Source organism: Shewanella mangrovi (assembly GCF_000753795.1).
GTDB classification, from domain to species: domain Bacteria; phylum Pseudomonadota; class Gammaproteobacteria; order Enterobacterales; family Shewanellaceae; genus Shewanella; species Shewanella mangrovi.
On record NZ_JPEO01000002.1, the window covers coordinates 230,685 to 346,027 of the forward strand.

Annotated in this window: 100 protein-coding genes, 1 tRNA gene, 1 pseudogene and 1 other annotated feature (2 of these 103 cut by a window edge); of the genes and pseudogenes, 44 read left to right on the forward strand and 58 right to left on the reverse strand. The window is 48.2% G+C overall.

Annotation, left to right across the window (positions count from 1 at the left end; all coding sequences use genetic code 11):
* Nucleotides 1–1,813, reverse strand: the 5' portion of a protein-coding gene (speA, locus tag HR45_RS03535; protein WP_037439786.1) for a biosynthetic arginine decarboxylase. It extends 101 nt beyond the left edge of the window; 1,813 of the gene's 1,914 nt are visible here — the first part of the coding sequence; its start codon is at nt 1,811–1,813; the stop codon falls past the left edge of the window.
* A 22-nt stretch (nt 1,814–1,835) separates the two neighbouring features.
* Nucleotides 1,836–2,711: a polyamine aminopropyltransferase gene (gene speE / locus HR45_RS03540; RefSeq protein WP_037439788.1), complete on the reverse strand. Its 876-nt coding sequence runs from the start codon at nt 2,709–2,711 to the stop codon at nt 1,836–1,838.
* A gap of 649 nt (nt 2,712–3,360) precedes the next feature.
* Between speE and HR45_RS03545 the strand changes: the two genes are divergently transcribed.
* The 6 genes from HR45_RS03545 (at nt 3,361) to HR45_RS03570 (ending at nt 10,387) form a co-directional block, all read left to right on the forward strand.
* Nucleotides 3,361–4,194, forward strand: a complete 834-nt coding sequence (locus HR45_RS03545; RefSeq protein ID WP_037439790.1) for a CvfB family protein — start codon at nt 3,361–3,363, stop codon at nt 4,192–4,194.
* A 62-nt stretch (nt 4,195–4,256) separates the two neighbouring features.
* Nucleotides 4,257–4,889: a YceH family protein gene (locus HR45_RS03550; RefSeq protein WP_037439791.1), complete on the forward strand. Its 633-nt coding sequence runs from the start codon at nt 4,257–4,259 to the stop codon at nt 4,887–4,889.
* A gap of 18 nt (nt 4,890–4,907) precedes the next feature.
* Nucleotides 4,908–5,747, forward strand: coding sequence for an ABC transporter permease (locus HR45_RS03555; RefSeq protein WP_037439793.1), 840 nt, complete (start codon nt 4,908–4,910; stop codon nt 5,745–5,747).
* Entirely contained in the window at nt 5,744–6,649 is a 906-nt protein-coding gene (locus HR45_RS03560) for an ABC transporter ATP-binding protein (RefSeq protein ID WP_037439795.1), read from the forward strand. Before HR45_RS03555 ends, HR45_RS03560 begins: the two co-directional genes overlap by 4 nt.
* Nucleotides 6,650–6,799: 150 nt before the next feature.
* On the forward strand, nt 6,800–7,822 hold the full coding sequence (locus HR45_RS03565; protein ID WP_241461045.1) for a response regulator: 1,023 nt from the start codon (nt 6,800–6,802) through the stop codon (nt 7,820–7,822).
* 117 nt (nt 7,823–7,939) lie between these two features.
* Nucleotides 7,940–10,387, forward strand: coding sequence for a sensor histidine kinase (locus tag HR45_RS03570; RefSeq protein WP_052074462.1), 2,448 nt, complete (start codon nt 7,940–7,942; stop codon nt 10,385–10,387).
* Here HR45_RS03570 and HR45_RS03575 read toward each other — a convergent pair.
* A complete protein-coding gene (locus HR45_RS03575) occupies nt 10,384–11,403 on the reverse strand; it encodes a purine-nucleoside phosphorylase (RefSeq protein WP_037439796.1) in 1,020 nt (339 codons plus the stop codon). The genes HR45_RS03570 and HR45_RS03575 overlap by 4 nt on opposite strands.
* A 229-nt stretch (nt 11,404–11,632) precedes the next feature.
* Here HR45_RS03575 and HR45_RS03580 point away from each other — a divergent pair, with 229 nt between their 5' ends.
* Both HR45_RS03580 and HR45_RS03585 read left to right on the forward strand, forming a co-directional pair.
* Nucleotides 11,633–12,259 carry an ABC transporter ATP-binding protein gene (locus HR45_RS03580; RefSeq protein WP_063355087.1) on the forward strand — a complete coding sequence of 209 codons (627 nt, stop codon included), beginning with the start codon at nt 11,633–11,635 and terminating at the stop codon, nt 12,257–12,259.
* Nucleotides 12,259–13,410 (forward strand): DUF6136 family protein, encoded by a 1,152-nt coding sequence (locus HR45_RS03585; RefSeq protein ID WP_037439797.1) that lies wholly within the window; start codon nt 12,259–12,261, stop codon nt 13,408–13,410. The genes HR45_RS03580 and HR45_RS03585 overlap by 1 nt, the downstream gene beginning before the upstream one ends.
* 38 nt (nt 13,411–13,448) lie before the next feature.
* Here the strand turns inward: HR45_RS03585 and HR45_RS03590 are convergent.
* A pseudogene (locus HR45_RS03590) lies at nt 13,449–14,789 on the reverse strand (MATE family efflux transporter); the annotation flags it as partial.
* Nucleotides 14,786–15,646, reverse strand: a complete 861-nt coding sequence (locus tag HR45_RS03595) for an ion transporter (protein WP_037439799.1) — start codon at nt 15,644–15,646, stop codon at nt 14,786–14,788. The gene HR45_RS03595 and the pseudogene HR45_RS03590, both read right to left, overlap by 4 nt.
* A 170-nt stretch (nt 15,647–15,816) precedes the next feature.
* Here HR45_RS03595 and HR45_RS03600 point away from each other — a divergent pair, with 170 nt between their 5' ends.
* Together HR45_RS03600 and HR45_RS03605 are read left to right on the forward strand one after the other, a co-directional pair.
* A complete protein-coding gene (locus HR45_RS03600) occupies nt 15,817–16,311 on the forward strand; it encodes a L,D-transpeptidase family protein (protein ID WP_037439801.1) in 495 nt (164 codons plus the stop codon).
* Between the two features lie 9 nt (nt 16,312–16,320).
* Nucleotides 16,321–16,881 (forward strand): VOC family protein, encoded by a 561-nt coding sequence (locus HR45_RS03605; protein ID WP_037439802.1) that lies wholly within the window; start codon nt 16,321–16,323, stop codon nt 16,879–16,881.
* 75 nt (nt 16,882–16,956) lie between these two features.
* Here the strand turns inward: HR45_RS03605 and HR45_RS03610 are convergent, their stop codons facing one another.
* Both HR45_RS03610 and HR45_RS03615 read right to left on the reverse strand, forming a co-directional pair.
* Nucleotides 16,957–17,511 (reverse strand): BON domain-containing protein, encoded by a 555-nt coding sequence (locus HR45_RS03610; RefSeq protein WP_430742015.1) that lies wholly within the window; start codon nt 17,509–17,511, stop codon nt 16,957–16,959.
* 208 nt (nt 17,512–17,719) lie between these two features.
* Entirely contained in the window at nt 17,720–18,214 is a 495-nt protein-coding gene (locus tag HR45_RS03615; protein WP_037439805.1) for a hypothetical protein, read from the reverse strand.
* Between the two features lie 127 nt (nt 18,215–18,341).
* Here HR45_RS03615 and HR45_RS03620 point away from each other — a divergent pair, with 127 nt between their 5' ends.
* The gene (locus tag HR45_RS03620; RefSeq protein ID WP_037439807.1) at nt 18,342–19,706 is read left to right on the forward strand and encodes a sigma-54 interaction domain-containing protein; all 1,365 of its coding nucleotides are present in this window, start codon (nt 18,342–18,344) and stop codon (nt 19,704–19,706) included.
* A 17-nt stretch (nt 19,707–19,723) separates the two neighbouring features.
* Here the strand turns inward: HR45_RS03620 and HR45_RS03625 are convergent, their stop codons facing one another.
* From HR45_RS03625 to HR45_RS03640, 4 genes are all read right to left on the reverse strand, one after another.
* Complete coding sequence (locus HR45_RS03625; RefSeq protein ID WP_037439809.1) at nt 19,724–21,367, reverse strand: diacylglycerol kinase family protein; 1,644 nt, start codon at nt 21,365–21,367, stop codon at nt 19,724–19,726.
* Complete coding sequence (locus tag HR45_RS03630) at nt 21,358–21,543, reverse strand: hypothetical protein (RefSeq protein WP_037439811.1); 186 nt, start codon at nt 21,541–21,543, stop codon at nt 21,358–21,360. The genes HR45_RS03625 and HR45_RS03630 overlap by 10 nt, the downstream gene beginning before the upstream one ends.
* Nucleotides 21,544–21,738: 195 nt before the next feature.
* Entirely contained in the window at nt 21,739–22,587 is an 849-nt protein-coding gene (locus HR45_RS03635; RefSeq protein ID WP_037440340.1) for a M23 family metallopeptidase, read from the reverse strand.
* Between the two features lie 78 nt (nt 22,588–22,665).
* Nucleotides 22,666–23,550, reverse strand: coding sequence for a 6-pyruvoyl trahydropterin synthase family protein (locus HR45_RS03640; protein ID WP_037439813.1), 885 nt, complete (start codon nt 23,548–23,550; stop codon nt 22,666–22,668).
* A 193-nt stretch (nt 23,551–23,743) separates the two neighbouring features.
* Here HR45_RS03640 and HR45_RS03645 point away from each other — a divergent pair, with 193 nt between their 5' ends.
* Entirely contained in the window at nt 23,744–25,093 is a 1,350-nt protein-coding gene (locus HR45_RS03645; protein ID WP_037439816.1) for a dihydroorotase, read from the forward strand.
* A 61-nt stretch (nt 25,094–25,154) separates the two neighbouring features.
* Here the strand turns inward: HR45_RS03645 and yejK are convergent, their stop codons facing one another.
* On the reverse strand, nt 25,155–26,183 hold the full coding sequence (yejK, locus tag HR45_RS03650; RefSeq protein ID WP_037439818.1) for a nucleoid-associated protein YejK: 1,029 nt from the start codon (nt 26,181–26,183) through the stop codon (nt 25,155–25,157).
* A gap of 74 nt (nt 26,184–26,257) precedes the next feature.
* Here yejK and HR45_RS03655 point away from each other — a divergent pair, with 74 nt between their 5' ends.
* The 3 genes from HR45_RS03655 to HR45_RS03665 all read left to right on the forward strand — a co-directional run bounded on the left by HR45_RS03655 (nt 26,258) and on the right by HR45_RS03665 (nt 28,529).
* Nucleotides 26,258–26,470: a YejL family protein gene (locus HR45_RS03655; RefSeq protein WP_037439820.1), complete on the forward strand. Its 213-nt coding sequence runs from the start codon at nt 26,258–26,260 to the stop codon at nt 26,468–26,470.
* Nucleotides 26,471–26,536: 66 nt separating this feature from the next.
* Nucleotides 26,537–28,321, forward strand: a complete 1,785-nt coding sequence (locus HR45_RS03660) for a DUF3413 domain-containing protein (RefSeq protein WP_037439822.1) — start codon at nt 26,537–26,539, stop codon at nt 28,319–28,321.
* Nucleotides 28,322–28,452: 131 nt separating this feature from the next.
* Nucleotides 28,453–28,529 (forward strand) — tRNA-Pro (locus tag HR45_RS03665).
* Nucleotides 28,530–28,598: 69 nt separating this feature from the next.
* Here the strand turns inward: HR45_RS03665 and HR45_RS03670 are convergent.
* The 3 genes from HR45_RS03670 to HR45_RS03680 all read right to left on the reverse strand — a co-directional run bounded on the left by HR45_RS03670 (nt 28,599) and on the right by HR45_RS03680 (nt 31,160).
* Nucleotides 28,599–29,342: an SDR family NAD(P)-dependent oxidoreductase gene (locus HR45_RS03670; protein ID WP_037439824.1), complete on the reverse strand. Its 744-nt coding sequence runs from the start codon at nt 29,340–29,342 to the stop codon at nt 28,599–28,601.
* The gene (locus HR45_RS03675; RefSeq protein WP_052074469.1) at nt 29,339–29,836 is read right to left on the reverse strand and encodes a MarR family winged helix-turn-helix transcriptional regulator; all 498 of its coding nucleotides are present in this window, start codon (nt 29,834–29,836) and stop codon (nt 29,339–29,341) included. Before HR45_RS03675 ends, HR45_RS03670 begins: the two co-directional genes overlap by 4 nt.
* Nucleotides 29,837–30,002: 166 nt before the next feature.
* The gene (locus tag HR45_RS03680; RefSeq protein ID WP_037439826.1) at nt 30,003–31,160 is read right to left on the reverse strand and encodes an iron-containing alcohol dehydrogenase; all 1,158 of its coding nucleotides are present in this window, start codon (nt 31,158–31,160) and stop codon (nt 30,003–30,005) included.
* 620 nt (nt 31,161–31,780) lie between these two features.
* Between HR45_RS03680 and HR45_RS03685 the strand changes: the two genes are divergently transcribed.
* From HR45_RS03685 to HR45_RS03705, 5 genes are all read left to right on the forward strand, one after another.
* Nucleotides 31,781–32,983, forward strand: a complete 1,203-nt coding sequence (locus HR45_RS03685) for an MFS transporter (RefSeq protein WP_206537879.1) — start codon at nt 31,781–31,783, stop codon at nt 32,981–32,983.
* Nucleotides 32,965–33,426, forward strand: coding sequence for a cyclophilin-like fold protein (locus HR45_RS03690; protein WP_162180639.1), 462 nt, complete (start codon nt 32,965–32,967; stop codon nt 33,424–33,426). The genes HR45_RS03685 and HR45_RS03690 overlap by 19 nt, the downstream gene beginning before the upstream one ends.
* Nucleotides 33,427–33,453: 27 nt before the next feature.
* Complete coding sequence (gene pptA, locus HR45_RS03695; protein ID WP_037439832.1) at nt 33,454–33,684, forward strand: tautomerase PptA; 231 nt, start codon at nt 33,454–33,456, stop codon at nt 33,682–33,684.
* Nucleotides 33,685–33,787: 103 nt separating this feature from the next.
* Nucleotides 33,788–34,771, forward strand: coding sequence for an aldo/keto reductase (locus HR45_RS03700; RefSeq protein ID WP_037439834.1), 984 nt, complete (start codon nt 33,788–33,790; stop codon nt 34,769–34,771).
* A gap of 37 nt (nt 34,772–34,808) precedes the next feature.
* Nucleotides 34,809–35,912 carry an MBL fold metallo-hydrolase gene (locus tag HR45_RS03705; protein WP_037439835.1) on the forward strand — a complete coding sequence of 368 codons (1,104 nt, stop codon included), beginning with the start codon at nt 34,809–34,811 and terminating at the stop codon, nt 35,910–35,912.
* A gap of 112 nt (nt 35,913–36,024) precedes the next feature.
* On the opposite strand, the gene HR45_RS03710 is transcribed toward HR45_RS03705, so the two are convergent.
* The 3 genes from HR45_RS03710 to HR45_RS03720 all read right to left on the reverse strand — a co-directional run bounded on the left by HR45_RS03710 (nt 36,025) and on the right by HR45_RS03720 (nt 38,976).
* A complete protein-coding gene (locus tag HR45_RS03710; protein WP_037439837.1) occupies nt 36,025–37,188 on the reverse strand; it encodes a MalY/PatB family protein in 1,164 nt (387 codons plus the stop codon).
* A gap of 56 nt (nt 37,189–37,244) precedes the next feature.
* Nucleotides 37,245–38,084: a DUF3737 family protein gene (locus tag HR45_RS03715; protein ID WP_037439839.1), complete on the reverse strand. Its 840-nt coding sequence runs from the start codon at nt 38,082–38,084 to the stop codon at nt 37,245–37,247.
* A 118-nt stretch (nt 38,085–38,202) separates the two neighbouring features.
* A complete protein-coding gene (locus tag HR45_RS03720; RefSeq protein WP_037439841.1) occupies nt 38,203–38,976 on the reverse strand; it encodes an SDR family NAD(P)-dependent oxidoreductase in 774 nt (257 codons plus the stop codon).
* 478 nt (nt 38,977–39,454) lie between these two features.
* On the opposite strand from HR45_RS03720, the gene HR45_RS03725 reads away from it, so the two are divergent.
* The gene (locus HR45_RS03725) at nt 39,455–40,345 is read left to right on the forward strand and encodes a LysR family transcriptional regulator (protein ID WP_037439844.1); all 891 of its coding nucleotides are present in this window, start codon (nt 39,455–39,457) and stop codon (nt 40,343–40,345) included.
* Between the two features lie 70 nt (nt 40,346–40,415).
* Here the strand turns inward: HR45_RS03725 and HR45_RS03730 are convergent, their stop codons facing one another.
* Both HR45_RS03730 and HR45_RS03735 read right to left on the reverse strand, forming a co-directional pair.
* On the reverse strand, nt 40,416–41,447 hold the full coding sequence (locus HR45_RS03730; protein WP_037439846.1) for a LacI family DNA-binding transcriptional regulator: 1,032 nt from the start codon (nt 41,445–41,447) through the stop codon (nt 40,416–40,418).
* 133 nt (nt 41,448–41,580) lie between these two features.
* Entirely contained in the window at nt 41,581–42,831 is a 1,251-nt protein-coding gene (locus tag HR45_RS03735) for an MFS transporter (RefSeq protein ID WP_206537881.1), read from the reverse strand.
* A 563-nt stretch (nt 42,832–43,394) separates the two neighbouring features.
* Here HR45_RS03735 and HR45_RS03740 point away from each other — a divergent pair.
* The 8 genes from HR45_RS03740 to HR45_RS03775 all read left to right on the forward strand — a co-directional run bounded on the left by HR45_RS03740 (nt 43,395) and on the right by HR45_RS03775 (nt 53,914).
* The gene (locus HR45_RS03740; protein WP_037439848.1) at nt 43,395–44,849 is read left to right on the forward strand and encodes a tagaturonate reductase; all 1,455 of its coding nucleotides are present in this window, start codon (nt 43,395–43,397) and stop codon (nt 44,847–44,849) included.
* Between the two features lie 32 nt (nt 44,850–44,881).
* Nucleotides 44,882–46,372, forward strand: a complete 1,491-nt coding sequence (locus HR45_RS03745) for a UxaA family hydrolase (protein ID WP_037439850.1) — start codon at nt 44,882–44,884, stop codon at nt 46,370–46,372.
* Nucleotides 46,369–47,304 carry a sugar kinase gene (locus HR45_RS03750; RefSeq protein WP_241461046.1) on the forward strand — a complete coding sequence of 312 codons (936 nt, stop codon included), beginning with the start codon at nt 46,369–46,371 and terminating at the stop codon, nt 47,302–47,304. Before HR45_RS03745 ends, HR45_RS03750 begins: the two co-directional genes overlap by 4 nt.
* Before the next feature lie 103 nt (nt 47,305–47,407).
* The gene (gene eda / locus HR45_RS03755) at nt 47,408–48,037 is read left to right on the forward strand and encodes a bifunctional 4-hydroxy-2-oxoglutarate aldolase/2-dehydro-3-deoxy-phosphogluconate aldolase (protein WP_037439852.1); all 630 of its coding nucleotides are present in this window, start codon (nt 47,408–47,410) and stop codon (nt 48,035–48,037) included.
* Nucleotides 48,038–48,231: 194 nt separating this feature from the next.
* Complete coding sequence (uxaC, locus tag HR45_RS03760) at nt 48,232–49,677, forward strand: glucuronate isomerase (RefSeq protein WP_037439854.1); 1,446 nt, start codon at nt 48,232–48,234, stop codon at nt 49,675–49,677.
* Between the two features lie 67 nt (nt 49,678–49,744).
* Nucleotides 49,745–52,891, forward strand: coding sequence for a beta-galactosidase, LacZ type (gene lacZ / locus HR45_RS03765; RefSeq protein WP_052074472.1), 3,147 nt, complete (start codon nt 49,745–49,747; stop codon nt 52,889–52,891).
* A 253-nt stretch (nt 52,892–53,144) separates the two neighbouring features.
* A complete protein-coding gene (locus HR45_RS03770) occupies nt 53,145–53,429 on the forward strand; it encodes a hypothetical protein (protein ID WP_037439856.1) in 285 nt (94 codons plus the stop codon).
* Between the two features lie 38 nt (nt 53,430–53,467).
* Nucleotides 53,468–53,914, forward strand: coding sequence for a hypothetical protein (locus HR45_RS03775; RefSeq protein ID WP_156104001.1), 447 nt, complete (start codon nt 53,468–53,470; stop codon nt 53,912–53,914).
* Nucleotides 53,915–53,964: 50 nt separating this feature from the next.
* Here HR45_RS03775 and rnd read toward each other — a convergent pair whose 3' ends face one another.
* The 6 genes from rnd to tsaB form a co-directional block, all read right to left on the reverse strand.
* Nucleotides 53,965–55,080 (reverse strand): ribonuclease D, encoded by a 1,116-nt coding sequence (rnd, locus tag HR45_RS03780; protein ID WP_037439860.1) that lies wholly within the window; start codon nt 55,078–55,080, stop codon nt 53,965–53,967.
* A gap of 73 nt (nt 55,081–55,153) precedes the next feature.
* Nucleotides 55,154–56,827 (reverse strand): long-chain-fatty-acid--CoA ligase FadD, encoded by a 1,674-nt coding sequence (gene fadD / locus HR45_RS03785; RefSeq protein WP_037439862.1) that lies wholly within the window; start codon nt 56,825–56,827, stop codon nt 55,154–55,156.
* Between the two features lie 198 nt (nt 56,828–57,025).
* Entirely contained in the window at nt 57,026–57,931 is a 906-nt protein-coding gene (locus tag HR45_RS03790; protein ID WP_037439865.1) for an alpha/beta fold hydrolase, read from the reverse strand.
* Nucleotides 57,932–57,968: 37 nt separating this feature from the next.
* Nucleotides 57,969–58,670 carry a M50 family metallopeptidase gene (locus tag HR45_RS03795; protein ID WP_156104002.1) on the reverse strand — a complete coding sequence of 234 codons (702 nt, stop codon included), beginning with the start codon at nt 58,668–58,670 and terminating at the stop codon, nt 57,969–57,971.
* Entirely contained in the window at nt 58,657–58,950 is a 294-nt protein-coding gene (locus HR45_RS03800; RefSeq protein WP_037439869.1) for a hypothetical protein, read from the reverse strand. Before HR45_RS03800 ends, HR45_RS03795 begins: the two co-directional genes overlap by 14 nt.
* 37 nt (nt 58,951–58,987) lie before the next feature.
* Nucleotides 58,988–59,698, reverse strand: coding sequence for a tRNA (adenosine(37)-N6)-threonylcarbamoyltransferase complex dimerization subunit type 1 TsaB (gene tsaB / locus HR45_RS03805; RefSeq protein ID WP_037439871.1), 711 nt, complete (start codon nt 59,696–59,698; stop codon nt 58,988–58,990).
* A gap of 309 nt (nt 59,699–60,007) precedes the next feature.
* Here tsaB and hemB point away from each other — a divergent pair, with 309 nt between their 5' ends.
* Nucleotides 60,008–61,015, forward strand: coding sequence for a porphobilinogen synthase (gene hemB / locus HR45_RS03810; RefSeq protein WP_037439872.1), 1,008 nt, complete (start codon nt 60,008–60,010; stop codon nt 61,013–61,015).
* A gap of 70 nt (nt 61,016–61,085) precedes the next feature.
* Here the strand turns inward: hemB and HR45_RS03815 are convergent, their stop codons facing one another.
* The 5 genes from HR45_RS03815 to yoaA form a co-directional block, all read right to left on the reverse strand.
* Complete coding sequence (locus HR45_RS03815) at nt 61,086–61,430, reverse strand: hypothetical protein (RefSeq protein WP_037439874.1); 345 nt, start codon at nt 61,428–61,430, stop codon at nt 61,086–61,088.
* Between the two features lie 150 nt (nt 61,431–61,580).
* Entirely contained in the window at nt 61,581–62,051 is a 471-nt protein-coding gene (locus HR45_RS03820; RefSeq protein ID WP_241461061.1) for a DUF6702 family protein, read from the reverse strand.
* 40 nt (nt 62,052–62,091) lie between these two features.
* Nucleotides 62,092–64,551 carry a M1 family metallopeptidase gene (locus tag HR45_RS03825; RefSeq protein ID WP_037440350.1) on the reverse strand — a complete coding sequence of 820 codons (2,460 nt, stop codon included), beginning with the start codon at nt 64,549–64,551 and terminating at the stop codon, nt 62,092–62,094.
* A 704-nt stretch (nt 64,552–65,255) separates the two neighbouring features.
* Nucleotides 65,256–67,412, reverse strand: a complete 2,157-nt coding sequence (locus HR45_RS03830; RefSeq protein ID WP_037439876.1) for an AAA family ATPase — start codon at nt 67,410–67,412, stop codon at nt 65,256–65,258.
* A 431-nt stretch (nt 67,413–67,843) separates the two neighbouring features.
* Nucleotides 67,844–69,778 (reverse strand): DNA repair helicase YoaA, encoded by a 1,935-nt coding sequence (gene yoaA / locus HR45_RS03835; RefSeq protein WP_037440352.1) that lies wholly within the window; start codon nt 69,776–69,778, stop codon nt 67,844–67,846.
* A gap of 295 nt (nt 69,779–70,073) precedes the next feature.
* Nucleotides 70,074–70,190, forward strand: a sequence feature (His leader region).
* Between the two features lie 43 nt (nt 70,191–70,233).
* Between yoaA and hisG the strand changes: the two genes are divergently transcribed.
* From hisG to hisIE, 8 genes are all read left to right on the forward strand, one after another.
* Entirely contained in the window at nt 70,234–71,133 is a 900-nt protein-coding gene (gene hisG, locus HR45_RS03840; protein WP_037439878.1) for an ATP phosphoribosyltransferase, read from the forward strand.
* 5 nt (nt 71,134–71,138) lie between these two features.
* Complete coding sequence (gene hisD / locus HR45_RS03845) at nt 71,139–72,443, forward strand: histidinol dehydrogenase (protein ID WP_037439880.1); 1,305 nt, start codon at nt 71,139–71,141, stop codon at nt 72,441–72,443.
* A 14-nt stretch (nt 72,444–72,457) separates the two neighbouring features.
* Complete coding sequence (gene hisC, locus HR45_RS03850; RefSeq protein WP_037439882.1) at nt 72,458–73,516, forward strand: histidinol-phosphate transaminase; 1,059 nt, start codon at nt 72,458–72,460, stop codon at nt 73,514–73,516.
* 82 nt (nt 73,517–73,598) lie between these two features.
* Nucleotides 73,599–74,666 (forward strand): bifunctional histidinol-phosphatase/imidazoleglycerol-phosphate dehydratase HisB, encoded by a 1,068-nt coding sequence (gene hisB, locus HR45_RS03855; protein ID WP_037439884.1) that lies wholly within the window; start codon nt 73,599–73,601, stop codon nt 74,664–74,666.
* On the forward strand, nt 74,666–75,358 hold the full coding sequence (gene hisH, locus HR45_RS03860) for an imidazole glycerol phosphate synthase subunit HisH (protein ID WP_037439886.1): 693 nt from the start codon (nt 74,666–74,668) through the stop codon (nt 75,356–75,358). The genes hisB and hisH overlap by 1 nt, the downstream gene beginning before the upstream one ends.
* Nucleotides 75,355–76,092, forward strand: a complete 738-nt coding sequence (gene hisA, locus HR45_RS03865) for a 1-(5-phosphoribosyl)-5-[(5-phosphoribosylamino)methylideneamino]imidazole-4-carboxamide isomerase (RefSeq protein ID WP_037439888.1) — start codon at nt 75,355–75,357, stop codon at nt 76,090–76,092. The genes hisH and hisA overlap by 4 nt, the downstream gene beginning before the upstream one ends.
* Nucleotides 76,074–76,871 (forward strand): imidazole glycerol phosphate synthase subunit HisF, encoded by a 798-nt coding sequence (gene hisF, locus HR45_RS03870; protein WP_037439890.1) that lies wholly within the window; start codon nt 76,074–76,076, stop codon nt 76,869–76,871. The genes hisA and hisF overlap by 19 nt, the downstream gene beginning before the upstream one ends.
* A gap of 14 nt (nt 76,872–76,885) precedes the next feature.
* Nucleotides 76,886–77,536: a bifunctional phosphoribosyl-AMP cyclohydrolase/phosphoribosyl-ATP diphosphatase HisIE gene (gene hisIE, locus HR45_RS03875; RefSeq protein WP_241461047.1), complete on the forward strand. Its 651-nt coding sequence runs from the start codon at nt 76,886–76,888 to the stop codon at nt 77,534–77,536.
* A 78-nt stretch (nt 77,537–77,614) separates the two neighbouring features.
* Here the strand turns inward: hisIE and HR45_RS03880 are convergent, their stop codons facing one another.
* The 9 genes from HR45_RS03880 to HR45_RS03925 all read right to left on the reverse strand — a co-directional run bounded on the left by HR45_RS03880 (nt 77,615) and on the right by HR45_RS03925 (nt 91,343).
* Entirely contained in the window at nt 77,615–78,148 is a 534-nt protein-coding gene (locus tag HR45_RS03880) for a cell division protein ZapC (RefSeq protein WP_037439892.1), read from the reverse strand.
* Nucleotides 78,149–78,352: 204 nt separating this feature from the next.
* Nucleotides 78,353–79,372: a quinone-dependent dihydroorotate dehydrogenase gene (pyrD, locus tag HR45_RS03885; protein ID WP_037439894.1), complete on the reverse strand. Its 1,020-nt coding sequence runs from the start codon at nt 79,370–79,372 to the stop codon at nt 78,353–78,355.
* 62 nt (nt 79,373–79,434) lie between these two features.
* Nucleotides 79,435–84,282 (reverse strand): NAD-glutamate dehydrogenase, encoded by a 4,848-nt coding sequence (locus HR45_RS03890; protein WP_037439896.1) that lies wholly within the window; start codon nt 84,280–84,282, stop codon nt 79,435–79,437.
* Nucleotides 84,283–84,674: 392 nt separating this feature from the next.
* Complete coding sequence (locus HR45_RS03900) at nt 84,675–84,893, reverse strand: DUF2835 domain-containing protein (RefSeq protein ID WP_037439900.1); 219 nt, start codon at nt 84,891–84,893, stop codon at nt 84,675–84,677.
* The gene (gene pepN / locus HR45_RS03905) at nt 84,893–87,484 is read right to left on the reverse strand and encodes an aminopeptidase N (protein ID WP_052074476.1); all 2,592 of its coding nucleotides are present in this window, start codon (nt 87,482–87,484) and stop codon (nt 84,893–84,895) included. The genes HR45_RS03900 and pepN overlap by 1 nt, the downstream gene beginning before the upstream one ends.
* 99 nt (nt 87,485–87,583) lie before the next feature.
* On the reverse strand, nt 87,584–89,647 hold the full coding sequence (gene prc / locus HR45_RS03910) for a carboxy terminal-processing peptidase (RefSeq protein ID WP_037439902.1): 2,064 nt from the start codon (nt 89,645–89,647) through the stop codon (nt 87,584–87,586).
* Between the two features lie 30 nt (nt 89,648–89,677).
* Nucleotides 89,678–90,343, reverse strand: coding sequence for an RNA chaperone ProQ (gene proQ, locus HR45_RS03915; protein WP_037439904.1), 666 nt, complete (start codon nt 90,341–90,343; stop codon nt 89,678–89,680).
* Nucleotides 90,344–90,589: 246 nt separating this feature from the next.
* On the reverse strand, nt 90,590–91,048 hold the full coding sequence (locus HR45_RS03920; RefSeq protein WP_037439906.1) for a GAF domain-containing protein: 459 nt from the start codon (nt 91,046–91,048) through the stop codon (nt 90,590–90,592).
* Nucleotides 91,049–91,058: 10 nt separating this feature from the next.
* Complete coding sequence (locus HR45_RS03925; RefSeq protein ID WP_037439908.1) at nt 91,059–91,343, reverse strand: YebG family protein; 285 nt, start codon at nt 91,341–91,343, stop codon at nt 91,059–91,061.
* A gap of 167 nt (nt 91,344–91,510) precedes the next feature.
* Between HR45_RS03925 and HR45_RS03930 the strand changes: the two genes are divergently transcribed.
* From HR45_RS03930 to HR45_RS03940, 3 genes are read left to right on the forward strand one after another with little or no spacing between them, the layout of a single operon-like run.
* Nucleotides 91,511–92,161: a paraquat-inducible protein A gene (locus tag HR45_RS03930; protein WP_052074479.1), complete on the forward strand. Its 651-nt coding sequence runs from the start codon at nt 91,511–91,513 to the stop codon at nt 92,159–92,161.
* Nucleotides 92,139–92,774, forward strand: a complete 636-nt coding sequence (locus HR45_RS03935; RefSeq protein ID WP_037439910.1) for a paraquat-inducible protein A — start codon at nt 92,139–92,141, stop codon at nt 92,772–92,774. Before HR45_RS03930 ends, HR45_RS03935 begins: the two co-directional genes overlap by 23 nt.
* Nucleotides 92,758–95,358 carry a PqiB family protein gene (locus HR45_RS03940; RefSeq protein ID WP_241461048.1) on the forward strand — a complete coding sequence of 867 codons (2,601 nt, stop codon included), beginning with the start codon at nt 92,758–92,760 and terminating at the stop codon, nt 95,356–95,358. Before HR45_RS03935 ends, HR45_RS03940 begins: the two co-directional genes overlap by 17 nt.
* 215 nt (nt 95,359–95,573) lie before the next feature.
* Here the strand turns inward: HR45_RS03940 and HR45_RS03945 are convergent, their stop codons facing one another.
* Entirely contained in the window at nt 95,574–96,038 is a 465-nt protein-coding gene (locus HR45_RS03945; RefSeq protein WP_037439914.1) for a hypothetical protein, read from the reverse strand.
* Between the two features lie 114 nt (nt 96,039–96,152).
* Nucleotides 96,153–96,557, reverse strand: a complete 405-nt coding sequence (locus HR45_RS03950) for a hypothetical protein (protein ID WP_037439915.1) — start codon at nt 96,555–96,557, stop codon at nt 96,153–96,155.
* Between the two features lie 661 nt (nt 96,558–97,218).
* On the opposite strand from HR45_RS03950, the gene HR45_RS03960 reads away from it, so the two are divergent.
* Nucleotides 97,219–98,178, forward strand: coding sequence for an integron integrase (locus HR45_RS03960; RefSeq protein ID WP_037439919.1), 960 nt, complete (start codon nt 97,219–97,221; stop codon nt 98,176–98,178).
* A 266-nt stretch (nt 98,179–98,444) separates the two neighbouring features.
* On the opposite strand, the gene HR45_RS03965 is transcribed toward HR45_RS03960, so the two are convergent.
* Nucleotides 98,445–99,671, reverse strand: a complete 1,227-nt coding sequence (locus HR45_RS03965) for a nucleoside recognition domain-containing protein (protein WP_037439921.1) — start codon at nt 99,669–99,671, stop codon at nt 98,445–98,447.
* 68 nt (nt 99,672–99,739) lie between these two features.
* Here HR45_RS03965 and rsmF point away from each other — a divergent pair, with 68 nt between their 5' ends.
* Nucleotides 99,740–101,161, forward strand: coding sequence for a 16S rRNA (cytosine(1407)-C(5))-methyltransferase RsmF (gene rsmF, locus HR45_RS03970; protein ID WP_037439923.1), 1,422 nt, complete (start codon nt 99,740–99,742; stop codon nt 101,159–101,161).
* A gap of 222 nt (nt 101,162–101,383) precedes the next feature.
* Here the strand turns inward: rsmF and HR45_RS03975 are convergent, their stop codons facing one another.
* The 9 genes from HR45_RS03975 to apbC are packed head-to-tail and all read right to left on the reverse strand — an operon-like array spanning nt 101,384 to nt 108,290.
* Entirely contained in the window at nt 101,384–102,166 is a 783-nt protein-coding gene (locus HR45_RS03975) for a TatD family hydrolase (protein WP_037439925.1), read from the reverse strand.
* A 44-nt stretch (nt 102,167–102,210) separates the two neighbouring features.
* Nucleotides 102,211–102,537, reverse strand: a complete 327-nt coding sequence (locus tag HR45_RS03980) for a PilZ domain-containing protein (RefSeq protein ID WP_037439927.1) — start codon at nt 102,535–102,537, stop codon at nt 102,211–102,213.
* Nucleotides 102,538–102,546: 9 nt separating this feature from the next.
* On the reverse strand, nt 102,547–103,455 hold the full coding sequence (holB, locus tag HR45_RS03985; protein ID WP_037439928.1) for a DNA polymerase III subunit delta': 909 nt from the start codon (nt 103,453–103,455) through the stop codon (nt 102,547–102,549).
* Nucleotides 103,455–104,093 carry a dTMP kinase gene (tmk, locus tag HR45_RS03990; protein WP_037439930.1) on the reverse strand — a complete coding sequence of 213 codons (639 nt, stop codon included), beginning with the start codon at nt 104,091–104,093 and terminating at the stop codon, nt 103,455–103,457. Before tmk ends, holB begins: the two co-directional genes overlap by 1 nt.
* On the reverse strand, nt 104,093–105,100 hold the full coding sequence (mltG, locus tag HR45_RS03995; RefSeq protein WP_037439932.1) for an endolytic transglycosylase MltG: 1,008 nt from the start codon (nt 105,098–105,100) through the stop codon (nt 104,093–104,095). Before mltG ends, tmk begins: the two co-directional genes overlap by 1 nt.
* Nucleotides 105,100–105,927 (reverse strand): aminodeoxychorismate lyase, encoded by an 828-nt coding sequence (pabC, locus tag HR45_RS04000; protein WP_037439934.1) that lies wholly within the window; start codon nt 105,925–105,927, stop codon nt 105,100–105,102. The genes mltG and pabC overlap by 1 nt, the downstream gene beginning before the upstream one ends.
* A 3-nt stretch (nt 105,928–105,930) precedes the next feature.
* A complete protein-coding gene (gene dcd, locus HR45_RS04005) occupies nt 105,931–106,512 on the reverse strand; it encodes a dCTP deaminase (protein ID WP_037439936.1) in 582 nt (193 codons plus the stop codon).
* A gap of 14 nt (nt 106,513–106,526) precedes the next feature.
* Nucleotides 106,527–107,165 (reverse strand): uridine kinase, encoded by a 639-nt coding sequence (gene udk, locus HR45_RS04010; RefSeq protein ID WP_037439938.1) that lies wholly within the window; start codon nt 107,163–107,165, stop codon nt 106,527–106,529.
* Between the two features lie 6 nt (nt 107,166–107,171).
* Entirely contained in the window at nt 107,172–108,290 is a 1,119-nt protein-coding gene (gene apbC / locus HR45_RS04015) for an iron-sulfur cluster carrier protein ApbC (RefSeq protein WP_037439940.1), read from the reverse strand.
* A 161-nt stretch (nt 108,291–108,451) separates the two neighbouring features.
* Between apbC and metG the strand changes: the two genes are divergently transcribed.
* Nucleotides 108,452–110,482, forward strand: coding sequence for a methionine--tRNA ligase (metG, locus tag HR45_RS04020; protein ID WP_037439941.1), 2,031 nt, complete (start codon nt 108,452–108,454; stop codon nt 110,480–110,482).
* 42 nt (nt 110,483–110,524) lie between these two features.
* Here the strand turns inward: metG and HR45_RS04025 are convergent, their stop codons facing one another.
* The 6 genes from HR45_RS04025 to HR45_RS04050 all read right to left on the reverse strand — a co-directional run.
* Nucleotides 110,525–112,384: a hypothetical protein gene (locus tag HR45_RS04025; protein WP_156104003.1), complete on the reverse strand. Its 1,860-nt coding sequence runs from the start codon at nt 112,382–112,384 to the stop codon at nt 110,525–110,527.
* A gap of 20 nt (nt 112,385–112,404) precedes the next feature.
* Entirely contained in the window at nt 112,405–113,199 is a 795-nt protein-coding gene (locus HR45_RS04030) for a hypothetical protein (RefSeq protein ID WP_037439943.1), read from the reverse strand.
* Nucleotides 113,177–113,584, reverse strand: coding sequence for a PulJ/GspJ family protein (locus tag HR45_RS04035; RefSeq protein ID WP_162180640.1), 408 nt, complete (start codon nt 113,582–113,584; stop codon nt 113,177–113,179). Before HR45_RS04035 ends, HR45_RS04030 begins: the two co-directional genes overlap by 23 nt.
* On the reverse strand, nt 113,568–114,047 hold the full coding sequence (locus HR45_RS04040) for a pilus assembly FimT family protein (protein ID WP_081933373.1): 480 nt from the start codon (nt 114,045–114,047) through the stop codon (nt 113,568–113,570). Before HR45_RS04040 ends, HR45_RS04035 begins: the two co-directional genes overlap by 17 nt.
* Complete coding sequence (locus HR45_RS04045) at nt 114,026–114,436, reverse strand: type IV pilin protein (RefSeq protein ID WP_037439949.1); 411 nt, start codon at nt 114,434–114,436, stop codon at nt 114,026–114,028. Before HR45_RS04045 ends, HR45_RS04040 begins: the two co-directional genes overlap by 22 nt.
* 480 nt (nt 114,437–114,916) lie before the next feature.
* On the reverse strand, nt 114,917–115,343 hold the 3' portion of the coding sequence (locus HR45_RS04050; protein ID WP_037439951.1) for a Nif3-like dinuclear metal center hexameric protein. It continues 326 nt past the right edge of the window; only the last 427 of its 753 coding nucleotides appear in the window; its start codon lies off the right edge, out of view — the gene reads right to left on this strand; it ends in the stop codon at nt 114,917–114,919.

Sequence of the window (115,343 nt, forward strand, 5' to 3'; positions counted from 1 at the left end):
CTTCATAGGTACGCATAAATGACACTGCATCCAAGTTCACGTAACGCAATACGTCCGCCACTGTGTCACCGGCATATACCGTTTCAATATTTGGTAAACCGTGTTCATCAACGCGTACTACGGCTGAATTGGTATCGCCAAACAAGTTATGCAGGTCACCGAGGATCTCTTGATAAGCACCAACGAGGAAAAAGCCCAACAGATAAGGACTTTCCGCACTCCACGCTGGCACTGGCAGCGTGGTTTCGATGCCTTGACCGTCCACGTATTGGTCGATAGTACCATCAGAGTCACAGGTGATATCCAGCATCACTGCACGACGTTCAGGCGCTTTATCCAAACCACTGAGCGGTAGCACAGGGAATACCTGATCAATACCCCATGCATCCGGTAGCGACTGGAACAGCGAGAAGTTAACAAAGAACTTGTCTGCCAGTTTCTCATTCAGTTCATCAATGATTGGACGATGGTAGCGGTTTTTGGCACTCATCATCCCTTGCAACTCATAACAAACGCGCAGGTTAGTCTGCTCTGCCCAAGCGCGTTGCTCAAGCGTTAGTTGCCCCAAAGCAAACAGTGAGTGAGCTTCGGCCAAATCTGACTGAGAGTCGTGGAAGATTTCAATCAGTGCCCGGGTATCGCCCCGTTCGCTGATATCGGTCCACGATTGCCACATATTGTGCAGTAACTGCGGCGCTTCGTCTTCAGGCGCTTGAATAACTTCCGGCGCGTAGGCTTCGGTACCGATCACATCCGCAATCAATACCGCATGGTGCGCAGTCAGATAACGACCTGACTCGGAAATCAGGCGCGGAACGGGCTGCTCATATTCCGCACATACATCAGCAAGTGTGCTAACAATGTTGTTGGCGTATTCAGTCAGGCCATAGTTCATCGAGTTATTACTTTGGCTACGGGTACCATCGTAATCCACCGCTAAACCGCCACCGACGTCAAAACAGTTAATCTTGGCGCCAAGTTTACGCAGCTCGCAATAGAAACGTGCCGCTTCACCTACGCCATGGCGAATGTCGCGAATGTTGGCAATTTGCGAGCCCAGATGGAAATGCAGCAGTTGCAGCGATTCGAGCATGTCGTTTTCTTTTAGCTCGTCAATCACTTTCAGTACTTGTGCCGCTGACAGACCAAATTTGGACTTTTCACCACCACTCGCCTGCCATTTACCTTTACCTTGGAATGCTAAACGGGCACGTAAGCCAAGACGCGGTGTAACCCCAAGCTCTTTGGCTTCACGCAAAACGATTTTGAGCTCAGACATTTTCTCTAAAACGATATAGACCTTGTGTCCGAGTTTCTCACCGATCAACGCGAGGCGAATGTATTCTTTGTCTTTGTAACCATTACAGACAATCACTGAGCTGGCTTTTTGTGCCATCGCAAGCACCGCCATCAGCTCAGGCTTACTGCCGGCTTCAAGTCCGAGTTGCGATACCACTTTGCTTTTTTGGCTGGCGAGGATCTCCTCCACCACTGCTTGTTGTTGGTTGACTTTGATCGGGTAAACCAACAGATAATCTGAACCATAGTCATAACGTTCAATCGCTTGGTTAAACGCCTGACACAGGTTATCCACGCGCTGAAACAGGATCTGCGGGAAACGCACTAATACCGGCATACTTACGCCAGCTTTCACCATGTCTTTGGCCAGCTCGTTCAAACTGATCCGGCTGTTGGGGTTTGATGGATCTGGTGAAACGGTTACCTCACCTTCGTCGTTAACCCCATAATATCCCTGACTCCAGTACGCTACATTGTATCCGGTACGGGCATCATCAATTGACCAATCACTCATTATATTCAGCCTGTGATAGTGGTTATTCGGTAATCGTCAGCGCAGACGCTACCGCTCGTTGAACGTAAGCAGGCAGCGCAAAACTTGCCTGATGTAAAGCTGGCGTATAATAACGGGTCGCCAGCCCTGCCCGTGTGAATCTTGCTTCGAGTTCTGCGACTGACAGCTGCTTGGCCGCGATGTCGTCCGTGGCCCACACAAAGGTCATGATGCCACCGACGTAGGTCGGCACTGCTGCCTGGTAAAACGTACAATCTTTCACATAAGAATGCATACGGCGTACAGTATTACTGACTTCATCTTCTTGCAAAAACGGCACACCGTTTTGCGCCACAAAAATCCCGTTGTCGTTCAGCAGACGCTTACAATGTTGATAGAACTCTGAACTAAACAACACTTCGCCTGGCCCGACGGGATCGGTGCAGTCGGAAATAACCACATCAAACTTATCTGCCGCAGAGCGAACATAGTCCAAGCCATCCTGGATCACCAGTGCTAACCGAGGATCATCATAGGCACCGTCCGAATGCTTTGGAAAATAGCTTTTACACATATCGACCACAGCGGCGTCAATTTCCACCATGGTAATCGCTTCTACGTCGCGGTGTTTCACCACTTCACGCAAAATGCCACCGTCGCCACCGCCAATAATCAACACCCGTTTGGCGTGACCATGAGCCAGTAACGGCACGTGGGTCAACATTTCGTGATAGATAAACTCATCCCGTTCGGTAGTTTGAATAGCACCATTAAGCGCCATCACTCGCCCCAGCGCATTGGTTTCAAAAATACTCAAATGCCACTGTTCTGTGTGCTGTTCAAACAGCATCTTTTTAACTTCAAAATACTGGCCATAGCCTTGGTGCAGTGTTTCGTAATAAAGCTCTTTGTTCTGCATTAGCGGTTCCGACAACGGGACAAAAAAGAAAACGCTTAACACCCGGTGACTTTCATCGTGAAAGACCGGGAACGACTGTCGCAATGGCGACAACAATCAGTGGGTATTATTGGCCTCTTCGCGGCCAGAATTGATGCGGATAAGGGTAAGGTGCTTCAAGCTAATATCATCGTAATGACAGCCGACAGCTACCAGGTCTTCTGGCACTTTTCGGTAAAGTGCAACAAATAAATGGTTGTGCATTAGCTAAAAACCCTCTTAACCCCGCATTGATATGTCTGCTCAAATACGGTTAATGACTCATAAACCATAAAACCCAATAACTCGAAAGTGCTAATCAGGCGTCAGCACGTCCATAAAACGGCGCAATTAAACCCTGCTACCGTAAAGATTGCAAGCAAGAATCGCTACGATTCGATAGCTTTTACTGCACTGCGCCGAAAGCGCGAAAATCTCTGGCAACAATCCGCTAGGAATAGTACTTAAATTCATCGCGTTAATCAAAAAAAGCTGAACTAATGGGCGGCCCTTTTTGTTTTTCATTCTTGAGGCTTTTAAGCGCATAAAAACTGGCCAATTTCACTTCTGCCCTTGGCCAAGCATTACTGTATAATCATGGACATCTTTAGCGTCACTATTTGAGATCATCATGGTCGAGTTGGGAAAAACCTGCCGTTTAGCGGTGGTAAAACAAGTTGAATTCGGTGTGTACCTGAATGGCGGAGCCTTTGGACAAGTGCTGTTACCGCGTAAATATGTGCCGGAGCAATGCGCAATTGGCGACGAAATCGAAGTCTTTCTCTATCTCGATTCAGAAGACACGCCAATCGCCACGACACGGAAGCCGTTGGCGCAAGTCGGCGAATTTGCCTATCTCAAAACCGTCGCTACGGGGAGCTATGGCGCTTTCCTCGATTGGGGATTAGATAAAGATTTGCTGTTGCCGTTTGCTGAACAACGGCAACAGGCCGAAGAAGGCCGCAGCTATCTGGTCTATGTACACGTTAACCGCGCCGATGATCGTATTGTGGCATCCGCCAAAATAGACAAGTTCATCGATAAAACGCCAGCGAATTACCGTAATGGTGAACAAGTTAGCGTCATTGTTGCGGGTAAATCGGATTTAGGTCAGAAGGTTATCGTCAACCAGCGTCACTGGGGGGTGATTCACCAAAGCGATATCTTCCGTAACTTGCGCTATGGTCAGCAGCTAACCGCCTATATCAAGCAAGTGAGAAACGATGGCAAGCTCGACATAGTGCTACAGAAAAATGATCGACAAGCGTTAGACGTGCAATCGCAGCAGATCCTTAAACGCTTATCCCAAGCCAATGGCTTTTTGCCCTTTGGTGACAAAACCTCGCCCGAGGTCATTTACGCCGAGTTAGGCATGAGCAAAAAAGCCTTTAAAAAAGCCATCGGTGGCTTATATAAAGCGGGCAAGATTGAAATAGCGGAAGACGGCATTCACGCCGCCGATTGAGTGAATGTGGCACAGGTCCTCTCACTGCTAGACGCAACGCGAATAACGGAGAATTATAACGGATGAAATTAGATGCATTGGAAGCGCGAGTCATTGGCTGCTTGCTTGAAAAAGAAACCACCACACCGGATCAATACCCACTGTCGCTGAACGCGCTGACACTCGCCTGCAATCAGAAGACCAGTCGCGACCCAGTGCTGGAGTTAAGCGAATCAGAGGTGTTAGATACCCTCAGTCGCTTACAACAACAGCGACTAGTTACCGAGGCCAACGGTTTTGGCAGTCGCGTTAGTAAATATCAGCACCGTTTTTGCAACACTGAATTTTCTGATTTGCAGTTTTCCGACGCTGAACGCGCTGTCGTCTGCGTCATGCTACTACGCGGCCCGCAAACGGCCGGCGAACTGCGCACCCGCTGCCAACGTCTGTATGAATTTTCTGATCTGCAACAGGTAGAAAACACCATTGCCCAAATGCAGCAAAAATCTTGGCTCGTGCAATTAGCCAAGGAAGCGGGTAAACGTGAAGTCCGTTATGCGCAAACCTTTACTGATATCGAAGATTTCGCAATATCGACGACGGCCGAGCCCACGGTATCAAGTCACCAACGCAGCAGTTTAGAGCAGCGCGTCAACGAATTAGAACACCAAGTTGCGGCGTTACAACAGCAATTAGCCGAGCTACTCGAACGATAGCCCCAGCAAAGGATAAACATGAACCCTGCTACGGAATTACACAGTTCAACGCTCAGGCAAATAGGCCTCATCGCGTGGGTCGAAATACGCCGTTTACTTAGTCAAACCAAAGGGCTAATGACATTAGCCGCTTACGTTTTACTCTGGTTGTTGCTACTGCTCTTTGTCGTGCGCGATGCCGTCAATGTCATGCAACAACCACAGACGCGTGACATGGTGCTGGAATTATTCGGCGAAGGCACGGTCAGCAGCCTCTTCAACTGGCCGGTTGCTGAATATGCCCTTTATTGGGTGTTCGCCATTATGCTACAACCCTTGTTTGCCATCCTATTGGCCGCTGGCCAGTTCGCCGATGATATCCACCGTGGCACCTTTCGCTATTTGAGTTTGCACTGCAGCCGCACCGCGTTATTTTTCGGCCGGTTCTGTGGTGCCTTTGCGGTGATGGCATTACTGAGTGGCGCTACGGTGATTGTCACTATGCTGATGGCGATTGCGCGTGATGCGCACCTCGTTGGAAACGCCATTATCAGTGGTACAGCCATGTGGATTGTGTTGCTGGCGGTGTTATTACCATACATAGCCTTGATGTCTCTGTTGTCAGTGATCGCATCAAGCAGCAAACAAGCCATTGTCTACGCCACCTTGTATTTCACGTTGTTGTCTATTGTCGTTTGGTCGGCCGATTTTCTGTTCGCGCCGCTGCGCTATCTGGACTACATTCTGCCCGGCGCCTTCTCCAGCGTGCTCTACAGCAGTACACCGCTGCAAGCAATTGGCCACTTGGGCTTGCCACTGGCACAGTGCTTAGTGTTTCTGGCGCTGGGGTTTTATGCGTTTAAAAGGAGCGATGTATGAGCCTCATTAAATGCCAAAACCTCAGCCGTGCTTACGGCAGTAAGATGGCGCTCAACAATGTTGATCTCACCTTAGAAGCAGGTCACCCCATTGCGTTAGTCGGACCAAATGGCGCAGGTAAAACCACGCTGTTCAGCCTATTACTGGGCTATATCCGGCCAACATCTGGTAGCATTGAAGTGCTGGGATATGCCCCAGGCCACCCATCGCTGCGCAATAATATTGGTGCCCTGCCGCAAGACGCCAAGCTAGATCCTGATTTTACCCTTGAGCAGCAGCTCAGTTTATTTGCGCAACTGCGTGGTATGTCAGCCAAGACCGCGAAAAGAGAGGCCGCAAGAGTATTATCTTTGGTGCAACTGAGTGACGCGCTGAAACAAAAACCAACGGCACTAAGTCACGGTATGAGCAAACGTGTTGCGATCGCTCAGGCGTTGATTGGCAGTCCAAAGCTCATTTTATTGGATGAACCTACGGCGGGGATTGATCCGGCCAATGCGCGCATCATTCGAGAGTTGATTGCCCAGCTATCTGACAGCACCACTTTTATCGTCAGCTCACATAATCTTGATGAGCTAGAACGCTTATGCGATCAAGTGGTGTTCCTTGAGCAAGGAGCGTTAAAACAGCAGGTATCGATTGCTGCGGGGAATCATGCCAGCCACTATTACACCTTGCAGCTACAACAAGCTGATGACCAACAGGTACAACAAATGCTTGCTCAGCAACCCGGTGTTATTAAGGTCAATATCGCTGCCCACCACACCTTTGTGATTGAGTATCAAGAATCAGCCACCGAACTCGATCTGCAGTTGCTCACCCTGTGTAAGCAGCAAGCTTGGCCTTATCGTTTACTGCTCAATGGCCGTTCTTTGGAAGACACCCTCTTCGCCAGTCATTAGTATCGAGGCAAACACTGGCGATCATCGCCAGTGTTTGCCTTCATCGCCCAATTTCACTGCCCGCACCGCAGCTCTGCGACCAAGGTCGTGATTCACGTTATTTGAAAATTCACGCTAAGCTTTAATCAGTGTCTTTGATGGAGTTTGCGGATGGAACAACTGACGTCATCCCCCCCAACCTTGCTGGTGATAGACGATATTCCCGATAATCTGCACTTGATGTACCAACTGTTTAAGGATGACTACAAAGTAAAAGGCGCCAACTGTGGTGCACGCGGTATTGATGTTGCGGAAATCAGCCAGCCCGGTTTAATTCTGCTGGATGTGATGATGCCTGATATGGACGGCTTTGAAGTATGTCGTCATCTAAAATCCAGCCCGCTGACGCAGCATATTCCAGTGATCTTCGTTACCGCCAAAACCGAAAAACTGGATGAGACTCTCGGCTTACAACTTGGCGCCGTTGATTACATTACCAAGCCGCTCAATCCCGATATTATAAAATCGCGCGTTAACACCCATATTCAATTAAAAATTGCGCAAGACCTGCTCAAAGGCGAAAACCAAGCGCTCGGCAAAGAGGTGGAGCGCCGCACCCGTGAAGTATTGAAGCAGCAAGAGGACGTACAAGCGATCCAAGATATCGCCTTTTATGCCATGGTTTCACTGGCAGAAACCCGCGATAACGAAACCGGTAATCACATCTGCCGCACCCAAAATTACATCAAACGCCTTGCCGAACAGCTAAGTTTGCATCCGCAGTACGCTGCCCAGTTAGATCCGGTCACCATAGATCTGCTGTATAAATCCGCGCCACTGCATGATATAGGTAAGATTGGTATCTCAGACACTATCTTGTTGAAAAAAGGCAAACTTACCGAAGCGGAATTTGAGATTATGAAAACCCACACGACTATTGGTCACCAAGCTATACAAAAAGCGGAAGTGGTCACGGGTAGAAAGATGGAGTTTCTTAAATATGCTAAGGAAATAGCTTATTATCATCATGAGCATTGGGACGGTAATGGCTATCTCACAGGACTCGCGGGTACAGCAATTCCGCTCTCCGCTCGGTTAATGGCAGTCCGATGTGTACGACGCATTAATCAGTCGCCGCGTATACAAACCTGCATTTACCCATCAGGATGCAGTCGCGTTAATTTTAGCGGGTAGAGGTAGCCATTTTGACCCAGATATTGTCGACGCTTTTGCCACAATATCCAATGAGCTATACGAGATTGCATTGCGTTACCAAAACTAAGTGACTAAGCAGCCAACAGTGGAACAGGAATGACACAGAATATCAGTACCCAAGTATGGGTTTGGCGCTCGATGGTAAAGACCGGCATTATCCCGCTTATTGTCGTGGAGTCGGTGCTGATTGCTATCTATTTGCTTAGTAACCATTTTATTAGTAACGACAACATGCAGTACATCTATCAACAGGTGAATAACGAACTGCAAATATCTTCCACCCGTGAAGCAAAAATCATCGGCGAACAACTCGAGAACATCGGCAAGCTTACCAATCTTTATCGCCGCGAAGCAGAGCGTGTGCTGGCACATCGTCTCAGCGCTAATCCAAGTGAAGCTGCAAATCTGGCGCTGAGTGATGCGGGTGTGCTGTATTCAAGGCAGGACTTAGGTGGCGCCTCCTCCTATTACTCGGCACTCACACAACATAAAGAACTTGATAAAGTCTACACGCTGGCGCAGCTCGACCCGCTGATGCAGCAGCTTAAGTTAAGTAATTCGTTAGTCGCCGCCGTATATTTCAACAGTTGGGACTCCTATAACCGCATCTATCCTTGGGTAGATGCGGCGGAGCAATTCCCCCCCAATATGAACATTCCTGAATTCAACTTTTATTATTTGGCAGATGCCGAACATAATCCCGAGCGCGATGTGGTGTGGACCGACGTTTATATCGACCCTGCAGGCCAAGGTTGGATGGCATCGGCAGTAGCGCCTGTATATGAGGCTGATTTTCTCGAGGGTGTAGTCGGATTTGATTTAACTGTCAGCAGGATTATTCAAAACATTCAAAGCCTCAGCGTACCTTGGGATGGCTATGCGGTACTGACAAGTGAAAATGGCAGCATCATGGCGCTACCACCCAAAGGGGAAAAGGATTTTGGTCTAAAAGAATTGACCGATTACGACTATCAGCAAGCGATTACGAAAGAGGTGTTTAAGCCAGATGATTTTAATCTCAATAAACGCAGCGACACCGCGGAGCTGAGTCAACAGCTCAGACAACAACCACAGGGCATTATACAAACAATGCTGCACGGCGAACAAAAATTGGTTGCGTGGTCGAGCATTCCGCAAACCAAGTGGCAACTGCTGATTATTGTCGATGAAAACAAGATGTATGCCGAATCTCGTGCCTTAGAAAATAAGTATCGTCATATTGGCTATCTATTGATTGCCGGTTTGATCGGCTTTTACTCGTTGTTTTTGGCCTTTATTTGGGTGTCCTCAAAACGCATGAGCCGCGCCATTGCTGAGCCACTGTCACAAATGCGCGACATGGTCGATAAAGTCAGTGTCGGCGATTTCAACGTCTCGCACGATGGTTTTCAATTGAAAGAAATTGATGATACCGCCGATGCCATTCACCACATGGGCAACAAATTAGACAAACTCACCAGCGCGCTAAAAGAGGCCAAGCTGCAAGCAGAAAATGCTAATGTGGCGAAGAGCCAGTTTATCTCTAATATCAGCCACGAAATCCGAACACCAATGAATTCTATTCTGGGAATGGCACATCTGTTGATGAATTCCAATTTGGATTTCGAGCAGCGTAGTCACTTGTTGAAAATTGATAAATCAGGCCGCCACCTACTATCACTTATCAACGACATTCTCGACCTGTCAAAAATCGATGCGGGTAAGGTTGAGATTGAACAAGTCCCGTTTGATCTCAATGCCATCGTTCACGATGTGCGCGATCTGTTTGAATACAAAGCGAGTCACCACGGTGTGCGCTTACATCTGCGCCTCAAAGAATCGCTGCCACCGGTGATAGGCGATCCGCTGCGGCTAAAGCAGGTGTTGCTCAATTTTGTCAGCAATGCGATTAAATTCAGCGAAAATGGCGATGTCACCATTCGCGTTAACGTCATTGAAAACGACGGTCAGCAGTTGAAAATACACTTTAGTGTTGAAGATACCGGAATCGGTTTAACGGCTGAGCAGCAAACCCGTATTTTCGATTCATTTCAACAAGCAGACACATCGATAACACGTAAGTACGGTGGCACCGGACTTGGACTCACCATCTCTAAGCATATTGCGGATTTGATGGGCGGTGAAATTGGCGTCAACAGTGAAGCGGGCGAAGGGAGCACCTTTTGGTTAACCCTCTGTCTGCCTATTGATGCTAACGCCAATGCCGTACATCGCGTTAACGACCTAAACCGCAGAGCCACTGATACCATTATCCCTGCCGAACCAACACCATGCAGTGCCCACGATTTGCAGCAGATAGATGAAAAGCTGCAGCAGCTTGCAACGCTGCTACAGGATTATGATTTAGCAGCAGAGCACTATTTCTCACAGCATAAAGCGTGTTTTGAGATAGCAAACGCGCCGCTGAGTCGCTTGCTGGCAGGACGAGTCAGCAGCTATGAATTTGATAGTGCACTAACCTTAGTTAAACAAATCCGCATTGAGTTAGCGGCGCGCATTGCCACCCTAGACGACAGTTCATCGGCATCGTTAGATAATCCTTAGATCCCCGATTGCCATTGCGGCCAATGCTGAATGATGTGCTCACTGACCGCATGGGCAACACGATAGGCATTGATCACCGCTGGCTTGTAACCACTGCCATTCGCAGCCAGTGCGTCTGCGGCAGTTTGACCCGGCCCTTCCTGATCAAAATCAGAGCCAGTGCGCAGCACTAACAATCTGTTAAAGTCTAGTTTTCCGGCGTCTGCGCCCCGTTTTAGCGCTGTTAGGCTGGCGTTATCTTCCATCTGAGTGGTACAGATGTGCGCTTTGCCTTCAGTCAGCACCGCCGCATGCTGTTCCATAGCGCTGGCAATCTTACTGCCGACCCAAAAGGTGTCGGCTGAAACGGTATCGCATATCGACACAAAGGGCGCGCCTGCGGCTATCGAACCCGCCGGATAGATTTGCCGATCGGCTTGCGCCTCAGGTGTATCGAGTAATGACACATCTTTACTGAGTTGATAGGCCTTTTGCAGCAAGGTTTCATTCAACTGAAACACTTCAGTCCCTGCGCGCCATTTAGGTGCTTCACCCGGTTGACTGGCACCCAGTGCGAATAGTCCATGTTGCCAGCCTTTAGGCATCTGCCGCGCATCCATACGATGCACTAACCCACCATCAACGGCGTAACGCGCCCAATGCGCTGAACCTAAGGTGCCATACGCTGGGTTAACCCCACCAATGCCAGCAATAATGATATAGCTTTGCTGCAAGTCTAACTGCGGATTAAGCACCACCGCCATGAGTGTACTGGCGGCATTGGCATAGCCCATATCGGTGGTAAGCATGCACAAGCCGGCATCATTGCACTGCAACTCAGGATATTTATTGCTCAAGCCTGCCAACGTGTAATGCTGATTTAACTTCGCCTGTTGCTGCCACGGCGTAGCTTCACTGCCAAACATAGTGACCACCAGCACTTTAGGCTTAATGGTAGATGTAGGCGCTGCCGCAACACTATTAAATGCCAGCAAACTGGCACCCGCTAAGCTGAGCAACTTGATTGCATGTTTCATCTAACAAACCTCTGTAATTATCATTTTTATTTTTTGTCAGCGCTTTATTTGAGTTGAGTATGAGGGTACAGCGCCATTTGTTCACTGCAGCGTAACACGACTTTCAAACCGACAGATAAAATTTTATTGCGTAAATTCAGTAGAATACTGTCATATCAGCGTTGTATATGATGACCTAGCTATGGCAGCATGCCACTATGCAATCACTTAACATGGCCAAGGAACTGGCGTGCATCAACTTGCGTTTCACTCGGTGAGTCACCGTTTTTCAGCACTGGCGAAAGCGCCATTACTAAATAATGTCTCACAGATTTTTCAGCAGCCAATTACGCTTATCACTGGTCCCAACGGCAGTGGCAAAACCACCTTTTTGATGATTGCTGCCGGGCTACTCATTCCCACACAAGGCCATGTGAGCTTTAATCAGCAGCCGGTCACTGCGCTAGCGCAAAAAGCTAACATCGGCATCAGCGCTACCAAAGTTGCCTTACCCGCTTTTTACACAGCAAAGGAGCTACTGCAGTTTCACTGCGATATGTTCAACTGCACTTTGGATACCACTTGGGTGGATAATTTGGGTCTGACTCCCTTTCTTAATTCGCAAATTGGTGAGCTATCGCTGGGGAATGAGAAAAAACTGAGTTTACTGACCGCAATCTTGCACCAACCACAATTACTGCTGTTGGACGAGCCGTTCAATGGGCTTGATGATGCAAGTCGTGCCGCCCTGCTTCGATTTTTACAAGACTTTAGCGGACAGTTGATCATCGCCAGTCACGAACCACTACAGATCGCCGACCGCGCCATCTGCCATATTGCGATAAGTGAACTCAAGCACGGCGCAGATGTATCGTGATGAATTACTGGCAATTTCGCTACCGCATTTACCGCACGTTCCTGCACACGTGGCGGGAAAGCTTGCAGCAAATCAGCATTGCGCTGGTAGCGCTGTTTCCGCTGGCGATACAAGCATTGCCGTTTCTGGCGCTGGTTGCGCTTGGCATATTGGCGGATCCCTCCACTGAACCACGACAATATTTTATTACGCTGTGGGGCTACCAACTGCTGTTGCATAGCTGGGTGCTGTTGCAACGTGACGGCATTACCGCCGCGACCTACCAACCTTACCTTAACTCGCTCCCCATCAGCCGCCGCAAACATCGGCTTATCGAATTACGTCTCATGGTTTATGCGGCCAATTTGTTATTACTGGCACCTTTGGCTTTTTGGGGCTATCTCGCCGCAATACACGAAGATCAACTATTGCGCGTTAATGCGGATGTGTGGCTGAACTTTTTGCCGCTAACAGCTCTGGTGGTTTTGAGTGGATACTACAGTTGGATAGCAGTTTATCGGCGTTATCCTTGGCTGAGTCTGTTACTGATGCCGTTGCTGTTGCTGCCCGCCAGCTCAAACCTGTCGATTGCGACAATACTCGCCATTTGGCTGCTTGCTCTGGCGCTAGAGCAAACGATGGGTTCGCCCGTGCGGCGAGTAATGACCAGTCTAAAACAACGCGGTATTCGTCCTGCGGCGGGCCGTTTAAATCGCATTTTCTATTTCAAAGCGGATAAACAAGGCTGGTTTACCCAGTTACTGCGCTTAGTGGCTTTATTGCTGCTGCTCATCATTAGCGACAGCTTTATCTCACAGGTGAGTCGCGAAGTGCAGTCAGCGGTCGCCAATACCTTTTGCTTTTTTATCGCCATACTGCTCGCAAGTAAGTTGATTGAGCTACAAAAATTACATGAGACTTACCACTACTATTTAGCAGCCTTACCGCAGAGCAAGAAGCGACGCACCATGTCCGCCATCGTCTATTTATGGCTCTATAGCGGTATCGCCTTCGCCCTCATTGCGTGGTTTCAACTGTTCTCACTACACAACTGGGCATTGTTGCTGCTGTTTTTTAGTAGTGCACAAATTGGCATCTTGCTGAATCGGCGATATTTTTTAGCCGTCCCCGTCATCGTGGCACTACTGCTTTGGCTGACCAGCGCAAGCTAACGCGTGTTACTTTGTATGCTGCAGCGCCTAGCCAATCAACGACTCGACTTGGAAATACCATCTATCAGGCGATAAGCGGTCACCACACCGAGCGAGGCAAACATTACCGAGCCAATCGCCTGCCCCAGCAATACGCCGTAAACACCGCCGAGTTTGGCACCATAAACTACGAACGGAATAGTACCCAGAGTGGCTTTGCCGATATTGAAATACATCGAGAATCTTGGTTTACCTAGGTTGTTAAAACAGGCGTTGGCAACAAACAGCGCACCATTAAAGGCAAAAAATATCGCCAACGAACTGCAGAAGAAGTGAATTAATGCGGAGGCGTCACCTTGCATATCGAACATCCACACCAAATAGTCTTGCAATAGAAACAACAGCACCGCAACGGATAGCACGTAAACGGTGCAAAACTGTAAGGCGCGGGTAAGCGATTCTCGTAAGCGCTGCATCATGCCAGCCCCGAAATTCTGACCAATTATCGGACCAATGGCACCCGAGAGCGCGAAAATCATTCCAAAAGCAACCGGCGTAATCCGGCCGATGATGGCGAAACCAGCCACAAAGCTGTCACCAAAATCGGCAATAGATTTAGTGACAAACGCATTCCCAAATGGTGTGGCGAGATTGGTGAGCATGGCGGGCGCGGCAATCGCCAAAATCGGCCGCAAGTCCTGTTTGAATGCAGGCAGAGAAAATGGCGTCCACAATCGATGCTTGTAAAAAATGGCATAGCCAGACAAACCAATCGCGCTGACGCGGGCCATCACTGAGGCCAGCGCTGCACCATCGATGCCCAATCCCAGCCCAAAGATCAGCAAGGGATCGAGTACAAAGTTGACTAATGCCCCTAACAGGGTCGAATACATCGACATCTTGGCATCGCCTACCGCGCGCAATGCGCCACTGAACGACATATTGAGACAGATGATGGGCATAGATGGCACGAGAATATGCAGATAGCGCGCGGCGTATTCCGCAGTTTCACCACTAGCGCCAATCAGACTCAGCAAGGGCGAAATTAAGCTCAGCACCACAGTTGCCATCACCACTGCTACCAGCAAAGTTACAGCACTGCTATTGACCAAAGTGCGCTTTGCTTTATCCCAATCATGAGCGCCCACTGCGCGTGACATTAACGCCCCCAGCGCAATCGACAGTCCAATGCCAATAGAGATGGTAAAAAAGGAAATGGTCGTCGCAAATCCGACCGCAGACACCACCCGAATATCATCCAAAAAGCTCAAGAAAAACATGTCGATAAGATCGACAACAAACACCGCAGAGATGCCCATTGCGGCGGTGGAACTCATCACCAAAATGTGGCGCAGAATACTGCCTTCGACAAACTTGGCAGTGCGATTAGTTTGACTCATTTCGACGTAGACTCAGATAACGGGGCTTCCAGTTCACTGCCGCAGTTATCACAGTAGTTGGCATTCAGCTCATGGCCTTTTTTAAGACAGTTAGCACAGCGGCGCAGATCGCGATTGCGACCGATTTCTTGGCCGATTTCAGCCGTCAATATCCCGGTAGGAATGGCGATAATGGAATAACCCAGCAGCATGGTAAACGCAGCGATTGCCTGCCCTAAGCTGGTTTGTGGCGTAATATCGCCATAGCCGACCGTGGTAATGGTCACAATGGTCCAATAGACGGATTTCGGAATCGAGGTAAAGCCGTTCTCCGGCCCTTCAATCACGTACATCACCGCGCTTAGCACCATGATGATCAAACTGACCGAGAAAAAGAAAATGAACACTTTACGCGATGATTGCATCATTGCGCGCAATAGCATATTTCCTTCACTTAAATAGCGCAGCAGCTTCAATACTCTGAAAATACGGAACAAACGCAGTACGCGGATCACCAAGGTCATGTTGGCGCCCGGGAAGAACAAGGCCAGATAGCTAGGTAAAATACTGAGCAGATCAACAATGCCGTAAAAGCTAAAACAGTACCGCAATGGATTGGTTGAGCAATATAAGCGCAACCCATATTCAACGGTGAAGATGACCGTAAACAGCCACTCAAACAGGTAAATCAGCTCACCATATTGGTGATGAATACTGGCCACAGTATCGATATACACCAAGGCCACACTCAACACGATGCAAACAATCAAGGCGAGATCAAACCAGCGGCCAGCTGGTGTTTCTGTGCCAAATATCACCTCACGCAATTTTTTCTTCAGAGGCGAATCATGGTCATTGCCCGCTAACTCTTTTTTCATAACTCCATGTTCCTAACGAGCCGCAATCCAATAAAGCAAGGTATTTGCAGCGTAACAGGTCAAACTTTTTGAGGCACAATCATACAGCATCATCACAAGACTTCTATCCCCGCTGCGGATTGGGTATGATGCGGTCAGTTCTTGGCTTTAGTGAATAAAACTGCTCATCCATGTTGTCGATTAAGTCTATTCTTGCCAGCATTTTCTTGCTGAGTCTTTCTGGCCTTGCTTGTGCCAGCCAACACGCTGATTTAGTGGTGATCAAAAAATCTAAATCGCTGATGCAACTTATGTCTCAGGGAAAGGTGGTTAAACAGTATCGTATTGCCATGGGCGACAGACCTCAAGGCCATAAATTGCATGAAGGCGATCAACGTACGCCAGAAGGCCGCTACATTCTGGATTACAAAAAACCAGACAGCGCTTATTACCGTTCGATTCATATCTCCTACCCTAATGACGATGATAGATTTCGCGCCAAAGCACTCGGCATAGATCCGGGGGGCCAGATCATGATCCACGGTGAAAATCCACATTCTGAACTGCCGCCTGAAGAGGCACAGCAATATAACTGGACCAACGGCTGCATCGCGGTCACCAATAAGCAGATGGATGAAATCTGGCAAATGGTGGACCCCGGCACTCCGATTGAAATCTGGCCTTAAGGAACGGTTATGCTCAGTTATGCCAGCTTAGAAAACACATTAGATGAGTTTGCTGCCAAGATATCGCTGTTAATTGCAGAGCTCGGACTACAGTCATTGACCCAATGCGACCATGTTGCGCTGCGAGTCAACACGACTGCTGCAGCTGATGCGCTGCGCGATGCATTTAGCGCGCGGGGAAGCGTCATTTCCGACAACATCATTAATGGTCGGCCGATTTTGATCATTAAACTGCATACGCCTTTGCAGCTCGGCGAGTATTCTGTCGCTTGTGTCGAGCTGCCCTATCCTAAAACCGAATACCCGCAGCAAGGTTGGGAACACATAGAGCTAGTATTGGCATCAAACGCCACAGATTGTGAGCAGCTGCAGCAGCAATTAATCTCGCTGTCGCCTAAGCTCGCCGCAGTATTTGCCGGAGACAGCGAGATTAAGGTCAAGGCCAGCTCCCCTGCTGGCGAAGCAGAGCGTTTGCCGAACCCAACCATCGCGTTTACGAAAGCAGGTGTGTGCGTCAAAGTGCATCCGCATACGATTGAAGCGATTATCGCCAGCGAACAGGCAAGTTAACCTATTATCAATCCGACGCATAAATGACAAAAGCCTCCATATTGGAGGCTTTTTAATGGTCGCTGCAGTAAAAGGCTATGAGTCAGCAACCTCAAGATTATCGACTACTTTTTTCACATCGTCGGTATTACGTGCAATAGCCAATGCCAAGTCGCGTTCTGCAGATGTGTCCAGTGTCCCGTTAAGGGTAACAACCCCTTGTTTCGTGCTAACGTCGATACTTGTACCACTCACCTCTGGCTCAAATAACAGACGTGTTTTAACCACTGTGGTAATTTTGGTATCGGTCAGCAACTGACCATCTTGCGCCTTGTCGGCGTTACTATCTTTTGGCGTAACTACGGTCAGCTTATTTTTTACAGACTTAACGCCGTCAATACCCTCCACCAGTTCGCTCGCAAGCGCCTTGTCTACATCACTGTCGACTTGGCCAGTGAGGGTCACCTGCCCCTCTGTGACATCGGTGTTGATATCAAAATTATTCAAATTGGTATTAAGCAGCAACACAGTTTCGGCTTTGCCATCAATCCATGCGTCTTTGGCATCATCTTTCCAGTCCTGCGCAGACACAGTGAAGACAGGCACCATTAGCGCCAATGCAATCGCAGTTTTTGACATCTTGCTGTTCATAATAACCTCCTTGGTCTTAGCTCAGCTTGCGCTGAATTGCGGAAATCCCTATCGAACCGATTTCCGACGAATGTCGCTAAGACTAAAGCGAGTTTGGTGCCAGATTCATTAATATATTGTTTTTAAACAATTATGTGATTTTATTGCGCGGCTAATTCACACCCAGCTTATGCCAAGCCCGCAATAATTGCGTGTGCGGCGGTAATTTTTACCGAGTGCCAACACGTAAAATGTCAGCATTGATGCTTTCTAAACACACCTGCCAGGCCGCAATCATATCGGCGAGTAAACTTCTTAGTAGCGGCGCTTCAAAATAACCTGTCGACAAGCGTAGCCAATTGATCAGCGCCCGCTCTTGCTGGCCGATGACGGTTGGGTCTGTTGCCGCGTCATGCGTAAACTGCAACTGCAAACCATAAAAGTGTTGCCGTAATTGCGACGGCAATTGGCTAACGACTTGTTTTATCGAAGGCCATTGGCTGACCTGTGCCATATCTAGACGCAGTACGCCCACCAATTTAAACGACATACTGCGGTGCAAACGCAGCAACTTAGCCAACGAAGTGCGTTCGGTATAATTCTCTACCCGTTGCAATTGTTGCTGCCGCAGCAGTAAGCCATCTAACAACAAGCGCAGACTTAAATACAGCAGACGGCGATCAGGCGAATTGAGTACAAGGTTAAAACGAACAGGGGCATCCATTAAGGCGACTCCTTTGTCAGCGAGTTGTTAACATACTGATTCAAATGCCGTACCAATTTCGATTTGAATTGTCACATTCGGCAAACTCACTTAAAGTAGCTTTTACCTTTGCAAGGAAGCCGTAAGCATGCCGACGCCTAAAATTTTTGTTTATATCCAGCAAGATAGATTACAAAAACAACTGTCATCCGTATTGGCACGACGCGGCTGCCATTTTATTTATCCCGCCGCAGATGCACAGTGGCAGGACGAACTGCTTAATGCTGATGCCGACCTCGCACTCATTGAAGTTGCCGATGATATGCGCGCGGGCTTAATCCAACTTCATGACACACGACTGCCAAGCCAACTGGAATGGATATTGATAAGCGACGGTCAACCTAATCCAGATCTCGACCAACTTATTCGCCGCAGCGCAGGCTTTCATCTGCGTCCGCCACTCGATTTGAAGTTGCTGCAAGAACTGATGGATGACTTTATCGCCGACTATGCGGCGCAGCAGTCCAGCGACGACAGTGCGCAAGTCACCGTAAGTGAACTCGACCAATTTGGTTTGTTGGTCGGTTCGTCAAAATCGATGCATAAGCTGTATCGTACCCTGCGCAAAGTGGCCAATAGCGAAACCCAAGTGTTGATCATGGGTGAAAGCGGTGCGGGTAAAGAGTTAGTCGCCCATACGCTACACCTGTCAAGTCAGCGCAATACTGGGCCGTTTATCGCGGTTAACTGCGGTGCGCTGTCGCCTGAACTCGTCGATAGCGAGTTATTTGGTCATATCAAAGGCGCATTCACTGGGGCCGTGCGCGATCATCAGGGCTTTTTTGCGCAAGCTGAAGGCGGCACCCTGTTTTTGGATGAAGTCACGGAAATGCCGTTAGCCCATCAGGTGAAACTGCTGCGGGTATTGGAAAATCGTGAATATCGCCCGATTGGTAGCCAACAGCTGAAAAAAGCCAATGTGCGCGTGATTGCCGCCACTAACCGCGATCCCGCCGACGCTATTGCACAAGAGATATTTCGGGAAGATCTGTATTTCCGCTTAGCGCAATTTCCATTGAACATTCCGCCACTACGGGAACGCGATGACGATATCACCGGGCTTGCCAAGCACTTTCTGGCCTATCGCAACGCGCAGGAACAAACTGAAGTGGGCATAGCCAATGACGCGCTCGAAAAAATCGCAGATTACCATTGGCCCGGCAATGTGCGCGAACTGAAACACAGCATTGAGCGCGCTTATATTTTGGCTGACGAGGTGATTGAAGCGCAGCATCTGCAGTTGCAGCAAGATTTTCTCGGCGACGGCTACAAACAAAATGCCAGTCTGGAGAACATTCCTACCGGTATCCCGCTGGAAGAACTCACCCGCGCCGCCATCGAAGCCACGCTGGAAGAAAATCAAGGCAACCGTAAAACCACTGCCGAACAGTTAGGTATTAGCGTGAAGACTCTCTATAACAAGCTGGAAAAGTATCAGCAGGAAGAAGAGTAAACGTCACATCGTCCACTTCAGCCACGTTTCTGTTCAATGGCGGGGAGCAACACATTTAACGATGCTGGCCGTACTTTAATATCGAGCTTTCTGGCGCGGCCGGTTTCACCATCAATCACGTAATCGAGCGGTTTCGACGCTTCAATCCGCAACCGCTTTACTTTGAGATGATGCGCATGAATATCTAAACCTGAGCCAGTAAGGCCGTTAACCGCCAGCTCGGCAAGCGTAAACAATCTGTCGCCCCAATCATCATTTGGTGTCAACCAAGTCACGTCTAATAAACCATCACGCAGATCGGTATACCCCGCGCCCTGCGCCAAAATGGTGGTATTTGGCGCTCCATTAGCCACCGTAAGAGAGCCTGTATTCAATTGAATTGGCTTGTGATTATCCGCACGGACTTTTAATTTAAGCTGCCTGTTTTGGCTGATGGAATTCCAAAAGCCTTGCAGATAAGCAAGTTCACCATGCTGGTTTTTCTGCTCCCGATCAGCCTCTTTGATCATCTGCGCCTCAAAGCCGACGCCGACCAACAACAACGTAGTGCGACCGTTACATTTAGCGGTATCGATGCGCTGCTGCTCGCCACTGATAATATTATCCAGCGCTGAATTAATCGGATCCAATTTAGCACTGATACCCCACAATACATGGCTCAGCGCATTGGTAGTGCCCAGCGGTAAAATTCCCAGCGGTAATTGGGTGCCGATCAATACCGATGCAACTTCCGTGACGGTACCATCACCACCACCAGCGACCAGTACATCTGCCCCCTGCTGCAATGCTTGCTGCGCCAATTTACGCGCTGACTGCTGCTCCGAGGTTTCCAAAATGCGTACGTCGTAATATTCGTTTAAACGCTGCTCGATCAACTCACGATTTTTTGGCCACTTTCCGGCGCCGCTCACCGGATTGACAATAAGCCACAAGCGCAACTTGGCTTTAAACTCATCTGAGCGCCATAACGTTTTCAGCATCTTTAACTGCTGACGATTCAGGCGAATACTGCTGCGGTGCTTTTTAATCTCGGCCACCACCGTGCTGAGCGAGCGCGTTTGATCCTGACTCAATAACCAAGCGGCCACCATTAACACTGAGCGACCGCGCCCCAACGCACAATGCACTAAGGTTTTGTGCCCCAAGCGTTGCTGGCGCGATAACCATTGCATTGCTCGGCGCAGCGCAATACGGCTAGGTACGTCATGATCAAGCACCGGTACATTCAGATAGTTAATGCCGGCTTCCGCCAGCGATTCCGCCGCAATGGCATCAAACTCGGCAGTCACATCTAAGATGGCAGTGATACCCAACGATGTTAATTGTTCGAGATCGTTAAACAGCAAGCGACTGCCGAGATAAAGATGAGGCGTGATTTGGCTCACCACAGGAACCGCATCCCGTTTACGGGCAAAATTGTTGTAAACAGTGACTGACACTAAAAATGGCATTAACACCCAGCGCATCCATTTACTGAGGCGGCCGTTATTGCTCTTACGAAAAATGGCGGGTCGATGTAACACATAAGCGCCAGCGACAAGGGCGAAGGACAAACTCAGCCACAACAGCAGTGGCCATAACCAAATCAACGCCGTAGGGAGTAACGTCGCTAGCGCTAATGCCGCTGCCGCAATGACAAAGTACCAAACACTTAACGGCATACTGCAGCATCCTTCAGCTGAGAATTCAGTAGTAGATTTAGCGCATAAGCCGTGATTAACAGCCCCATTATAGTTTCCAGCGAGATGCTATTGAGTAGCGTAAAGCTTGATACGTCAAAAGCGACGGGAGTGATCAACAGCACAACAGTGCCAACAAACAGGGTCCATCCGAGCATAGTGCCTCCGTAAGCAATTTATTCAATAGTTGCAGACGAATATGCCAGTTGTATGCCACGCAAGGTCAAAAAAATGAAGAACTTATAAATCAATAAGTTAAAGAAAAACTCTTCAACTATGGGAAAAGCTTCGCCGTTGCTACCGCGTATTTTTTACCGACCGCAGGAAAGCTTTTCCTCATAAGCCAACAATGCTTAATTCGCCGCCTTGTTGCTGGCCTTGCCAACATCTTTGTTATTACTGAGTACTGACACCATGCTAGGTACTAGCGATTGCGGATCGAGTCGCATCTGATACCAATTAATACGCCAGTCTAAATGTGGCCCAGTCACTCGGCCAGTCGCACCGACTTCTGCAACCTTTTGACCTTGTTTCACCTGAGTGCCTGGTTTTACATAGAGTTTGCTCAAATGTAGAAACGACGAACTCACGCCAAAACCATGATCGATAATCATAGTGCCACCCGAATAAAACATGTCGGGTACCGCTAAGGTAATAATGCCATCAGCAGGTGCAACAACAACCGTGCCAGTGGGTCTGGCGATATCCACCCCAAAATGTGGTCTTCCCGGCACGCCGTTGTAAATGCGTTGGCTGCCATAAACACCAGAGATACGCCCAGTCACTGGCCAAATAAAATGACTGGTAAACGCGGTTAAATCACTGTTGGTATCGCGTGCTTCTCTGACCATCTGCGCATCTTTTTTAGCGCGCGCCACCGCCACCGGATCTGGCTTCATTATCTTCTTGCTGATCCCTTCGATACGCGAAATCCGATAGTCTTGCTTGGCAATCGTTAGCGGCATCTGCTCACTGGCACCATCAGCATATTCAATCTTCAGTTGATGCTCAGCGTCGGCATCACGATCAAAACCAAACACAAATCGGCCATCGCTTGTCACCCGCAACGCCTTGCCGTCGAGCGATACTTTACTGCCCCCTTGGGTTTGGCCGCGCACTAACGCGCCCTGCGCTAATTTACCGTCAAGCTGTGTGCGCTCGGCAGCAACCGCGATGTTGAATAGCGCGGATGACAACAGCAGCGCCCAAATTGCTCGTAAACCAGTGTGAGAAAGAAACCTCAAGCGAACTCCTTGTAGAAAACGAAATGTAACAATACCTTAGCTGCGCTCAACATAGGCATTCGCAATTGACCCTTTGCCAATTCCCTCAAACGCCACCACGCGAAAATGTTTACCTGGTACTTTATCAGCTAGCGTCTTAGCCATGAAGTCAGCCAGTAGCTCAATGGTGGTATCGTGCGGAATCAGGTCACAACACGCCTTAGGCATGGCCAACTGAAAATCGCCTTGCGGCGCTTGATAGTGAAAACCGTAATGAGACGCTTCTGATACTTTGGTTTGTGGCGATAACTGTAGACTCTCCAGCATGACTAAATCATCTTCGCTGCCAAGATAGATGTCGCGCCAACGCTCGGCCCAGTAGCGATCCCACTCAGGCGCCGCCACGCCATCTTCAAATACATTGATGGGACTACGGTGACCGTGAGCAATACGCTGACAGTTACCATCATGTTTTTTCAGACCATGACTGTAGTGATAAAACGGACCGTCCAGCATCTCATTGCGTAGCGTCAGACTGATGCCGTCAACATTGTCAGGCAGCGCATCGCGCAACGCCTTAAACAGAAAGTCGTTGACGGTTTCAAAGTCGATAATTTCGGCAGGCACCAAAGCGAACGCTTCGGTTGGGCATGCGAGGTGAATAGCGCCACGCTGACTATCAAAATCCATCCATACCCGTTCACCCTGCTGTTGCCAACGTACCTTGCTGCACGCGGTCGGCACCAACAAACGATGGTCGGCCACATCATCTATCACCTGTTTTATCAGGCGTTTAACCTTACCGAAATCCAACACCATGTTTTGCTGATCGAGCCCGCCTTCCAGCAGCACGTCGACAATCCAGCTTTCGCCCACCATGCCACGAATAGGGCAAAGATAGGAAAAGTCGATAACCGTAAGATCTTTAACGAAAAGTTGCATTCAAACTCCTGAGTAGAGAAACAGTCCACCCGTTTAACATTGGCCATTTGCAATACGTTAGCGTATTGAAAACTGGCCGCTTCTATTGACACTCGTCACAAAAACAAATTTTTTCTGTGACAGCAATTCCATTTATATTCCGTTATTATACCTGTGTCACTGCGAAACTTAACAACGCTAAACAGGTACCCTAATGAAAACCCTTATCACAAATGCCAAATTGGTGAATGAAGGCACCATCAGCAGCCAAGATTTGCTGATTGAAAATGGACGTATTGCCCAAATAGCAACCAGTATTACAGCACCAGCTGACGCGAAAGTTGTTGATGCTAATGGAAAATATCTGATCCCCGGCATGATTGATGATCAGGTGCATTTTCGTGAGCCTGGTTTTCCTAACAAAGGCACTATCGCCAGTGAATCTCGTGCGGCCGTTGCTGGCGGTATCACTAGCTTTATGGAAATGCCTAACGTTAACCCGCAAACCACTAACCTGCAGGCACTAGAAGATAAGTATGTGCGGGCGCAACAAAGTTCGCTGGCAAACTTTGCCTTCTATCTCGGTGCAACCAACGACAACTTGGAAGAAATTAAGCGCTTAGATCCAAATCAAGCTTGTGGCGTGAAAATCTTTATGGGGGCATCAACTGGCAACATGCTGGTCGATAATCCTGAAACGCTGAACGCCATCTTTGCTAACTCGCCAGTGGTGATTGCCACTCACTGTGAAGACACGCCGACTATCGCGATTAATGAAGCCAAAATGCGTGAACAATACGGCGAGCATGTGCCGATGTCACTGCACGGCGAAATTCGCTCACGCGAAGCCTGCCTCAAATCGTCCAAAATGGCGGCTGAGCTGGCGATTAAACACAAATCTCGCCTGCACATTCTGCATTTGACCACCGCCGATGAACTCTATCTGTTCCAAGCAGGTAAGAAATTGGCCGACTTAAAAGGCGCCAACATTACTGCTGAAGCGTGTGTGCACCATCTGTATTTTAACGACAGCGATTACGAAACTCTGGGCAGCCTTATTAAATGTAACCCAGCGGTCAAAACGCTACAGGATCAGTTAGCGCTGCAACAAGCCGTGAACAATGATGTTATCGATATCATCGCGACTGACCATGCACCGCATACCTGGGATGAAAAGCAAGCCGACAGCTACTTTAAAGCGCCATCCGGTTTACCACTGGTACAACACGCATTGCTGAGTTTGTTGGATCTGCACACCAAGGGCGTATTCTCGCTGGAGAAAATCGTGCAGAAAACCAGTCATGCTGTGGCCGAACGCTTTGAGTTGAAAGACCGTGGCTACCTGCGCGAGGGCTATATTGCTGACTTAACCTTGCTTGATCTCGACAATCCGTTCAAAGTGACCAAAGAGAATATCCGCTACCACTGTGGTTGGTCACCATTTAATGGCCACCAGTTCTCAGCATCAATTGCCGGCACCTTTGTCAACGGTAAGCACGTGTTTGATGGCAGTAAGTTTATCGATAACAGCTTAGGTGAACGTTTGCAGTTCGCTCGTAAATAAGCGATTCCCCAAACACAAAAAAGCGCCTTTCGAGGCGCTTTTTTATTCTCAACCGTTTTTATTAGTCACCTTTTAAACGGCGATCTAACTGATCTTTCAAATTGGCAGGCACGCCTTTAATTAAAATGGTGTCGGAGACAGGATCGTAAATCACCCGCTCGCCCAGATGGGTACCATCAAAGCTCAATGATACGCCGCCACCAGTACCAGAAAATTTCTTCAGTTGGCGCAAGGTTGATTTATCGGCGGGAAATTCCTCTTCCAACGCATATTCGCCGCCTGCGGCAAAATCATAGAAAGAATCCATACCAGACTCAGCCAGTTCATCGGCCAGATCTTTTAGCAATACGTCATTGCCGCTATCGACTTGCTCGGTGCAGTAATCAAACACACGTTCACGGCAGTTTTGGCGTTCTTCCTTGGTCATATCGCTTTCAGCAACAAAGTCTTCCACCGCCTGCATCAGTTGCTTGCTTTGCGCCTTAGGATTTACCCCCTCAACGCAGCCCATAAAGTCGAGGAAAAAGTCCGCGACTTTACGACCAGCACGACCACGCACAAAGGAGATATATTTGCGCGACTCTTCATCCGCTTGCCATTCGGTTAAATCAATTCGGGCAGCCAGTTGCAGATTGGTCAAATCAAGGTGAGTGTTTTGGCTAAGCTCCATATCGTCCAATACGGTCATTGATGGCTTAGCGTTCAGCAGCGCTACAAACAGATAGTCGCTGGCAAGATAGGTGTAACACGCCAGCAGCAAAAAACCGCCTTGGCTAAAGTCATATTTGGACAACTCTTGTTGCAGCAATTTACCGGCAATGGCCGAAAAATCGACGAAACCTTGCTTACCTAAGGTGTAGTTGCGCAGCGCCTGCATAAATTCAGGGTTGGCTTCGCCGTCATCGCCATGAACGCCAAAATAACCAAAACCCTTGCCCGCTTTGGCCGAGTATATCTGATGCAGATCAGCCACTATCGCTTCTACCGCTGAGCCGTTTAATAGCGGCTGCGGCCGCAAACGACACGATAGCTGGCCATCCTTGTCCTGAGTAATTGAGTGAATAATCGCTTGTTCGACGTGAATGCTCATGGGCGTTAGTGCTAGTCCGTTGTAAATCCGGTATTATATGCCGCTAAGTCGTTTATGAGTGAAAATTTTTCGATATGGCACTTCAATCTAAATACACCAACGCCCAAGTTGAAGCACTGATCACAGAGTTGTTAGCAGTGCTGGATAAACACCAAGCACCGACAGATCTGAGCCTGATGGTACTCGGCAACACGGTTTCACACCTGTTAAATACACGAGTAAATCCAGAAGTGAAAGAAAAGTTAGGTGAACAATTCTCTAAAGCACTAGCGCAATCTTTACGTTAATTGATAGCATTTTTTATCATAAAAACATTAAGATAATCGGGTTAAAGATCGACATGGGAATCCAAGGTGGAGCGTAAAAAGCAACTCGTCAGGGATCAGGTATCAAGACTGGTAAACTGGGGTCACTGGTTTGCCTTCTTTAACGGTTTACTCGCTATGGTGGCGGGTATGCGTTATTTATCTACCGTTGGCTTTCCCGATAGCCTGATAGGTTGGGGTTATTTAATCATCTCAACGCTGGGGCATTTCAGCTTTTTAGCGTTCATCGTCTATCTAGTGTTGATCTTCCCGGTCACCTTGCTGCTGCCTTATTCGCGCATATTACGCGGCTACGCGGCAATCGTCGCCACGCTAGGCATGTGCGCCCTGCTCTACGATGCCGTTATCTACCGCGAATATGGCATGCATTTAAGCCCGTTTGCGTTTGATCTGGCGTTTGCCGATCTCAATAGTTTGCTGCAAGGCGCCTCTGTCTTTATCACCCCATTAGTGGTGTTTGTGATAGAACTGGTGCTGGCCAATGCGTTATGGAAACGCATCGACCGTATTCAGCGCCGCAATGTTGGCAACAAATTGGTGGCTGTGATTGGTATCTGCTTCGTCAGTAGCCATCTGGTGCATATCTGGGCCGATGCTGCTGAAGTTACGGCCGTTACCCGCTTTGATGATGCTTACCCGATTTCCTACCCGGCCACCGCTAAGACCTTTATGGAAAACCATGGGATTGACGGTAGCAGTTTATCTTCGCAGCCATTTGAGAAGAGCCTTAACTATCCGCTTAATCCGCTGCAATGCCATATGCCGCAAAATCGCCATCCAAACGTGTTGATGATTGCAATCGACAGTTTCAGAGATGATTTGGATGACGCGCAGACCATGCCGTTTTTCCATCAGTTTGCACAGCAGAATATGAATTTCACCAACCACTTTAGTGGTGGCAATCAGTTCTCCAGCGGCATGTTCTCGTTGCTGTATGGCTTACAAGGCAGCTATATGGATTCGGTGGATCTCGACTTCACCGCACCATTGCTGACGCAAACGTTCAAGCGAGAACAATATGCGATGTCGATGTTTAGCGTGCAATCTAACGTGGCTAACGCTAAGCCGGATGCCATCTTCAACGATTTCGATATGCATCTAGCCGATGAATCGATGGGCAGTGCCATGGCTGATATCAGCAATATCGACAGTTTTAATCAGTGGCGCCGCCAACAGTCAGGCCATTGGTTTGCACTACTGAATTTGCGCGCACCAGAAGACTACGATACGCCAGTCGGTTTCCTTGGTGTAGAAACCGTTAAGTCGGATACGCAGTTAAAACCAGCGCAAAAGGTCTTATTCAACCAATATCGCCAGTCATTGAACTTTGTTGACCAACAGCTCAAACGTCTGATTGAGGCATTGCCACAAGACACTGTGATTGTTATCACTGGCGTCAATGGCAAAGTGTTTACCAGTAACCCTGATGAAGCGCGCCATAACCTGTCACCCAACAGCGTAAAAGTGCCGTTAGTCATTCACTGGCCGGACTCACCCAGCGCTGAAGTCAACTACCGCAGTAGTCATTACGGCATAGTGCCAACGCTGATGACTCAAGTATTAGGTTGTACCAACGCGCCGAGTGACTACAGCGCTGGCCGTCACCTGTTGCAACCAGACGACAGCACTTGGCTCTATGTGGGCGATAATCGTGTGTTTGCTATCTATCAGCAAAATGAAATCACGGTCATTGACCGTCATGGCAAATATCGCATCTACAACGCCGACTACAGCAAACGTCTGCGTAAGAAAATGAGTGCGCCAGAGCTGTTAGATGTCATGCGTGAAGGCCGTCGCCTGTATAACCATTAACGAATAAAAATCGTTAGCGCACATTATCTAAGCAGTTAACAAACAATGGGAAAATTGCCGCTTGCGCAGCTCATTGGCTCTTGCTAAAGTCAGCCACATCAACTGTGCTAACGATGATTTCATCAAATTTTCGGTGTGTAGCGCAGCCCGGTAGCGCACTGTCATGGGGTGTCAGGGGTCGGAGGTTCGAATCCTCTCACACCGACCAAATTAAAAGAAAAAGCCTCGCTAACTAGCGAGGCTTTTTTGTTTCTAAAACCGTCTACATCGATAACGGCTATGGCAAATAGGCACCACCGCATACTGGAGTATACGTGCCAGTAACATGGCCACTCTTTTCGCTCACCAGATAGCTGACCACATTAGCGACATCATCTGGCGTGGCAATTTTCTGGGTTGGCGTAAATTGACGGATCATCTCTTTAAATTCGGTTGGCGCATCTTTAGTGGCGTCGGTTTCGACTAATCCCGGTGCGATAACATTTGAGGTGATCCCCATTGGACCTAACTCTTGGGCTAAGTATTTGTTGAAACTGTCTAATGCGCCTTTGGCTGAGCCGTGAGCGATAAAACCAGGCGCAGGGCTTTCCGACAATGTGCTTGAGATAAACACTAAGCGGCCATAGTGCTTTTCCACCATGGTTTGCACCGCATGTTTAGCAGATTCATAGGCTGCGTGCATTTCATCATTTAGCTTTTGTGCAAACTCAGCCCAAGTTTGTTCAACAAACGGCTTCGCCACAAAGTTCATGTTGGCGTTAGACACCAGTACATCTACTCCACCGTGTTCCTCAGCAATTTTGCTAAACATGGCTGCGAGTTGTGCATCATCACGCACATCGGCCTGAATTGCATAGGCTTCACCACCGTTCTGCTCAATTTCTTCTACCAACTGCTGGGCGATTGCCGTGCTGTTGACATAGTTAATAAATACGCGGAAGCCATCTGCGGCTAACACTCTGGCTGTCGCAGCACCGATGCCACGAGCACCACCAGTAATAAGAGCATTACGTTTGGTCATGATTTCTCCTCGGTTGATATCGCTATGATTGATTCGTTGGCAAAAGGCGGAATGAGTTGGCGCAGGTTGTCGATAACGGTACCAAGTTGCGTGCAGCTATCACTTAAGGCAACATCCGACAGCTGTTGTTGTGCATCATCGAGAACACTTTGGGCAATCGCGCTGCATTGTGAGACAACACCATCGGCAAGCGGCGTCAACTGCACTAGCTTTTTGCGGCTGTCCTGTTCACATGGCTGGCATACCAACCAGCCGCGGTTTACCAACACGTTGATAGAACGGCTGACACTCGACTTTTCTAGATACAAGATATCGCTGATGAGCTTTTGCGTCAGAGGTTCAGCGCGTGTGTGGATGGTGAGAATAATGCCCCACTGCTCCGCCGTCATATCAACGCCCGCTTGTTTAAAACGGGTTGTCAGCAGCCGATTAAACAAACGACTGGCGAGCCCGGTTAAATGCCCTAACGATTGAGATTGACTGACGTTGCTCATTCCATCTTTGATAAATTAGCCTTTTCGTCAATATAGTTGCATACACAACCATTCTCAATCTCTTTTTGAAACGCTGACTTGATTGCTGCACAATTGACAGATAGTAGACATAAAAAAACCACGTTTAAAACAACGTGGTTTTTGGTGCTGTGTTTTAGTGTCTAGATTACAGCGCTAATTCAAGGATTTTTGCTGCATCGGCTGGGGTAATATCGCCATGTTCACCCAACTGAACGAACTGGTGTTGCTCCAGTTTTGCTACAACTTGTGGGATCACATCCGCGCCTAAATCATAATCCGCTAAACGGGTTCTTACGCCCATAGCTTCAAAGAATTCACGCGTGCGTACAATAGCTTTTTCTGCTGCAATCAGGTCGTCTGCTTCGGTGATACCTAATACGCGACGGCCATACTGCGCCAGTTTCTCGCGTTTTTGTTCCAGTTTGTAGGTCCAGACGGCTGGCATGACAATCGCCAACGTCTGACCGTGGTCTAAGCCGTAGAGACCGGTGATTTCCTGACCAATCAAGTGAGTAGCCCAGTCACCCGGTACGCCAGTGGCGATTAAACCGTTCAGTGCCATAGTCGCCGCCCACATCAGGTTAGCGCGTACGTCATAGTTTTGTGGATCGGTCAGCGCTTTCGGGCCATCTTCCAAAATGGTAGACAACAGACCTTCTGCAAAACGGTCTTGAACCTTAGCGTTCACCGGATAGGTAACATACTGCTCCAGCACGTGTACGAATGAATCCACTACACCGTTACCCACTTGACGAGCAGGCAGCGAATAAGTGGTTTGTGGATCCAGAATGGAAAAACGTGGACGCACATAATCAGAGTTGAAGAACAACTTATCTTGAGTGTCAGCACGTGTGACAACTGAGGTAGGATTCATTTCTGAACCCGTTGCAGCGAGAGTCAGCACACAACCCACGGGCAATGCGCCCTGAACAGCGCCACCAAACGATTGAATGATTTCCCACGCATCGCCTTGGTGTTTTGCCGCGGCGGCGATGAATTTAGTGGCGTCGATAACTGAACCACCACCGACAGCCAGCAGAAAATCGACGTTAGCCGTTTTCACCTGCTCTACCGCTTTCATACAAGTGTCGTAGTGTGGGTTAGGTTCGATACCACCGAACTCAATCCATTTCATGCCTTCCAGCGCGCTGGTCACTTGCTCGAAAATGCCGTTCTTTTTAATGCTGCCGCCACCGTAAACGATCATAACGGTCGCATCAGCAGGAATTTCTTGTGTAAGTTGCGCAATTTGCCCTTCACCAAAAATGATCTTGGTGTTATTGAAAAAACTAAAGTTGTTCATCAGTATATGCTTCCAAAGTAAAAATGGTGCAGTCGAGACGTCGATATCACCAAAGAAAAAGAGATGTTCACTTGCAGACTGCTGCTGGCGAATAACGACACGGCAAACAGCCACAGAGGCGAAGAGTGACTCAACGACGAACGCGATTGTAAGGTCGACGCGAACGCTGTGAATGGCACATATTTTTATGCAGTTGACCGGGGCTTGACAACCGCTCGATTTCGAGCGAACGTTTAAAAAGCGCCTATTTTCCAAGGTCTATAAAAATAAACACAATAAATTCAGTTAATTAAATAAATCGCCTGCCATTTATTACTTTTCCTCATTACTGTAAGTTTTTTATTGAGCTTGTTTGTTATATCCCCTGCTCTACACTGATGAACTCGTCATTTTGTACGATGTGTTTCTATGCTTAATTTTCGTGTGAATCGCTAGCATTTGCATTGATTGCCGCGGAGCTGAGGCGCGTTGTCATTGACCCATCAGTAGCCACATTGAATATCACACTCACACTCTGGTTGCTGGCTTACGACGCATATCAGCCGCAACACTAGGCTGATGATTAAGATTTGCACAAAACCTCAACAGCATGTCGCAAGACAATGAAGGAGCTAAACAGGTTGGAAACTAAAGTCGATAAGGCATCTTTTTGGGCGGCCGCGCTCTCTCTCGCGGCAACGTTTGTGGCCTCAGCAACGCCAATCCCACTGTATGGCACCTACCAACGAGTAGATGGCGTCAGTTACTTTGAGCTGTCGCTCAGCTCAGTCGTATATTTTGTTGGCGCTGTCACCGCGCTGCTAATTTTCGGCCGCTTATCAAACCATCTTGGACGTCGCCCTGTGTCGATTATGGCGGTGGTACTCGCGGCCATGGCATCCGCCTCTTTTTTACATGTGCATGATGCCGCGCCGCTGTTGATTGGCCGCTTGCTGCAAGGGTTAGCCTGTGGTTTAGCCTCAACGGCCTTGGCCGCGTGGATCGTCGATTGTGCGCATACTGTGCCGAAATGGCTGGCCCCCGCCGTAATCAGTTGTGGCCCGATGACCGGGTTAACTATCGGCGGCGTTATCTCCGGTGTCTTGGTCGAATACGGCCCTATTCCACGCCAATTGCCCTTTTATCTGGTGCTGGTGTTATTAGCGGTCTGCGTTGCGCTAATTCTGCGCGGCAAAGAAACCATGCCATCAGCGCCAGGCGCCATCGGTTCATTAAAACCGCGCATGGGTTTGCCTGCTAAAGCGAAAAAATTCTTTCCGGTTGCAGCCGTTACTTTTGTGAGCACTTGGGCACTGGGCGGCTTCTTTCAGGCGTTTGGCCCTGCGATGGCGAACGAACAATTGCACTCGTCGAATGCGGTTGCGGCGGCACTGGTATTCGCGTCGATTATGGCGCCGAGCACTGTTGGCGCGTCTATCGCTGGTAAAATGAAAGCCACCACTGCGCAATTCTACGGCATGATCAGTTTTGCGGTATTCGTTGGCGGCTTATTACTGGCATTGCAATGGGGCATTTTGGTGATGTTCCTGATTGCAAGTGTGTTGGCGGGTATCGCCCAAGGCATGGTACTGACCGGCAGTATTCAAACTATGGTGTCGAGTCTTGAACCCAAAGAACGCGCTAACGTGCTATCGGTTATTTATGCTACCTCCTACACAGGTGCGGCTATTCCAACACTGATTGCAGGACGCATGTCAGAGAGCTACAGCTTATTGCAGGTTGCTTGCGGCTACGGCGTATTAGCATTAGTCGGCGCTGTGACCGTGATTTTGGCTAGAAAATATCAACAGCGGGAGTTTCAACAATGCGAACTCAATGGTTAATCGCCTGCTGTAGTCTCGGACTCTGTTTTTCGAGCGCCGTATTTTCCGCCACCACTCATTCAACTTATTCTGTTCAGCAGGAGAACCAAGTGAAAATTGCTATCGACATTCAAGGTCAAACCGTAACGGCCACGCTTAAAGCCAACAGCGAAGCGGTAAACGATTTTGTGGCGCAACTGCCGTTGTCATTAACCTTGACCGATTATGCGGCGACCGAAAAAGTTGCGGATCTGCCAAAACGTTTATCCACCAAAGGCGAGCCAGCAGGTACCGCCGCGAAAGCAGGTGATATCACCTATTACGCACCTTGGGGCAATCTGGCGATTTTCCATAAATCATTTGGTCACGCCAGTGGCTTAGTCAAACTCGGTACTCTGGACTCTGGCGTAGAGCTGATGAAAAAGTCCGGCGCATTTGACGTGACTATCCGTTTAGCCGATTAATGCCCTCGCCGCAATAGGAGCCATGTTATGCCACATGTTCAAGTCAGCTTTGTCACCCGTAATCTCACCGACGAGCAGCAGCAGAACTTTGCCGATGATCTGGCGCAAGTATTGAAAAAACATTTGAATGCGTCGGATGACGCCATCTCTGTAGCACTCGAAGAAGTGGATTACGCCAAGTGGCAATCCGATGTGTATGAACCGCGCATTAAGCCGCAACTGGCCACGCTGGCGAAAAAGCCAGGCTATGAAATGTAACTTGCCACGGCTGAGTCACGTTGAGTGACATATGTTCACCGATAAGTAAGAAACGCTCTTGAGCTTATCGAGAGCGTTTTTTGTTTAATAAAGGAGACGAAAAATGGAACAGCGCAAACTTGGTCAGGGACTTGAAGTCTCAGCGCTATCGCTTGGTGCGATGGGCTACGGCAAAGACCGCGAGATTAGCGATCGCAAAGATATGATTACCCTGCTGCACCAAGCCGTGGACTTAGGTATGAACTTTTTTGATACCGCAGAAGTGTACGGACCGTGGACCAATGAAGTGATGGTCGGTGAAGCCTTTAAAGGGATGCGCGATAAAGTGATTATCGCCACCAAATTTGGCTGGGATATCGACCAAGTCACCGGCGAACATCGCGGCGGAGTCAACAGTCGTCCAGCGCAAATTCGTCAATCGGTTGAAGGCAGCTTGCGCCGTTTGGGTACTGATTACATTGACCTTTACTATCAGCACCGGGTCGATCCCGACGTGCCAATGGAAGACGTCGCTGGCGTGGTGCAGCAGCTCATCCAAGAAGGCAAAGTACGCTGGTTTGGTTTATCAGAAGCTGGCGCCGAATCGATTCGCCGCGCCCATGCAATACAACCGGTGGCCGCACTGCAAAGCGAATACTCGCTGTGGACGCGCGATCCGGAAGGTGACATTCTCGACACGCTGGAGCAACTGGGGATCGGCTTAGTGCCCTTCAGCCCGCTCGGAAAAGGCTTTTTAACGGGCAAACTCGCTGCCGATACGCAATTTCCTCAAAACGATTTTCGCAGCATCTTGCCGCGATTCAGCACAGCAGCACTGAACGCCAACTTCAAAGTGGTTGAACTGCTACAGCAAATTGCCGCGCGTTATCAGGCGACGGCCGGCCAAATCGCCCTCGCTTGGCTACTGGCGCAAAAACCTTGGATAGTGCCGCTGTTCGGCACTCGCAAACGGTCACGCTTTGAAGAAAATATTGCGGCAATAGATGTGCAACTCAGCAGTGATGATATCGCCACGTTAAATAACACCAAGTTCGATATTCAAGGCGAACGCTACCCCGAAGCGCTGATGAAACTGTCCGGCCGTTAAGTCGTGCACGCAAAATAAGAGGTCAACATTGAAGAAAATGCTGTATTGGATTCTTGCAATTATCATACTGCTGCCTTTGGCAGGACTCGCCTATTTGCAATTGCCTAAGTTTGGCGCTGCCGCAGCAGGCGAGCGTTTAGCGGCAATTCAACAAGCCGCAAACTACCGCGATGGCGAATTTACCAATGAGATCGCTACGCCACTGTTCACTACAGATAAAGGCTTTCTGCAGATCCTGTTTGAAAATATGAGCGCCAAGCCTGAACGACTGCGCCCGGAGCATGTATTGCCCGCAGAGCATCCTGATATTAAACAGTTTGCCGCGGATCAGGATTTGTTCGTCTGGTTAGGCCATTCCTCTTTCTACCTGCAGCTGGGGGGTAAGAAACTGTTGCTTGACCCCGTTTTCAGTGACGACGCTGCACCAGTGCCTTTTGTGAACCGGCCTTTTGCTGGCAGCAACATTTTCACTGCCGCTGATTTTCCGACGTTAGATGCGCTGCTGATTTCCCACGATCATTGGGATCATCTGGATTATCCCAGCGTTATGGCATTAAAGCCTAAAGTAAACCAAGTGATCACCGGCTTAGGTATTGGTGCCAGTTTTGAAGCGTGGGGATTTGATCAGCGCAAAATCCACAGCGGTAACTGGAACAGCGAATATGATCTTGGCGATGGTGTAAAAGTCTATCTTGTGCCCGCAAGACACTATTCTGGCCGTTCACTGAGCCGTCGCCAAACCTTGTGGGCGGGCTTTGTGGTGGAGTCGCCTAACTATCGGTTGTATTTCAGCGGCGACAGCGGTTACGGGCCGCACTTTGAAGAGTTGAAACAACGCTTTGGCGAGTTTGATATGGTGGCGCTCGACAGCGGTCAATATGATGACCGATGGGCCAATATCCATATGACGCCAGAACAAGCAGTTAAAGCCGCCACCGAGTTAAACACTAAAGCCTACTTCCCTGAACATATTGGCAAGTTTGCACTGGCAAAACATGCGTGGGACGAACCGTTTAAACGCGCTAAAGCGGCCAGCGAAGGCAAAGCGTTCCAACTGGTAACACCATTAATTGGTCAACCGGTTGCGCTGCGTACTTTGCCTTCACAGCAATTTAGCGACTGGTGGCAGAACGCCCGTTAAATTAACCGCATTACTTACTTGCGCTTATTAATGTAAAAAACGCCCGATGCATAACATCGGCCGTTTTGTTGCGACGGGTTTTGAGCGAATTTAACGCCAACGGTTCACCTGCTTACAAGTCGTTAATCGCCGCTTGTAACCGCTTTAAACCTTCCTGCACGTTTGCATTAGTGGTGGCGATATTCATGCGCAGAAAGCCATCTCCTTCAGCGCCATAAACGGTGCCATCACTGAGCCATAAATGCTGCTCTTCAAACAGCTTATCGGCCAGTTGTTTACTGGTAACGGGCAATGCGCGGCAATCGAGCCAAACCAAATAAGTTGCCTCAAGTGGCGTGACCTTAATTTGTGGCAGCTGCTGCGCCACAAACTCGCATACCGTGGCGAAGTTATTGGCTAAATAACTGCGCAATGCATCCAGCCACGGCGCACCTTGCTCGTAAGCGGCGATCACCGCGGTGATAGCAAACGGACTGATTTCACAGACTTCATTGATATTAAGCTGCTTATCAATGCGCTTACGGGAGCCACTATCGTGCGCAAGAATGTTGGCTGCGTGAATACCCGCCAAATTAAATGACTTACTTGGCGAAGTGCAGGTAATCGACTTTTGCAAAAACTCCTCGCCGAGTGAGGCAAACGGAATATGCGTTTGCCCCGGCATCATTAAATCGCAGTGGATTTCATCCGACAGCACAGTGACGTTATTGGCAAAGCAGATGTCACCGATTTTACGCAGCTCTTCGGCCGTCCAACTACGCCCGACCGGATTGTGCGGATTACACAGCAACAACAGGGTGTTATTGGGATCGGCGGCTTTGGCGGCGATGTCGTCAAAATCAAAACTGAAATCGCCGTTGTCATTTTTTAATGGACTGGAGATCTGCACGCATTTGGAATTACGGATCGACGAGAAAAAGCAGTTGTACGCTGGCATAGGTACAATCACGCCTTCGCCCGGTTTCACTAAGGCTTGAATGATGGCCGACAGTGCTGGAACCACGCCAGTGGTAAACAGCAGCGAGGCGGCATCAAATCGAAAGTTATGCCGCGTCGCAAACCAATCAGTGACTGCCTTGAAATAACGCTCCGGCACGCGGGTGTAACCAAATGCGCCATGGGCTACACGCTCCTGCAGCGCGTCGATGATGGCGGGCGCGGTACGAAAATCCATATCCGCCACCCACATAGGTAACATCTGCTCGTCATCGGCGCTGTCCCATTTGTAGGAGTTGCTACCGCGACGCTGGAGCGGTTCATCAAAGTTAAATTGCATGGTTCACCTTTCGCATACGTCTTAATTTGCTTCGTGTGTGAGCTAGCATTCAGCTATCAGCCGACAGTGATTTCACACTCACCCGGATTGATGCAGTGTTCATCAATAACGATTTCACCAATCGCCTTAGCGTGAATACGGCCACCGGCGGGGTTTTTCACACTGATCACATCACTGATGATATCGGCGTTGACAGTGCTGTATTCGAAGCTCAAATCAGTGCCTTCCATAATACAGTTTTCCAACACTAAATCTTTGCAGTAACACAGAGCTTGCGTACCGCGAATGGTACAGTTCACTAAGCGCAGATTTTTGGAGTGCCAGCCCATAAACTCGCCGTCGATGACAGAATCATACACTGTGACGTTTTCAGAACCCCAAAACGCATCTTTAGAATCCAGATGCGAATTGCGGATCACCACATTTTTGGCATCCTGAAAGCTGTAGTTACCTTGCAGATTCAAGTTTTCCACGGTGGCGTTACGGGCATTCATGAAGAAGTAATCGCCCTTTTTCGCCTCGACATTACGCAGTTCAATATCGCGGCAGTTCCAACCAGTTTCCTGTGCGTCAGCGAACTTGACGTTTTCAACAAAGATGTTGTCGCACTCGCGGAACATTTTCGGGGCATCAACCTGTGTATTCAGTACCTTAACGTTTTTTGAATACCAGATTGCGGTACGTCCATAAGGGGTAAATAAGCAGTCATCCACGACTACATTTTCATTATGCCAGAAGACATACTTGCTCAAAAACTCACATTGAAACGCTTCTACATTTTGTGAGTGTTTTACCGCAGATTCACCCGGGTAAAACTTCACATGTTCAAAGCGTGTGTCGTGTGCAGCAAAACAAGGACGTTCGCCATCAAAAAAAGTATCTTTAATTACGTTCATAATTCAACAACAGGTTGCGACTGAGACCAGCTGGCGCCGAATGATTCAACGGGCTTACTCAGTGATAGATTAAGCGCTTGCGGCGCTGTGGCCGCAAGCAGGTCATTCAATTTCGGGGTTACAGGAAAGCACCGTTATCCACTTGGATAACTTGGCCAGTCACGGCTTTACCCATTTCACTGGCTAAAAACAGCGCGGCATTGGCTTGGTCGACAGGATCGGTCATTGGCACTGTGGTGTTGACATATTTATCTGAGAACTCAAGCATTACCGCGCCACCTTCCTGCTCACCAGCAGCCCAGGCTGCAGCGGCTTCGGTGTCGGTGACTCCAGGTGCAATCGCATTACAGCGAATGTTAGTGCCAGATAAACGAATCGCGATGTTCTTGGTCATAGTGTTCACGGCACCTTTGGTTGAGGTGTAAGCCACACCACAGATAGGTAAAGTCCCGTTCACTGATGACACGTTAATAATGCGACCTTCGTTGCGCGGCAGAAAGTGATTCACCGCTTCACGGCAATAACGGAATACTCCGGCAAGGTTCAGTTCAACAATTTTGGCAAAATGTTCATCGCTGGCTTCTTCAATCGCCACCATGTCGCCAGAACCGGCGTTATTGACCATGATGTCAACTTGACCGAAGGTTTCGATAGCTTGAGCAAACACTTTTTTCGGCGCTTGCGGATCACTTGAATCTGCCACAATGGCTAACGCTTTGCCGCCATCAGCAACGGCGTTTACTTTGGCAGTTGCGTCATTTAGGGTTGCTTCGTTACGGGCGGTTAGCACCACATTCGCGCCTTCCTCGGCAAATAATTTTGCTATTGCAAAGCCGATGCCTTTACTTGCACCAGTGACAATTGCGGTTTTTCCTTCTAGCAGCTTTTTCATAACAGCCTCCAAAAATTTTGAATAATCGGCCTTATCCGTTAGTTCTCACGAATAACGTCATTGCTGAATGCGTTGAAGCGGATTCAATACGGGCGCCGAAGGTGACTGCGCCGACTTCCCCAAAAATTACTCAAGACAGCGAAAACAGTACCAATGGGTGTTAATGTCAGAATCGAATGCGTTGTAGCCCATTTCAGTGTTTAGCCAAGCGTGAACGCCGTATATGAATGCAGGCAATGGAGCATCACTGCGACTCGGTAAGCGACGTCACTTGACGGATGACACTTTGTCGCAAAACTAGCAATGAATAAATCGCAATTTTCTTCTTACAGTTATGAAATTTTCTAAACAATACTCTTAATAGACTGATTTTATGAGTTTTATAAAAAACGTCGCCAGTATGAAAAATCAACACAACCGTGCGATTCAATAGCAAACTTGCTAAAATGGAGCGAATTATTGAGAGGGCTTCATAATTATGGCCAGAGAAAACTACAACGAGTTGATTGCATTTATTGCGGTTGCCAGGGAATGCAGCTTTACCAAAGCGGCGGCGCATCTGGGAATTACCCAATCAGCGTTAAGCCACACTGTAAAGGCGTTAGAGAAGCGCTTAGGTATTCGGCTGCTGACGCGGACTACGCGAAATGTGTCGCTCACCGAAGCCGGCGAGCGTCTGTTAACACGCATTTCGCCTAAGTTTGAGGAGATTGATACCGAGATCTCCTTGCTAAGTGAACTACGTGATAAACCTGCCGGCACCATCAGAATCTCGGCCAGTGATCATGCGATTGACACCTGCTTATGGCCAAAGCTAGAACCAATATTAAGGCAATATCCCGATATTAAACTTGAGCTTTGCGTCGATTACGGTTTTACCGATATTGTTGAACGTCGCTTTGACGCCGGGGTACGTTTTGGTGAAGCAATCTCTAACGACATGATTGCCATCCGCATTGGCCGCGATTTGAGCATGGCGGCGGTGGCAACGCCGGAATATTTCGCCAATCATCCTAAGCCTGTGGTACCTCACGATTTATTAGAACACAGCTGCATCAACCTACGCTTACCCACCTATGGCGGACTTTATGCGTGGGAGTTTGAGAATGGTGAGCGACAAATCAATGTTAACGTTGAAGGACAATTGATCTTCAACAGTGTGCAGCAAATTTTGCAGGCCAGCCTTGCGGGATACGGTGTCGCCTTTTTGCCTGAAGATATTTTTACGCCCTACCTTGAGAGCGGGCGTTTAGTGCGCGTGTTACAAGATTGGTGTCCGCCGTTTTCTGGTTATCACTTGTATTTTCCTAACCGCATGCGTTCATCGTCAGCCTTTGATGTGATTGTTAACGCCTTAAAAGCGAGCTAAAAAACATCGCACAAACAACAAGAGGCACTGTTTTGCAGTGCCTCTTTGCGTATTAACGTATTCAAACCATTTACTCGGCTGGCTTGGCGCTCGATTCACGCTTAATCAGATAAGGGGTGATGACGGTTTCTAAATGCTGGCTGAAAAACTCTGCCTGACAGCGGTTGAGCAGCTTTTTTGTCGCCAAGATGGCCAACTCTTCTACCGGACGTTTCATGGTCGTCAACGATGGGATTACTCTGGAGGCAAATAAGTTATCATCGAAGCCGACGACAGAGAGCTGTTCAGGGACTTTAATGCCCTTCGTATGAGCCACCCGCACGATCCCCGCCGCCATTTCATCGTTGTTGGCAAAAATCGCGGTGGGCCGCGCACTCAAGGACAACAACTTTTCTGCGCATACCAAGCCGCTTTCGTAGGTGTTTTTCCCTTCTACAATATATTGCTCGGCAATCGGCTTGCCGGCCTCTTTTGCTGCCGTGACAAAGCCGCCCATCCGTTCTTGCGATGAATAGTAACTCAGCGGTCCGGTGATCATGCCCATCCGCTCATGGCCTAATTCCAATAGATGCTGCACGATTTCAGCCATAGCTTCTCTTTCATTAGAAATCACGATGTTTTCGTGATCGTCCAAATCAGCAGACGCGATACGCACATAAGGATGACCAGCATCGCCAAGCGCTTTGGCTAGCAGTTTACTTTCTGATACTGGCGGGAGGATCAATACCCCATCGACATTAGAGCGGGAGATAAACTTGAGGCAGTTGTCGACAAAATCTTGCTCGTGCCATTTGCAGGGATGCACCACGAGTTCATAACCCAGCTCGGTGCAAATCGACAACACACCGCGTTGGACTTGATCAATATAGAGTGCATCGGGGTTATCGTAAATGAGGCCAAGCAGATAGGAACGTCTAGAGGCGAGACCACGTGCTTGTTTATCTGGCTGAAAATTAAGGCTTTCAATGACTTGCTCAATGCGCTTACGCGTTTCTTCCCCCACCAGCGGCGAGCGGTTAATGACGCGGGAAACAGTACGTTTAGAAACGCCTGTCAGGCGGGCAACATCATTTATGGTGACTTTTTTATTTTCAGTGGCCATTCATTTGCTCGATACGAGTTCATGCCGACCAATATACCACAATCGGTCATTGCGTCTTCACAGACAATTAAAGTGGAACGACGGATTTCGCCATTCCACTCACATAACGCGATAATTGTGCTACTGCTGCTAACTACTCAATCGGATTGAGGTTTTCATCCAGTGGCGTCATTTTTGGCATCAGCAGATGAACCACGCCAAGCAGGATTAAGTAGCAAGAACCGGCAATCAAAAACGCATAGAAGTAACCGGAATTACCGGCTTCGTCTAACACTGTGCCAAGGGTTTTATCAGCCACAATGCCGATAAGCGCGCCCATCATGCCACCGAGGCCAACAACCGATGCGGTCGCTTTCTTTGGCATAACATCAGACACCAGCGTATACAGGTTGGCAGACCAAGCTTGGTGTCCTGCGGCGCCCATCGCAATTAAGCACACAGCCACCCATTTGCTGTCAGTCATCGCCACAAAACAGGTTGGCAGGATAAACAGCGCGCAGAACAGCAATGTCATCTTACGTGCCTTATTGGTGCTCCAACCACGGTTCATAAAGAAGCCAGACAGGAAGCCGCCAAAAATACTGCCGACATCGGCAAAGGCGTAGATGATAAAGAAAGGAATGGCGATGTTCTTGATGTCGACACCAAAAGTATCGGCAAGGAATTTCGCCCCCCAGAACAGATAAAACCACCATACCGCGTCGGTTAAGCGTGGAATCGCACAAGCCCAGGCTTCACGGGTACGCACCACTTTACGCCACGGGAGCTTTTCATCTGATTCGGCGACGCAGCCATCAGAATCACTCTGAATGTAAGCCAGTTCTTCAGCTGAGACTTTTGGATGTTCCTCTGGCTTACGATAAATGCGCAACCAGATAACCACCCAGATGCTGCTGAGCGCACCGGTGATCAGAAACGGGATCTGCCAGTTTTTACCGTCCACAGACACAATAGCGCCCACCACAAATGGCGCTGCAATTGCGCCGAAGCTGGAGGCTGCGTTAAAGATACCCGTTGAGAAGGCGCGGTCTTTTTTCGGGAACCACTCACCTACGGTTTTAATTGCCGCAGGAAAGTTACCGGATTCACCGAATCCCAAGCCAAAACGTGCGAGCGCAAAGCCAATCACGCTGAATGCAGGGGTGACCGCGGCATGCAACATGCCAAACACACTCCAGATCCCAATCGACAAGGTATAACCTTTACGGCTGCCTAACTTGTCGATGATGCTGCCCATAGTGACCATCCCCAACGCATAGGCCACCTTAAAGGCGATCATAATATTGGCGTAGTCGTTATTGTCCCAGTGGAACATTTTTTCTAACGTTGGTGCCATCACCCCAATAATACTTCGATCGAAGTAATTGATTGTGGTGGCAAACATAAGCATTGCTAATATACGGAATCGATAATTACCAATCGCATTTTTACTTGTTATATGAATTGCTGTTGTCATTCTTCTCACCATTTTATGTTGCGTATCGACATCCTCAGAGATAGCACCCACATAACAATGTGATGCGGTCGATAAAGACTTAGCTTTTCATGCATGAAATAAATAAGCGCCAGCAAATGATTAGAAATTTTGGTATTTGCTAATCAGCACTACAACCTATTTGTGCAAATGTTGACTGAGCCCCCACAGCCCAGTTTTCGCGATCATATTATCCTTTAGTTTTATTCGTTAACTGCCATCTTTTTGGATTCTGCCATTAACTACCTAATTTACTTAGTAAAAAATGCTAAAAACAGCTCAAATAAAAGCAATTACTCTATAATTAACAGCGGCTTACTAAAAAACAGCTGTCCTAACTAACGAATCTTTTGATTGCGTGTTGTTATCTTTTGCTACCGGTGGCAATATGTCAATCAAACTAAAGTACAGGTAGCAAAATTTGCACTCAAAATGCTACCGGTGGCACAAATTTGACTATTGTGGGGCAGTCCATGAAGCAATTAAATCGCGCGAATTTTCAATATCCGAAATATCCCAGCAAAATAATGCAATTCGGTGAAGGAAACTTTTTGCGTGCCTTTTTTGATTGGCAAATCGATTTATTAAATCAGCAATGTGATCTTGGCGCAGGCGTATCGATTATCCGGCCAATTGATTATGACACGCTGCCATTACTGAATGCTCAAGACGGTTTATATACCACTATTGTGCGCGGCATCGATGAAGCCGGAAAAGCGGTTCAGCAAACCCGTGTCATTTCATGTATTAACGAAGAAATTCCGGTCTATCAACAATTTGACCGTTATTTGGCGCTCGCCGAAGACGCGAATATCGAATTAGTTGTGTCAAATACCACCGAAGCGGGTATTGAGTTCATTCGCGAAGATAAACTCCGCGACAAACCAGCCAAGGCATTTCCTGCCAAGCTCACTCAATGGCTCTATCACCGTTACCAACATTTTGCCGGTGCTGCTGACGCAGGGGTGATTCTGCTGCCCTGCGAACTGATCGATTACAACGGCGAAAAGCTGAAAGAAATTGTGCTGCAATACTGCGACCTGTGGCAGTTAGAAGCGGGGTTTGTTGAGTGGTTGCAAACTGCCAACGAGTTCTGCTCGACCCTGGTTGATCGTATTGTCACTGGATTTCCACGTGATGAGCACGCCGCACTGCAAACTGAGTTTGGTTACGCCGACAACTTTATGGTGACCAGCGAGTACTTCCATCTGTTTGTTATTCAAGGCTCTGAGCGTATTAAGCAGTTTCTGAAGCTGGAGCAAAGCGATCTCAACATTTTAGTCGTTGATGACATAGCCCCTTACAAACAACGTAAAGTGGCCATTTTGAACGGTGCGCATACCGCCATGGTGCCGCTCGCCTATCTGGCAGGCTTAGACGCGGTGAAGGAAACTGTAGAAGATCCGCTATTTAGCCGATATGTGCAGCAATTTATCTTCAACGAAGTGATCCCAACATTGAACTTCCCTGCTGACGAAATCAGCGAGTTTGCCAATGCGGTGATTACCCGTTTTCAAAACCCTTATATCCATCATCTGTTAATCTCGATTTCGCTCAACAGCATGACCAAATTCACCACCCGTATTCTGCCGCAACTGCTGCAATACCACAGCCAAACCGGTAAATTGCCGGCGCTGATGATTGCCGCGTTGGCGGGACAAATCCTTTTCTATCGGGGTATTCGTGGTGATGAACAGATCCCGCTGAAAGATGACGAGTTCTGGCTGAGTAAATTCAGTTCACTATGGCAGCAATATCAGCAAAATGAGCTGCCACTTTACGGTGTGGTAGAAAGTGTATTGGCTGAGTCTGAGCATTGGGGACAAGACCTTAATCAATTGTCAGGCATGACGGCTGCGGTAACTGACAGCCTCGACAAATTGCTGCATGAAGGTGTCCGTAATACGTTGAGCGAATTACTCGTTTAAGTGCCAACCGAGTCGAATTACTGGAGCCAAACATGAAGTCTATGATTCGTTTACATCCGACCGACAACGTGGCAATTGCGTTAGCACCGCTAACCGCTGGCAGCACCGTCGAGCTAGATGACGTTACCGTCACCCTCGCTCAAGATGTTGAAAAAGGTCATAAAGTTGCATTGGTTGATATCGATGCTGGTGCTGATGTTATCAAATATGGCGCCCCAATTGGTCACGCTAAAGCGGCCATTAGCGTAGGAACTTGGGTACATACCGAGCAGATCAAAACCAATCTCAACGATGAGCTGGAATATCGCTATCAACCGGTCGCCAATACAATTGATCCGCAAGCGGATGATTCACCCGAAGTGATGATTTATCGTCGCGCTGATGGTCAAGTGGGTATTCGTAACGAGCTGTGGGTCATACCCAGCGTAGGTTGCGTTAATGGCATGGCAGCGCAAATGGTGAAACAGTTTCTGCAGCGTCACCCACAACTTGAAATCGACGGCGTGCATGTATTTCCACACCAGTTTGGCTGCTCGCAGCTCGGTGACGATCTGCAAATGACCAAAAAGCTGATGCAAAACATGGTTGAACATCCTAATGCCGGCGGTGTGCTAGTCGTCGGGTTAGGCTGTGAAAACAACCAAGTAGCAGCGCTCAAACTCGGTATCACACAGCGTAGTGATGATCGGGTTAAGTATCTGATCACCCAACATGTAGAAGATGAGGTTGCAGCGGGCGTCGAACAACTGGAAGCCTTATATGAGGTAATGCGCCACGATAAGCGTGAGCCCGGCAGACTCAGCGAAATCCACTTTGGCTTAGAGTGCGGTGGCAGTGATGGACTTTCTGGCATTACCGCTAACCCTATGTTGGGACAATTGTCTGACTATTTGATCGCCCGCGGTGGCACCACTGTGCTTACCGAAGTGCCTGAAATGTTTGGCGCCGAAACCATCTTAATGTCGCGCTGTAAAGATGAAGCCACCTTTGAGCAATTGGTGGAAATGGTTAACGGCTTTAAGCGCTACTACAAAAAGCACGATCAGCCGATTTACGAGAATCCATCGCCGGGTAACAAAAAAGGCGGTATAACCACCTTGGAAGATAAGTCGCTGGGTTGCACGCAGAAGGCCGGACAAAGCACGGTCGAAGCAATTTTGGATTACGGTGAACGTCTACAAAAACCTGGTCTGCATCTACTGAATGCACCGGGCAACGACGCAATTGCGACCAGCGCCCTCGCCGCTTGCGGCTGCCAAATGGTGCTGTTTACCACGGGGCGCGGTACGCCTTATGGCGGCTTTGTGCCGACGTTAAAAATTGCCACCAATTCAGAACTGGCGAATAAGAAAAAGCATTGGATCGACTTTGATGCTGGCCGCCTGATTAACGATGTATCTATGCCAGAACTGCTCGACGAGTTTATTACCCTGCTAGTGAAAGCCTGTAGCGGTGAACCCGTCAAAAACGAGCTGAATGACATTCGTGAAATTGCCATTTGGAAGCAAGGGGTGACCTTGTGAGTTCAGCCTGCAATCCGCTTAAAAAAGTCGCCATCATCGGTGAATGCATGGTGGAGCTCTCCGGTCAGTTAATGGGCACCATGCAGCAAGGTTTTGGCGGTGATACGCTCAATACCGCCGTCTATCTGAAACGTGTCGCAGGTGATATGGCACAAGTGTCGTATGTGACCGCGATGGGTCAGGACACACTGAGCCAGACCATTATTGCACGCTGGCAGCAAGCTGGGGTTGATTGTCAGTTTGTGCTGCGCGATCCCAGCCATAATCCGGGGCTTTATCTGATTGAGAATGATGCCAATGGCGAACGTAGCTTTCATTATTGGCGCAGTCAGGCCGCAGCGCGCTATCTGTTGCAACATCGTGACATTGAAGCTGTGCTCGCCGCGCTGAAGGGCTTTGATCTGATTTATCTGTCTGGCATCAGCTTAGCAATTCTGCCCGCCGAAGACAGAAGTAAACTTATCGCGTTTCTGACGCAAGCCAAGGCTGCTGGTGTCACTATTGCCTTTGATGGCAACTACCGCGCCAGATTATGGCAATCACCTGCTGAAACTCAGGCTGTCTACCAACAACTTTATCAGCTCTGCGATATTGCACTGCTGACCTTTGATGATGAAGCCGCGCTCTGGGGCGATCAGCATGTAGAGGGCGCGTTTGCGCGTTTAGCGAGCTGTAATATCGATACACTGGTGCTGAAAGTAGGCGGCGATGGCTGCTACGTCGAACAAGCACAACAACGACAACATATCGCCACGCAAAAAGTCGCCAACGTGGTCGACACCACTGCCGCAGGTGACTCATTTAATGCAGGATTTTTAGCAGCTTGGTTAGCGGGATATGCCCTCAATCAAGCCGCAGATTGGGGCAACCAACTAGCCGGACAGGTGATTCAGCAGACGGGGGCGATTGTGCCCACTCAAGCGCTGCAATAATGTCGTAGCTCAGCTTGGTTTACTAATTCAGCCGCTATAGCCAGCGTTAACGCGCGGACGTAACGGCTTATTCTAATTACAAATTGAGGTAGGAGCGCATCTAATGGCGTCATTCAAAGCATTACTTAAGGAGCAGGTTTTGCTGCCCATTATTCAGGCTGATACGGCTGAACAAGGGGTAGCCATTGCAGGAGCAATGCAACAAGCGGGTATTCATTTGGTGGAAGTGGTGTTACGCACCGAAGCATCTATTGCGGCTTTGCAGGCGATCAAAGCCGCCTATCCGCAGATGGTGGTGGGTGCCGGCACTGTCACCAATGCTGATATTTTAAAAACGGCCATTGCTGCTGGTGCTGATTTTATTATTACCCCTGCGGTCTCCCCTAACCTGCTGAGCCAATTGCGTGATTGCCCAGTGCCGGTTGTTCCCGGTGTTTCAAACTCTGCTGATGTGTTGCTGGCGGTTGAACACGGTTTTACCGAACTGAAACTGTTCCCGGCCACACTCTCAGGTGGCGCTGCATTCATTAAAGCGATGGGCGCAGTGTTCCCGCAAGTGACCTTCTGCCCTACAGGCGGTATTAGCGATAAGAATAAAGATGAGTTTCTCTCCTTGCCCAATTGTGTCGCGGTCGGCGGCTCATGGGTAGCGCCAACATCTTGGGTAGCTGAAGCAAGCTGGGACAAAATCACCAGTGCCTGCCAAGTGGCAAATACTCCGGCAGCGGGCTAATCAGTATGGCGCTCAGTGCACAAGTTTTCGACAGCTATGCCGAGTTACTCACAAAGTTGTAAACTCTTGTGTACTGAAATTGCCACCGGTAGCAATAGAATGGTAAAACTAGCCTAATTTGCCAAATTCATCATTTTTAGTGATCACATCGGGACAAGGGACGTTGTTGTCGATCTGCTTATTGAGGAAAAAACATGACTTCTGCACCTATCCAATTAGAGATGCATCCTGATCGTCTCTTTTCCAGTGACAAAACTGTCGTTGCCATCGCACGCGAACTCTACGAAGAGATCAAAGACCTGCCAATCGTGAGTCCGCATGGTCATACCGATCCGCGTTGGTTCAGCGAAAACCAAAATTTCCAGAACGCCACTGATTTGCTAATTAAGCCTGATCACTATGTGTTCCGTATGCTCTACAGTCAGGGCATTCCGCTGGAAGCACTGGCCATTCCACAACGCGGTTTGCAAGGTGACCGCAGCCAAGATAACGCGGTTGACCCGTTAGAGGTGTGGCAGATTTTTGCCAAGCACTATTATCTGTTTGCGGGCACGCCATCTGGCTACTGGTTAGATTCTACCTTCGCCAATGTATTTGGTTTTAAAGAAAAGCTCTGTGAAGCGAACGCCGCCGATTACTACCACGAAATCAACCGTCAGCTGCAGTCTCCAGCGTTTGCACCGCGGGCGCTGATGGATAAGTTCAACATTGAAGTGATTGCCACGACCGAAGGCGCATTGGATGAGCTCAAACAGCATCAAAAGCTGACCGGTACCGACTTTGAAAAACGCGTTATCACCACCTTCCGTCCCGATGACGTAGTAGATGCCAGCCGTGAAGACTTTGTGGCTAACGTTCAGCAACTGGGGGATATCACCGGCTGTGACACCAGCAACTGGCAAGGTTATCTGCAAGCCATTCAAGCGCGTCGCCAATACTTTATTGAACACGGCCGCGCCACTGCGACCGACCATGGCCATCCGACCGCATTGACAGCAGATTTATCGCTCAGCGAGTGTGAAGCACTATTCCAAAAATGTGTCAGCGGTGAAGCTACTGCCGCGCAGCAGGAATTGTTCCGTGGCCAGATGCTGACGGAATTAGCAGGCATGAGCATCAAAGATGGTTTGGTGATGCAGATCCATCCGGGGGCGCATCGTGACCACAACAAGCGTATTTTTGATATCTACGGTCGCGATAAAGGCGCTGATATTCCCTCTCAAACCGAATACGTCAAAGCACTGAAACCGCTGCTCAGCAAATACGGCAACAACATGGATCTGCGCATTATTTTGTTCACGCTGGATGAAACCACCTACAGCCGTGAACTCGCACCGCTGGCAGGCCACTATCCGACACTGAAACTCGGCCCGGCGTGGTGGTTCCATGATAGCCCAGCGGGCATGCTGCGTTTCCGTCAACAAGTGACCGAAACAGCCGGATTTTATAACACCGTAGGCTTTAACGATGACACCCGTGCCTTCTTGTCAATTCCGGCACGTCACGACGTTGCTCGCCGTGTTGACTGCCGCTATTTGGCCGAGTTGGTGGCCAACCACCAGATTACATTAGCGGATGCAAAAGCACTGGCGTATCAGTTAACCTACGGGTTGGTAACAAAAGCGTATAACTTCAAATAAGACAGAGGCACTGGTAACTGACCTCGCAATTAACTAATGAAAAACGCTTAAATATTGGGGACTTTTTATGATTAGCCATCGTTTTAAGCGCACCAAAACGTGTGCTGTTGTGCTCGGCTTAATGTCATGTGTACCGTACCAACAACTGCAAGCAAATGAACGCAACGATTGGGAAAATCCTGCGGTGTTTGCCGTCAACTCTTTGCCAGATCGGGCGTATTTCATCTCCTACCCGACCAAGTCATTAGCTATGGCGGGAGAGGAACAAGCGTCCGATCAATACCATTCCCTTAACGGTGAATGGCACTTCAACTTTGTCAAAACACCGGCAGAACGGCCGCTGGATTTCTTCGAAAAAGATTTTGACGTGTCGAAATGGCCATTGATCAAAGTGCCATCTAACTGGCAACTGCAAGGCTACGATTATCCGATCTATGTTAACCACGGGTATGGCTTTCCAAAGAACAAACCCTTGGCACCAGAATATGATCCGGTCGGTTCTTATCGCCGCGACTTTACCGTAGCCGATGACTGGCAGGACAAACGTATTGTGCTGCATTTCGGTTCGGTGAAATCGGCCTTCTACGTGTGGGTGAACGGCAAAAAAGTCGGTTACAGCCAAGACGGTAAACTGCCAGCGGAATTTGATATCACCGATTTCGTCAACAAGGGCAAGAACAGCCTGTCGGTGCAAGTATTCCGCTGGAGTGACGGTAGCTATTTGGAAGACCAAGATATGTGGCGAATGAGCGGTATTCAGCGCAACGTATTCCTGCAAGTAGTGCCAAAAGTGCAGCTGTGGGATTTCCACGCCGATACGTCACTTGAGCACAACTACCAAGATGGCCTGCTTGATTTAAGCGTACAACTGCAAAACAGCGACAAAAAAGCCCAAGATGTCACCCTGCATGCTGCAGTGTATGACGGCGACAAGCTGCTGTGGCAAAACAAAACTGACGTCACCATTGCAGCGGGTAAAACCGAGACCATCGATAAAACCCACGAATTTGCCAAAGTAGCAGCGTGGTCGGCGGAATCACCTAAGCTGTATGATTTAGTGTTAACCCTCAGCCGTAAAGGTGAAGAAGACCAAGTGGTACGTCAAGGCTTGGGCTTCCGCAATGTGAAGATTGAAAAAGGCCAACTACTGGTTAACGGCCAACCTATCATCATCAAAGGCGTTAACCGCCACGAGATTGAAGCCAAAAACGGGCAAGCGATTGGCCGCGACAGCATGCTGCGTGACGTACAGTTGATGAAGCAATTTAACGTCAACACTGTGCGAAACTCGCATTATCCGAACGATCCTTACTGGTATCAATTGTGCGACCAGTACGGCCTATATGTGGTGGATGAAGCCAATATCGAATCGCATGGTTATGGCTTTACCAAAGAAGGCAGCGTCGGTAACGATCCACAATTTAAAGACGCCATTCTCGACCGCGTGCACGGCATGATTGCTCGCGATAAAAACCATCCTTCGATTATCTCGTGGTCACTCGGTAACGAAATTGGCCCTGGCCCGAACATGTCAGCGGCTTACAACTACGTGAAGTCGATTGAAGATAACCGCATCGTGCAGTTTGAAACGCGCGAGACCTGGTTTAAAGAGAAAATGACCGATGTGATTGGCTGGATGTATGCCGACCGCAACGAAATCAGCACTAATTACCTCGGTAAATATCCAGACCAGCCATTTATTTGGGTAGAATACGCCCACACCATGGGTAACGCCGGCGGTAATCTTAAAGAGCTGTGGGACTTCGTTTACCAGCACCCGCAAGTGCAAGGGGGTAGCGTATGGGATTGGGTTGACCAAGGCTTGGAGCAAACCGACGCCAACGGCAACATCTACTACGCTTACGGCGGCGACTTTGAACCCAAAGGCACTCGCAACGCCAATAACTATCTGGCCAACGGTTTGATTGGTTCAGACCGCAATCCGCACCCAGATCTGTATGAGCTTAAAAAGCTCTATCAAAACGTGGTGGTTACGCCTAAATCAGATAAAGCGAACGGCGAGTACCAAGTGCTTAACCGTAATTTCTTTAAAGATTTAAGTGACTTGACCGGCAAATGGGCGCTGCTCGAAAACGGTGTTGCGGTGCAACAAGGCGAATTGCCAACCTTGCATACCAAGCCGCAAGCCACCACTGACATCAAGATTGATGCGCTGCAAGCTTATCCGTTTAAAGACGGCAAAGAATATGCGCTTGATGTTAAATTTGTCAGCAAAGCCAAACAAGGCGTTGTTCCTGCGGGCCACGTAATGGCGAGCGATCAGTTTATTCTGCAAACACCAATGGCAGCTCCAGTTCTTGCTAGCGCGAGCAAACTGAAGTTGGATGACAGTGGCAACAACATCACCATCAACAGTGATGCAGTAACAGTGGCATTCAACAAGCAAACGGGCCGTCTGCAGAGCTACCAAGTAAACGGTGTCGAGCTGATTAAAGCCGGTGAAGGTTTGTTCCCGAACTTCTGGCGTGCGTTGACCGACAAAGACTACGGCAACCGCTTAGGCGAGAAATCGGCGGCGTTTAAACAAGCGCCAGCGACCGCTAAAGTGACCGATGTTGAGGTGCAGCAAGCCGATGGCAAAGCGACCGTGACCTTCTCTATTAACTTCCCTGCCCTGCATAGCGATGCCAGTATTGCTTATCAAGTGGGTGCTAAAGGTGAAGTGTTAGTGGATTACCAAGCTAAGCTTGCCAAAGATCTGCCAGAAATGCCGCGTTTTGGCCTCAAAATGCAGCTGCCAGACGGCTTTGATAATGCCAGTTGGTATGGTCGTGGCCCGTGGGAAAACTATCAAGACCGTAAATACGCGGCTGATTTAGGTATTTACCACGCCAAAGTGAGCGAGCTGTACACGCCGTATATTCGCCCACAAGAAAACGGCAACCGCAGCGATACTCGTTGGCTGACCATCACCAATAAAGACGGTGTAGGTTTGAAAGTGATTGGCGATCCGCAGTTCGATTTCACTGCGCATCACAACACGATTGCCGATTTTGATTATCCAAAAGAAGCGCAGCGCCATATCAATGATATTCAGCCGCGACCAATGACCGAGTTGATCCTCGACTTACGTCAGCGTGGCGCGGGTGGTGATAACAGCTGGGGCGCAACGCCATACGATAACTACCGCTTGCTGCCTGAAAAACAGCAAGACTACCAGTTGAAATTGTTGCTGCAACCTATCACTAAGTAAGCAGTAACCAAAGACGTAAACGGCTCCTTGCGGAGCCGTTTTTATTTGCATAAAACGGGTTGACTCCGCCCAACAGACAACAACTATCAGCCATTAACATTGCCAAATATTGCGCATCTAACACCGTACGCATTTGCGGGTTGCGATCCGCTATGCGAAAGCGCTAACATCCTGCTGCAACTCCCTTTTTAAAACGCCGTGACGCCAGTATCGGCACCGATGTGCGTGTTATTTTCCAGTAATCGAGCGGTATATGAGTGATGACAATCAACTGCTGCTAGCCAAGCAGCGCAAACAACAGTATCTTAAACAAGCCATTGCCGATTATCACCTAGCATTATTTGGTGATTATCTTGCCGAGCGCCATAAGTACAAGGATCTGTTTGGCCACGATGCGATTCGTTTTTATCTTTGCGTTAAACATAACTACACCCCAGCGCAAGCGCAGCAGATGAGTTCAACTGAACTGCGTTTCCTGCTCAATGAAGAGATGCGTTATTGGACACCACCAACAGATTTAGCTTGGTCAGTGTCGTAATTTCAGATATCACTCGCTAATAATAAGGATATTTTTAGGTGAAACATTACGTTATTACACTACTATCGGCAGCCATAATGATGGGCTGCAATAGTGATACTCAGGATGATGGTTCTGGAGAAACTGGCTGTAGTGGTTTTCTGTCGCCGGTCATCAATGTAAGACTACATGATTCAATAGATGATAATCTCGTGATAGATGATGCAACTGTACTGCTTATTGAAACTAGCGACACCGGCAGCAATCAGGATTACGCTACCTATATCGCTGATGATGACAATCTCGCTCAATCAGAAACTGGGGCCTATTTCAGTGTATTGTCCATCAACGCAATGTCGTATCTGATCGATATCGAAGTCACCGCCGAGGGCTACAATTCCGCCGTGGTGAAAAATATTGCCTTCGAAGTAGATAGTAGTTGTGGTGCGGAAAACACACTCAGCTATGATGTTTATCTGTGTCCGATAAACTCAAATTGTCTCTGATAAAATATCGTCAACCTTAACAAAAACCCCGCATTAACGGGGTTTCCTCATTATAACTGAGCTTCAATTTGCCCAAGCGCATTAGCGGTCAAACTACCGCGCCAGCCTTGCAGCACCAGTGGCAATTCGCTTTGTTTACCAGCCCACTCCCATTCGAGGTATTCGTGAATAAGCTTCTTGGAACCGAGTAGTTCAATCGGCACCTGTTGGCTTTCCGCGATATCGTGCAATACGCCTTTAATCAATTTAAATGCCGACTTATAACCCGGTTTCAACGCTAAAACATCCAGCGGCTCCGGCAAATTACTCATGTCAGCATTGTTCATCACCTTTAGCAGCTCTTTGGCATGAATGCGTTTCTCGTGGTCACTCAGGTCGCGTGATTGCAGCAGTTCATTCATCGACCGCGGCTGCTTTTTCGCTAGCGCTATCAAGGTATGATCTTTCATCACAAAGCCAACCGCGAGGTCACGTTTAATCGCTTTGGCCTGACGCCATGCGGCTAATGCGCGTAACACGGCTAACTCTTTCGGCTGCAATTGAAAGGCGTTTTTCACTTTCAGATAGGCTTGTTGCAGATCAGGCGCTTGCAGTCGACCTTCCGTCATACGTTCGCTTTCTTCAAATGCCCATTGCAGTCGTCCTTGCTGCTCCAGCTTTTCGCGTAACATCGGGTACAACTGATAAAGATATTTCACATCGTTGGCAGCATAAAACAGCTGCGCCTCAGTCAGCGGCCGTTTGATCCAGTCGGTGCGCGACTCACCTTTATCCAACTCTATGTCCAACAGCGTCTGCACCAGCTTGGCATAACCCATCCCGTGGCCCATGCCACAAATCGCCGCCACCAGCTGTGAATCTAATAATGGTGCCGGCTGGCATTTACCGTGATGGGCGAAGACTTCGAGATCTTCGCTACCGGAATGCAACAACTTAAGAATGTTAGGGTTGCTCAATAACGCCCAAAACGGCGACAAATCTTCAATCGCCACCGGATCGATTAACGCTAAGGTCTCACCATCAAAGGCTTGGATCAGTCCAAGGCGCGCATAGTAAGTCCGAGTGCGGACAAATTCGGTATCAAGCACCAGCAGCGAACAACGCTCATACTGCGCCACTAATGTTTGCAACGCATCAGCAGTATCAACGTACAAAAAATCTTGCAAAACATACTCCTGTATTGAAATGTGGCGGAAATCTCTCAATAAAAAACCGGCTTAAATGCCGGTTTTTCGTGGATTAGGCTGACTTCGCTTCGTCCCGAAGTTCCCTTCGCAGGATTTTGCCCACATTACTCTTTGGCAATTCATCGCGGAATTCTACCAGTTTTGGCACTTTATAGCCCGTTAAATACTGGCGGCAATGCGCAATGACTTCATCTTTGCTCAAAGACTTATCCTTAGCAACCACAAATACCTTCACGATTTCGCCACTGGCATCGTTCGGTATACCAATGGCGGCGACCTCAGAAACCTTGGCATTTAATGCGATGACATCTTCGACTTCATTCGGAAAAACGTTAAAGCCAGACACCAAAATCATATCTTTCTTACGGTCAACGATATAGAAATAGCCCGTTTCATCCATGTAACCTATGTCACCTGTGGCTAACCAACCGTTTTTATCAATTACTTTGGCGGTTTCTTCAGGGCGATGCCAATAACCTTTCATCACCTGCGGCCCTTTGGCAAACAGTTCGCCGATTTCACCTTGAGGCAGTGCATTCCCTTCATCATCACGGATTTCAATCCAGGTAGATGGCAGCGGAAAACCGATAGAACCATTATATTCTGCCATATTGTGCGAACAGGCGGCCACGACAGGCGATGCCTCGGTTAAACCATAACCCTCTAGCAATTTGCTGTGGGTGATGCGTTGCCATTTTTCGGCAACCGCACGTTGTACTGCCATACCGCCACCCACAGTGAGTTTCAACCGCGAGAAATCCAGCGTCTTGAACTCCTCATTGGCCACCAAGGCATTAAATAGAGTATTAACGCCGGTAATTGCGGTACAAGGAAACTTGCGAAGCTCAGCAACAAAGCCGGGAATATCACGCGGATTGGTGATCAGCAGGTTTTCTGCACCTTTATGCAAAAACAGGAAGCAGTTCACCGTTAACGCAAAGATATGGTACAGCGGCAACGCAGTCACCACATGCTCTTTACCATCATCCAGTAATGGCGAAAAGGTGGCGTCAGCCTGCAAAATATTTGCGACCACATTCCGATGGGTCAGCATCGCGCCTTTGCTCACCCCTGTGGTACCACCAGTGTACTGCAAAAAGGCTAGATCAGACGGCTCGATTTCTGGTTTCACATACTGGCGATGACGTGCAGTACGCAGCGCTTTACGCATTGAGATAGCATTCGGCAACGAATATTTCGGCACCATGCGTTTGATGTATTTGATAACAAAATTCACCAGCGTGCGCTTAGGAACGCCGAGCAGATCGCCAATACCGGTAATAATCACATGCTCGACTGGCGTCTCGTCCACTACCTCTTGCAAGGTGCTGGCAAAGTTAGACACCACCACAATCGCTTTAGCTTCGCAGTCGACTAACTGATGCTTGAGTTCACGCGGTTTATACAGCGGATTAACGTTGACCACCACTAAGCCAGCGCGCAACACGCCAAACAATGCAATCGGATATTGCAGCAAGTTAGGCATCATCAAGGCGACACGATCACCCTTTTTCAAGCCCAAATCATGTTGCAAATAAGCAGCAAACGCGCGACTTTTCTCTTCTAATTTTCGGTATGTCAGACTCACGCCCATATTGACGTAAGCGGGTTGATCAGAAAAACGTTGTACGGCGTTTTCAAATAACGCCACTAAAGAAGGAAAACGATCCGCATCGATTTCAGCAGGCACCTCTGCAGGTAACTGATTTATCCAGCGTAGATCCACAAATCTCTCCTAAATGTCCGGTGACAGTCCTGCTGGCATGACCCTTTGCCTGTCGCAAATGTCAGCAAGCTGCGATTATCGTTTTAGTTATCCGGCGGCCTATGCTGGCCACACATCACGGTGTTTCAATCAAAGACGAGCCAAAAATCATACGCTCGTTTGAATTTTGATCATCTTCACATAAAAATAACGGGAATCCTAGCGTGCCGTATTAGACTTTTGTCCCGTTAAATACGAATTAATTGCACTCGCAACCGCAGCGGCGTGTTCCATATGCAGATGATGATGACCTGCCAATTGCAGTTGGGTTAACGACTGATACCACTGCTGTGCTAGGGCGATATTGTCGTTCAGCACCTTATAGCCTTGCTTACCACTGATCAGTAGCGTAGGCACCCGAACTGGGCTCATCAACGCCTGTACCTGCTCATCGGTCATACGCACCGGACTGACCCACCGAAGACGCGGGTCGATACGCCAATACTGCCCTTCTGCGTCTTGCGCTAAGTTGCGTTGCAAAATCAGCTCACACCAATGCGCTTCAAGTCCAGTTAACTGCTGACGCTGTGCTACCAAGGCGTTAAGCTCAACATAGCGCTTGTCATTGGAGCGTCGCTGCCGATGTTGGCGTAAGCTCTTTTGCAGGCGACCACGGCTTTGGCTGGCGTCTTCGCTCAGAGGTGCAAAGGCCTCAATTAAAATCAGCTGCTGTACCCTATCAGCGCACACAGCACTGTATGCTCCAGCACAAATAGCGCCGAGCGAATGACCGATAATCGCAATAGGTTGGCGCTCCAACGCAGCTAACACTCGGTCGATATCCAGCAGATAATCGGCCCATTGCAGCGGATAACTGCCGGGTCGCCAGTCAGAGTGTCCGTGTCCGGGCCAATCAAAGGCAATAATACGAAACGAAGCACTTAAATATTGCGCCAGTGGTGCAAAGCTCATGGCGTTATCTAACCAACCATGAAAGGCAACCAGCAAAGGTGCATCTTTAGGGCCCCACGCTAACGCAGCGTAGCGCTGCCCGGCAACTTCAAAGGTCAGCGGTTCAACGGCGGCGGAAGGTTGCCATAGTTGCTCAGGTTTGTCAGTGCTCAACTCTACTTTTTACTCATTTATCAAATTAACTTGCTGCTTAATTAGGCATTTGCTTGCGTCCGATGTTGATACGCCACCAACAACAGAGCAACGCCAACACGCCGCAGATAAACCACAACAGTACCCAAATAAAGGCGGGCACGTAGGTCAGCTCTGCCAACATGGCCGCATCACCTCGATCGCTGATGCCGAGTAACACAGCAGGGCTAGAGAGCGCATTGAGCATCACAATCAGCGCCAATAGGCGCAGCGCACCACGCATGATCTGCGTTTTATAGAATTTCAGCGGCAATAAAAACAGTACCGCCAGCGACACCATAATGGCCACCGTGAGCATATCGCGGCCCCACAACAGCATGCCGAGCAACACACCCACACCAAACAACAGATAACTGAATTTGACCGCGGCGCGACCACATGCAAGCCAATAGAGAATCGTGCCCCACAGCGCCGCACCAGCATAACCACTAAAGCCTATTAGCAATGGCCAACCACCGCTGGAATAACACAGTCCAGCACCATTACTGAAGAGTTCGATATGACTCACCTGTCCGCCAGAAATCAGCGCCGCCAGTGCGTGGGAGAGTTCATGAAAGTAGCTTTCAAGCCACTTAAATGGCACTGACGCAATCGGTAAACGCGACAATACCAAGGCCAATAGCAGCTCCACGACAAACTGGCCGTTACCGGGAATAATTGCGGCTGGGGTTGAGCGTTGATTGAGTTCAGGCATAGACATCGACGCCAACCATACTTGAGATGGCTTCGCGCTGATCGGCGTGTTGTGTCAACAGATATTGAGAAATGGCTTGTGAATGGGCATTGGTATCGCTGTCGTATTCAAGCCGAGCTTGATACTTAGCATTCAGTACATCGGCATCAATATTAATGTCTGTGCTGCTGGTTTGGCTAACCGCTTCCGCCTGTATCACCTTTTCCTGAGTGCGCAAAGGACGGTTGCTGGCAACCGCCTGACTCAGTTGAGGAGTATTGTTAATTGATACAGTCGGAATTGCCATCAACTATCAGTCCATTAAAAGAAAATGCTTTTAGGGCTTATTCGCGCCCCGGCAGTTTTTTCCAAGCAACGGTGTCGCGCAGGTAAACAGGTTGTAGCTCATCAACTGATGTTGCTAACCCTTGCTGCCATCCTCGCTCAGCCAAAGCAAGCATAGCATTGGCATTAGGATATTTCACTGCGTCGAGTAATGTTAACTGCGAGTTAATATGCAGCAAATCGGTATAGGTTTCAAATCCGGTACCACAACAGTAGATCGGCGTATCATTTTCAAACGGAACGGTTAATGCGTCGGGCGCTGACACCTGCTCGGCAGCCACTTCCACCGCCATACCATTCTGCGCTTCATACGCCGCCCAGTAGATTTCCCCCATACGCGCATCAATGGCACAAATCACCTGTTTGGCGCCATGTTCAGTGATTGCCTGTTGCGCCATTGCCGCCAAGGTAGAGATGCCAATGACCGGAATTTCGCGCGCCAAGGCTAAGCCCTGCGTCATCGACGTACAAATACGAATGCCGGTAAAACTGCCAGGACCACGACCGTAAGCCAGTAACCCAATATCTTCCATGCCGATATTGGCCTGCGTTAACAAGCTCTGCACCATAGGCAATAAACGCTGACTGTGTTCACGCGGCGCATTAGCACTTTCGTGCCAACGGCCAGCTGCAGTTTGCAGCGCGGCAGAACAAAGTTCGGTACAGGTATCTAACGCCAAAATGGTGGGCGTTGTGGCAGCATTCGACATGGGGAATTCCTACAGAGTTACCGCAAATTAACGGCGGTATAAAAAAAACGCTGCAATGATACCATCAAACGTATTGATTCCAATGGCTAACATTCACCCTTCAGTTATGCAATTGCTGCTGATTTGTGCAGCTAACAGCATCAGTTGCCGCGAACCGAACAAAACATTTGTGATCGAATTCATAGTTTGCTTAAGTAAAGCCTTTATATTCTCAGCACTTTCTATTGAACCACACTCTAATAGAGCAATCTCAAGTAAAGTACGCCTTTCGCTTGCTTTACCCGCAACTGCTTTAACTAAGGAAAGCTCATGTCACAAAGCCAAACTAGTTTTGTCGCTCCGTTACGCCGTATGCGCCGTTTGCGCCGCTCTGAGCCACTGCGTGCGATGGTGCGTGAAAACCACATCAGTCTGGACGATTTGATCCATTGTATTTTCGTTGAAGAAGGCATCACTGAGCCGGTTGAGATTAAAACTCTGCCGGGCATCAGCCGTTTCCCTGAAAGCATGTTGGAAGCTGAAATCAAAGAGCTGCAACAACTGGGCGTACGCTACATCATGCCTTTTGGTATTTCACACCATAAAGATGAAGCCGGTAGCGATACCTGGAACGACGACGGCCTGCTGGCACGCATGATCAAAACCATTAAAGCCACCGCGCCTGAGATGATTGTGATCCCAGATATCTGCTTCTGTGAATATACCGACCACGGCCACTGCGGCATCATCGATGGCGATCACCACGTATGCAACGACGTCACCGTTGAAAACTTGGTTAAACAATCTGTCTGTGCCGCAAAAGCGGGGGCCGACATGCTGGCACCTTCTGCGATGATGGACGGTCAAATCCGCGCCATGCGTGATGGTTTGGACGCTGCAGGTTACGAAAACGTGGCGATTCTGGCCCACTCCGCCAAGTTTGCTTCCGCGTATTACGGCCCATTCCGTGAAGCGGTGGCCAGTGAACTGAAAGGCGACCGTAAAGGTTACCAACTGGATTGTGCTGACGGCCGCCAAGCATTGGTTGATGCCATGCTCGACGAGCAAGAAGGCGCTGACATTCTGATGGTCAAACCTGGCCTACCATATCTGGACGTGCTGGCACGTCTGCGTGACCGTACCGATCTGCCACTGGCCGCTTACCATGTAGGGGGTGAATACGCCTCGGTGAAATTTGCGGCGATGGCCGGTGCTGTTGATGAACGCGCTATCGTGACTGAAAGCTTTATCGCCTTCAAACGTGCTGGTGCCAGCGTGATTGTCAGCTACTACACCAAGCAATTTGCGCAATGGTTAGCTGAAGACAAACAAGCGTAATTGCTGACGCCATTCAGACACTAAAAAAGAAGGCTACGGCCTTCTTTTTTGTTGCGGGACGGTTGCATGGCTAACGCGGCAATCGCCCTAAGTGTTGCTCAATCAAATCGGCAATCTTTAAATCCAACAGCTCTTCAAAGCGAGCAAAATTAATTCCGTGTTTATCGAAATAGATCGCGGCCTGTTCCTTGGACAGATTTTTCCCACCCAACTGATATTGGATCTCGGCTAACGTCTTGTCATAGCGCGGTACTATCTGCCACGCCATTGCGTCATAAGCCAATTTCTCAAATTCGGCCTGCGCGTAGCGGCAAAATTCCTCAATATAATCCACGCCGGTTGGCCCTAAACAGCCGGGTTCAACGCGATACAGTACGGTAATGCGAAACTTATTGTCGTCACTGGGCTTGCTCATGTTACTGATTATTTCGCTACTTAACAGAAAGGATAGCTAGATAATAGCTGACAAATGGAGACAAAGGATGAAGCGGAACAAGAGTACTTACCCATACCACGCGCAATCCTGCGGTACGGGTAAGAGACTCAATTCATTGTGCACAACAGCTTAATGATGGTGCTTAAACTCAACACTCAAGAGTTCAACGTTGTCACGAAAGGTCAGTGTTTTGATATCGCCCTTACCTTCCACGTTCAGCGTATTAATTTGCGCTGGCCACAAATCTCGCAGCGCATCGTGACGAATGGTGAGACCTTCAAGTTTCGGCGGTTCTGCCGTTTCTTGATACACCCAGAAAAACTTGCCTTCGACTTCATAACCGACCGTCTTTAGCGCTAACGACTCAGCGTCCGCATTCAACAAGGCAAAACGTGCCGCCACATAATCGGCAAACGCCTTTTGTGTGGTTTTGTCATCAAGAATATCGGCATGCTTGTCAAACAGCGCTTTTACTGCGTGTTCCGCGTCATGCAAGTTAAAGCGATGCATCACTTCAATATTCTGCGTATGCGGGTTAAACAGCACTGTAGTGATCGCCGCTTTGATCTGGTGCGCGAAGGCTGCTTGCGCAGCCATCATCAATACCAAGGCAACACTTAACTGAATAATGCGCAGCGACTTACAGCTCATTGCTCGCCTCACCTTTCTTAGCATCATCTTCAGTCTTCAGCTCGGTTTTAATGTCTTGCATCAAATCCATTTTCACCCTGTCTTTGCTCTTCTTATCTTTATAAGCTTCAATGCGTGACGGAATAATGCGACGCGGATAGTAGTTATTTTCTACATCTACATCGGCCGTTTCCCAACGCGGGTCGACGGTGACGCTTACCAGCTCTTTGTTCTTGTCGGTGACAATCAGCTTAGACACAGCTTTCGGGCTACGACGCCAGATCTCAGCAGGAATACGCATCGACTCTTTAGTGCCGTCAGCAAATTCCATCTCCAGCAGAATTGGCATCACCAGACCACCCAAATTACTAAAGTCCATCACGTAGTAATTTTTGTCTTCACGTACCGCCCGCTCCAGCGTATCGCGTTCCCACGGTTTGAGCTTGCTCTGGAATTCGCGGTACTTGTTACGGTCTTTGTTGGTGACGGTGTATTGGTCGTTATCGTCGTAGAAGTCTTTGATATCTTCAAAACGTTCCACCCACAGCTTGCGGCCTTCGTTACGGTTACGCTCATCGGTTAACGACAGCGGCTTATCTTGCTCCGCTTCACGTTGACGCTGCAAATCGATATCCGGGTTTTTGGTGTCCAGACGCAGTTTGTAGATGCGATCAATCGAGATATCAACATGGTCGGTGGTGTAGAACCAGCCGCGGAAGAACCAATCTAAATCAACGCCCGAAGCTTCTTCCATGGTACGGAAAAAGTCAGATGGTGTTGGGCGTTTGAACATCCAACGCTGGGCGTATTCTTTAAAGGCAAAATCAAACAGCTCACGGCCAAGAATGGTTTCACGCAAAATGTTGAGCGCCACCGCGGGCTTGGTGTAAGCGTTCGGGCCTAAATGCAATACTGAATCGGATTGGGTCATTACCGGCACTTGTGACGAGCCTTTCATGTAACCCACGACATCACGCGGCTCCACACCCCACGGGATTTTCGGGTCCCATTCACGGCCAGCAACACCGTCCAAGAAGCTGTTTAAGCCTTCATCCATCCACGTCCATTGGCGTTCATCAGAGTTCACCACCATTGGGAAATAGTTATGGCCGACTTCGTGGATCACCACCCCAACCAGAAAACGCTTTTCTGACAAGGAGTAAGTACGTGAACCATCGTCTTGCAACTCGGTACGTGGCCCGTTGAACGAGATCATCGGATATTCCATACCGCCCACTGGGCCGTTCACCGACTGCGCGGTTGGATATGGATAGTTGAAAGTGAAACGGTTGTAGACGTCCAGTGTATGCACCACAGCTTCAGTAGAATACTTCTTCCACAGATCGCCGCCCTCTTTCGGGTAGAACGACATCGCCATCACATGCTTTTGTGGGCCGTCTTGCGTTATGCCTTTGGCATCCCACATAAATTTACGTGACGATGCCCAGGCAAAATCACGCACATTGTCCGCTTTAAAACGCCACGTTTTAGTCTTATCGGTGCCTGCTTTCTCGTTTTCGAGCGCTTCTTCCTCGGTCACGATAAATACCGGACGTTTAGCCGTTTTAGCTTGCTCAAGACGATCACGTTGCGTGCTAGTCAATACATCTTTCGGGTTTTGCAGCTCACCCGTCGCCGACACAATGTGGTCGGCTGGCACTGTCATCGATACATCGTAGTTACCAAACTCCAACGTAAACTCACCACGGCCCAAAAACTCTTTATTGGTCCATGCTTCATAGTCGGTGTACGCCGCCAAACGCGGGAACCATTGCGCCAACAGGAAGATATCGTTGCCGCCTTCACGCTTATCATCGGGGAAATGCTCGTAGCCAGAACGCGCTGACACCGCATCTTCTTCGACGATGTTGTAGCCATAGTCGATAGCGAACTTAACTGACTTGCCCGGCTTCAGTGGCGTGGTCAGATCAATTCGCATCAGGGTACCAACAATCACATGATGCAGATCGCGGCTACCACTCTTGACTGACTTAATTTCATATCCAAGCTCATGGTCAGCCACAAACTGCTGGCGACGCAAGGCATTCAGGCTCAATTTTGCAGGGCTATCGCCATTGGCTGCTTGAGTTGCCGGGCCACGACCACTGTTACCACCAAAGGTATCGGTCAGCGCCGACATCGAATCAGGACGGAATTTGTTTTGATCCAGCTGAATCCACAGATACTTGAGCGTATCAGGTGAATTGTTGTGATAGGTGATGTTTTCTGACGCATCAATGCGACGTTTGTTTTCGTCGAGTTTCGCGTTGATCACATAGTCAACTTGCTGTTGCCAGTATTGATGTCCGGCTTCACCAGCGGCGTTTCGGTATACGTTGGGGGTTGGCAGAACTTCGTCTAATTGTCTGAATTTATCTTGGAAGTCGCCTTTAGTTTGCTGAATCGCTGCATTAGTTGCTGGAATGTGAGCCAATAGGCCGAGTACGGGTGCTAACCAAAGCAGACGCATCTGTCGCGCGCTCATTCAATGTCCTTCTTATCGGGGGCTTAGAAACAAAGAGCGCTATGTTATAACATTTTTAACATTCGCAGGTCGGCTTTGTGGGCTCGTTGGGCAACTAATTTGTAACAGAATTGAAATGTGGGGTAAGCGGTAACGCTTAGTGGTTAGCAACCTGCGGTTGCATTGCTGAATGGCTGACGCCATTTCACGCTGACGCGTGGGAAAGATTAGGCTGCGCCTTGCAAACTGCGTTTACGAAGATCGTGAGCTTTCGCGCTCACACTACGATGAAGATTATCACTGCGTGATTGCAACCTGCGGTTGCTAAAGTCGTGGAACTACTCGTTCCACACCAGAGGACAAGGGGACTGGACGGCCTCGTCCCCTTGTCAATCCCCATGCCGCCCCACGGCGTGAAACGCTACGGCGCTTCTGGTTTGCCATTTTCGCAAATCGCTCTGATTCGTCGTCCCTGACTCACCATCGCTTCTCGATATCCATATCTCGATTGCTCAATGTCTACCCAACGCACCTACGCCACGCCGAAGGGGAAACTGGTGTTGCCTAAACGTCTGAAGTTCAAACAAGCTTTTTGGACAGTTTCATGATAGCGATTGTGCTACTTTAGTAATTCACGAATAACTTCATGTGTTGAAAAATTGCTTAATTCACTTCCTAGTTTCGATGGTTCAGATCACTATTTAACGTATCTATATCTGAGACATTTTCTGATAATGCTCAGGATAACCCGTGATTTCGAATAGCAACCTTAAACCGTCTCTAAACGCCCCATAGTCAAATTCTTTGAAATCGATAATGTTTTGTCCAAGTGAATGAGATTCACGATTTATGTACCGTATGAAAGCTTGATACTTCACTTCTTGAAGCTCTTGTTTTTGCATTACGTTACTCAAATCTGATTTCTGCACAAAGTTGAAGAAGTATTCAACTACGTTTCTCATACAATTTGCAATCAAAGCAGCAGGTTGATCTTCGTCATTAATCACTGACCAGTATGATTGATAGTCATTCTGTACTTCTTCATACTTCATCGTTTCAATCGTTGTACCGTTCGTATTTTTAGATAGTCGATACAAAGATTGATTTTCTTTTCTTCGTTTGTGATTTGAATCAACAAGCTCATAAAAGAAGTACAAGCTATGCGTAAGCACAAAAACTTGCTCCACTCCATCACCATTGAAGAAATCGTTCTTTATTAGCTGCCCGATATTGTAAACATAGATATGAGACAAACTTGAAACTGGGTCGTCAATTACCGCAATTTTTTTAATATGAGCCTCATCAGCAGTTTGTTTACCTTTAAACAATTCTCGGAAGTACAAAAAGCTAATAATCATCTTTTCGCCCTCCGATAACGATAAGAAGATCGGTCCCTCTGTTCCTGTTCTTACAAGGCGATATAGGTCTTCCTCGTGCTTCTCAATATGAAAATCTGTAATTCCAAGATCAACAAGGCCTTTATTGATATTTTCAATCGAATCATCAATATTAACTGTTTGCTTTTGTTGCTCGGTTCGCTCAACTTCTAGTTGAGCTATCTCAGTGTCGACATCTTCCTTATCCGCTTTCAACTTGATTATTTTGTCATCACTATTTTTTTTACTTGATTCATATCCGTTGATGGTCTGATCGTATTCCCATCGAACAATTTTCCAAAACTCGTCTTTAATAAGTTTCAATTCTTGCGTTGAATTAGTAATTTTCTGATTGTGAATACCAATGCTGGCATTAATTACATCTACATAATTATTAAAGGACGCAACGTGCTCGCTAAGGCCTGTCAACTCAACTTTCAGGCTCGGCGTTTGCTCCTTTTGCTGAATGTTTAGTAAATTGGACTTCAGAGTTTCGACAATGGATGCATAACATTCTGTCATTTCAGCAAGGAAATCGACAGAAAAAGGCGATTTTTTATAGATATCTAACTCAGTCAGAGATTCAACTATCTCTTGGTATTTATTAAGTATTTTTCCGATATTATGCTTACTTTCTTCATAAGTCTCATCAAAGTAGCCTTTGATTTGTGCGATTAAGTCAGGCGTAATCGTTTTCGATTGACAGAACGGACAAGTCTCATCTTCAATATCACCAAGGTACTGCAAACCATCACTAACCCAATCAGAATTTTTCAACTGATTAATCAGTTTTGCGATTGGACTATCTTCATTACCAATCACTATTTCTTTGAGTAGTTCTAATTCCTCTGGCAAAAGCTCTGACAATGAAATCTTAGGCAATACCGTGTAAGTAGTGGCTTTGTCACCATCAATCGCTGCAACTTCCTCTTTAAGCTGTTCAATCGTTTTAGTTGGTTTAGCACTTGGCAAAGGGACAGAAACAAGATGGTTGAACAAAACTTTTTTGTCCCCCATTAACCGATCAAGGCAAAACTTCAGAACACGATCACCTCCAGAGTAATTAGTCTTTATTTCCCAGACTTTTTTTTCTGCCATATCTGTCGCTGTCTTTATAGTCTCACTTTCTTTGTCAATGTCTGCTTGGAAGCCCTTGCTCTTTTCAGTCAGTTGATCGATAGCTTTCCCAAGCTGCTCTACCCTTTCCTTAGCTTCCTTGTTCTCTTTGGAGAGGCTAAAAATACCGTTAATTGAGTCTTTAGAGTAAAAATTATCTTGGATAAACTTCTGATTATAAACAATAACCTTACAGCCATCGGCTATGTGAGAGCAGTTTTGATATTTAGGGTCATCCGGCGTATATAAGTAGTTTGAGAACGTACTTTTACCAGTGCCATTTAAACCATAAATGATGTTTACTTTTTTATCTGTGTTGAGAGTTGTTCTTTTTCGATAACTTGCTACATCACTGAGGTTTATTTGTGTAATCATATTCTGCCTATACCAACTGGAAATTGAACTTATTAGTTCTGCTGAATTGAAACAGCCATCGAAATGCCAGTAATAGCATATTCACTTTTAGAATGAGAAAAAGTATGTCAAATCACGGCTTGGCAATACAGTAAATTAATTAGGTGTAACTTAAAAAAGGGCAAAAAGCGCTTATCTGACTTAGCTCCATCAAACACATATCTGACAGGATAACACCGAGAATTCCCAGCACATGCGGACTTGTGGCCGTCGCCAGCATGGATGCTGGCGTCGAGATTACAGGGACGTACTTGCATCGTGCCACATGGCTGCATGTGCATCGCCCAGCGCAGGTGATTAACTACATCAAATTATTCAAACAACGTGTTAGCAAACATAAATAATCCCAACGTTCAGCCAACACCACCAACCCACAAATCAAATAACCCCTGTTATTTGATTTGCTCCAAAAAGCGTACAACGTACGCCATATCCCGTGTCCTCGCCATTGGTGGCAGTGAGTTTAGAAACGCTGCGCCGTAGTCACGGTTGACGATGCGGTTGTCGCACAGGATTAACACGCCTGCGTCTTGTTCGTCACGAATAAGACGTCCAAAGCCTTGTTTGAGGGCGATGACCGCTTGTGGCAGGGAAATATCACGGAAGGGATCGCCTCCGCGTTGGCTGAGTGCATTGGCGCGGGCGCGATAGAGATTATCGTCGGGGGAGACAAACGGCAGCTTGTCGATGATGACGCAAGATAACAGCTTGCCACGCACGTCGACGCCTTCCCAAAAACTGCCAGTGCCGAGCAGGACGGCGTTGCCAAGTTGGCGGAATTTTTTCAGCAGGCTTTGTTTACTGGCAGTGCCCTGCACTAACAACGGATAGTGACAGCGTCCTTGTAACGCTAACGCGGTTTTCTCCAGCATGCGATGGCTGGTAAACAGAATAAAAGTGCGACCTTTGGCAGCGCTGATGGCTTGCTGGCAGATATCTAACCAACGGTTAAATTGATAATCACTGTTGCTGCGCACGTCGCCCAATTGCCGCGGTACACAAAACAGCGCGTTTTGTTGGTAGTTGAACGGGCTGTCGAGGATCAGTTCATCGCAATCCTTTAAGCCCAAGCCTTTACTGAAATGCCCGAGCGAGCGATTGACCTGCAAGGTGGCCGAAGTAAACACCCATTTTTTGTCGTCGCTAAACAGCTGTTGGCACTCTTTAGTCACGTCAATCGGAGCCATGCGCAGCAGCGGCAAATCTTTACTCGGCTCTACCGTATAGGCCGCTTGCGGATTATCACAGGCGAGAAACTGAGTAAATTTGGCAGTCAGTTCCTGCCACTTTTCAAAGTAGTCGTCGAGTTCATCATGGCGGCCGATATTCCCCAATAACACGCGCTCAAGGGTTTGAAACTCATCCAGCAATTGCCAACTTTGGCTGGCCAGCGCTTTATCCGCCAATACTTGTCGCCAGTCGAGCAGATCGCGATTCATCACCCCTTGGCTCCAATCGCGCAAACGGCTCATTAAGCGCCGAATAAGATCGCCAAGTTGCGGGGTATCGCGAAATTCGGCTTCATAGAGCTTTTCCATTCGCTCCAACAAGCGGTACAGGCTGTTCAGCGACAACTGTTGACCAAAATAACTGACGGCGATATCCGGCAGTTGGTGCGCCTCATCAAAGACTAGCGCGTCAGCGTCGGGCAGCAGTTCTGCAAAGCCGGTGTCTTTTAATACCCAGTCAGCAAAAAATAGGTGGTGGTTGACCACAATCAGTTTGGCATCTAAGGCTTTAATGCGCGCTTTGCGAGTAAAGCACGCGTCGTAATGGGCGCAACGTTTGCCGGTGCAGCTTTCTTTGGTGGAGGCGACTAGCGGCAAGGCGTAGGATTGCTCGGAGACGCTGGCAATGGTGCCTAAATCCCCATCATGGCTAGAGGCGGACCATAGCTGGATACGCAGTAAGTCATCCAAAACCCGCTCATCGAGCGATTGCGCACCATTAAGTTGCTGCTCCAGTCGTAGCTGGCACAGATAGTTATTACGGCCCTTAAGCAGTGCCACTTTGGGGGCGATTTGCAGTAATTCCAGTAGCGCGGGAATGTCTTTATAAAACAGCTGTTCTTGCAGGTTTTTACTGCCGGTGGAGATAATTACTTGTTGCCCTGATAGCAGCGCAGGCACCAGATACGCAAAGGTTTTACCTACCCCGGTTCCTGCTTCTAACACCAAAGGGGCGCTAGTTTGTCGCTTAGCGAATAACTCAGCAACGGCGTTGGCCATCGTCACTTGCTCGTTGCGGATCTTGTAGCCACGCACGCCGCGAGAAAGCGGCCCTTCTGCGGTAAAAATACGCGCGACTTCTTGCTGTAAGCGACTGATAAACAACTCTCCTAAACCGACAAATAGTGAGGCGTGGACGGAATTATCGCTTTTTATAGAACGACCACAAGCGATAATCCTTAATCAGATGGCCTGTTTATTGCGAAAAATTCTTTCCCAAGCACAAAACCTTAAAAAACTATTATTTGGGGTTGCAAATTAAAAATGAACGGATTACTTTATCCCCACGCTGTTGAGGCAAGTGGCCCAACACCAACAAATTTTAACTCTGGTGACAACACGAGAGTTGGTAAACAGGATTTAATTTCATGACTCAGTTCCAGTTCGGCAACCACCATCACCACCATCATAAGCGGTAGCCTTCGGAGCTGACTGCCGAAGGTGCATTCCTTCTGGCGGTTGATTCAAGATCACATATAACCCTCGGAAGGAATTCCGGGGGTTTTTTGTTATCTGGACTAAATTTTACGAATCAACAATCAGGGAATAGCACAATGACTACATCAAAACGCATCAGAATCGCCATCCAGAAATCAGGGCGTTTGTCGAAAGAATCACAGCAGTTGCTGAAACTGTGTGGTGTTAAATTTAACGTGAATGAACAACGTCTTATCGCCCACGCTGACAACATGCCACTGGATCTGCTCCGCGTACGTGATGATGATATTCCTGGCTTGGTAATGGATGGCGTGGTGGACCTCGGCATTGTCGGTGAAAACGTGCTGGAAGAGGAACAGCTGGAACGTGAAGCGCTAGGCAAGAATGCCGAAGTGAACAAGCTGCGCCAATTGGATTTCGGTGCTTGCCGTTTGTCGCTGGCGGTACCAAACGAAGTGGAATATGACGGTCCACAAAGCCTGCAAGGCATGCGTTTGGCTACCAGCTACCCTAACCTGCTGCGCCGTTACATGAATCAGCAAGGAATCGCGTATCGCGATTGTATGTTGAAAGGCTCAGTAGAAGTGGCACCGCGTGCAGGTCTGGCTGATGGTATCTGTGACTTGGTATCGACCGGTGCTACCCTTGAGGCCAACGGCCTGTATGAAACCGATGTTATCTTCCGTTCTATGGCCTGTTTAATCCAATCCAACCAAGTCCAAGATGCTGCTCAGCAAGCCCTGATTAACAAGCTAATGAGTCGTATCAATGGCGTTATTCGTGCCCGCGAAAGCAAGTACATTTTGCTGCACGCACCAACCGATAAGCTGGAACGCATTGTGTCTCTGCTGCCAGGTGCGGAAAATCCAACCGTATTACCACTGAATGACGACACTAACCGCGTTGCCATCCACGCGGTAAGCAGTGAAGATCTGTTCTGGGACACCATGGAAGAGTTAGAAGCACTGGGTGCGACTTCTATTCTGGTGATGCCAATTGAAAAAATGATGGGGTAATCGTGATGGAATTGCTCAACTGGAATCAACTGGATGGTGCGGCGCAAAAAGCCGCGCTAACCCGCTCACCGCTGGTGGGGGACCAACAATTAGAAGTCACTGTCAGCGAGATTATCGACACAGTGATTGCTAACGGTGACAGTGCGCTGCGCGATTACGCCGCTAAATTTGATAAAGCGCAGATCGACAAAATCAAACTGTCTGCCGCTGAGATTGATGATGCTTGTGCACGGGTAAACGATGAGCTGAAAGCGGCGATTCAACAAGCGATGCAAAACATTACCGCCTTCCACGAAGCGCAAAAACCAACGCCAATTGCGCTGGATACCCAACCCGGTATTCGCTGCGAACTGCGCAGTGAAGCCATTGAAGCCGTCGGTCTGTATATTCCTGGCGGCAGTGCGCCACTGATCTCCACCGTGATGATGTTGGCACTGCCAGCAAAAATCGCGGGTTGTGAGCGCCGCGTGTTAATAAGCCCACCGCCGATTGATGATGCCATTGTTTACGCTGCGGTTGAGTGTGGTGTGAATGAAATCTATCAGGCCGGTGGCGCGCAAGCCGTCGCTGCCCTCGCCTTTGGTACTGAAACCATTAAACCAGTCGACAAAATTTTTGGGCCGGGTAACCGCTTTGTGACCGAAGCTAAGCGTCAGGTCTCACAAGACTCACGCGCATGCGTCAGCATTGATATGCCTGCAGGCCCATCAGAAGTGTTGGTGATTGCCGATAAAGATGCATCACCTGCCTTTATTGCCGCTGATCTGTTATCACAAGCCGAACACGGCCCTGACTCACAAGTGATGCTGGTTAGTGACAGCGAAACACTAGCCGCACAAGTAGAAGTGGAACTCGATAAGCAATTGGCGCAACTGCCACGGGCTGAGATTGCCACCCAAGCGCTTTCTTGTAGCCGTACACTGCTGGTAGATGATATGCGCCAAGCCGCTGCCGTATCAAACCTCTATGGTCCAGAGCACTTGATCATTCAAACTGCTGAACCGCGTGAAGTCCTGAAATATGTGCGTGCTGCAGGCTCGGTATTTCTTGGCCGCTTTACTCCTGAGTCAGTCGGTGACTACGCCAGTGGCACTAACCACGTATTGCCCACCTATGGCTACAGCCGCACCGTTTCAAGCCTGAGCTTAGCTGATTTCTCGCGCCGCTTTACCGTGCAGGAATTGTCAGCCACAGGTTTACAAAATCTTGGCCAAGCGGTGATGATACTGGCGGCAGCCGAGCAATTAGATGCCCACAAGAACGCCGTCGCGCTGCGCTTGCAAGCGATTGCCGCTGAAACAGCACAATAAGCGGAGCAAGGAACATGAGCAACGCAACAAGTTTAAATTTGGCTGAACGTCTGGCACGACCAGAGCTGTTAGAACTTGAACCCTACCAAAGCGCGCGTCGCATTGGTGGCCGCGGCGATATCTGGATCAACGCCAATGAAAGCCCGTTTAACCGTACCGAGTTAGCGCGTTTAAATCGCTACCCAGAATGCCAACCGCCTGAATTAATTGAGGCCTACAGCAAGTACAGCAAAGTACCTGCGGCCAATATCGTGTGTGGTCGCGGCGCTGATGAAGCGATTGAACTGCTGATCCGCGCCTTTTGTATTCCCGGCCGCGATAGCATCGCCATTTTTGGTCCGACTTACGGCATGTATGGCATCAGTGCCAAAACCTTTAATGTTGGCGTCAATGCACTGAGTCTGACCGAAGACTATGCGTTGCCAGATGATATTGACGGCGTCAAGGGCTGTAAGTTGGTGTTTATCTGTAACCCCAATAACCCTACCGGCACGGTTATCAGCGTTGAGAAGATTGAAGCGGTAGTGAAGCAACTGCCCGAACAACTGGTGGTCGTAGACGAAGCCTATATCGAATTCTGTCCAGAAAATAGCGTCGCCAAGCTGCTGGAAAGCTATCCGAACCTAGTGATCCTGCGCACCCTGTCTAAAGCCTTTGCTCTTGCGGGCGCACGCTGCGGCTTTTTGATGGCCAGCACTGAGGTTATCAGCATTATCATGTTGGTGATTGCACCGTACCCGGTACCGCTGCCAGTATCGACACTGGCGGTCAATGCGCTGAGCGATGATGGCATCAGCAATATGTTGGCTGATGTGGAACTGTTAGAAGCGCAAGGCAAACGTTTAGCCGATGAATTAGCAGAGTTAGGCGCGACCGTAGTGCCTAGCGGCGCCAACTTTGTGCTGGCTTACTTTGATGATATCGCCACCGTCAGCAGCGGTTTAAAAGAAGCGGGCATTGTCGCGCGCGCTTATCGTGACCCGCGTTTGCTGGATGCGATTCGTTTTAGCTTTACCAACGAAGCCGAAACCGACCAGATTGTGGCAGCATTGAGAAACATCTTAGCGAAATAACGATTAGCTTTAGCGATGGGAAAAGCCCATCGCCACAAGAATAACTAAGCCGCAGGCAAGCGGCCGAAAAGGTGAATACCCTATGAGTCAGAAAATTCTATTTATCGACCGTGATGGCACTTTGGTAGAAGAGCCACCTGTCGACAAACAGCTAGACCGCCTCGATAAATTGGCGTTTGAGCCGCAAGCGATTCCGACATTGTTGAAACTGATGGCTGCGGGTTACCGCTTAGTAATGGTGTCTAACCAAGATGGTTTGGGCACAGATTCGTTCCCACAGGCTGACTTTGATGCACCTCATAATCTGATGATGCAGATTTTTGAAAGCCAAGGTGTGAAGTTTGACGACGTGCTGATTTGCCCACACTTCCCCGGCGACAACTGCAGTTGCCGTAAGCCAAAACTGGGCTTAGTGAAAGATTATCTCACCGCAGGCAAAGTCGATTTCACAACGTCCGCCGTCATTGGCGATCGTGAAACCGATGTGCAACTCGCCGACGCTATGGGCTTGAAAAGCTTCCAATACAATCGCGACACGCTGGGCTGGGATGACATCTGCAAACAACTGCTCAATCGCGGTCGCCAAGCCGAAGTGGTACGCACCACCAAGGAAACCGACATTCGCGTCAAGGTGGATTTAGATAACGCCGCAGGCAATAGCATCAATACGGGTATCGGCTTCTTCGACCACATGCTGGATCAAATCGCCACCCACGGTAACTTTAGCCTGAGTGTGCAAGTCAAAGGCGATCTGCACATCGACGATCACCACAGCGTGGAAGATACCGGTTTAGCCTTAGGCGATGCCCTGCGCCAAGCGTTAGGTGACAAGCGCGGTATTGGCCGTTTCGGTTTTAGCCTGCCAATGGATGAGGCTAGTGGTGAATGTTTGCTCGATCTTTCTGGTCGTCCATTTATCAAATTCACTGGTGAGTTTGAGCGCGACGCAGTGGGCGGCATGGCGACAGAGATGGTGCCGCACTTTTTCCGCTCATTCGCTGATGGCCTGCGCTGCACCTTGCACATAGGTTGCACTGGTCACAACGAACACCACAAAGTAGAAGCGCTGTTTAAAGCGCTTGGCCGAGCGCTGCGCCAAGCCATTAAAGTGGAAGGCGATGCGCTGCCCTCAAGTAAAGGAGTGCTGTAATGACTGCTGTAAAGAATAAGGCGACAGCAGAAACCATCATCATCGATACTGGTTGCGCCAACTTAAGCTCGGTGCGTTTTGCCTTTGAGCGCTTGGGCGCCGATGTGTTGGTGACGGACAATGCTGATGCCATCAAAGCCGCGACCCGTTTAGTGTTACCCGGTGTCGGGAGCGCGCCAGCGGCGATGAGCTCGCTCAAACAAAAAAATCTGATTGAACTGGTACAAGGCTTAACGCAGCCAGTCATGGGGGTTTGCCTTGGCATGCAGCTGATGACAGAAAAGTCTACTGAGCAAGGCGCCGTGGCAGCAGATACACCATGTTTAGGTTTGATCCCGACTGCAGTCCGTGCGCTCGATACCCAAGGCTTACCTACCCCACATATGGGCTGGAACCAGTTAACGCCAGTGGTTAAAAATGGCCTGGTGCATCCGCTGCTTGAGGGGATCAATGCCGGCGATTTCGTCTACTTTGTGCATTCGTTCTGCGCACCTGTGAGCGAATACAGCATCGCCACCAGCGAATATGGCGAAGCGTTTAGTGCGGCGATTGCCGATGGTAACTTTATGGGATTGCAATTCCACCCCGAAAAGAGTGCCGCTGTTGGTGCCAAGATGTTAGCTAACTTCCTCAAGATGGACAGTGCATCGTTGGCAGCGTACAACGCTAAAGTAACCGGAGGCGCAGCATGATTATTCCTGCAATCGATTTGATTGACGGCCAAGTGGTACGTCTCTATCAAGGCGACTACGGCCAGCAAACGACCTTTGATTTAAGCCCGCTGGAGCAGTTGCAATCTTATGAAGCGCAAGGCGCCAAACAGCTACATCTGGTGGACTTAACGGGCGCCAAAGATCCCGCTAAACGCCAAACCAAGCTGATTGCCGAATTGGCTGCCGGATTAAATACCCCGCTGCAAGTCGGCGGTGGTATTCGCTCGGTCGAACAAGTGGAAGAATTGCTAGCCTGCGGCGCATCCCGCGTCGTGATTGGTTCGCTGGCGGTACGCGAACCCGAGCTGGTAAAAAGCTGGTTTGTCCGTTTTGGTGCCGAAGCTATCTGCCTGGCGCTCGATGTGAATATCAATGAAAATGGCGAGAAAATTGTCGCAGTTCATGGCTGGCAAAGTGGCGGCGGTAAAACGTTGGAGTCACTGGTGGCGGAATTCGCCCCGGTAGGACTCAAGCACGCCTTGGTCACTGACATTAGCCGCGACGGCACTATGACCGGCGCCAACAATTCACTCTATCAGGAGCTGGCGACCAAGTTCCCAGAAATCCTATGGCAAGCATCGGGCGGTATAGCCACCTTGGCAGATGTCGCCGCAGTGCGCGACAGCGGCGCCAGTGGCATCATTATTGGCAAAGCATTGTTAACCAACCAATTCAGCGTGAAGGAGGCAATCGAATGCTGGCCAAACGCATAGTCCCTTGCCTCGACGTAAAAGCAGGCAAAGTCGTTAAAGGTGTTCAATTCCGTAACCATGAAATCGTCGGTGATATTGTGCCATTAGCACAACGTTACGCCGAAGAAGGTGCCGATGAACTGGTGTTTTACGATATCAGCGCCAGTGCCCATGAGCGCGTAGTGGATAAATCTTGGGTCAGCCGCGTAGCCGAACAGATCGATATCCCATTTTGCGTTGCGGGTGGCATTAAAACCATCGAGCAAGCGCGGGAAATTCTCGCCTTTGGCGCAGATAAGATTTCGGTCAACTCCCCTGCACTGTCGGATCCAAGTTTAATTCGTCGGCTACACGATGAGTTTGGTCGTCAGTGTGTGGTGGTCGGTATCGACTCGTTTTATGATGCCGACAGCGACAGCTACAAAGTGAAACAGTTTACCGGAGATGAAGCCGCCACCCGTGATACACAATGGTTCACACTTGATTGGGTGGAAGAAGCACAGAAGCAAGGCTGCGGCGAAATCGTACTCAACGTAATGAACTCCGACGGCGTGCGCCAAGGTTACGATTTAGTGCAACTCGGTAAAGTGCGCTCAGTATGTGACGTGCCACTCATCGCCTCTGGTGGCGCGGGTGCGATGGAGCACTTCCGTGACGTGTTTATTGAGGCCAAAGTGGACGCAGCATTAGCCGCCAGCGTGTTCCACAAAGGCATCATCCCAATCCCCGAATTAAAGCAGTACCTGCGTGAGCAGCAGATCTGCATTCGCGCTGATGATCGCCATCAACGCATCGCTTAACAACAGGATTTGATATGCAAAACGAAACTCTTTTTGCAATGACCGCTGAGCAGCAACAAACGCTGCTGAGTGGCATTGATTGGCAAAAGCAGGATGGCTTAGTGCCGGTAGTGGTACAAAACTACTATTCGGCGAAGGTGCTGATGCTGGGTTATATGAACCCTGAAGCGCTGCAAACCACGTTTGATAAGCAATTGGTCACCTTCTTTAGCCGCAGCAAACAACGTTTATGGACCAAGGGCGAAAGCTCCGGCAACCATCTACAGCTGGTGTCTGTGGCGATGGACTGCGATAAAGACTCGCTGCTAGTGCAAGCGGTCCCTGTAGGCCCAACCTGCCATAACGGTACTGAAAGTTGTTGGGATGGCGCTGAAGTGCATCCATTCATCCACGAATTGGAAAGCTTAATCCACGGCCGTAAAAATGCCGATCCAAGCAGCAGCTACACCGCATCGCTGTTTGCTCGTGGCACTAAGCGTATTTCGCAAAAAGTGGGTGAAGAAGGCTTAGAAACTGCACTGGCGGCAGCCACTCACGATAAAGAAGAGTTGGTGAACGAAGCCTCTGATCTGATCTATCACCTACTGGTGCTGCTGGAAGATCAAGAGATGGATTTAGCGAAAATTAACGCGAATCTGGCTAAGCGTCACCGCAACGCTAAATAACCGGCTTAGCGCGTAAATCTGAGATCTAAAAAAGGCGATCATATGATCGCCTTTTTTATTGAAATGCGTTGGCTGAATCTAAGCGGCAACGATCTGTTGCTGTGCTCTTAGTGGATGCAATCTATCGTGCATCACTTTAATGGTGTCAAAACGTTTGAGGTTTTTACTATCACTGAGCGCACACGACTCCTCAAGTGACATAACCAACGACGCCTGCAGACTGGTTTCGACAACGAGCACTTGTACGCGATTGCCATTACAGCGCAAATCAAACAGCTTGCCGGGCTCGCTGAAAACACAAACATCACTCGATTCAAAGAACCAAGACTTCGGCATTTGTGGCTTTAGCATAAACCGTGCGGCGGTGGCATTGAGCGCCAATTGCACCAGATATGCGTCAGCCAGCGACATACGTTTACCGAGTCGCTCGACGATATCCATATAATAACGCGCGTGCTCAACATCGAACTCAGATGAGCCGAGAGCATCAGGGATCAACACCTTATTTTTATAAGGAGTTAAAAACTCCATATCTGGACCAAGAGAAATACTCAACACATCGTACGAAGCGTTATATTTCCATTGCCAGTTTTGATCAGGCATTAATAACATAGCGTGTCCGTGTGGCCTTATTATTTATATGACTGCAGGTTAGTTGATAATTTAAACAACATCAAAAATAAATTGATATAATTTGAACAAGATTACAACAATTTTTTATTAAATCCAAAATTAAATTGATGATCGATAAGATCTAAAAAGGATCGCTTTCGCGATCCTTTTTAGATCTTATTCAGTGTTTGCGATCGGATCTGTTTATTTAGATCGATAAGCATCCACAATCTCTTTAATTAATTTTGGCCCTTGATAAATAAAGCCGGAATAAATTTGTACCATTTCAGCACCAGCGTCTAACTTCGCCAACGCATCTTCAGCGCTGTTGATACCACCACCGCCAAGAATCGGCACTTTGCCTTTCAGGCAGGTAGCCAGTTGCTTAATTACTTTGGTAGACAAATCCTGCAGCGGCTTACCGCTCATCCCGCCAGTCTCGTTGGAGTTGGCTAAGCCACTGACACCATCACGACTCAAGGTAGTGTTGGTTGCGATAACGCCATCAAATTCATTTTGAATCAGCGCATCGGCAATTTTCTCAATTTCTTCTTCAGTTAAATCTGGGGCTATTTTTAGTGCAACAGGAACATACTTATTATATTTTGCCGCCAACTCTTTTTGGCGAAATTTTAAACTGCTGAGCAAATCTTCTAACAGCTCACCGTACTGCATAGTACGTAATCCGGGAGTATTAGGTGATGAAATATTCACCGCAATATAATCTGCATACGGATAAACTTTATCCATACAGATTAAATAATCTTCTTTACCCTGCTCTACTGGTGTGTCTTTATTTTTACCAATATTCACACCAACAACCGCGTTAGATTTTTTCGCAATCAAGTTTGCGACCAGATTATCGACGCCCTTGTTATTAAACCCCATGCGATTAATGATCGCTTTTGCTGGCTTAATACGGAACAAACGCGGTTTATCATTACCAGGTTGTGGTCGAGGGGTAACAGTACCGACTTCTACATGACCAAATCCCATGGCATAAAAAGCATCAATACACTCGCCATCTTTGTCCATCCCTGCCGCCAAACCAACAGGGTTAGGGAATGTCACGCCCATAAATGTCACCGGCGCCGGGGCAATATTCTGACTATAAAAGCAGTTTAGCGGATTGTTACCTGTCGCCCTCAGCCCTTTCATGGCAAGGTTGTGCGCAAGCTCCGGGTCCATCTGAAACATGACCTTTTGTGCGAGTTCGTAAAACATGAGTTCTCCTAAGACCTAAAAAAAGCCCCGGCGAGATGCCAGGGCTTGAAATTTTATAATATTTATCGTTGCCCTTCACAGTGCAGAATGAGCAGATTTAACTCTCTTAGCGCTACCGAGAACTTAGCAAACTCATTTTCACCCGAGGTCTTGAAGTCTGCCAGCATGCTGAACCAGCGTTCCAGCAAGCTTTGATGACCATCAATCCACTGTGTGATCACTGCGGCGGAGTCACACACTGCCTCACACTTACGCAATACCACAGAGGTGAGTGAACGTTGTTGCCAATCTAGCTCTTCGCGGAAGGCGGCACGTGCCAACGCTTGCCAATGGTTCGACGCTTTCTGTGCGGTGATCTGTTCCAAGAACCAGTGCAGTTCAACTTTAGCACCGAGCTGATAATAGGTCTCGGCCACTAAGCTTACTGGCTTTTGTTCAAATTCCGCGATTTGCGCGATATCCAACGTACAGAACAAGGTACTCATTTTCGCTACTAAGGCAGCTAAGTCATGCGGTACGCCTTCACGTTCCAGAGCGCTAATGTCTACGGCTATGCCTTGCCATTCATCTGCAACTAGATAGTGTTCTACATTATCGCGCAGTGTTTCGAACACAGGCTTGAAGAAGCTGACCGTTTCTTCAATGTTCAATACACGGTTACGATTACGTAGCAACCAGCGACATGAACGGCGCATATTGCGGCGCAACTGATGCAACATTTCACTTTGCACCACCGCTGGCACACTACTACCTAGGCGAGAAATGGCAGAGATTAAATCACCTAATCCGAATATTTCTCTTGCCATAGAGTAACATACGGCAGCTTCTGCAACTGAGGCACCTGTCTCATCCTGCATACGTTGGATGAAGTTAAGGCCCATTTCGTTAACTAACTGATTTGCCAATGAGGTCGCGATAATTTCGCCACGCAGCGGATGGGTTCCCATCTTATCAGCAAAACGTTGTTGCAGTTTTTGCGGGAAGTAATCCACCAACAGTTGGCTCAACCATGGGTCTTCGGTCACGGTTGGCGTCACCAACTGTTCTTTCAGTACCATCTTGGCGTACGCCACCAATACTGACAGCTCAGGACGGGTTAACCCTTTGTTACCTGCCAGACGTTCGTTGAGTTCATCTTCCGATGGCAAGAACTCCAAGGCGCGATCCAGTTTGCCCTCTTTTTCCAAGTAATGGATAAAGCGGATATGCTCTTTTAGCTGACCAGGCGCATGCGCTTGGGTGACTGACAGCGTGCGAGTTTGATCCTTACAGTCTTGCAACACGATGTCGGCCACTTCATCCGTCATTTCAACCAACAAAGTATTGCGTTGTTTAACGGTCAGCTCACCCTCCGCAACCAAACTGTTGAGCAGAATTTTGATGTTAACTTCGTTATCCGAGCAATCCACACCGCCGACGTTATCTACGAAGTCGGTATTCATACGGCCACCGTTAGCGCTGTACTCAATACGGCCCAACTGAGTGCAACCTAAGTTGCCGCCTTCGCCGATGATTTTGGCATTAACTTCACAGCCGTTGACCCGCAGCGAATCATTGGCGCGGTCGCCCACTTCAGCATTGGTTTCTTTGGCTGATTTAACGTAAGTACCGATACCACCGTTCCACAACAGATCCACTGGCATTTTCAGCAATTCACGGATCAACTCGTTTGGTGTCATCGACGCCTTGCTGCTGCCAATCATCTTTTTCATTTCTGGTGTCAATGAAATCGATTTTGCGCTACGCAGGAAGATACCGCCGCCTTTGGAGATCAGTTTCTTGTTGTAATCTTCCCAGCTGGAACGCGGCAGATCGAACATGCGTTGACGCTCAGCAAAGCTTGCTGCGGCATTTGGTGTTGGGTCGATAAAGATATGCATATGGTTAAAGGCAGCTTGCAGCAGTGTGTGCTCAGACAGCAACATACCATTACCAAACACGTCCCCCGCCATATCGCCGATACCAACACAGGTAAATTCGGTAGTTTGGCAATCGATACCCACTTCACGGAAGTGGCGTTTTACCGATTCCCAGGCGCCACGGGCGGTAATGCCCATTTTCTTATGGTCATAACCGTTAGAGCCGCCTGACGCAAAGGCATCACCCAACCAGAAGCCATATTCTTCGGCAATGCTGTTGGCCAAGTCAGAGAAGGTCGCAGTACCTTTATCCGCCGCAACCACCAGATAGGGATCGTCTTCATCATGACGCACCACATCTACTGGCGGCACAATCTCTTTGTTAACGATGTTGTCGGTGATATCCAGCAATCCGCGGATAAACAGACGATAACATTCCTGACCTTCCTGGAAGACGGCTTCGCGGCCGCCCTGCTGTGGCATCTGTTTACAAACAAAGCCACCTTTAGCGCCGACCGGCACAATCACAGTGTTTTTCACTTGCTGTGCTTTTACCAGACCCAGCACTTCGGTTCGGAAGTCTTCACGACGATCTGACCAACGCAGACCACCACGCGCTACGCGGCCACCGCGCAGATGCACACCTTCAACCCGTGGGCTGTAGACGAAGATTTCGTAGCGTGGCAGCGGTTTTGGCATTTCGGGGATCTGATCCGGCGCGAATTTGAACGAAACGTAGTTTTTCAGCTCGCCAGCGGCATCAGTTTGGTAGAAGTTGGTCCGCAGCGTGGCATTAATCAGGTCCAGATAACGACGGATAATACGGTCATCATCCAAGCTCGCAACGTCCTCAAGACGCATGTTGATCTGTTCAACAAACTTCACTGTGGTACGTGTCTTCAACTTAGGATTGAATTTACGTACGAACATTTTCACCAGTGAATCGGCAATTTGTGGATAGCGACCAAAGGTTTCTTCAATGTAAGCCTGACTGAAAGTGGCATCAATCTGACGCATATATTTCGCGTAGGCACGCAGCACTGACACTTCGCGCCCGGTCAGATTGGTGGCCAATACCAAACGGTTAAAGCCATCGTCTTCCAGCTTCTTGTCCCATACCATCGACAGTGCATTTTGGAAACGATCTTGACTATCAACTACTTCATCAGACACTGCGTGTTGCACTGTCATCAGGAAGTCGAGGATCCAGAAGGTGGCGCCATCCGAGGTGATCACTTCATACGGACGTTCGTTAATCACCCGTAGGCCAAAGTTTTCCAACATCGGCAATACGTCTGACAGATGAATAGGTTCATCTTTATGGAACAGCTTCAAACGAACTTGGTTGCTGCCTTTGGTTGATTCTTGCGGCTGATAGAACAGCATGCCAAGACGATGCTCGTCATTGAGCGATTCCAGCTGGTTGATATCAACCACAGCGGAAGGTGGTAACACATCATCTTTGTAGCTTTGCGGGAAAGCACTGGCGAATCGTTTTTGATAACGAGTGCCGAGTTCTTCGCCCACTGAGCTATGCAATGCGCTGGCGAGTTTATCATCCCATGAGCGGGCCGCTTCAATCAGGTTTTGTTCTATCTGTGCCACGTCGACGTCCATATTATTGTTATTATCTACCTTCACCCGGTAATGGGTGCGGCATAGTGAAGACTCGGAGAAGTAAGTGGTGAACTCCACTTCTTCGGTGGTGTTAAAGCTTTTCGCAAGAATGCGCTGCGTATCTTGGCGTAAACGCGTGTTATAACGGTCTTTCGACACATATACCAAGCACGAGATAAAACGGCCATAACCGTCTTTACGCACAAATAAACGCAATTTATCGCGGTCCTGCATCTCCAGTACGCCATGCGCCATTAAGTAGAGCTCTTCGACGGAGGCTTGGATGATCTCATCACGCGGTAAATTTTCGAGAATATTCAGCAGGGTTTTAAAGTCGTGTGAGCGTGGCGTCAGCTCCGACATGTCCATTACACGTTGGACTTTTTCCGCCAACATCGGAATGGCCCGAGGACTGCGGTTATAAAGATTTGAAGTGTAGAGACCGACAAAACGCTCTTCACCGATAACATTCCCCTGCTCGTCAAAGCGCTTGATGCCGACATAGTCAACATAGGCAGGACGGTGGACACGGCTGCGAGCACTGCTTTTGGTCAACACCAATAACTTGTGATCTAAGGCTTGGCGACGAGCAGTGTCGGAGAAGGTTGACAGACGTAAGCCATGTTCTGGCTGATCTTTACCCGGTTTTTTCATCAATCCCAGGCTGGAGCTCATATCTGGGATTAATTCAACGTCGCCCTCGACACGGCGCAATTCGTAGTAACGATAGCCCAACAGCGTGTAGTGATGATCACTCAGGTATTTGATAAAGCTGATGGCTTCATCGAGTTCATGCTGGGAACCGGGGAATGGCAGACTTGGCAAATCGCTAGCGATTGTGGCCATCTTATCCATCATAGGTTGCCAATCACTGACGGCGGCGGCGACATCGGCAAGTGTAGTTTCGAGCTCTTTTTCAATCAGTTTTATATCGTCGTCACAACTCTGGCGGTCAATTTCGATCAAGAACACCGCCACCTTATCACTCTGTTCGCTGCTGCCCTTCATGTGGGTTACCTGCTCGATACGGCTAGCGCCGCGCTCGATGGCTAGCGGCGTATGCAGCATCATATGGGCGGTAATGCCCAAACGGCTTAATGCCATGCTGAGCGAGTCAACCAGGAATGGCATATCGGGCTGCACAACTTCGATAACGGTGTGGGTAGATTGCCAGCCATGCTTAGATTGGCTCGGGTTGAATACCCGCATGTGGGACTGGCCGGTAGGCGTATTATCTAGTGCATTCCAGAGACTGAGAATGGCACCGTAGAGGTCGCTGTCATTGCGAGCAAGAAGATCATCCTTGGACATGTGCGCATAAAGGCATGTGGCAAATTGTTCAACTTGCTTGGCATGCTCTGCCGCAATTTTGTTATGGATGAGGCTAACAACATTTTCCAGCAACACCGAGGGCGTTGAACTGTTCAAAGCCATAATGAAGTTTCCTTAAGCGTCTGTCGAAACGCTTTTTTAATTAAGGGATTTTTGCTGACCTTGGCCGAAAATGTGTTTGTGACCGAGGTCATGGCGCGCAGTTTAGTACCAATTTTTTCTCATTTCGAGGAAAATTTTAGTTTGAAATAAAGATGTTATCCAATGTCAGTAAAGATTTTTTTACTGTTGCTGAACCGTTAGCTGAACAGTGCATGAAGTTACTCAATGGCGTATTCAGCGCTAGCTTAATAAATACGCGATTTTGAGTTGGATCACACTCCAGCATGACTGAATAAAGATTACATTTGAATGAATTTTCATCTGGAAACATAACTTGGCAGTGGTCATTTTCAGCAGCCACAAAAAAGCCACTCTCGCGAGTGGCTTTAGCTTTACAGTTTTTCTAACGACTTAAAATGGCCGTTGTCTTCAATGGTAAGTCGAAAATTACCATGAATACCTTCTGCGGTGAGGAATTGCCGAAAATGGCGTCCGTTTATTCGTATCACCACACCGTTAATATCCGTCACTTGCACGTTTTCAACCACACCTTGATAGTATGGTTTGAACGTATCAAAGCTGACATTAAGCCGAAAAATAAACTGCCGCATTACATTGCTAACGCCTTGCTGGCCTTTTCATACACATCACGCGACAACTCCGGCAAATCCAACAGTTGTTGCAGACAACCTTTTAGCAGCGCTTGACGTGCGTCATCAAACTTACCGAACTGGATCAGTGGCGTCATAATACGCGCCGCGACTTGCGGATTGACGCTGTTAAGCTTCTTAATGATATCGGTCAGGAACTGATATCCAGCACCGTCGGCACGATGATATTGGCTTAAGTTCAGTGCCGCAAAAGCGCCCAACAATGAACGTACACGGTTCGGGTTGTTAAAGCTAAAAGCTGGATGCTGTTGCAATGCCGTAATGCGGTCAATCACATCGTCTTCATCAACCGACGCTTGCAGCATAAACCACTTATCCATTACCAGCGGCGTATCCTGCCAGCGCTCACCAAATTGCACGAGCAACTCATCGCGGCATTCTGCATTGCCAGCCACTGCCGCCGACAAGGCACCAAGTGCATCAGTCATACCACTGGCACTGTCGTACTGCGCTTGCAGCAGTGCTTCATTGCCGTCAGCACTACGTGCTAACAGCTGTAACATGGCATTTTTAAAACTACGACTCGCCGCGTTATCCAAGCTTGTGAGTTCGCGATAACGCGCTAACAACTCATCCTCACAACCGTCAGCAATAGCATCAATAACAAAGTCACGCGCACTTAATAACGCATCAACATCAACTTTTTCTACCTGCTCAATCAACGCCGCGGTAGACGGGAACTTGAGCATTTCTGCCGACAAAGCATGGTCTTGACTCGCGTCCAACACCACAGCTCTGAAGGCATCTATTACGCTGCTGTCCAAGCTCATCGACTGGCTTTGCTGCAAACGCGCCACGTTTTGCCAAACTGCCTGACTAAATAACGCAACAGAAGCTTCCCAACGGGCTACTTCACTGCTGGCATAACGCATCAACACCAACAACTGGCTAGTTGCATACTGATAATGCAGTTTTACCGGAGCCGAGAAATCCTGCAGCAATGAGGCAACAGGCGCAGCATTGAGATTAAACTCAAATGTCTGTTCAGCGTCAGTCACTTCTAACAGTTGGTTCACTAGGCTATTGCCGTCGTTATCCAACAGCTCAACGCTAAACGGAATATGCTGTGGCAACTTTTGCTGTTCATTCGCGCGTTGCGGAGTACTTTGCGCTACCTGCAGACGATATACGCCTGCATCTGCATCGTAGTTATCGGTCACAGTTAATTCAGGTGTGCCAGCTTGATTGTACCAACGGCGGAACTGGCTTAAGTCTTTACCACTAGCATCCTGCATCGCCTGCACAAAATCATCACAAGTGACGGCTTGCCCGTCGTGACGCTCAAAGTACAACTTCATGCCCGCTTGGAAACCCGCCTCGCCTAACAGCGTGTGCATCATGCGGATCACTTCTGCACCCTTGTTGTAAACCGTCACCGTGTAGAAGTTGTTCATTTCAATCACTTCTTCTGGACGGATTGGATGCGACATTGGGCCGGCATCTTCTGCAAACTGTTGGTTCTTAATCACTTTAATCGCGTGAATGCGATTAACGGCACGAGAACCTACATCAGAGCTGAACTCTTGATCACGAAATACCGTCAGCCCTTCTTTCAGACTCAGCTGGAACCAATCGCGACAGGTAACCCGGTTACCGGTCCAGTTGTGGAAATATTCGTGACCAATGACAGATTCGATGCCATGGAAGTCATCATCCGTCGCAGTTTGTTCATCTGCCAACACGTACTTGGTGTTAAAGACATTGAGCCCTTTGTTTTCCATGGCGCCCATATTGAAGAAATCAACCGCCACAATCATGTAGATATCAAGGTCGTATTCTAGGTCAAAGCGGCTTTCATCCCATGCCATCGCCTTTTTCAGCGAGGCCATCGCATGGTGCGACTTGTTTAAGTTACCTTTATCGACAAACACCTGCAGCTTTACATCGCGGCCAGTTTTGGTGGTAAAACTGTCTTCTAACAGATCAAAATCACCAGCAACTAAGGCAAACAGATAAGATGGTTTTGGAAACGGATCTTGCCAACAGGCGTAATGCCAATCGCCATCCAATTCCCCCTCTTCGACCTTATTACCGTTGCTAAGCAGGAATGGAAACGCTTTCGGTGCTTCAATACGCACTTGATAACGGGTTAACACGTCCGGACGATCTGGGAAAAACGTAATTCGACGGAACCCTTCTGCCTCACATTGAGTGCAGTAGGCGCCATCCGACATATACAGCCCTTCTAAGCTAGAGTTGGCCGCTGGATTGATCTCGGTAACAATCGTCAGTTCAAACGCTGTTGGTACATTTTCGATGGTCAACTTACCCTCTTGTTGCAGGTAATCGACGTTTTCACCATTAACCAACACTTGCTGGATCTGTTGTTGCTCGCCGTCTAATACCAAGGCACGGTTGTGTTCACCGTTACGCGTAACTTGGCTGACAGCAGTTACTTGGGTAGCGTTAGGCTGCAAACGAAAGCTCAGGGCTAACTCGGGCACCAAATAATCGGGTGGTAAATAATCGGCCAAACGTTTAGCGGTAGGCTGGGGATTGGCGTTAGAGGAAGAAACCTGATTTTCTGACATTTCACTGCCTCCGAAAAAATTTGCTGAGTACTGCATTCGCTACAGTGTAATACGGAACAAAAAGCGCGCCTGAAGCGCGCTTTTTGGAGTAGCTAGCATTTAGCTACTGTGTTTAGCTTTTTGGTCATAATCGACCATGTCGAGTGTGATGTAAGCCGCTTCATCTAGGAAAACGTCGGGCTTAGCAATCTCTTTCTCTTCCTTGCTGACATCGTCCTCGTCTTCAAGCTTAGCTAATGGCTTGAGACCATGTTTTTCGCGACGTTCATTCAGACGATCCAAGGCCTTGGCGTCTTCGTCATCGCGTTCTTTCAAACGTTCACTCTCAACCAGTGACACACTCTTCTCATGATGGTGTGCACGGAAGGTTTTAATGTCGTCCTGTACGTAACTGAATTCGACATTTTTCGCGATACGTTGTTGGTGTTCTTTATCCAACTGTTGAATTTCAGGCTTAGTGACCTCATTCAGCGGTTGATATTCTGCAGGCGGCACCTGATCCCATGGCAAAGCGTTGTCTTGCTCGGCTTCACCATATTCGCCAGCATCGAGTGCAGTCGGGAACAGAATGTCCGGTGTTACCCCTTTACGCTGCGTACTGCCACCGTTGATACGGTAAAACTTAGCTATCGTGTATTGCACATGGCCAATAGGCTTGTCGTACATGTCGTAAATACGCCCTAAGCTTTTATGCTGCTGGACCGTACCTTTACCAAAAGTTGATTCACCAACAATCAACGCGCGACCATAATCCTGCAGCGCCGCAGCAAAAATCTCAGATGCTGACGCTGAATAACGATCAACTAGCACAGTAAGCGGGCCACCATAATAGGTTTTGCCATCATTATCGCGGTTTTCACTGATACGGCCGCTGGCATCACGGATCTGCACCACTGGACCTTGATCGATAAACAAGCCCGTCATCAGCGTAGCTTCAGTCAATGCACCGCCGCCGTTGCCACGCAGGTCAAGCACAATGCCTTCCACGTTATCCGCTTTCAGTTTTTCAATCTCTTTAGCGACATCGTTAGACAGGTTCATGTAGAAACCTGGCACATCAATCACGCCTACTTTGCGCTTAGCATAAGGGCCGGTCTCTGGCTCAATCACTTTCGATGTGGCAGCGCGGTCTTCTAAACGTATCTTGTCGCGAGTCACGGTGACGTTAAATGGTTTCGCTGAGTTACCGCCTTTCTTCGGCAGTACTTGCAGCGTCACTTTACTGCCTTTTGGCCCCTTAATAAGGTCAACCACATCATCTAAACGCCACCCGATAACATCAACAATGTCACCGTTGTCTTGACCCACACCCACAATTTTATCGTCTGGCTCCAGCTTACCACTGGTAGCGGCTGGGCCCCCAGCAACTAAGCTTTTGATGACAGTGTAGTCATCTTCCATTTGCAGCACGGCGCCAATGCCTTCCAGACTCAGATTCATCTCCATTTCGAAACGCTCGGCGTTACGTGGTGACAAATAGCTGGTGTGCGGCTCAATGCTACGGGCAAACGCATTCATTACGCCCTGAAACACATCTTCGCTGTTGGTCTGCTTCATTCGCTTGATGGCGTTGTTGTAGCGTTTTTGCAGCACATCGACGATTTCAGGCCATGTTTTGCCGGTGAGTTTCAGGCTCAACGCATCATACTTGACGCGCTCACGCCATAATTCGTCGAGCTCGGCTTCATCTTTTGGCCATGCAGCATCTTTTCTGTCGTAGACATACTTATCGCCCGGTACGTCAAACTTCATCTCTTTATCGAGCAGCGACAGCGCATAAACAAAACGCTCATAGCTTTTTTGCTGCACGGTATGGAACATGTCGTAGGCGGGCTCTAGCTCACCGCTTTTGATCATGTCGTCAAAATGTGTCTCGTACTTAGCTCGCAGTGCGTCGACATCACTTTGTAACAGAACATTTTTGCGGTAATCCAATTGCTCTAAGAAGCGCTTAAAGATGGATTTAGAGAACTCATCGTCCAAGGCGATACGATGGTAGTGAGAGCGGGTAAACAATCCGGCGACACGCTTACTGGTCACCTGATGTTGAGGCTCTTGATGCAGCTCGGGTAACTCACTGATCGGAATTGTTGGTGATATAGCAAACGCCTGTGAACCCAACAACATACTGGCCAGTGACGCAGCTATAATAATCTTTCGCATCAGCAAGTTACTCCTAAATAGCTTTCCTTGTTACAGCAGAATATGCTCTGCTTTTACCTTCACAGTCAACCCAGTGTTAAGTTGAACTTGAATATCTTCTTTGTTGATGTCGCTAATCACGCCTGGCACTGGAGTTGCGCCAAGTTTGACGTTGATCTTTTGACCTGGTGATAACTGAGACAACTCAGCTTGCACAAGATTCACTGCTGGCGCTTCTACTTTCTTAGCGGCAGGCTTTTTCGCACCCGCCTTTTTTGCAAATTCGGCTTTAGCACGTGGCTTACGTTTAGCGTTGTCACGAGGCTTCTGCTCGCCTTCACGAGCTCCCTTGCCTGCCGCTTTAGCGGTTTCTTGGCGACGCGCACGCGCTTTATCTTGGCTTTCTTTCAACGCTTGTTGTGCGTGTTCAATGTGTTCTGCTTCCAGTTCACCACAAGGGTTACCGTCTAAGTCCACACGTTGTACGCCTTCTTTAAGCGATTTCAGATAGCGCCAGCTATTAGTGTAGCGGCGAATGGCAATACGTAACTGAGTTTTGCTGACTTTGGAATCATCGGCTAACCGTTCGGCCAAGTCTTGAAACAAGCCAATTTTCAGAGGCTTGGTTTCGCCTTCAGCAATAAAACACAACGGGAACGTCTCGTATAGATATGCCAGGATGGCGTTGGTATCGGTCAACTTTTCTGTTGATTCCATAATAAATCCACAAATTACTGGGACGCCAGCACGGTTGTTTTAGTGCACGCGACTGGGTCATTAAATACTACTATCCGTAAGGACAGCGCTCTCATACGTATGATTAGGCTGCCGACGGGGTCGAATTACCATAGCAACTCTTCTTGAGACTTGCCAGACTCATAGCGACCACCATCCGCCAAAGCCGCCTATTATAAGCGGCATTATGACGAAATCGACTACAATCGGACGAAAATCGTGTGCCTTTTAAGCAAACACACACTTTTCAAAAGTGGCGACTAAGGTTTCTAAGCCGATTTGATCGTTTTCATCAAAACGCGAGAACTTAGGACTGTCGATATCCAACACCGCAATCACTTTGCCCTGTAGCCTTACTGGTACCACAATTTCTGAGTTGCTGGCAGAATCGCACGCGATATGGCCATCAAACTCATGCACATTATCAATCCGTTGCGTCTGGTCGAGTGCAACCGCAGTGCCGCAAACGCCTTTACCAACAGGAATGCGACTGCAGGCGACTTTACCTTGGAAGGGACCAAGTACCAACTGGTCTTGTTTCATCAGATAGAAACCTACCCAGTTAAGCTCAGTCAATTGTTCGTTCAGTAAGGCAGAAAAATTAGACATGGCGGCAATTAAGTCATGCTCGCCTTCAAATAGTGCTTGTACCTGACGGTCGAGTGATTGGTAAAACTCAGAGATCATTCAACGCTCGCTATTGTTGAGTTTCAGATTCAGATTTTTTGCTACGTTTTGCGGGGGCTTTTACTGGCGCACCGCCCTTGAGCAAATTAGACAGCGTATCTTTATGGGATGCTAAATAAAAAGCAAGTTTTTCCACGGTACTATCTTCGAGTTCAAGCTCGCTTTGTTGCAGGAACGGAATCAGATTGTCAGCGACATCCAGCATGCGATCATACGCATCCGCCTCTTTCTTCGAAGCAAACGTCATTTTCTCTACCCCATCTCTGACAACCACAAATTGTGTAATAACGGCCATGACTGCCCCTTAAACTGTGTATTTATACAGTACCTAGCTTCGCACACTTTTTAGCTGAGGTGCAACCATTTATCGGTTTCTGCTAAGATCACGCTCTCAATCGGCTAAGGAAATGATATTATTGAAACCTTTGGCCATTTGCGCTTTTGGGCGGAGTAGTTTCATCTATGATCATTTCCTCGACGAAACCGCGCAAACACTGCAATTTAATTGTGTGTCGCGGCTGCGATTTAGTAGTGAGCAAAAGGGCTCTGCCTTCAGGTGTGCGCGCGGTGTGCCCGCAGTGCCATACACCGTTATATGATCGGCCTTATTGCGCCATGAATGGCGTCTTAGCGCTATGTATCACCTCCATATTGCTGTACATCCCATCCATGCTGTTTCCAGTATTGGAGATCCATTTCCTCGGCAGTATACGCAGCAGTACCGTGTTTCAAGGCGCAATGGCCGTTTGGCATCAGGGCTACTGGGTCGTGGGACTTGGCGTTCTGTTAGGCGCGGTGATTGCGCCTGCGGTGCTGCTTGGTTCCATTATGGCGCAGATGATCATCATTCAGACGGGGTGGTACCGCACAAAATTTGGCCGCGATACGCTCAATGGTCTACTGCGTTACCACAGTTTTATTAATCAGATGTCGATGTTAGAGATTTATGTTATTAGCTTTTTAGTCACCTCATTCCAATTATCGGATTTTGCCGACGTCTATTTTGGTTTAGGGACGTTGTGCTTCACGCTGTTATTTGTGGTGACGCTATTTTTACAGCGCGAATATAATCTGGAACATATGTGGGGATATGTCAGTGAATCAGACGACTAAAGCGCGCGGTGTCGACATTGGCGTTTTTCGCTGCCAAGTATGTGGTCAGCTAAACGATCAACACGATGAATATTGTGTGCGCTGCAGCTCTGCCATTAGTCCGCGTAATTACCGTAGCTTACAAAATAGTTGGGCATTGTTAATTACCGCCGCCATTTTATTAGTGCCGGCCAATATCTATCCCATTACCACCTTAACTAAAAGTGGCATTGTAACGCATGAAACGATTTTTTCCGGCATTTTGCGGCTCGTTCATGCGGATTTGGTCCCTATCGCTATCATCGTCTTTACGGCCAGTATTCTGGTCCCTTGGTTGAAGGTGTTGGGCTTGGCGTTTTACCTGTCCGCTATCAGCTTTAATATTCCGATTTCCCGGCAAAAATTAATGGCGGGTTTTCATATCATCGAATGGATTGGACGTTGGTCAATGTTAGATTTGTTCGTAATTTCGTTATCAGTAGCATTAGTCAGCATGGGGCAACTCCTTGATGCGCAACCCGCGCCCGCCGCCACTGCATTTGCGTTAGTAATATTTTTCACCCAGTTAGCCGCTAAAACATTGGATACACGGCTGCTTTGGGATCAACTGGATAAAAATGATGACACACCCTGAACAACCAAGAGTGGTACGTAAAAAGTTATTTTCTCCGGTATGGCTGCTGCCGTTAATCGCATTGGCGTTAGGTGCGTGGCTGGGGATCAAAAGCATTCGAGAATCCGGCATTGATGTGCGCGTGCATTTTCCGAGTGCCACAGGTATCGATGTCAGCAAGACATTAGTCCGCTATAAAGGGTTAAATGTAGGGAAAGTGGTCGATATCTCTATCGACGATGAACTCAAAGGCGTCAATGTCGATTTGGTGTTGGATTATCGTGCCAATAACCTGCTAAAAGAGAACACCAAGTTTTGGTTAGTTACACCTAAAGCCAGTATTACCGGCGTTGAAGGGTTAGACGCCCTTTTCTCTGGTAACTACATAGGTATGCTGCCAGGCGAAGGTGATTTTCGTGACCATTTTGAAGCGGAACGCGAAGCGCCGACAGTCATTCCCTCCGGTGACGGTTTAGTCATCGAATTAAACGCGGATACCTTAGGTTCGCTCGACGTGGGCTCACCAATCTTCTACCGCCAAATTCCAGTGGGTAACATAGTTAGCTACCACCTTGATGAACAACATAGAATCCAGTTAAAAGGTTTTGTACAGCAGCAATATGCGCATTTAGTGAAACAGGATTCGCGCTTTTGGAACGTTTCCGGTGTCAGGGTTGATGCATCGCTTGCAGGCATTAAGGTTGATACCGAGAGTATTGCCTCAATTCTTGCTGGCGGGATAGCGTTTAATTCGCCCGATATGTCGAAAGAAGCTGAGGATGATCAGCTGTTTCAACTTTACGACTCGCAACAGGAAGCACACGGCGGCAGTAGCTTTTTACTGACAGCAGATAACGCTGAAGGCATCAAGGTTGGCACCGATGTGGTATTTCGCGAGTTACCGGTTGGTGAAGTAGAAGAAGTTAAACTCACCGACAATGGTGTCGCTATCCATGTACGGATGGACCGTCCTTACTCAGATCTCATTGGTGCCGATGCCCAGTTTTGGGTAGAAGGCGCTCAGTTGTCACTAAGCGAAGTCAAGCACCCTGAACGACTGATCAGCGGTAACGTTATCCGCTTTACGCCAGGAGCCGGCAAGCCACAAACGCAATATCCACTGCGACAAACAGCGCCAGAAACTAATGGCCAGCCGTTGCAGCTCACTCTTACCGCCAGCGAAAATCCCGGCGCAGCAGTGGGCGCCGATATTCGTTATCGCAATGTCAAAATTGGTGAAGTGACCGCGGTAAAACTGAGTGATGATTTTAATACCGTCAACATCAGCGTCGACATTGATACGCCATTCACGGCGTTAATAACCCAAGGTAGTGATTTTATCGTGCAGTCGCCATTGAAAGTGAAAGCGTCACTCGATGGTGTTGAAGTCAGTGGCACAGATGTCGATAACCTCACCAAAGGACGTATAGACCTACGACCAGGCAAGGGTAAAGTCGTTGCTGATCAAGCCCAGTTACCCATATTTGCTTCTGCCGATGCCGCAAACCGTTATTACCTGCAGCAAAAACAACTCGTGTGGACACTGCATAGTCCAAGCACCGCGGTAAATAGCGGCAGCGATGTCTACTACAAGAAAATGCAGATTGGTAAAGTCACTAATGTGAAATGGCAAGCGAGCGACGACAGCTTTGCCATTAAACTCGCGATTGATCCTGCGTATCAGTCACTATTAAATGACAAAGCCGTCTTTTGGCCAACAGAGGCCCTCTCGCTTGCGGCAAGCCTCAATGGCATCGACCTCTCAGTAGCGCCACTTGGTGGCGTCATCAAGGGAGGCATTACCCTTGGGTTACTGCCTAATACTGCCGCGGATAATCACCTGCTTTATGCCTCTAAAACGCTAGCTGAACACCAGTCTGTCCCGGTGGCACTGAAACTGCCACTGAACTCTGGTATCAAATCAGGCGCAGATATCCGTTATCAAGGCAATTTGGTTGGCAGCGTGGCACAAGTCCAACTGTCTGAAGATATGAAATCTCTGACCGCGAGTGCTTATCTTTATGGACGCTTTGCGAATCAGTTACGTAGCAGTGATTCGCACTATCAAGTAGAAGATGCGCAACTATCACTTAACGGTGTTAAAAATGCAGCATCAATTATCACAGGTCCGTTCATCTCTGTCGTACCCGGCAAGCAACCCGAACTGAGTAAGAGTTTTACCGTTACCGCTGCCGCATCTGCAATCGATAGTGGTAATCCAATGACAATTACACTGGTACGAAATGAGCTGGGTTCAATCAAGCAAGGTACTGGTATTTTCTATCGTGGTATTCGTATTGGCGAAGTGACCCAGTACCAATTGTCGACTGAAGGCCAACAGGTGGTAATAACGGCATTGATTGCCGAGCATTATCAGCATTTGATCAACGCCAGCAGCCATTTCTATGATCTTTCTGGCATCAAAATCGACGCTGGAATATTCTCCGGCCTGCAAGTGGAAACAGGCTCGGTGGAAAATATCATTACCGGTGGCATTGGCGTAGCAACCGAGTTTAATACTCAAACCGCAGGCAAAGTTGCAGCCCCCTTTACACTTGAAAGCAAACCACAAAGTGCATGGCTCAACTGGACACCAGCGCTGTAACGCTCGTTATGAAATGATAAAAGGCGGCCCATATTTTTGAGGCCGCCTTTTTAATATCGCTGAAAGAAATTTTTGGACAATTCCAAGTTAGAGCTTTAACTCTAACTCGTCAGTTTCGGATGAAAATTTCTATGGGTTAACGCCTAGTTAATGGGCGCAGCACGAAGTGGTACGTCCCAACGACCGTAGGGAGTTAATTAAACTTTTTGTTATGTTCATGATTTCTCCATCACTTCCTTGTAATCGAAGCCCTCTGGGATGGCGATAAATGGCTCGGCAGATTCACCTCTGAGTGAATTGATAATACTGAGCGCGTAAGTTGATGCTTGTCCATGATTTAGAGGTAGTTTGCATTCCAGATGCTTGAAACCATTCGTTTCGGTTTCTTGCGCTTCCAACCCTAAATTCGAAAACGAATCAATTGCAGACAACTTGTTTCGTTCCTGTTCAGGCGCATCTATGGCAAAGCTCAATGACAAGAAATCCTGTCCTTTTCCGAAATCTAATTGCCCGCCAGGCATAAACATCACAGACATCCAAGCACCTTCTTCAGATAGGCACAATTTTTCGAGTAAAGCCTGTAACTGTTCTGGGCCTATATTGTACTCGTCAGCCTTGCTAGGCCTTAGAAAGATAAACGCAACGACGATAACGACAACTACTGCTAATGACCAGATCATAGCCCTACCTCTGGAAGAACATAACGCCGCAATATGGGGCGCATAATGCTTGGCTAAAATTAGCGACGAAGGAGCGCAAGCCAAGCGTTTTGCGTCCCACTCATAATTGCCTTGTTATAGCTTTCGTTTCCACGGTAGATCTTTAGCTACTTTTACACCCTGATAATTGCAATTAACAAAATATTCAAAGTCTAACCGTTTACCATTAATTGTTACGTTACCAATAGCTTCGTTGCAATCATTAGTAAAATTAATGTACCGCAGAATATTGCTTATTTGTACTTTAGTGCCTTTAGGTAATAAAGCTATTTGTCTCCCACTGCTGCAACAGTCTGTTTGGCGCACTAACGCATTTTTAAAAAAGCTAAAGTTCTGTTCGTCGTTTTCAAATAAAGCCATATCTTCAGTGAGAAAGAAGTCGCCACCAACATATTCAGGGTAATAATGCGACATGTTTTCAGTTTTTGCGGCACATGCTGTGACTATCATGATTGATAGTAAAACGAGAATTCTACGCATACTTTCCTTGAGAGCTATAACGCTTTGCTAAGGGGCTGGCGCGACACGCCAGTCCTGTGGAGGCCTTAGGGCCGGAGTGAACTTGAGCAACTTGTTATAAGCCATCTTTAGCGCCGTGCGTAAACAGTAAAAATTTGGGGGCATACCCCGTGATTGTTACATGGCCAGATATATAGCCCATTAAAAAAGTAACTGCTGTGATAACCCAAATAAAATGATCATACGGCTCAGTGAAAGCGATAAAGATTATCATTGGGACTAGCAAAAGTGATAATACAAAAATAAAGCAAGATAGCACTCTGAATGGAGCTCTAACTTTTGCTAATTGTTCCTTCGATATACTCATACTTCCCTTGGCTTATAACATTTTATTAGTGCGCATGCGCATTTATCTTGTTGGACCAGTAAAAACGCGCACAGTTAACTATCTGTATAAAAAGAAGTTATCAGCATTCTATTAAATATACCATCTGGAAAAACGCGCATGCGCGTTTTCCAAACCTATTATCTCAAATCAAAAACACATAACTTGTTGATAAACATAAATAATCTAAATTTATTCATGTATAAACGCGCAAAAATTTTTCACTATTTCCCTTGATATCCAAGAATTCCAAATAATACTGTATATAAATACAGTATTATAAGGTTAGGAGTTATCATGAGTCTAAAAAGCCCATTTCTGAAAGGTCTTCAGGAGGAAATGCGTATGCGTGGTTACAGCATTAGAACAGAAAAAACCTATCTGTATTGGATCAAAGCATTCATTAACTTTCACCACAAGCGTCATCCTGAAACAATGGGAACGGAAGAAGTTACACAATTTTTAACCTTCCTTGCCAATCAACGAAATGTGGCTATCAACACACAAAAAATAGCACTTAACGCATTAGCCTATTTATATCAAAAGCATTTGCACCATGATCTTGGTGATTTAGGGTTTTGCTGTGCGACTAAGCAGAGACATTTACCCACGGTTTTATCCCAATTGGAGATCTCATCGATATTAAATGAACTTCATGGCCGAGACAGGCTAATCATTGAGCTACTCTATGGTAGTGGACTAAGAGTTTCAGAATGTCTCCGATTACGCGTCCAAGACATTGATATTGTGAGAACATCGCTTACCGTTAGAGACGGTAAAGGACATAAAGATAGGCAAACCATCCTCAGCCATAAATGCGCAGAGAAGCTTACTACATATATTGAAAAGGCTATTAAAATTCAAGAGGATGACAACCAAAAGGGGATAGGCCCATCTCTGCCAAATGCATTAGAACGTAAGTACCCCAATGCGTTTAGGCAACACGGATGGATGTTTATTTTCCCTTCGTCGTCAACCTGCATTAATCCTTATACGGGAACACTTTGCAGGCACCATTTGCATCAAAGTGTTATTCGTAAAGCGCTCGGGAATGCCGTTCGTAATATTCAAATAAATAAACGCGTCACCTGCCACACGTTTAGGCACAGCTTCGCAACCCATTTGCTTCAAGCAGGTCGTGATACAAGAAGTGTTCAAGAGTTACTAGGCCACAATGACGTTAGTACAACACAAATCTATACACATGTACTTGGCCAACATTTCGCGGGGACAACCAGTCCGTTAGATACGTTATAAAGTAAGAATAATTCTGGCACTCTAGCATTACTAAAATTTGCTCAACTGACAGGGTGTAGAGCTAATTGTTAGCAGCGTCAATAACACACAATGAGGCAAAACTAATTTCACAATGGCTAAACTCATGGCACATGATTTAGCAGGATGCTATCGAGATTTTTCATCATACACTGGCTTGTGGACACAGCCAGCAGGCTGCTCCTGATGACCTATCCACCACCGCATTTGCGTCCTTGTATACCCCACAGGTGGTGAACAAACTCCCCTTATCCATAAAACCAATACGCCACCATAATTGCAGCGATAATTCCTGCCATATCGGCAATCAACCCGCAGGCGACAGCGTGACGACCATTACGGATACCGACCGCGCCAAAATAGACGGCCAATACATAAAATGTTGTTTCGGTACTGCCTTGAAAGATTGACGCTAATCGTCCAGCAAACGAATCCACACCATAATGATTCATGGTTTCCAACATCATGGCGCGTGCGCCAGAGCCACTAAAAGGCTTCATTAATGCGGTGGGCAACGCATCTACAAATCGATTATCCCAGCCAATCGCAGCAATAAATGAACTGAGCAGGTTAAGCAATAAGTCAAGCGCGCCGGATGCCCGCAATAACGCGATGGCCAATAACATCGCTAACAAGTATGGGATCAGCCGAATTGATTGCTCAAACCCCGATTTAGCACCTTCGATAAACGCATCATACACAGGTACTTTTTTAACAATTGCCGCTAAGACAAACAGGAAGATGAGCCCTATGAGTATTAAGTTACCGACAAACGTTGAGACTTCGCCGATTGCATCGGCCCCGAGGGTCGTCAGGTAGGCGACAAATGAGCCCACGGTGGTGAGTGCAACGCCGGCATAAGCCGCGACGGTGAGATTGAGCAATGGCAAACGTTGGACCCAGGCTACGGCTAATAAGCCAGCAATGGTGGATGTCATGGTGGCTAACAAAATCGGCAAAAAAACATCTGCTGGAGACGCTGCGCCTTGCTGTGCCCGATATAAAAAGATGGTGACAGGCACCAAAGTCACAGAAGAGGTATTGAGCACCAAAAACATGATTTGCGCATTGCTGGCGGTCTCTTTTATCGGATTATGCCGCTGCAGATCCTGCATCGCCTTAAGGCCGAGCGGCGTTGCCGCATTATCTAAGCCCAACATGTTAGCGGTCAGATTCATGGTGACACTGCCAAATGCCGCATCACCTTTGGGTAACTCAGGCATCAGCTTACGCAGTAACGGTTCTACCACTCGGGCAATCAAGCGCACCATCCCTGATTGCTCACCTAAACGCATTAACCCCATCCACAAACTCAGCACACCAACCAAACCAAGTGCAATCTGTGCGGCCAGTTGTGCGCTGTCGAATAATGCATTGACTGCATCGGCGGCAACACGGGTGTCGCCAGTAGCGAGTCGCCAAACGGTAGCAGCCAAGGCGATAATAAAAAACCAACTCCAGATTTTATTCAGCAAACCACACTCCAGTTTTTTGGTTGAGCTGATGCTATAATCCGCGCATCAAAATGCCCTGTTAATTCGTTATGGTTCAATTAAATCAAGATTTTATCAATAGTATTGCCGATGATTTGCCGTCAGAATTATCGCTTGACGACTTTATCGCCTATTGCGACAAACCGCTGCGCCCCTCACTACGCGTAAATACACTGAAAATTAGCAGCGATCGCCTCAAAGCTCGCTTAGAAAATGCGGGCTGGGAACTTGCAGCAATACCTTGGTGTGAAGATGGTTTTTGGTTTAATGCTCCTGCAGAGATCCAACCCGGCAACACAGTCGAACACTTGCAAGGGCTATTTTATATTCAAGAAGCCAGCTCAATGATGCCGCCCACCGCACTATTCGACCAATTAGCTATGCCGAGTGCGGTGTTAGATATGGCGTCAGCACCTGGCTCAAAGACCACGCAAATTGCAGCACTCATGCAAAACCAGGGACTACTGGTAGCAAATGAGTATTCCTCCAGCCGCACCAAAATTCTGCACGCCAATCTAGGTCGTATGGGCGTGAGTAATACCGCCATGACACATTTTGATGCGCGCGTGTTTGGCGAATACACCTTTGAAGCATTCGACGCAGTTTTGCTTGATGCTCCCTGCAGTGGTGAAGGTACGATTCGAAAAGATCCGTTGGCACTGAAAGATTGGCGTCAATCGGATATCGATGAAATTGCTGCCACTCAGCGCGATTTGATCGTGTCGGCATTTATGGCCTTGAAACCGGGCGGCACGCTGGTTTACTCCACCTGCACACTGAATAAACAGGAGAATCATCAGGTATGCCATTACTTAAAACAACAATTTGCTGATGCGGTGGAATTTGTTTCGCTAGCAGGTTTATACGACGGTGCAGATAAAGCGTTGTCCGAGGAGGGATTTCTCCATATTTGGCCACAAATTTATGATAGTGAAGGTTTTTTTGTTGCCAAATTGAAGAAGATAGCTTCCGTAGCGCCGCTCTCAACCGCAAATATTAAGCCGCGCAAATTTCCCTTTGCCCCTGTTAGTAGTAAACAGTTTCAAGCAGTGAATAGCGAACTGGGTAAGTTATTGAACTACCGTTTTGAGCAGCACAGGTTATGGCAACGGGATGATGAGATCTGGTTATTTCCTGCGGGGATTGATCCTTTGTTGGATAAAATTCGTTTTCAGCGCCTTGGGTTAAAATTGACAGAAGTGAGTAAACACGGGTTAAAGCTGCAACAAGAAGCCATCTCAGCATTAGCGCACGACGCTGACACTATTGAGCTAGATGAACGGCAAGCCATTGAGTTTTTGATGGGACGAGACATTGCCTTAAATGCCAACGAAAAGCCACGCGGCGAATGCTTAGTCGCTTGGCAACAAATACCGCTTGGGATGGTGAAGCATTTAGGTACACGCTTAAAAAACCAACTGCCGCGGCATCAAGTGCGCGATAACGTATCTTCAAGCAGTGCTTGCATATAACCTAAAGACATAATTAATTCGATTTAGATATTAAAAAATACAGGATTGACAACTTGCATTTTTTTAAATCGTCTAGAATTTAATCAGAGATAGCAATCCTGTCACATCTCGACTTAAGCGCACGGCTCTTTATGAGCCATTCCCCTGGGCCCAGAACATTGGAAATAGTTTTGGGCCTTTTTTTATCTAAATTCAGATGTAGGCGAAATGCGTAAACACACCTTAGCGTAATGGTGCCGCATCGCGAAAACAGTGAAAGAAATTCTCCGTGGTATACCCTGCCAGCTCTTCCAATGATTCACCACGTAAATCAGCAATAAACTGCGCAACGTCTTTCACAAATGCGGGCTGGTTTTCTTTACCACGATGCGGAACCGGTGCCAAAAATGGCGAGTCCGTTTCGACTAACAAACGATCTTGAGGAATTTTTTTCACCACATCCCGCAGTGCATCGGCGTTACGGAAGGTCACAATGCCGGAAATTGAGATATAGAACCCCAAATCTATCGCCGCCTTGGCCATCTCCCAACTTTCAGTAAAACAATGCAGTACACCACCGCATTTTTCTGCATGACCGTTACTAAGGATGTTCAGCGTATCTTGTCTAGCGTCGCGCGTATGAATAATCAACGGCTTGTTAACCGCTACCGCCACTTCAACCTGAGACTCAAAACATTGCAGTTGTAGTGCCTTGTTGTCTGGACTGTAGAAGTAATCCAAACCAGTTTCCCCAATCGCAACCACTTTGTCAGTCGTTGCGAAACGACGTAAATCGTCAGCTGACACACCATTTTCTACATCGAGCGGGTGCACGCCCGCTGACAAAAACACGTTGTTAAACGGCGACATACGCTGTTGCATTGCTTCAAATTCTTGCAAGCGTACGTTCACACACAGAAAATGAGAAATACCGAGCGCCTGAGCATCGCTCAGTACGGCATTAAGTGAGGCTTCATCTGGCGCGACTTTTAAGCGATCGAGATGGCAATGGGAATCAACTAACACAACAACTTCCGAGGAATAACCTGAGGGCGCACAGCATAACTGTGCTACATGGTGCAGGTCAAATCACCGCTGGCAAGTTCACGAGACAGTAAATTTTCGATGCGTTGTTTATGCTCTGGAGCATCGCTGAGGATCTTTACCCCAATCCCAGCAGGACGTCCACCTGATGCACCCAACGGATTTATCCAAACAACGATACCCTGAAACTCATTAACACTGGTGGCACCAGGCAAACGGTAACCGACCTTGATCTCTTGGCCGAGAAAGTGAGGTTCTGTAGTGGCCACAAATAATCCTGCCGGTGCAATGAACGGCATGTAAGCGCGATAAAGCTGATGTAAAGTATCAAAGTTCGCTATCAAATCAACCATAAGATTATTTTAGAATTTCAGTCTCTTATATTCTATTACATAACTCTGCAATAATGCCAAATAATTGACACTTGGCATATGCATCAGTTGTCGATTGTCTTGCATAACCCGGTTAGCTAACTCGGCTACCTTGGCACTCGCAAACGGCTCTAAACCTGGTTGCTTTAATTTTTCCAACAACACATGATAGACCAATTTAAGTACATCAAAAACATTATCTTCTTTTAGATCAGCTAATTGCTGCGCAACGTGACCTTCATTAAAACTTTGTTCGACCCACGCTTTTAGCTGCCGTAGCTGCATCAAGCGGTCGCTTGCAAGCGCCTGCTGTAATGCAACGGCGCCCCCGACTACAGGCAGAGACCATGCCAACTCTGCAGATGACAGTTGTGGATGCTGTAACCAGTTGGCCACCATATCAATCGTTGGGGGTTGCACATTAACTCGCTGACACCGGCTGGTAATAGTGGGCAACAGACCACCCGCAATATCGGTTTGCAGCAATAAGAGCGTATTACGCCCCGGCTCTTCCAAGGTTTTCAGCAATGCATTGGCCGCCGCTTGGTTCATGCGTTCACTTTGCTGAATGACCGCTATTCGATAGCCGCCCTGCTGCGCGGTCGCAGCCAGTGATTGGCACAACTCTCTGACTTGCTCAACCTTTATCTGATGCCCATCTGCTTTAAGCCAGTACACATCGGGATGGTTGCCTGCAGCGAGTAATTTACAGGCGCGACATTGTCCGCATGCGGGCGACGTATGGTTGTCACACAAGCAGCTAGCAACAATCTGTTCGGCAAGCACCAAACCGCCGTCTGCGACGGGCAAAGGTAACAACAAGGCATGCGCTAAACGCTCATCGCGCTGTTGCTGATGCAATTGTGTGAGTGCTGAGGTAAGCCAAGGAAGCGAACTCATTAAGCGGTTAACCTGCTTTTTAGCACCGCCAGAATATCTTGGTGCACTTTCGCCATGGGCTGAGAAGCATCGATGATTTCAATATTTTCATCGGCATTTGCCAATGTTAAATAGGTTTCGCGGGCTCGCTCAAAAAAATCGATGGCTTGTTGCTCAATCCTATCTAATGCGCCTCGATCGGCAGCTCGAGTCAGCCCCAACTGCGGTGGAATATCGAGATAAAGCGTCAGATCTGGAGCAAAATCGCCCAATGTTGCCCGACTCACGGCTTGTACCAGTGGCAGTAACCCACGTCCTCCGCCCTGATACGCAAGCGACGATAGATTATGGCGATCACCCAGAACCCATTGCCCGTTAGCAAGGGCTGGCTTAATCACGTTGGCTACTAGCTGAGCACGGGCGGCATACATCAATAAACATTCCGCTTCATCGCACAAAGGGTCGTCATCACTGACGTTTTTAACTAAAGCACGGATCTTTTCAGCGGTCGGCGTACCGCCCGGTTCACGGGTACACACAGGTTCGGCATCATTAAGTTGCGTGAGAAATTCGCGTACGAGCGCGATAGCACTAGATTTACCAGCGCCTTCAAGTCCTTCAATAACTATAAATTTTCCGGCAGTTGTCGGATTAACCATTATCTATTTCTCTGATATTTATCAACGGCGCGATTATGCTCAGCCAAAGTGGATGAAAACAGGTGAGAACCGTCATTTCTCGATACAAAATAAAGATATTTCACCTCAGCCGGATGTGCTGCGGCAAGTAATGATTCGCGTCCCGGCGCCGCGATAGGCGTGGGGGGTAATCCTCTAATCACGTACGTATTAAACGGCGTTGCTTCGCGCAAATCTTGGCGACGAATATTGCCATCAAACCGCTCCCCCATACCGTAGATCACGGTTGGATCTGTCTGTAAGCGCATGCCTTTACGCAGGCGATTAACAAATACCGCGGCTATCGTTGGCCGTTCTGATTCTTGTCCGGTTTCTTTTTCAATAATCGATGCCAACGTTAATAACTGGTAGGGAGATTCTAATGGTAAATCACTGTCCCGTTGTTGCCAGATAGCATCAAGTTGCTGCTGCATTTTTTGATAACTTTGGGTCAAAATCGATTCAATAGTTGTCGAAGCCCGGTATTGATAGGTGTCGGGGAAAAACTTACCTTCAGGCAGATTGCTTTCATCCCCTTGCGCTTGTAGCACGCGGTTAAACACATCGTTGTCAACATGAAGATGAGGAACAGTTTGCAGGTATTGCAACCATTCCTGAATGGTTTTGCCCTCAATTAAAGTCAACACAAAGCGTTTCTCATCACCGCTCGTCAGCCGTTGTAATAGGCTCGTGACACTATCGCTGGGCTTAATCTCATACAAACCACTGCGGATTTGGGTCAACTCTGGATGCAGCTTTCCCAGAAGTTTCCATCGCCAGTCGTAATCAATCAACGCGTCGGCAGCTAACATTTTGCCTAATTTACGAAAAGAAACGCCGCGCTCAAGCGGAAGTTCTTTAGCTTGGGTGACGGCTAGCGACTGTTCCGCCAGCAAATTGGTTTGTTGAAGGGCCCAAAATCCAGTACCTGCGGCAATTGCTGCCAGCGTAAAGAGCATCCCTAAAAGTCGCAACATCCATTTTCTCATTATTGAGGCACCAGTTTTTGCTGAAGCTGAGACGTATGTTGCCAACGCTCGAACGTCCACTCAGCGGCTCGGTTCACATCCACTATGCCAATTAAGCTATTACACAACAGCAGATGTTTTGCTTGTGCAAGCTCGTGTAATGCAACGGGTCGCATCTCCACATCAATCCCAATAGCTAAAAGCTGCAATACTAATTGCTGGCGCATAACCCCAGACACACCGCTATGACTATGGCTTGGAAACACAGCCACGAGCTTCTGCTGTCTGGGCATCAGCAGCATTAGATTCGCCATCGACGCTTCAACAACTTGCTGTTGTTGATCTAATACCAGCCAATCATCATAACCTTCAGGCAAAGGTTGCGACTTAATTAACACCTGTTCAAGGCGATTACAGTGCTTGATCCCAGCGAGCAACGGCTGTGCCGCGAGTTCGACCGATGAGAGTGTTAGGCTAACGCCCTTATCTCTCCACTCAGCATACAAAGGTGGAATGCCACTAACACTCAATACTTCTGTCACGATAGGTGCGGTAGGCGCGCTATAGCCACGCCCACCACAACCACGAGAAAGCTGTAGTTTTAGGCAATGTAACGGATGAGATTTGGCAATGGTGGTGATGAGTTGCAGTAAATCTTCAGATGCTTGCCAAGCAAAGCCGAGTCTGGTGCTCGATTCATGTAAGCGTTGCAAATAGCACTCGAGGAATCTTACGTTGCCTGATGAATCAACGGCCATGGTGACGAACACGCCATCACCATAGGCAAAAGCTCGATCACTTGGGTCGAGCTTGGCATCCTTTTTTCCGTTAATCCATACTTGCGCCACGCGTTAGTCCTGACTAATACGGCTCGCTACCGCATCTTGCTGATCTTTGTACTTGGCATTTTTACGGGTGTTATACGGTTTAGCTACTGGCCCTGATAAACGTTCAAAGTTCAAGGCACCAATGGTCATCATCGGCCGCAACGCCAACGGCAATTTACCGCTGTTGTAGAATTCAAGCACGATACGACCTTGCCAACCTGGATCAATCCGATGCGCGGTCACGTGTACCATCAGTCCCAAACGCGCCAATGATGAACGTCCATCAAGCCAACCGACGATATCCGCAGGCAGATGCACGCTTTCATAGGTCACCGCCAGCGCTAATTCGCCAGGATGCAAGAAAAAGGCATCGCCATCAGCAATATCAATTTGATCACTCATCACCCGATCAAGCGCCTTCTGCACTTCAGCTTTAGGGCCACTTAAATCAATAAACGGTGCGGTATGATCTTTAAATACGCGAAATTGATGTCCTAGGCGCACGTCCACACTGACGCCACTGATAGCATCGTTTTCCGGACGGGGCTCAATCGTAATCGTGCCATTGTCCAGACATTCCACAATTTCGTTATCGGTCAAACGCATGCGGCACTTTCTCCTTACTTGACCAAAAGATGCTGAATTCGAGCTTTAAGAATATCGGTCGCGATACGGTTTTTACCGCCCCTTGGGACGATGATATCGGCATATTGTTTCGATGGCTCGATAAATTGCAGATACATCGGACGCACAGTATTTTGATACTGAGTTAACACCGATTCCATGGTGCGGCCACGTTCTTCGACATCGCGTTTCAAACGGCGCAACAGACACATATCCAGCGGCGTATCCATGAAGACACTGGCATCAAGCAGACCACGTAAACGTTGGTCGGTCAGCAGCAAAATACCTTCGAGAATAATCACCTTTTTCGGCGTCATCAGCATAAATTCACCAGTACGGGTGTGCTGGGTATAGCTGTAACACGGAATTTCAACAGGTTTGCCTTCTTTCAGCGTCGACAAATGCGTGCCTAACAACTCATGATCCAAAGCTTTTGGATGGTCATAGTTGGTCAACACCCGCTGTTCCATTGCCAAATGGCTCTGGTCGCGATAATAGCTGTCTTCGCTGATCACTCCGATTTGGTCAGTGCCCAAATCGCGGCATAACTCTTCATAAATAGTGCGTGCAATTAAACTTTTGCCAGAAGCAGATGCTCCGGCAATCCCAATCACAACACAAGCAGGCGTACTCATTGAAACTTACTCGTCGTCCGAAATCGCAATAGAAACTGTCGTTTGGGTCTGCTGCAAAGCGAGTCCTGCAGCAACTTGGCGCGCAAGATCGCGATAGATTGCCGCAATTTCACCATCAGGCTCGGCTACAACGCTTGGCGTACCTTTATCCATGTTCTCGCGGATTTGGATATTCAGCGGCAAGGCGCCTAACAGAGGCACGTTGTAACGTTCTGCGATGCGTGAGCCACCGTGACTGCCAAATGGGTGATCTTTGTGACCACATTCTGGGCACAGATAGAAGCTCATGTTCTCAACGACACCAAGTACCGGAATGTTCACTTTCTGGAACATGGTGATGCCCTTTTGTGCATCGGCCAATGCCACATCTTGCGGAGTCGTCACAATCACAGCACCGCTGACCGGAACCTTTTGCGATAACGTCAGTTGAATATCACCGGTGCCCGGTGGCAAGTCGACGACCAGATAATCAAGATCTTGCCATAACGACTCATTCACCAACTGCACCAAAGTGCCTGCGGCCATCGGACCACGCCAAACAGCAGCTTGATCATCCGTCAAAATAAAGCCGATACTTTGCGCGCTAATCCCATGCGCATTGGCGCAGGTCATATGTTTGCCATCTGGCGATACCGGTTGGAAATCTTCTACGCCTAGCATCATTGGAATGGATGGACCATAAATATCAGCGTCCAAGATACCCACATTAGCGCCCTCGGCGGCCAGTGCGAGTGCAAGGTTGACAGACGTAGTTGATTTACCTACGCCACCTTTACCCGAGGCGACAGCAATCACTTGCTTAACATTGGGAATTGGCGGAATGTTGCCGAGTGCAGAATAGCGCTTAATTTGTAGATCAATTTCAGCTTCAACTTCATCAATCTCGCTGCACGCAGCGACCAATGCGTTGGTGATGGCCATTACCGTATCGCGATACTGTGACTGGCATGGGTAGGGATAAACTAATCCGAGTTGTAAACGTCTGCCTTCCAAGGCCAGCTTGTTGACCATTGCTGCATCAACTAACCCTTGTTTCAGGTATGGATCCTGATATGCGTTTAATACTGCTAATACTTTGCTCAGCAGTGCGTCGTCGAGACGAAAGTCCTGGTTTACAGAAGACAAAACTCAATCCCCTACAAATAAATTTGGCCAAGTGTACCAGATCTTAGCGACAGATTTGGAATAGAATTAACGCACTTATCTCACGTCATGATGAAAATAAGCAACGGATCGGTTAGTATCTGTGCCACTATTTTTGGGCCTTTAGTTAGATTGAATAAAAGATGTCAGATTCTCAACGTAAAATTCTTGTGACCAGCGCTTTGCCGTACGCCAATGGACCTATCCATTTGGGGCACATGCTGGAATATATTCAAACCGACATTTGGCAGCGCTTTCAAAAGCTGCGTGGCAATGAATGTCACTACATTTGTGCAGATGATGCTCACGGCACCCCAATTATGCTTAAGGCCCAGCAGATGGGAATATCGCCGGAAGAGATGATCGCGCAGGTAAATACCGAACACCAAGCCGACTTTGCTGGCTTTAGCATAGGTTTTGACAACTATCACAGCACTCACAGCGAAGAGAACCGCGAGTTAGCACAAGGTATCTATCTCAAGCTACGCGACAACGGTTTCATCAAAACCAAAACCATTTCGCAACTGTTTGACCCTGAAAAGCAGATGTTCCTGCCAGACCGTTTCGTTAAAGGCACCTGCCCTAAATGTAAATCGGAAGATCAATATGGCGACAACTGTGATGCCTGCGGTGCAACTTACAGTCCAACCGAGCTGATTAATCCGCGTTCAGCAGTAAGCGGCGCCACACCAGTATTGAAGGAGTCTGAGCATTTCTTCTTCGACCTGCCAGCGTTTGAAGGCATGCTCAAAGAGTGGACTCACTCAGGTTCACTGCAGCCAGAAATCGCTAACAAACTGAACGAATGGTTTGAGCAAGGTTTGCAGATGTGGGACATCAGCCGTGACGCGCCTTATTTCGGTTTTGAAATTCCAGACGCTGAAGGTAAATATTTCTACGTGTGGTTGGACGCACCTATCGGCTACATGGGTTCTTTTAAAAATCTGTGTAACAAACGTGGTGACTTGAACTTTGATGAATTCTGGAATGCCGATTCCAACGCTGAGGTGTATCACTTCATCGGCAAAGACATCGTTTACTTCCACAGCTTGTTCTGGCCAGCGATGTTGAAAGGCGCCGGTTATCGCCAACCGACTAACGTTTACGCTCACGGTTATGTGACGGTAAACGGCGCCAAGATGTCAAAATCAAAAGGCACCTTCATTAAAGCGCGCACCTATCTTGACCACTTAGATCCTGAATATCTGCGTTACTACTATGCTGCGAAACTGTCTGGCCGTATCGATGACCTTGACCTGAACTTGGAAGACTTCACTTCACGAGTAAACTCAGATTTGGTAGGTAAGCTAGTGAATCTAGCAAGCCGCACCGCGGGCTTTATCAGCAAGCGTTTTGACGGCAAATTAGCGGTTGTTAGCGACAACAGCTTGGCGGAATCCTTCCTTGCCAAGCAAGAGCAAATCGCCGCCTTCTACGAAGCGCGTGAATACGGTAAAGCCATCCGCGAAATCATGGCGCTGGCCGATATTGCCAACGCCTATGTGGCTGACCAAGCACCATGGCAGTTGGTTAAAGCGGAAGAAACCTTAGCGCAAGCACATCAAGTATGTTCTGTCGCGCTGAATCTGTTCCGCATTCTGGTGACTTACCTGAAACCCGTGTTGCCAAGTCTGTCTAGCGATGTAGAAGCGTTTATGAACCTTGAACTGACTTGGACAGGCCTGAATGATTCAATCGACGGCCACGCTATCAACGCGTTCAAACCTATGATGCAACGTGTTGAGCTGGATAAAGTGAACGCTATGGTAGATGCTTCAAAAGAAAATCTGCAAGCCACTGCTGAGCCTGAAAAAGCTGCTGGCCCGCTGGCGGAAGATCCAATTAGCGACACAATCGAATTTGATGATTTTGCTAAAATCGACCTGCGTATCGCACTGATCAAAAAAGCGGAAGCCGTACCAGAAGCAAACAAATTGCTGAAACTGCAACTGGATTTGGGCGGCGAAACGCGCCAAGTGTTTGCGGGTATTAAATCAGCGTACAACCCAGAAGATCTGGAAGGTAAACTGACGGTGATGGTGGCTAACCTTGCGCCACGCAAAATGCGTTTCGGTATATCTGAAGGCATGGTACTAGCTGCAGGTCCTGGTGGTAAAGACTTGTGGATTCTGGAGCCGCACGAAGGTGCGCAACCGGGCATGCGCGTTAAGTAATTGCCAAACTCAGTAAAAAGGCCGCTTTTGCGGCCTTTTTCATTACAAATAGCGGGACCAAAGTTGTGTCACTTTGGTGTTAGCAGAACCAGTACCATTACCTCCACCCTGCTGCGAGCCTCCGGTCACCACCTCTCCTGGGTTATACACCTCAGGCAATGATGATAAATCAATGGTTGTCGAACCATGAAAGTCGGAACCTTCTGTGCTGCCACTTTGGTTGGCAACCGTCAGATAGCCGTATATTTTGGTATTACCACCACTAAACAACAGGTTTCCGGCAATAACACTGCCATAAACTTCAGTGGATGCACCTAAGGTGATGTCACCACCATAGAAAACGTCATCAACATACCCCCCAGCCAACAAGGCAATATTGGCTAATGGGTTATATACCAATGTGCCAGCAGAGCAAAGGTTGGTCGCATAAAAATCGGCAAAATTGCTGGTCGCGCAAACGTCGTTATAACCAGCAAAGTTGATCGACTTAATCGTATGACTGCCACTGGTGGAGATATTTTTTGTTGCAATCACGGTATCGACATAGGTGCCGGTGCCCACATCCACTGAGCCGTTAAACCACAACACCGCTGGCACGAATTGAGAACCGTCCAACTGCCATTCATCATCCTTACTGACATAGTTAAAGCAGCTATTGCTATCGGAGTAACCGACACAGACCTTCTTATGACAGGTGCTATCTGAATAGCTCGGCGTATCACATAGGTAATCTCGGTTCTTGCCCTGACCAGCCAGATAATAATCGCCATTGGCAATGCCACTCATATTGCGCACTTGTACCAGAATATTGCCTGACGTATCGATATCAAACGCCAAGTTGGCGGCAGATTTCAGCGCCCAAGCATCAACACGCAAATCGGTTACCGACACAGGTGTAACTGGGGTAATCGCCACAGTTAAGCCCTCGATATGGCTGACGTTTACCTTTTCATTCCAATCAGCGCGGTTGATGCTGCCCCCCACCTGACCGCTGCCTACCGCTCCATTACTGGTTTCGCTAAAGTCACCTTCAACCATCAGATTGCCAATCGTGGCATTGGTCGCAGTGACATTTCCCTGGCTCAATACGTTACCAGCGGTTGTTCCCGCTTCCATAATAACGTTGCCAATGGCAGAAAGAGTGCCCGCCACATCAGCGCTACTGTGTAAGGTAATATTGCCGTTCGCTTTGGCTGATAAGGTGTTCACGCCGCCGGACATACTGATATTGCCCATCGCCGTCACATTGCCATAGCCACCACTCCCCGAGAGCGTTACATCGCCCTCAGCGGCGACGGTGGCAATATCATTCTGAGAACCGCCTAACGTCACATTGCCAGTGGAATACAACAAACTAAACCCGGAAATACTGCCATGTCCGTCTATATCGCCCTCAACGTAAAATGAGGTGTTGGTATTTTCGCCATTGAGAATGTTGATATCACCGCCAAGGGAGAGCCCCCCTTTGATGAAAACCGCATTCCCCATGTTATAGGTTGTTAGAGTTTGGCCTTCAATAACGCAAAAAATACTTTGCACGCCTGCTGAGGTTCTGGCCGCCGCACCGAAAACATTAACCACCAGCTGTACACCATCGACACAGGTGGGCGCTGTCGTTGAGATTGCCACCAGCTGACCGGAAAGCCCTGAGTCCGTAGGAAAATTTATTGCATCGCCAACTGACAGAGCAGCTAACTGAGTTGGGCCCGTTTGGTAGAAAAACTGTCGCATGGCCTCAACACCAGTCCACGCTTTGATCTGTGACTGTGTAACTGCATGAACAGTCGTACCCGCTTGTTGCGATGACTGAATATAGCGCATAGCACCGGTCACCATCATCACCATCACAATGCCAAAGATGGCTAACATGATAATGCCTGCAAAACCTCGCTGTCTGTTCATTGGCATAAGTTATCCCTACCTTAATTACTAAAGTTCAACAGACACGAACTCCAAGGTGTGTAACTGGCTGATTGACTCCAATTCACATTCACTTGCAGACCGGCTTTAGTGGCTGCGTCACTGGCTAATCCATCTAAGCTGGCGACACTTGAGGCAAGTAGCGACGTTGTCATTTCGCTACCGAAAGGTGAACACTTACTGGTGTTTAACTGAACATTAAAGCTGACAGGTCCACTCAACACATTAGGCTTGATGATGCGAATAATCTGCCACGTTTGTCCGGACCATTGAGTAGATACAGGATGGCAACTGCCAACCTTCGTCAGTTGATAAACTGCGAAATTGGTCTGGTCGGATAATATTCCTCGGCATGTGTAACTGGCGGCGATATCGCTAAGCGCGGTATTTTCTTCCCAAAACAACGAATTTCCTATCTTTGCAGCAAAACCCACCGTTTCCACAATACCGGCTGGAGACAACATAGCGCTGCCTGTCGTTGCCGTCAGTCCTCCGCCACTGACCAAGATAAAATGGCTATTTGTGGTCGCATCCGGTATGCCAAAGCCTGCTTTTTGCAGCAACAACTGCATCGTCAGCAACCCCGTCATGTTTTGCTGGTTACGAATAGAAAAGGTTTCACTACCTGATTCAGGGTTGTAAATGTGGAATACGGCAGACTTGTACAACGCCATCATGGCAAGCAGAGAAAACGATGTGACCAAGACTCCCACCATCATGCTGATAAGCGAAAAGCCCTGCTGCGCGCGACTTAAGTGCCGCAATGACGTTGAGTTAGTTTTGGATAACCATGTCATAATTACCGACCCTGTCATCTGACACAGTAATGGTGAATTGCGGCACGGCTACCGTTTGGGTAATGGTATCAATCGTGACATCCATATTGGCGTAACCGCAATGTTTGGAATAACTGGCATTAGTGGTCGATTGCAAGTCGTGATTGAGTACCATAATGTCACCGCTACTATCTGTACCTGCGAGTGAACAATTAGCCTGAATGCCGGCGTTCTCTAACTCACCGCGGAGTTCGTTCAACACTAAGTTCTGCACATTGTCAGTGACTTGCGATTTCATTGATACCGATAAGGTATAAGCCACTCCCAATCCGGAAATTGCCACCAGAAAAATGCTTATCACACCTTCAAGCAAGGAAAATCCCTGTTGCCTACTCGAGGTAACCATTCGCATCATCGCTTCCTTTACTCATGGAATATTGGGTTGATTGAGTGCAGTTAGTAGTACCTAGCGTACCGCTAGCAGGTAACCCCGCAGAATTGAAAGCAATACACGTGGTCTGTTGATTGGCAATCGTGGCGCTATCCACTGGCAATTCGGCGTGCCACAAGGCATCACTACAATCAACGGCACTATGATCACTGTTGTGAACACAAATTTGTTTGTTGGTTAATACCAGTAAACTTGAGCCGTTCACCCCGCTTACCGCACCATTAGATAATGCTACGGCACGCGCTTTAGCATATCCCTGCTGCAACATTTCCTCGGCCGCTTGTAACTTTTGCTTTCCTAGCCATCTCGAGGTCAGAGAGCCGCCATAAAGCGCAAGAATACCGGCCACCGCGACGGTAACCATCATTTCAACCAGTGACAAACCTTGCTCACGTATCACCATGACGAAAATCCACATGCCTCCGTTGCAGTGCGATTGTTACCACTATCTAACGTCAATACACAGCCGGATAAAGTGCTAGTGCCCGTTGCTTTTAAGCTGTAGCTAGTACTTGAGCTCTCAAGGCTGTAACCAAAATATGTTGCTTCCGATGGCGCCCAACCAGAAAAACTACTGCTACTGGCAACAGTGCCCGCTGCATTCGTTGGGTATTGCAGCTGATTTTTATAAATTGCTTCCATTTCCATTGCGAGTCCGACGAGATCCGTCGTGGCCGCTCGTGCGCGGCTGGCAATGATAAAATATCGATAAGAAGGTAATGCTACTGCCGCTAGAATCGCGACGATCGCCACTACGACCATTAACTCAACCAAGGTAAACCCTCGTTTTCTCACAAGGCTAGCCATCAAGGTTCATACCACCGCATTAACAAAAACTTTATGCATATTGAAACAAAATACTACAGTAGCGAGATGCGCTATATCTAGCATTTTTATATGACACAATTGTAAAGAACATTGATTTTTTAGTCACTGAGTGATGAAAGTGGCATTTTTTGAACTCAGCTAAATTAGCGGACAAGCATAGCCCTTTATAGCAAGGCTTATATCGTTATAAATTTGACGTTATAACGTCATATATTTAGGTGGGATAACTGCTTCAAAGCGGTAACATAACTTACTATTTATTAGGTTTTACCGATGAATCAACATATATCGCTAGATTTTTAAAAATATAAGAATTAGAACGGATTTGTATTAAGGATGTTTGAGTGTAGTGTTCGATGAGGCAATACCTGCTGATAACTAGCGTGATGTTACCAACAGGCAATTTGGATAGCATTTAAACGTATGTTTGGCGCAGCATTAGCTTACTATTCGCTAACGTTAGACCGGGTTATCGATATCAACAAAATGATGTTGCAAGCCAAATTTTTCAGCTAAATGCTGACCTAAAGCTTCAATACCATATCGCTCGGTCGCATGATGTCCGGCTGCGAAATAGTGGATGCCTTGCTCCACAGCACTGTGAAAGGTACGTTCTGAAGCCTCTCCGCTAATAAATGCATTCACACCCAAGGCATACGCTTCATCGATATAGTCTTGAGCACCGCCTGTACACCATGCGACGGTGTTGATTTGCTGTGTGTCAGCAGCAAGATGCAGTGGCGCACGGCCTAACCGCTGAGTGATATGTGCCGCAAACTCTGCTGGCGTTTGAGCAGCGGCTAACGAGCCTCGCCACAGCAGATTTTGTGGAATTTGCGCTACGACTTCGATTTGACTCAAGCCGAGCACTTGACCCAATTTCGCG

Bases quoted from the DNA above. Each gene is read 5' to 3' on its own strand.
- speE (WP_037439788.1), bottom strand. From the start codon at position 2,711: ATGCAGAACAAAGAGCTTTATTACGAAACACTGCACCAAGGCTATGGC.
- HR45_RS03545 (WP_037439790.1), top strand. From the start codon at position 3,361: ATGGTCGAGTTGGGAAAAACCTGCCGTTTAGCGGTGGTAAAACAAGTT.
- HR45_RS03550 (WP_037439791.1), top strand. From the start codon at position 4,257: ATGAAATTAGATGCATTGGAAGCGCGAGTCATTGGCTGCTTGCTTGAA.
- HR45_RS03555 (WP_037439793.1), top strand. From the start codon at position 4,908: ATGAACCCTGCTACGGAATTACACAGTTCAACGCTCAGGCAAATAGGC.
- HR45_RS03560 (WP_037439795.1), top strand. From the start codon at position 5,744: ATGAGCCTCATTAAATGCCAAAACCTCAGCCGTGCTTACGGCAGTAAG.
- HR45_RS03565 (WP_241461045.1), top strand. From the start codon at position 6,800: ATGGAACAACTGACGTCATCCCCCCCAACCTTGCTGGTGATAGACGAT.
- HR45_RS03570 (WP_052074462.1), top strand. From the start codon at position 7,940: ATGACACAGAATATCAGTACCCAAGTATGGGTTTGGCGCTCGATGGTA.
- HR45_RS03575 (WP_037439796.1), bottom strand. From the start codon at position 11,403: ATGAAACATGCAATCAAGTTGCTCAGCTTAGCGGGTGCCAGTTTGCTG.
- HR45_RS03585 (WP_037439797.1), top strand. From the start codon at position 12,259: ATGAATTACTGGCAATTTCGCTACCGCATTTACCGCACGTTCCTGCAC.
- HR45_RS03595 (WP_037439799.1), bottom strand. From the start codon at position 15,646: ATGAAAAAAGAGTTAGCGGGCAATGACCATGATTCGCCTCTGAAGAAA.
- HR45_RS03600 (WP_037439801.1), top strand. From the start codon at position 15,817: ATGTTGTCGATTAAGTCTATTCTTGCCAGCATTTTCTTGCTGAGTCTT.
- HR45_RS03605 (WP_037439802.1), top strand. From the start codon at position 16,321: ATGCTCAGTTATGCCAGCTTAGAAAACACATTAGATGAGTTTGCTGCC.
- HR45_RS03610 (WP_430742015.1), bottom strand. From the start codon at position 17,511: ATGAACAGCAAGATGTCAAAAACTGCGATTGCATTGGCGCTAATGGTG.
- HR45_RS03615 (WP_037439805.1), bottom strand. From the start codon at position 18,214: ATGGATGCCCCTGTTCGTTTTAACCTTGTACTCAATTCGCCTGATCGC.
- HR45_RS03620 (WP_037439807.1), top strand. From the start codon at position 18,342: ATGCCGACGCCTAAAATTTTTGTTTATATCCAGCAAGATAGATTACAA.
- HR45_RS03625 (WP_037439809.1), bottom strand. From the start codon at position 21,367: ATGCCGTTAAGTGTTTGGTACTTTGTCATTGCGGCAGCGGCATTAGCG.
- HR45_RS03630 (WP_037439811.1), bottom strand. From the start codon at position 21,543: ATGCTCGGATGGACCCTGTTTGTTGGCACTGTTGTGCTGTTGATCACT.
- HR45_RS03640 (WP_037439813.1), bottom strand. From the start codon at position 23,550: ATGCAACTTTTCGTTAAAGATCTTACGGTTATCGACTTTTCCTATCTT.
- HR45_RS03645 (WP_037439816.1), top strand. From the start codon at position 23,744: ATGAAAACCCTTATCACAAATGCCAAATTGGTGAATGAAGGCACCATC.
- yejK (WP_037439818.1), bottom strand. From the start codon at position 26,183: ATGAGCATTCACGTCGAACAAGCGATTATTCACTCAATTACTCAGGAC.
- HR45_RS03655 (WP_037439820.1), top strand. From the start codon at position 26,258: ATGGCACTTCAATCTAAATACACCAACGCCCAAGTTGAAGCACTGATC.
- HR45_RS03670 (WP_037439824.1), bottom strand. From the start codon at position 29,342: ATGACCAAACGTAATGCTCTTATTACTGGTGGTGCTCGTGGCATCGGT.
- HR45_RS03675 (WP_052074469.1), bottom strand. From the start codon at position 29,836: ATGAGCAACGTCAGTCAATCTCAATCGTTAGGGCATTTAACCGGGCTC.
- HR45_RS03680 (WP_037439826.1), bottom strand. From the start codon at position 31,160: ATGAACAACTTTAGTTTTTTCAATAACACCAAGATCATTTTTGGTGAA.
- HR45_RS03690 (WP_162180639.1), top strand. From the start codon at position 32,965: ATGCGAACTCAATGGTTAATCGCCTGCTGTAGTCTCGGACTCTGTTTT.
- pptA (WP_037439832.1), top strand. From the start codon at position 33,454: ATGCCACATGTTCAAGTCAGCTTTGTCACCCGTAATCTCACCGACGAG.
- HR45_RS03700 (WP_037439834.1), top strand. From the start codon at position 33,788: ATGGAACAGCGCAAACTTGGTCAGGGACTTGAAGTCTCAGCGCTATCG.
- HR45_RS03705 (WP_037439835.1), top strand. From the start codon at position 34,809: ATGCTGTATTGGATTCTTGCAATTATCATACTGCTGCCTTTGGCAGGA.
- HR45_RS03710 (WP_037439837.1), bottom strand. From the start codon at position 37,188: ATGCAATTTAACTTTGATGAACCGCTCCAGCGTCGCGGTAGCAACTCC.
- HR45_RS03715 (WP_037439839.1), bottom strand. From the start codon at position 38,084: ATGAACGTAATTAAAGATACTTTTTTTGATGGCGAACGTCCTTGTTTT.
- HR45_RS03720 (WP_037439841.1), bottom strand. From the start codon at position 38,976: ATGAAAAAGCTGCTAGAAGGAAAAACCGCAATTGTCACTGGTGCAAGT.
- HR45_RS03725 (WP_037439844.1), top strand. From the start codon at position 39,455: ATGGCCAGAGAAAACTACAACGAGTTGATTGCATTTATTGCGGTTGCC.
- HR45_RS03730 (WP_037439846.1), bottom strand. From the start codon at position 41,447: ATGGCCACTGAAAATAAAAAAGTCACCATAAATGATGTTGCCCGCCTG.
- HR45_RS03735 (WP_206537881.1), bottom strand. From the start codon at position 42,831: ATGTTTGCCACCACAATCAATTACTTCGATCGAAGTATTATTGGGGTG.
- HR45_RS03740 (WP_037439848.1), top strand. From the start codon at position 43,395: ATGAAGCAATTAAATCGCGCGAATTTTCAATATCCGAAATATCCCAGC.
- HR45_RS03745 (WP_037439850.1), top strand. From the start codon at position 44,882: ATGAAGTCTATGATTCGTTTACATCCGACCGACAACGTGGCAATTGCG.
- eda (WP_037439852.1), top strand. From the start codon at position 47,408: ATGGCGTCATTCAAAGCATTACTTAAGGAGCAGGTTTTGCTGCCCATT.
- uxaC (WP_037439854.1), top strand. From the start codon at position 48,232: ATGACTTCTGCACCTATCCAATTAGAGATGCATCCTGATCGTCTCTTT.
- lacZ (WP_052074472.1), top strand. From the start codon at position 49,745: ATGATTAGCCATCGTTTTAAGCGCACCAAAACGTGTGCTGTTGTGCTC.
- HR45_RS03770 (WP_037439856.1), top strand. From the start codon at position 53,145: ATGAGTGATGACAATCAACTGCTGCTAGCCAAGCAGCGCAAACAACAG.
- HR45_RS03795 (WP_156104002.1), bottom strand. From the start codon at position 58,670: ATGTCTATGCCTGAACTCAATCAACGCTCAACCCCAGCCGCAATTATT.
- HR45_RS03800 (WP_037439869.1), bottom strand. From the start codon at position 58,950: ATGGCAATTCCGACTGTATCAATTAACAATACTCCTCAACTGAGTCAG.
- tsaB (WP_037439871.1), bottom strand. From the start codon at position 59,698: ATGTCGAATGCTGCCACAACGCCCACCATTTTGGCGTTAGATACCTGT.
- hemB (WP_037439872.1), top strand. From the start codon at position 60,008: ATGTCACAAAGCCAAACTAGTTTTGTCGCTCCGTTACGCCGTATGCGC.
- HR45_RS03815 (WP_037439874.1), bottom strand. From the start codon at position 61,430: ATGAGCAAGCCCAGTGACGACAATAAGTTTCGCATTACCGTACTGTAT.
- HR45_RS03820 (WP_241461061.1), bottom strand. From the start codon at position 62,051: ATGATGGCTGCGCAAGCAGCCTTCGCGCACCAGATCAAAGCGGCGATC.
- HR45_RS03825 (WP_037440350.1), bottom strand. From the start codon at position 64,551: ATGCGTCTGCTTTGGTTAGCACCCGTACTCGGCCTATTGGCTCACATT.
- HR45_RS03830 (WP_037439876.1), bottom strand. From the start codon at position 67,412: ATGATTACACAAATAAACCTCAGTGATGTAGCAAGTTATCGAAAAAGA.
- hisG (WP_037439878.1), top strand. From the start codon at position 70,234: ATGACTACATCAAAACGCATCAGAATCGCCATCCAGAAATCAGGGCGT.
- hisD (WP_037439880.1), top strand. From the start codon at position 71,139: ATGGAATTGCTCAACTGGAATCAACTGGATGGTGCGGCGCAAAAAGCC.
- hisC (WP_037439882.1), top strand. From the start codon at position 72,458: ATGAGCAACGCAACAAGTTTAAATTTGGCTGAACGTCTGGCACGACCA.
- hisB (WP_037439884.1), top strand. From the start codon at position 73,599: ATGAGTCAGAAAATTCTATTTATCGACCGTGATGGCACTTTGGTAGAA.
- hisH (WP_037439886.1), top strand. From the start codon at position 74,666: ATGACTGCTGTAAAGAATAAGGCGACAGCAGAAACCATCATCATCGAT.
- hisA (WP_037439888.1), top strand. From the start codon at position 75,355: ATGATTATTCCTGCAATCGATTTGATTGACGGCCAAGTGGTACGTCTC.
- hisF (WP_037439890.1), top strand. From the start codon at position 76,074: ATGCTGGCCAAACGCATAGTCCCTTGCCTCGACGTAAAAGCAGGCAAA.
- hisIE (WP_241461047.1), top strand. From the start codon at position 76,886: ATGCAAAACGAAACTCTTTTTGCAATGACCGCTGAGCAGCAACAAACG.
- HR45_RS03880 (WP_037439892.1), bottom strand. From the start codon at position 78,148: ATGTTATTAATGCCTGATCAAAACTGGCAATGGAAATATAACGCTTCG.
- pyrD (WP_037439894.1), bottom strand. From the start codon at position 79,372: ATGTTTTACGAACTCGCACAAAAGGTCATGTTTCAGATGGACCCGGAG.
- HR45_RS03890 (WP_037439896.1), bottom strand. From the start codon at position 84,282: ATGGCTTTGAACAGTTCAACGCCCTCGGTGTTGCTGGAAAATGTTGTT.
- HR45_RS03900 (WP_037439900.1), bottom strand. From the start codon at position 84,893: ATGCGGCAGTTTATTTTTCGGCTTAATGTCAGCTTTGATACGTTCAAA.
- pepN (WP_052074476.1), bottom strand. From the start codon at position 87,484: ATGTCAGAAAATCAGGTTTCTTCCTCTAACGCCAATCCCCAGCCTACC.
- prc (WP_037439902.1), bottom strand. From the start codon at position 89,647: ATGCGAAAGATTATTATAGCTGCGTCACTGGCCAGTATGTTGTTGGGT.
- proQ (WP_037439904.1), bottom strand. From the start codon at position 90,343: ATGGAATCAACAGAAAAGTTGACCGATACCAACGCCATCCTGGCATAT.
- HR45_RS03920 (WP_037439906.1), bottom strand. From the start codon at position 91,048: ATGATCTCTGAGTTTTACCAATCACTCGACCGTCAGGTACAAGCACTA.
- HR45_RS03925 (WP_037439908.1), bottom strand. From the start codon at position 91,343: ATGGCCGTTATTACACAATTTGTGGTTGTCAGAGATGGGGTAGAGAAA.
- HR45_RS03930 (WP_052074479.1), top strand. From the start codon at position 91,511: ATGATCATTTCCTCGACGAAACCGCGCAAACACTGCAATTTAATTGTG.
- HR45_RS03935 (WP_037439910.1), top strand. From the start codon at position 92,139: ATGTCAGTGAATCAGACGACTAAAGCGCGCGGTGTCGACATTGGCGTT.
- HR45_RS03940 (WP_241461048.1), top strand. From the start codon at position 92,758: ATGATGACACACCCTGAACAACCAAGAGTGGTACGTAAAAAGTTATTT.
- HR45_RS03945 (WP_037439914.1), bottom strand. From the start codon at position 96,038: ATGATCTGGTCATTAGCAGTAGTTGTCGTTATCGTCGTTGCGTTTATC.
- HR45_RS03950 (WP_037439915.1), bottom strand. From the start codon at position 96,557: ATGCGTAGAATTCTCGTTTTACTATCAATCATGATAGTCACAGCATGT.
- HR45_RS03960 (WP_037439919.1), top strand. From the start codon at position 97,219: ATGAGTCTAAAAAGCCCATTTCTGAAAGGTCTTCAGGAGGAAATGCGT.
- rsmF (WP_037439923.1), top strand. From the start codon at position 99,740: ATGGTTCAATTAAATCAAGATTTTATCAATAGTATTGCCGATGATTTG.
- HR45_RS03980 (WP_037439927.1), bottom strand. From the start codon at position 102,537: ATGGTTGATTTGATAGCGAACTTTGATACTTTACATCAGCTTTATCGC.
- holB (WP_037439928.1), bottom strand. From the start codon at position 103,455: ATGAGTTCGCTTCCTTGGCTTACCTCAGCACTCACACAATTGCATCAG.
- tmk (WP_037439930.1), bottom strand. From the start codon at position 104,093: ATGGTTAATCCGACAACTGCCGGAAAATTTATAGTTATTGAAGGACTT.
- mltG (WP_037439932.1), bottom strand. From the start codon at position 105,100: ATGAGAAAATGGATGTTGCGACTTTTAGGGATGCTCTTTACGCTGGCA.
- dcd (WP_037439936.1), bottom strand. From the start codon at position 106,512: ATGCGTTTGACCGATAACGAAATTGTGGAATGTCTGGACAATGGCACG.
- udk (WP_037439938.1), bottom strand. From the start codon at position 107,165: ATGAGTACGCCTGCTTGTGTTGTGATTGGGATTGCCGGAGCATCTGCT.
- metG (WP_037439941.1), top strand. From the start codon at position 108,452: ATGTCAGATTCTCAACGTAAAATTCTTGTGACCAGCGCTTTGCCGTAC.
- HR45_RS04025 (WP_156104003.1), bottom strand. From the start codon at position 112,384: ATGAACAGACAGCGAGGTTTTGCAGGCATTATCATGTTAGCCATCTTT.
- HR45_RS04030 (WP_037439943.1), bottom strand. From the start codon at position 113,199: ATGACATGGTTATCCAAAACTAACTCAACGTCATTGCGGCACTTAAGT.
- HR45_RS04035 (WP_162180640.1), bottom strand. From the start codon at position 113,584: ATGGTTACCTCGAGTAGGCAACAGGGATTTTCCTTGCTTGAAGGTGTG.
- HR45_RS04040 (WP_081933373.1), bottom strand. From the start codon at position 114,047: ATGTGGATTTTCGTCATGGTGATACGTGAGCAAGGTTTGTCACTGGTT.
- HR45_RS04045 (WP_037439949.1), bottom strand. From the start codon at position 114,436: ATGGCTAGCCTTGTGAGAAAACGAGGGTTTACCTTGGTTGAGTTAATG.